Here is a 114,220-nt window from a genome sequence, read left to right as displayed (position 1 = left end):
ATGCGCGCGAAAGTGGCCTGTCTGCGCTACACCCAGGGTTCGACGGAGGCACTGGTGGACGCACGCGGCCACACCCAACTCGCTCTGCGTCATCTGCGTTCGGGCGCGGTGCGGCTTGCCCTGATCGGTGGACTTCCCGGAACCGGGAAGTCCACGCTCTCGCGTGCGGTGGCGGAGCGAGTGGGTGCCACTGTCCTGTCCAGCGACCTCGTACGCAAGGAGCTGGCGGGCGTCGGCCCGCACGTATCGTGTGCCGACGAGTACGGGCACGGCCTCTACAGCGGCTCGATGACCGAGGACACGTACACCGAATTACTCAGGCGCGCGGCCCGATTGCTCTCCCGCGGGTGTTCGGTGGTGCTCGATGCCTCGTGGACGGACCCGCGGCTGCGTCAGTGGGCCACCTCGACCGCCCGCAAGGAGCACAGCGACTTGGTCGAGATCGAATGCGTCGCGCCTCGCTCCGTCGCCGTGGAACGGATCCGCACCCGCCCGCACGGCAATTCCGATGCCACCGCAGAAATTTACGACGCAATGGCGCAGCGGATTACGCACCCTCCGTTGGCCACCCCGATCGACACGAACACCGATCTCGGTGACGCGGTGGACGCGGTCCGAGCCCTCTGGGATGCCACGGAGGGATGGCGCAACTACTGACTCACGTCACCTCTGACGGTGGCGGCACCTGACCGGAGAACCCATGCGCGAGATCGTAACCCTGACGATGAACCCCGCTCTCGACATCACCACGGCAACAGGGCGGGTGATCGCCACCGACAAAGTGCGGTGCGCCGCCCCCAGACGTGACCCCGGCGGTGGAGGCATCAACGTCGCGCGCATCCTGCATGTACTCGGCGCGCCGGCTACCGCCGTGTTTCCTTCCGGTGGGCACAGTGGCCGGGCGTTGGAAGACCTCCTGGCCACCGAGGGAGTGCGAAGTCGGAGCATCACGATTCGCGGATCCACCAGGGAGAGCTTCACCATCGACGAGGAGCAGACCGGTCTGCAGTATCGCTTCGTGCTGCCCGGTCCGTCACTGACACCGCGGGAAGTCGAGTCCTGTCTCGACGCCCTGGTGCAGAGTGCCAAGGACGCCGCCTTCGTCGTCGCGAGTGGCAGCCTTCCCCCGGGGGTGCCCGTGACGTTCTATCAGACCCTCGCCGATGCCCTCGCCGATTCGTCTGCTCGCCTCGTCGTCGACACGTCCGGCCCGCCGCTGCGCGCGCTCGAGCGCGGTGTGTATCTCCTCAAACCGAGTATTCGCGAGCTACGCGAGCACGTCGGGCGGGATTTGCGGACTCTCGACGAGCAGGTCAGCGCGGCACGAGAACTCATCACCGCCGGGATTTGCGCTGTGGTCGTTCTCTCCCTCGGCCCCGACGGGGCCGTGCACGTGACAGCGGCGGAGGAGGAGCACTGCCCGTCCCTGGCGGTGCCCGTGGTCAGTGCGGTCGGGGCCGGAGACAGCATGGTCGCGGGAATCATTGTCGGGCTGGAGCGACAGTGGGACCTGCGGGAGGCGGTGCGCTACGGTGTCGCCGCGGGGGTGGCGATGCTGCGGACACCGGGCACGGCACCGTGCCGTCGGAGCGACGTCGACCAGTGTTATGCCGCGCTCGTTCGCCGTGCCACTGTCGGGCAGCATTCCGACGCTGTCTACTAGCTTCCTAGCTTCTCGGGCTCGGCGAACAGTCGCGGGCCTGCTCGAGCAGGACCCGGCGTTCGGCGACGGAGATGTTTCGGCGCGTGCGGGTAGCGACGTCGGGTGCCACCGACACCGAGGTGATGCCCTTGCGCACCAGGTGTTCGGCCAGGGCCGGGTGGGTCGACACCGCCTGTCCGCACAGCGAGGTGGTCAACCCTGCCCGGGTCGCCCGCTCGATGATGGTGTCGACGGCGTCGAGGACGGCCGGGTCCATCGTGTCGAACAGGTCCCGGCAGATCTCGGAGTCACGATCGACGCCGAGGATCAGCTGGGTCAGGTCGTTCGTTCCGATGGACACACCGTCGATACCGAGGCGGGCGTATTCCGGGATCCAGTAGGCCACCGACGGCACCTCCGCCATGATCCAGCGATGCATGCGGTGATCGGCGCCCAGCGGGTGCGCCGCCAGGTGACCGAGACACTGCTCGAGTTCCCACCGGGTTCGTACGAACGGAATCATCAGGTGCACGTTCGGATAGCGTTTGCGTACGGTGTGCACCACGTCCAGGTCGAGTCCGAACAGTTCCGGTTCCCGCACATAGCGGAAGCACCCGCGGTACCCGATCATCGGGTTGTCTTCCACCGGTTCCACGTCGCCTCCGACCAGATTCGCGAACTCGTTGGTCCGCAGGTCGATTGCCCGGTACACGACCGGTCGTGGTGCGAATGCTGCAGCGATCTTCTCGACGGCAGCGGCCATCGTGTCGACGTACTCGGCGCGGTGCCCTTCGGCGAGCATGGTCATCGGGTGCCTGCCCTGCAAAGCGTCCATGATCATGAACTCGGCGCGCAGGAGTCCGACCCCGTCGACGTCCATCGCCGCGACCCGCTCAGCCGCATCCGGTGTCGCCAAGTTGACGTACACCGACGTCGCTGTCGGCTCCGCCCAGCTGAACGATCCGGCGTGCGGTGTTCCGCTCGGTGCGGCGGGGGCCGAGTCGGCAGCCGGCAGTTCAGCGGTCCCCGCTGCGCCCTCGCACACGGTTCCGGCGTCGCCGTCCACGGTGACGACGGCGCCATCGACGAGCGTTGTTGTCGCGGTGCGGGTTCCGACCACGACGGGGCGTCCGAGCTCGCGTCCGACGATCGCCGCATGACAGGTGATACCGCCCCCGTCGGTCACGATGGCCGCAGCCCGGCGCAGCACGGGCAGCCAGTCGGGACGTGTCATCGGGGCGACCAGAATGTCACCGTCGTGCAGTTGGTGGGCGTCGGTGACGGACCGGAGGATGCGTACCCGGCCCGTCACGGTTCCGGGGCTTGCGCCGAGCCCGTGCGCGAGCACCGCGCCGGCCGGTGCCGGTTCCGGTCGGCCGGCATCGACGGGGGGCGTGTGGTCGCCGAGAGTGGTGATCGGGCGGGTCTGGACGATCCAGAGTTTGTCCCCGGCGAACGCGAACTCGAGGTCCTGGGGTGCGTGGTAGTGCTCTTCGACCGAGAGTGCGAGCAGCGCGAGCCGCTCGAGTTGGGTGTTGGTGAGGACTCGGTCACCGCGCTGGTCGAGGGGAATCTCAGTGGTCCGCTCTCCACTCGCATCGGCGGTGATCGCGAAGGTTTGCGATCCGATGTGCTCGTCGAGTAGATGGAAGCCGTCCTTGGACAGCACGTAGGTGTCGGGTTCGACCTGTCCGCCGACCACGACCTCGCCGAGCCCCGCGGCGGCCTCGACGACCATACGGTCGCGGGCACCGGTCCGCGGATCGGCGGTGAAGGTGACGCCGGAGGTGTCGGAATCGACCATCAACTGGACGACGACGGCCACCGAGGGTTCTTCGGTGACACCTTGCACGCTGCGGTAGGTCAGTGCTCGTTCCGACCAGAGCGATGCCCAGCATTTCCGTATCGCCTCGACGAGGGCGTCGGGTCCGCAGATGTCGGTGAAGCTGTCGTGGATGCCTGCGTACGAGGTGTCGGCGGCATCTTCGGCAGGAGCTGAGGAACGTACTGCGACACGCACCGAGTCACCGAGTTCGTGATAGGCATCGACGATCTCGTCGCGGAGCGCGTCGGAGACCGGGACACCGAGCACAGTCGACCGTAGCTCGTGGGACGCTGCGGTGAGCGCGGCATCGTCGGCGCCGGCGGGGGGCAGTCCTCGCGCGCGCAGCATGTCACGCACTCCCGCGTCCTCCATTGCCTGGAGATAGCCGTCCTTCGTCACCACGAAGCCCGGCGGTACGGGAAAACGGGCGTGGGTCAGCTCACCGAGATTCGCCGCTTTTCCGCCCACGGAAGGCGCGTCGGGCAAACGCACCTGGTCGATCGGCCGCACCCAACGATGCTCGACCACTGCCTGTTGGACCTTCATTGTGAACTCCTCACCGTCTCGTTTCAGCCAACCCCGCGATACGTCCGCAGGACAGGGTCGAAGGTCACCGCCTTCCGGCAGCACGCCGTGGTGGGCAGCGCCCGAATACCCTGGCACCGTCCGGGAGGTCACTACCAGGATGAGGGTCATGACGACCCGACCCACTTCCCGCACCTCGCTGCTGACAACGAGTGCCGCAACGGCCGCGCAGGCGATCTTCGCTGCTGCCCTGATCGGCTTTCACGTGCTCATGACCAAGCCGCTGCGCCGCTGGCGCATCAGCTGGGGGGCGACAAACGCCGAGGTGCTGACACCCTTGCCCGGAGATGACCTGGTACCGAACCCGCGCTGGGGATACACCCACGCGATCACGATCGCCGTGCCGACCGAACAGGTGTGGCCCTGGATCGTCCAGCTCGGGCAGGGACGAGGCGGCTTCTACAGTTATGAGGGACTCGAGAACGCCATCGGGTGCCGCATACGCAACGCTGACCGGGTTCTTCCGGATTGTCAGCACCTCGCGGTAGGCGACAAGGTCCGGTTACACCCGAAAGCCCCCGCACTGACAGTGGCGGTGGCGGACCCGCCATCGGCGTTGGTTCTGCACGGTTGCAACGCCGAAACGGGCGACGCGTCGATCTGGGCCTTCCACCTGAAACGGATCGATGAGCGGCGCACCAGACTGATCGAGAGGGGCCGGGGAACCTACGGGCCGTCGCTGGCGAGCCGGCTCGCCTTCGGCCCGGCGCTGATCGAACCCGTCTCCTTCGTGATGAGCCGCAAAATGCTACTGACCATCCAGAACCTGGCCGAAGGCGTGTGAGCCGTTCGCGGGTGGCTCGGCGTACACGGCAGCGCCGGCCGTCACGCCCGCACCGGCGGCGATGATGAGCGTACGAGTGCCGGCACGGCGGCCACCTGCATCGAGTCCGGCCACCAGCGCGGCGGTATGGATGTGTTCGTCGTCGGCGACCACGACGCGGGAATCGGGCAGGCCGAGGTGGCGTGCCAGGGCCGACCGGAATTCCGGGCGGGGCGGAGCGAGCACCACGGCATCGATATCGGCGAGGGTGAGGCAAGCATCCGTGAGGGCTTCGGTGGCGGCGGCCGCGGCCGCGGCGGCATAGCGTTCATCCATCGAGGCCGACTCCCGGAACCGCAGAACATTCCGGGAATCGATCCCCCCGACGGTGGCGGAGAACGCGTCGGAGCCGTCGAAGTCGTTGACCCAGTGCACGCGTCCGAGACCGTAATCCTCGTCGGTCCAACTACACAACACCGCGCCTCCGGCCGCGGAGAACGTGAAGTTCTCGCTCATCCTGTGGCCGGGATCGGCATCACTGGCGACGACAAGGGCGCAGTCGATCGTCCCGGATCGTAAGAACCCGTCGACGATCTGCAACCCGGTCAGCACACCACACGTTCCGTTCGCGATATCGAACGAGAACGTGCCGTGCTCGCCGGTATGCGGATCCTCCGGATGTGCGCCGATGTCCTCCTGGATCATCGCTGCGAGGGCAGGTTCCCCGAGATTGCGGTCCCGATACAACCCGGCGTTGACCAGAAGGTCGACCTCGTCCGGGCTCCGTTCGGCGTTCTCGAGGCAGGTCTTCGCCGCGGACACGGCGAGGCGCAGTGCGCTGTGCCGGTTTCGCCACCCACCGGAGGTGACGTCTACCCGATCAATGATCGTGCCCATAACCAGCCACCAATTCCTCGTCCAGTTCCAATAGAACGACCCCGATCTCGAGGCCGGATGCCAAGGAGATCAACGCCACGGTCTCCCCCGGCTGAATATGTCCGGCCTCGAGTTCCTCGACCAACGCCACGGTGTGCGTCGTCGACGCCGTGTTCCCGTACCGGTCGACGGTGATCACCGCGTCGTGCCGGGGAACATCGCCGAACTCGGACTTCAACTCGGCCATGCCTTTCCGGATGGCCCGGGCGGAGGTTTGATGGGTGATCACGTGATCGATGTCGTGCATCGACATCCCGAGCGTGTCGAGGACCTCGTGCAACAGCAGCGGTGTGTCCGCAATGGCGGCTTTCTGGATGCCGCGGGAATTGGTGAACATGCGCGCGCCGGGTTCGTTGCCCTTCGGGTAGGCCAGGCATAGCCGGCTGTAATCGGCGACGGTGGTGAAGCCGGCGAACCGAATTCCAGCCGATCCGGCCGGAGCCCGCTCGAGGACCAGTGCGGCACCCGCATCGCCCAGCGTCAACGACGCCAATTCCTTGCTCATGATGTTGTGGATGTGCCGCGCCGCGTTCTGCCCGAGCTGCGAGATGTACTCACCACTGACGATCAACGCCCGTTCGATAACGCCCTGCCGGATCCAGTTGTCCGCCACCGTGACTCCGGTCAGCATTCCGGCGCACGCGTTGGACACGTCGAAGGTCATCGCCCGATCCGCGCCGAGCGCCCGGGCGACAGCACTGCTCATCGTCGGCTCGAGCCACTGGGTGAGTCCGCCCCGGAACTTGGTGATGCTGCAGCTGATGACGGCGTCGAGGGAACCCGCATCCCGACCCGAGTGCTCCAAGGCGTCCTGCGCCGCGGCCGCGGCGAGGGTATAGGAATCCTCGTCTCCCACCGAGACCCGCCGCTCGCGGATTCCCGTCAAGCGTTCGAGGTCGATGTGAGTGGTGTGACGGGTCGTTGCCATCAGGTCCTCGGTGGTGAGCCGTGTGACCGGGAGATGCCTGCCTGCACCGGCCACCCGGGTGCGGTAGGGGGTTCGGGCGTCCTCTCCCCCAGCTTCCATCAGGAGCCAATGCTTGATCATGGTTGCCACCTCCGTACCCACCACGATCGCCCCTCACGTGGCCGCGGACCAGGGCACTTCGGCCCTACCTCCCAGAAATTGTCACCGAAATCGGTAACGACAACCGAACGCTGTCCATCAAGGACGACAAAGGCCCAATGGCCCTTCCCCCACGGCCGCGGGCGGGCCAGGCTTGTGCAGAGGGAAGGAGCCGTCATGCAGGCGCGACACATCATGAGCAGCCCGGTCACCACCGTGGCGCCGTCGACACCGATCGACGAGTGCCTCCGCATCATCGGAGAGTTCGGATTCACCGTGCTCCCGGTGGTCGATGAGGCACACCGGCTGGTGGGTATAGCGTCCGAGGGTGATCTGCTCCGGGAGAAATTCCGAGCCTTTCCGCAGGCCGATGCGGCGGTGAAGGAGACGATGACCAGCCCGGTCATCGCCATGACCGCGGACACCGACCTCAGCGATCTCGCCTCCGCGATGCTGCGCTCGGGTCTGCGTGGGATTCCCATCGTTCACGGAAGCGACCTCATCGGGATCGTGACCCGGCGTGATCTTCTCGGCGCCTTGACGATGGACGACACCCACATCGCCAAGGAGGTTCAGCATCGCCTCGACGTGTACGCGGGTTCGCGGCGCTGGACCGTCGAGGTCGCGGACGGCAAGGTCGCGATCAGCGGTCTTTCCGCCGACGACCCGGAACGCGGCGTGGTCACCGCCCTCGCCGAGACGGTTCCCGGTGTCGCCGATGTGCGGTTCGCCAGCTCCTGGCATTCCTGATCGAGCGGCATTCTGCTCTACTCTGGTCGACTTCTGTCACGGCACCGAGACGGTTGCGGTGTCGGGTGCCGGCGAGCACAGGGCCAGAACGGCGCGGAAACCGTCTGCCAGGGAGTCGGTCAGCGTCTCGAGGTCGGGGACGGCGCCGAGGTCGGCGTTGATGCCCACGCAGCAGTGCGACGTGTAGGACATGAGGGTGACGTTCAACGCCGACCCGAGGGTGGGGCTGAAGGCGTAATACCGGACGATCTGCGAGCCGGCCATGAAGAGCGGTACGGGTGAGCCCACCACGTTCGACGCCACCAAGTCGACATGCTCGAGCATGTTACCCAGAAGCGAAGGGGGTAGCAGATTCAATGCGCCGGCAATGTGTGACGACAACGCAATCGCCGGTTCTCTGCGCCAACTCTCCACAACGGCGTGAACCTCCCGTATCAACTGGGCGGGGTCTTCGATGTTCGTCGGCAGGGCGAACCGCGCCAGAGTAATGCGGTTACCACCGAGCGGGTCGGTGTCGGTGCGCAAGCTGATCGGCAATGTGACTCTCAGTGCCGGAATTTCGGCGCCATGAACCCGGTGATACTTCGCCATACCCAGCAGGATGGCGGCGAGGAAGCCGTCGTTGAGCGATCCGCCCGCGGACTCGGCGGCCCGGCCGAGCGGTTCGAGCGGGGCCTCGAGGACGGCGAACCTGCGGCGCGTGGTGCGCGTCCTCATCACCGGGGATAGCGTGGTGCGAACAGGACGCGTCAAACGCATCGTCGAAGCCACGACATCAACCGACCGGCGAAACGAGTCGGCCGGACGTCGGATCAGCCCCTCGCCTCCCCGCACCATCCCGATCGACACCCCTCGTACGATGCGACCCGTCATATCCCGGTACCAGGCAAGACCATCGATCGGCCCGGGCCTTCGCCCGTCGTCCGGCACAACCACCTCGGCATCGTCTGCGCGCACGGTTCCTTCCCGGGTGAAGTCCACGATCTCCCGGGCGATCTGCATGCCGCCGACGCCGTCGGTGAGGCAATGATGAACCTTCATCACGAGGGCCGCCCGGTGATGGCCGAGCCCGTCGAGCACCGTGAACTCCCAGAGGGGACGCTCCTTGTCGAAGGCCGCCATACCGGTGGTGCGCGCAAAATTCAGCACTCCGTCCCAACCGCCCGGTTCCGTGAGCGTGCAACGTCTTACGTGCCAGGTGAGGTCGAAGTCGGGGTCCTCGACCCAGCGGGGCGGGGCAACGCCCACCGAAGCGGTGACCACCTTGCGCCGAAAGATCGGAACCCGCTTCGTCCCCCGCTCCATCATGTCGACGAACCGCGGCCAGTCGGGAACCCGGTCGAGGACGGCAACCGCAACAATGGTCGAGCGCAGGATCGGATCTGCCTCCATCCGCCACGACATGTAGTCCGTCTGCGTCATATATCTGTTCGTTGCGCTCACCGTGATCACCGCAATCCAGTACTGAAAAAGCTGTCCCTTCGTTCTCGCCGTTACATCGGCATCATGTGCATTGGCATGTGCGGCAGTATGCCCGCGCCATGCAGCCACATCATGAACTCGTGCGGCAGTAGGCCGGCGCCATGCAGCCACATCATGAGCTCGTGAGCCATCTGCAGTGCATCCATGTCGATCACCTCCTCGCCGACGTCGTCATCACTCGCTTAGGACGCTGTCTCGGCGCGCAACGTCGCCAGACGTGTCCGGTACTCCGCTTCGTCGATCTCACCTCGCGCGAACCGTTCCGCCAGAACCTTTTCCGCGGCATCGCGGGCAGACGGCACATTGTGGGGGGTCTGCATTCCGTGGCCCAGATAGCGGATCATCGCGACGATGCCCACGATCAGCAACCCCCAGAAGAGGGCCATCCCGACGAACATCAACGCGTATCCCCAACCGCTTGGATCGTTGTGGTACATCACGATCAGTCCTTCCAGGCTTCTCGGCGCCGGCGCACCAACCCGGGTCGGTACAGCACGGCTCGTACCTCGAGTGTCCCCCGCCAGGCGGTCATCACCACAGGGTCTTTCGCCTCTCGTGACCACCGGCCCCTGGGGGACCCGGAGGACCACGGGTACCGACGAAGTGCCCTTCGGCCCTACCTGTACCTCACGATGATCCCGGATTCTGGACAGAAGACCGGTCACATCGACAGGAGCCACCATGCGAGTAGACATTCCCATCGTCGTCGGAGTCGACGGCTCCGCCCATGCACTCGACGCCGTACGTTGGGCGGCACACGAGGCCGTGGTCCGCGGCGCCCCGTTGCTGCTGGCTTCGTCGCTTGTGGTGCGGCGCGGAACCTACGGTGACGCCATCAACCTCTCGGCGGGTGCCTTCACGGATCTCGAGTACGCCGGGAAGCAGCGCCTGGAGAGGGCGGCGGAACTTGCAACCAAGGCGGTCGGTGACGCACCGCTGACGGTGCGCACCACGCTTCGGGAGGGCAGCCCCGCGACTGTCCTTCTGGAGTTGGCGAAATCGGCCCGCATGCTCGTCGTGGGATCCCGGGGGCTCGGCGGTGTCGCCGGTGGCCTCCTCGGCTCGGTGAGCACGGCGGTCGCCGCCCACTCGCCGTGCCCGGTGGTTGTGGTTCGCGGCATACCTGACCCCGTGGACGCTGTTCTCGACGGCCCGGTGGTGGTCGGGGTCGACGGATCGGCGCGCAGTACACCGGCGATCGGCGCGGCGTTCGAGGAAGCCGCTCTCCGCGACTGCGATCTGGTTGCGGTGCACGCGTGGAGCGACTTCGATCTATCGACCGTCTTCACCACCGACGACGCGGACCATCACGATCTGAGCTGGCCCGCGATCGCCGTCGCGGAAGAGGCCGTACTCGCCGAAAGCCTGGCCGGCTGGCACCAGTCCTACCCGGGCGTCACTGTCCGGAAGGTGGTCGTCCGGGATCGACCAATCGACCACCTCGTCGAACTGTCCGAGCAGGCGCAGCTCGTCGTCACCGGCAGCCGCGGACGCGGCGGCTTCACCTCCCTACTCCTCGGGTCCACCAGCCGGGCCGTACTCCATGCCGCCCGGTGCCCGGTGATGATCGTCCGCAAGTGACCCGGAGTTCGCCTGGCGTCGCGACCGCAGGGACTGCGTACAGATCTAAGCGAGCGGTTTTCATCACGTGATTGCAATGAAGGGGACATCGCACAGCGGCGAATCCGGTTGCTCGGTGAAGACACTCTCGCGCACCTCCGCGACGTACAGACGACCACCCACGAGCACGTGTTGGCTCTGCACATGGACTGGCGGCCCGGACATCGATTCCGCAGCGACTGAGACGGCACCAAAACACAGGTCCGACGGCGGATGTTCGGGCGGGGACCTATTTCTGTGGTGGCCTCGATCTACCGCGCACCGCAATGTATGAGGTGACGATGGCTGTCATAGAAAAGATGAGCGCTATCAACACGAGCGCCAGTGGCCAGGTCATCGCTTCTCACTCCTCGGTGGACGGCAGATCGTGATGGGGCACAATGCATGGTGCAGAAGGTTCTGGCTGGTCGACCCCAGCAGCGATCCGGCGAATCGATTGTGGCCGTGACTTCCCACGACGACGAGTTGTGCGTCGCGCGCAAAGTGCAGCAACAGTTCGGCAGGGTTCCGCTCATCGATGACCGTGGTGACTTCCAGGTCCGGATACTTCTCTCGCCAACCGGCAAGATTTTCTGCTACCAGTGCCGTCTGCTCTTCTGCCATGGCGGCCCAGTCCACCTTGGTCGCAGCGGAGCGGCCTCGGGACATGTCACCTGTACCCCATGCGTGCACCGCGAGGAGCGGGACGTCGAAGAGCACTGCGAAGTCGACGGCGGACTCGATCGCCCTGATGCTCAGCGCACTTCCGTCGACGCCGACCACGACAGGCCGGTGATCGGGCACCGGTGACTCGGAGTCGGATCGGAAGACCGTGACAGGGCAGTGTGCGTGGTTGACCACCCGCACCACGGTGGACCCCGTGAACAGTGACTCGACCATCCCGGCGCCCGTGGATCCGACCACCACCATTTCCGCGTGCTTGCTCAGTCCGGTGAGCGACATCCCTGCCGGTCCCGGATGGATGCTCGAGGACACCCGGACGTCCGGACACTCCTGCCGCACTCGCCGCTCGGCGCGCCCGAGAATCTCCTCGGCCGATTGCCGGACTTCGTCGGCGAACTCGTTCTGAAACAGCAGGGCAGCTTCGCTGTAGTGGTATCCGGGACTCGGGAGAGCATGGGCAAGGCGCAGCGGCGCGGATCGTCGTCGCGCCACGGCGGCCGCCCATACGGCGGCCCGCATCGCGCGTTCGGAGCCGTCGACACCGACGACCACGGACTGGCGGTTCGCAAGAGTGCTCATCGTCCAACTCCAGTCATTGCAACACATTTCCGGACTTGCGCCGAACACCTTCAGGATCGGTCACCTGTGGCCGGCGCCGATAGGGCCCTAGGTCATCACACCTCGATGTCGAGTGACGTCTGCACGCTGGAAGGGACTTTCGGATGACCTTGTGCCCTCTGCCGAGACCTCGGGCGGTGAAAGACTCGAAGGTAAACCAGATGTGACGGGCTGAACCTCACCCGTGCGGTTCAGCTGGTACCGAACAAGCGAACCAGGAGGCGGCGACATGCGAACACTGATTGTCTACGAGTCGATGTACGGCAATACCCATGCGGTGGCAGAGGCGATTGCGCGAGGATTCGCGCCTGCGGGCGACGTCACGACGATCCCCGTGTCGCAGGCGCCCCAACAGGACGTGTCCTCATACGATCTCCTGATCGTGGGTGGTCCCACCCACGTGCACGGGATGAGCCGGGAATCGACCCGGCGCGGTGCGGTGGAGGCCGCCGAGAAGCCGGAGAGCAACCTGACACTGGAACCAGATGCGGCCAGTACGGGAATTCGTGAGTGGCTCGACGGGCTCACCGTGGACGAGGGGAATGCTGCCGCGTTCGATACTCGCATCGACAAGCCCGCACTCATTACCGGACGGGCGTCGAAAGGAATTTCGAAGAAGTTGCGGCATTTGGGTTTCGAGCTGGTTGCCGATCCGGAGAGCTTTCTCGTCGATACGAAGAACCAGCTCGTCGAGGGTGAGGAAGCACGGGCGCAGCAATGGGGTCAGATGCTGGCGAAGCAGTCCCCGGCGCACACCTGAGAGGTGCGTCTTCAGCCCGGGTGCTGTGTGTGCATGCCACACCACCCACCCGGGACAGGCGCTCACAGCACGGTGCGCCTGCCGCGCGTGAAGTAGGCGACCGGCCCGATGAAATTGACGGCGATGACCGCCGCCCATTTTCCCTTGCTGCCGTTGATCTCGCGGGGATCGCGGCGAGCGAGATCCACCCAAGCGGCGACGGCCAGCACCATCTGAACGATCGTGAGCACCGCCAGCCCGCCGCGCTGACGATCTGTCATGTCACTCCAGGTTTTCCGGCTTCTTCTCACTCGTTTTCCTTTCCTCATCTTTGTGGAACACCGTCATGTGGCTGAACGATGTCGTCCGGCCCGGGTAAGAACCGTCCGGTGATCACGCCCAGCACCGTCCCGGCTACCAGCCCGGTCACTGTTCCGAGTGCCCGTGACGAGCATCACCCGATATTCGTTGTGCCAGCTTCGCGGCGAGGGCGGCGGCCGTCATGCCGACAGCCTCCGCTGCGGCACACAGAGCAATCCACCGGGCCGACGACAGACCGGGGACGCCATCCCCGGAACGATCGAGGTCCGAAGCTGTGGGTGTGGACTCGGATGCTGTCATTCGCCGCGCACCTGGGCATCCCGGTGATGGATAGACTCCGCCCACTGATCGATGTCTGCCCAGTCGCGGGCATCGCCGTAATGCCCACCCATCAGCCGGAAGAGCACCCGACCGAAGCCCGGCCAGTCACCGGGGCCGATGGCTCCGGCGAAGAAGCGGTGGCCGCGAACATCCGCGGCCTCCCGCAAGTGCTGCACCACGCGCGGTTCAGGGGTGACCCGGCGAAGATAGGACGCCACCCGGTTCGACAGGATCGTGCTGGTCGCCCCCACCGAGGACACGGAGTACGCCCACAGCGCTCGGCCGGCGAGTTGCGGGCGGAGTCGCCCGATGGCGGCCGCCGCTTCGGGAAGCCACTGACCACTGTGGATGGCGCTCCCGACAACGAACGTCTCGTATTCGCGCACCGAGGTGATGTCGCTCAACGGCTGTACGTCCACTTGCTCACCTGCGCATTCGAGCTGCGCGGCAATGCGCTCGGCCACCCCTCGGGTCGATCCCCTCGCGGTCGCGTAACCCACCAAGACAGTCATCGGGTCGACTCCTGAGGGTGACCGGCAGCCGGCAGGTCATCCGGTGCCGGGCCTGGTGGCGGGGTGTGTTCGTGGGGTTCGCGTGGCCCCTGATCGAATCGGAAGGGTGGATACTCGTCACGCAGGAGCGCGACATAGGCGAGGACTCGGTAGACCCAGCGGTTGATACCCATGACGAAGTCGAAGAGCGGACGGGGATAGCGGCCGGTGAACAAGATGATGATCGCCGCGACCAGGATGAGGACACCGAGCAGCGAACCGAACAGCCAGGGCTGCCCGGGGACTCTGTCGTCGCCGCTGGTGACTCCGAACCGCCAGCCGCCGAACCAACCCCCGGCGAGCACGGCCAGAATCAGGTAGTGGGGTATCGCCAGCAGCCACCACTTCACCAGGACCAGACCGCGGGAGAGTCGCTCGGGATACTCGACATCGAAGTCAGCCGGGTAGTCGGTGCGCGCCAGCGTGAAGGGCGGATACCGGTCGGTGCCCAGCGCGGAGTAGGTGTAGAACTGCACACGCCAGAGCCAACGCAGAACTCCGACGTTGAAGTCGAACAACCCCCGCGGATACCGCCCCGTGAAGAGAATCGCGAATCCTGCCACCACCGTGGTCACGAACAAGCCCAGACCGAGGAAGACCAACACCACGTAGTGCGGAATCGCGAGCAACCACTTGACCAGCCACAACCACCGTGACAGCGGCTGGTCGAGATCACCTCGAAGGTGCGCGGGATAGGGCTTCGACGGCGCGGGTGTGTCTGCGGTCGACGGTGTGGTGGGGGCGGACGCCGCGCCGATTCCACTCGTTTGCACCGGCCAATGCGGTTGGGGTGGACCGTGCCGGCCGAGCCCGAGCGCTCCGACCACCACAAGTGGTATGCCCACGACGAGCATCACCACGGCGGCGAGGAGCACACCGAGCGCGAGCGGACCGAGGAAGTCGAGCCGTGCACCGGCCTGGATATCGACCGAGACGCCGGGACGGCCGTCGGCGTTCATCACCACAGCGGTCCAGGACCCGCGCTGAAGATCCCATTGCACCTCCTGAGTGCCGGCTCCGGTGGACGAGACGGACCAGAACGTTTGCGCCGAGGGGGTTTCCGGTTGCCGGTCACCGGCGATCTGACGGTAGCTCGGCTGGAAGGGGCCGAATTCGACCTCCGTCACCTCGGTCCGAGCGACACCGGAGAGATAGCCTTCCACCGCCTCACGCGGGCCGATTCCGACGAAGATCTCCCGGTTCGACGGGTCCGAGGTGACGCGCAGCAACACCCGGCCGAGATCCTCGGTGCTGAAGCCCTGGGGAAGGTCGGCTTCCTCGAAAAGGTCGATCCGCTCCGACACCAGGGCGTTCGCGGACGACTGATACCTCTGGGTGGGTGAGGTGAAATGACCGTCGTCGTTCTGTGTGAAGTATGCCCACCCGAGAAACACTGCAGCGCTCAGAAGGGCGAACCCGAGCAAAGCACACAGACATCCGATGACGAGCGCCACGATTCTTCCTGGTTTCACTGTCCGCCTCCGGGATCATGAGTCCTGTACCTCAGTGTGGTGGCGCGCCGGCCCCGACGTGAGGGCCATTGGTCACATGGTCACACCCGATAGTTCGACGTACTCTGGACCCCACTCGACAAGCACCCGGACAGCTCTGCACAACGCGAAAGCTGAACCCATGGCCGGACCTGTGATCGATCTGCGCCGGCACGGCGCCGTCCTCTTCGACCTCGGTGTGGTTGTCGACACCAGGTCCGGGAAGCCCGCGACCGTCGATTCCACCGTCATGCTGGTGCGCCGGCTGCGTGCGCTGGGCATCGACACGGCCGTGTTCTCCCCGAGCGGCGATGTGAAGCCGGCAATCGAGGACGCCGGAATCGCCGACTTGTTTCCTGTCCGGATCGGTGGTGTGGCGCCGGCCGAGGCCGCACACCGGCTCGGAACCCAGCCCGCCGCATCAGTCGTAATCACTCGTTCGGAAGCGGCTGCGACAGCAGCTGAGCGGAGCGGGTTCGCCTTGGTGGTAGGGATCGGCCCGGAAAAGGATTCCTGGGGTGCCGACCATGTGGTGACCGACCCGGCGGACATCACGATCCGCCAGGGGGATCGTCCCCTGTCGCAGATCCCCGACGCGATGACCTCCCGGCACGAACTCACCGCACATTTGCGTATCCGGCGGCCCGCGGTCTTCCTCGATTTCGACGGCACCCTCGCCGATATCGTCAGCGACCCGTCCGCGGCGGTCCTCGTCGACGGCGCCGCAGCGCAACTGGCCCGACTGGCCCGCGAGTGTCCCGTGGCCGTGATCAGCGGCCGCGATCTCGAGGACGTCCGGTCGCGCATCGGCATGGAGGGGATCTGGTACGCGGGCAGCCACGGTTTCGAACTGAGCGGGCCGGACGGGGAGCACTACGAGAATGCCGAGGCGCTCACCGCGGTGAGTCTGCTCGCGCAGACTGGACGACTCGTCGAGGAACAGCTCCACGGAATTCCCGGTGTCCTGGTGGAATACAAGCGGTTCGGGGTGACAGTCCACTACCGCAACGTCGCCGCGGCCCGCGTCGACGAGGTGATCGCGGCAGTGTACGAGGCCGCACACGGTGTTGATGGTCTGCGCGTCGCAGCGGGCCGCATGGTCATCGAACTACGTCCCGACATCCGCTGGGACAAAGGCCGGGCATTGGAGTGGATTCTCGGACACGTCCTCGATTCGACGCAACTGCTTCCCCTGTACGTCGGCGACGACCTCACCGACGAGGACGCTTTCGACGCCGTGGCGACCACCGGGGTGGGAATCGTGGTTCGCAGCGAGGAGGCGGGCGATCGACGGTCTGCAGCCGGGTTCGCGGTAGATGGACCCGCACAGGTGTGCGAGCTGCTGCAGCGATTGGCCGACCTACTCGCGCGGGATCCGAAAACGGTCTCGCGGGCGGACGCCTGGATCCTGTTCTTCGACGGATACGACCCGACTGCCGAGAAACTGCGTGAGGCGCTCTGCACCGTCGGAAACGGGTACTTCGCCACCCGCGGGTGCGCACCCGAGTCCGGTGCCGGCGCCGTGCACTATCCGGGCACCTACCTCGCCGGCGTCTACAACCGGCTCAGCGACGAACGGTCCGGAATGACCATCGTCAATGAAAGTCTGGTCAATGCGCCGAATTGGCTTGCGACCACCTTCCGTATCGACGGCGCGCCGTGGTTCGACATCGATGCGGCCGAACTCCTCGACTACCGCCAATATCTCAATGTGCGCCGTGCCGTCCTCACCCGGCGATGGCGTTATCGCGACGAGGCGGGCCGCACCACCTCGGTGGTCCAGCGGCGCTTCGTCGCGATGCACCTGCCCCACGTGTGTGCGCTGCAGACGACGATCGTGGCAGATGACTGGTCGGGGCAGCTCGAAATCCGGTCGGTGCTCGACGGTTCGGTGGGTAACACCCTCGTCGAGCGTTACCGCGAACTGGCCAGCGACCACCTCACTCCACTGCGCGCCACTGAGCTGACGGACGACTCCGTACTGTTGTCGATGCACACCGGACAGTCCGGAATACCTGTGGCGATGGCCGCCCGAAACCAATTGTGGCGCAATACCGAGAGAGCTGACTGCCGCTACCAGCTGTTCGCCGATGACAGGCACATTGGGCACGACATCGCCGTCGAGATGGCCCCGGGAGAATCAGTCACGCTCGAGAAGATGGTCACGGTCTTCACGGGCCGTGATCATGCGGTGTCACATCCCGCGGACGAAGCTGCACGCCCGCTCGCGGAACTCGGCCGCTTCGACGAGGTGCTCGACGGCCACGTCCTGGCATGGGAACACCTGTGGGACAGGGTGGGAATCGAACTGCAGGGCTACGAGGACGCCTCCCGTATCGTGCACGTCCATCTCCTGCACCTGCTGCAGACGGTCTCCCGGAACACCGCCGACCTCGATGTGGGGGTGCCGGCCCGGGGACTGCACGGTGAGGCCTACCGCGGGCACATCTTCTGGGACGAATTGTTCGTCTTCCCTGTATTGAACATGCGGGTTCCCTCCCTCACCCGGTCGCTGCTGCGCTACCGGTACCGCCGGCTCCCCGAGGCCCGGCGCGCCGCGAGAGCGGCCGGCTACCGGGGTGCAATGTTTCCCTGGCAATCGGGCAGCGACGGCCGGGAGGAGAGCCAGCAGCTCCATCTCAATCCGGCGTCGGGGCGGTGGCTGCCGGACCCGAGCTGGCGCCAGCACCACATCGGGGTAGCGATCGCCTACAACGTCTGGCAGTACTACCAGGTGACCGGCGACCTGGAGTTTCTCACCGAGTGCGGGGCCGAATTGCTGGTCGAGATCGCACGGTTCTTCGCCAGTCTCGCCACCTACGACCGGGTGCGGGGCCGGTATGTCATCAGCGGGGTCATGGGGCCCGACGAGTTCCACTCCGGCTACCCGGGATCACCATTCGGTGGAATCGACAACAACGCCTACACCAACGTGATGGCGGTGTGGGTCATCCTGCGCACTCTCGAGGCTCTCGACGCGCTTGCGTCGCCGGACCGGGTCGACCTGGTCGAGAACCTGGCGGTGGACGCGCAGGAAATGGCACGGTGGGAAGACGTGAGCCGCCGAATGTTCGTGCCGTTCCATGATCAGGTGATCAGCCAGTTCGAGGGGTACGACAACCTCGCCGAACTCGACTGGGATGCCTACCGCGAGCGCTACGGCAACATTCAACGGCTCGACCGGATCCTCGAGGCCGAAGACGACGACGTCAACCGCTACCGCGCCTCCAAACAGGCCGATGTGTTGATGCTCTTCTACTTACTGTCCGCCGATGAGTTGCGGGACCTGTTCGGCGGACTCGGCTATCACCTCGAACCCGAGGCCATTCCGCGGACGGTCGACTACTACCTTGCCCGCACCTCACACGGTTCGACTCTGAGTGCGGTGGTGCATTCCTGGGTTCTCGCGCGCGCCAACCGCGACAACGCCCTGGAGTACTTCGAACGGGTACTCGCCTCCGACATCGCCGACATCCAGGGCGGTACGACGGCCGAGGGCATACACCTCGCCGCGATGGCGGGGAGCGTCGACCTGCTCCAGCGGTGCTTCACCGGACTCGAAACCCGCGGGGATCGTTTGGTATTCGGCCCGCAATGGCCGGAGGAACTCGGCGCACTGGAGTTTCCCATCGTGTACCGAGGACTCCAACTCTGGCTGACCGTCACCGGCAGAAAGGTCCAGGTGAGCGCAGCGGCCGGCAACCAGCGACCGATCGAGATAGTCTGCCGCGATCAGGTTGCCACACTGGAGCCCGGGAGCATTGTCACTCTCGACTGAAGGTTATGCCACCCGACAAAACACTTCACACCTCCGGTAGCGGGGCCGCCCACGTCAATCGAGTCCCGCCCGTGTCCTGCAAGGCGATCGTGAAAGTCCCACCGGCCTGCTCGGCTCGAGCGGCGAGATTGTGCAAACCGCTGCGTGCCACTGCCGGCGGGAGGCCGATGCCGTCGTCGCTGACGTCGACGGTGAGGTCGTCACCGACCGAGACGGTGACAGTGACCGCACGGGCTCGGGCGTGATGCACGACGTTGCTGAGCGCCTCCCGCAATACCGCTTCGGCATGGTCGGCGAGCGGACCGGTGACCACGTTCAGCGGCCCGGCCATCCGGACCGTGGTGCGCAGGCCACTGTTTTCGGTCTGCTCGGCAACGACGGTGTTGAGGACCTGCCGCAGCTGCCGGGAATCTTCGTCCGTTTCGCGATGCAGATCGAAGATCGTCGTCCGGACGTCGGTGATGATCTGCTGCACGTCGTCGATCATGTCCTCGAGTCGTGCGCGAATCTCGGGCGCCCGGGTGCGTGCCTGGGTGCTCTGCAGATTCAAACCGTGCGCGAACAGACGCTGGATGACGTGGTCGTGGAGGTCCCTCGCGATCCGGTCACGGTCCGAGATCAGCGACATGTCGGCCAGCTGCCGTTGATCATCGGCGAGCTTGAGCGCCAAGGCAGCCTGATCGGCGAACTCGGCGGCCAACGATTGTTGCCGATCGTCGAACGATTCCGCCCCGAGTTCGCGGATGATGGCCAGCACCCCGGTGATCGTGTCCGCCGAAACCCGCAGCGGCAGCAGCAGCGCGGGCCCGTAGCGGTCGCGGTCCGCGAAGTGGGGGACCTGCGTCAGCTTCCCGGTGCGAAACGCTCGTCCCGTGTCGGAGCCGTCGACGGGGATGTGCCGGCGGTGAAAGGCGGCGGGGTCGTCGCCGGCGTAGGCGGTGACCGTCAGCGTGGTGACCTCGGCGGTCTCGACATCGGGGTCGTCGGGTTGGGCGATCAGTACGTGGTCGGCGACGGCGAGTGTTCGCGCTCGCTGGGCGATGAGGTCGAGGACTTCCCCGGTATCGGTGGCCGCGAGCAGTTCCCCGCGAATCTCGCTGGTCGCGTGCTGCCACCGCTGTCGCAGCCGGGCATCCTCGAATAGTCGAGCATTGTCGACGGCGATACCCGCAGCGGCGGCGAGTGCTTGGACGACGACCTCGTCGTCCTCGGTGAAGGACTGACCTCCCACCTTTTCGGTGAGGTACAGGTTCCCGAAGACCTCCCCGCGCACCCGCACCGGTACCCCCAGGAATGTGCGCATCGGCGGGTGATGGTCCGGGAAACCCGACGACGCCGTGTGTGCGGCGATGCTGTCGAGACGGATGGGCTTGGGCTGCTCGATCAACAACCCCAGCAACCCGTGGCCGGTCGGGAGCTCACCAATCAATTCCCGTGTGTGCTCGTCAATCCCCTCGTAGACGAATTCCTGGAGTCGGTCCCGAGAAGGATTGAGCACTCCCAGGGCACCGTATCGGCAGTCGACCAACTCGATTGCCGCGTGCACGATCCGTTTGAGGGTCGCATTCAATTCCAGCCCGGACGCGACGGTGAGCACCGCTTCGAGGAGAGCGTCGATCTGGTCGCGGGAGTCCATCACCTGGCCGATGCGGTCCTGAACCTCGACAAGCAGCTCTCGCAGCCGCAATTGCGACAACGCACCTGTCAGTAACGGTTCCTCGTCGGCGCCCATCGTTCGCTCCTACTTGCCGATTATCGACACTCACCCCCCATCACACCACGACCACGCAGGCAGGCACGGCGGTTCACCCGCCCCTATCACGTGGCTCGAGGAGGACGGTCAACGAGTACAGCCGGAACAGTCCCGGAAATCGCAGTCGGGGCGCTCGACGGCCACAGTGACGACTTTGTCCTCTGTTTGCGTCCTGGCACCAGCCCCGATGCTGGTGGGGTCGGTACTCGTCCCACGGAAGAAGCAGTCATGTATCAGGAAAAACCACCCGTGGTGGCCATGGATTCGGACGGTCCGCTCCCCGTTGCCGAATGCCGGAGGTTGCTGCGCTCGGTTCCGACCGGCCGGCTGGTCTACACCGAGGACGCGCTGCCCGCGGTGCGGCCGGTCACGTTCGCGGCCCTCGACGGCGATCTCGTCATCCCCACCGGCAACAACCCGTGGTTCGACAGGTTCGACCGGGGGGTGCTCGCGTTCGAGGCGGGGACCATCGACCCGGCCACCCGCAGCGGCTGGAGTGTTCTGGCAATGGGCAGGTCACGGGTACTGTCCGACACCGACGGGTTGATCGGCTTCGCCGATCCGGCCCGCGTACCGTGGCGCAGCTCTCGTGACGACCGCTACCTCGTTATCGGCATCGAACAGATCAGCGGGCACCGCACCACTCTGCTCCGCCCCGCCGGTGACCTCCGCTGACCACATCGCAGAAATGCTCGAGGCAGCTATAAGGGGCTGCCTCATCACGTACGCTGTCAGGCAGGGCGCTGACCACCGGAAATGGAGTTCTGAGCCGCATGATCACAGTCTTTCTCGTCGACGATCACGAGGTCGTGCGCCGCGGTATCGCGGATCTGCTGTCCACCGATCCGGAACTGACCGTCATCGGCGAGGCCGGGAACTGCGCCGAGGCTCTTGCACGAATTCCCGCACTGCAACCCGACGTCGCCGTCCTCGACGTGCGGCTACCCGACGGCAACGGCATCGAACTGTGCCGCGACCTGCTCTCTCAGCTGCCCGACCTGCGGTGCTTGATGTTGACCTCCTTCACCGACGAACAGGCCATGCTCGACGCCATCCTTGCCGGTGCCAGCGGGTACGCCCTCAAAGACATCCGCGGCACCGAACTGGCCCACGCAGTCCGCGAGGTCGGTGCCGGGAAGTCACTGCTCGACAATCGTGCGGCCGCCGCCCTGATGGAAAAACTGCGGGCAAAGCCCAGCGAGGAAGAAGGACTGGTCGCCGGACTGACCAACCAGGAACGCACACTCCTGACTCTTCTGGGCGAAGGATTGACCAACCGGCAGATCGCGGAGCGCATGTTCCTCGCGGAAAAAACCGTGAAGAATTATGTATCCCGGTTATTGAGCAAGCTCGGCGTCGAACGCCGCACTCAGGCCGCCGTCATCGCCACCAAACTCCCGAACAGCCGCACCACACGGCATTGACGTCGCATCATCCCAATCCCGGCGGCGGGAGCTAGCTAAGCTTCCTCGTCGATCGCCCGGAATTGTTCGTGCAGGGCCGCAGCGAGGTCGTCGATCTCCGGTACCACGTCGGGGTCGGCGATGATCGTGACCGTGAGGGTGCCGGCATACGACAGCGCCGCGAACGCGACACCGACATTTCCCGCAGTGACGGTAATCGGCACCATCGACGCGATCGGAACCCCGGCGATGGCTAGTGGGGACGGCGGACCTGGCAAGTTGGACAAGAACGAGTTGACGAGACGTTGACGGTCGACGAACCACCGAAAGAGTTTCACAGCTGCCAGAAGCCGGAAAAGGGGCCCGATCAGTGCCGCTGACGTACCACGGGTTCTGATCTTCTGAGCGCGGGTAATCCGCGAAATAGCGGTTAACCGCTCTGCCGGACCTCCGGCCAGCGGTACCCGGACCGGCATGACCCCCACCTGATTCCCGAGGTGCCCGCTCGTTGTCGACCTTCGGGCGGAGACCGGTACCGAGACCACAAGCTCGAGCGGGAACTCGCCCCGTCGGTGCAGGAGTACGGCCAGGGCTCCCGTGATCGCGGCAAGGAGGACATCGTTGACGGTTGCCCCGGAACTCCGCCCTGCTTCCCGAAGAGTGCGGAGGTCGGTCTCCACCGCCGTCATCCTGCGGCGCGGCCCGGTTGGCGCATTCAGGGAACAGCGGGGTGCGCGGCGACCGATACTGTGTCCGAGTTCGTTCCAGCCCCCGCGCACGTGTGCCACGGTCCGCGGAATCTGCCGCAGCGTGCGGAGGCGTTCGACGGCGCAGTCGGCGAGAAGCTCCATCGGCCGTGGCGACGGGGACGTAGCGGGGATCTCGTCCGCCGATCCCGCCGCGGCCATGCCGTCGACCAGATGCGCGAGGATCGCCAGGCCACCGATTCCGTCGGCGAGCACATGGTGCAGCACCATCACGAGGCCGACGGCACCGCAATTGTCTGCGAGGTCGGTGATGATGATCGCTCTCCACAGCGGCCGTGAGCGAGGCAGCGGCTGGGTGACTGCGTCCACCGCGATCGCCAGAGCGGTGTCGCGGTCACCCGGGGCCGGGCAGCGCACCCGGGCGAAATGGGCACCGACGTCATAGTGTTCGTCGTCGGCCCAGTACGGCCGGCCCAGGCCCGGCGGCGGGTCGCCCAGACATTGCCGCAACCGTCGTATCCCACTGATCCGCTTCGTGAGCGTGGCCTCGATGGTCGCCGAATCCACTGTCCCGTCACCGGCAAGGAAGAGCACGGCACCGACATTCATGGGCACCGGCCCGACGTCTGAGGCCAGTTCCGTCAGGTCGCTCGGGCCGAGGCGCTCAATTCTGCGCTGTTCCGCCATGATCCGAGGATGCCAGAATGTTCCCCTCTGCATGCGTGCTTGCACCACCCCAGCCAACGCGACGTGCGGCTGTGGCGTCAGCGGAAGTGGGCGTCGGTGATCTCGGCGCGAAAGAATTCTCCGGTCGACGCGCCGCCGGTGTCCCATCCCGCGCGCAGGCGCGCCGGGATGGTGATACCGGCAAACGTACGCTCGGACTCGACCGCCACGGTGAACCGGTAACGGCCGAACCCCCGCCCTTCGGGGTTGCCCCACCGCTGCATCCGCACACCGCGCAGGGCGCCGTCGTCGGCAATGTTCAGGTGCACGGTCTCCTCGCGACCAGCCACGGTCCACGTCGCCGAGACATCGTTCCCGTCGCCGGTCCAGCGTGCCAGGGGAAAGGCGGTCGGCACGAAGATGCTCTCCCCGGCCAGGCGTCCGGCCGCACTGGCGGTGACATCACGACCCCGGGCGGACATCACGGGGATCAGTCCGCCGAGTCGCCACCGCATCTCACCGCTACCGCTGGTGAAACGGTCGTAACCCATAATCGGCAGACCCCCTACCTTCGCCGTAGCGGCCCAGATAAACCCTTCCCCCCGGGGCGATGAGCTGGGTGGCGGTAAACGGCCGCCAGTCTCTGAGCCGGATCTGTCCACGCATCTCCAGCCGCACCGCTCGGGCAAGCGGCGTGTTCTCGACGACGGCACGGACGATCCAACGGCGGGCCACGAGCGGAAGATCCTCGGCGAGTGTGGCATGAAACCGTTGCCCGGTCCCATGCACATTCGCCAAGCTCTTCCACTGCCCCCTCACGTGGCGGGCGGCCCGAGGAACGGACAACGGCTCAGACATTCAATGCCCCTCCAAACCGGTGGTGATCGTCCTTGTGGGCGGCGTCATCTCCAACCGCACGCCGAGGAGGCGCACTTCGCGGTCGTGGTCGAATCGGTCGACCAAGGCCGCGGCGGCGTCGCAGATGATGTCGACGTCGAACGTCGGTTCCGGCAAAGCCTTGCTGGTGGTGCGGGTGATGAACGGCGCGTAGCGCACCTTCAGCGCGACGCGAACGGCCGGACGATTCTCTGCCACAATGTCTTCCCGCACCCGCACGGCGAGACGTCGGATCTCTTCGGTGACGGCGGACCAGTCGTCGAGATTCTGCTGAAACGTCGTCTCCCGACTGTGGGAGCGGGCAACCCACGGATCGGCGGTCACCGGCGAACGGTCGATGCCCCGGCCGATCCTGCCGTACCACGGTCCCATGGTCGGGCCGAACGTCGTGGCGAGGTCCTCGTCCGCGGCCGCCGCCAACTCGCTCACCGTGTTCAGCCCCAGGGCGGCAAGCTTTTTCGCAGTCTTGCTGCCGATGCCCCACAGCGAGCGGGTGTCCCGCTCCCCCATGACCTCGAACCAATTCGCCCCCGTCAGACGGAAGATGCCCTGCGGCTTCCCGAATCCGGTCGCGATCTTGGCACGCAACTTGTTGTCGCCGATTCCCACTGAGCAATGCAGCCCGGTCGCCTCGAGCACCGCCGCCTGAATGGCGCGGGCGAACGTCTCGGGATCCTCGGTTTCCACACCGAGAAACGCCTCGTCCCAGCCCATCACCTCCACCACGGCGTCCATCTTCCGCAACGTATCCATCACCACCGCGGACACCTCGGTGTAGGCCTCGGCGTCGACGGGCAGGAACACGGCGTCGGGGATCTTGCGGGCCGCGGTCCGCAGCGGCATCCCGGACCCCACCCCGAACTCGCGGGCCTCGTACGACGCCGTCGACACCACCCCGCGTTCGGTGGGGTCGCCGCGCCCACCGACCACCACGGGCTTGCCCCGCAGCTCGGGGCGGCGCAGCACCTCCACCGCAGCGATGAACTGGTCGAGATCGACATGCAGCACCCACCTGCGATGCGGCGGTGTGGTCATGGAATCAGTGTGCCGGAATAGGCGGAGCCAGCACCTCGAAACGCGACGCGGAAGCTACTGGACGGGGTAGCGATAGACTTTGCCTCGATCCCCCGCACCGGCGACGTGTGGCAGGGCACCCACGGGCGTCAGTCGAGCGAAGGGATGCCGTGCATGTTGAGTCGGCCGAGAAATAGCGGCATGAGAACCCTCGCAGCAAGCGTCCTGTGCGTGATCACTGCAGCGATGACAGTTGGCTGCTCCGATGACACGCCGACGCCACCTGGCGGAGGGCTCGCGCCCGAGTCATTTGTAGGGGCAGCGGCGAACGACGCATTCTCCGCAGAGGTGCTGACGCTGTCAGTAGGGGCCGAGAGTACGGATGCGCGTTGGGCAGGCGAAGGCCTCATCGCCCTATCTGAGGGTCGATTCCGGTTCGAGGTCGGTGAGACGCAACCGCCTGCAGAGATCGAGGTCGGGACGGTGATCGGGCTTGGTGGAGAAGGCGCCGAAAACACGGTGAGCGAGACTGTCGGTGGATCCATCGGTGCCGCCGGACAGCGCTGTTGGATGAACCCCCACGCGCCGGTTGGCTACTTCACCGACACCATAAGTGTCGAAGAAGCGTTGCGGGTCACCGGAGCAGTCGTCGAGAGCCTGCGCGGCGAAATCAAGCAGGCGCGGATGATCGATCCAGCACTCGATACCTTCGAGGTAGAACTCATGCCCTCAGCCACACAGCCGGAAGATGAGTTCGTGGACAGACCGGACCGGGTCTGGGGAGATCGTTGGATTCTTGGGCGATTGGGTGGCCCGATTGCCGTCGAGCTCACCGGCGAGGGTGCGCTACGTTCACTCGAGTTCGAGTTCGGGCCCTACGAACCCTATTCCTTGTTTGGGCAGCAGCATTCGGTCGACCACGTAAGCATCAGCGCCAGGTTTGCGCCGGCCGACACTGCACTCGAACTCGATCCGCCGGCCTGCCAAGCGATCGAGTGATCGATTTCGCGGCAGAAGTCAGCGATCAACGACGCCAGACTGCGTCACGAGGTGGGTTCCAGTTCCCCTCGTCGGAGTCCGAGCCGCCACCTCACACCGACAACACCATGCGCGCGAGGAGTCGACCCCACTCCGGGTCGCTGGTGTCGTGCACCCCGTAACCTTCGCCGATCGCACCGGTGAGCATGAGGAACTCGATGGTCGGCCGAGCGATCCAGTAGGCCTCCAGCCCCTCGACCACGGTTTTGTCGCTCGCCCGCCACCCGAGGGCGGCGAGTCCCTCGGCGACCACGCTCTGACGTTCCTTGGGTGACGCACCGGCGGCGAGGGCGAGGAGCACCAGGTATCCGGCCTCCCGCTCCACCCGATCGGCGCCGAGGGGCAATCGGGTGAGGAGGTGGCTCCACATTCCGCGCGCGTTGCCCGCAAACTCGGCCCCCAGCTTGGTCTGCACCAGCTTGCCCTTGTACTTGCGCGCCAACCCGAGTGTCTTCGTGTACACGTGCAGCAGGTGCACCGGCCGCTGGTCGTTCTCGCGGTTGTTGGTCGACGGCCAACCGTCGAATCCCGGTAGTTCCCGGGTCTCGGCCACCACGGCCGGCGGGAGGTGACCGGCCTTCGTCAGGGTGATGCCGTCGGGTCCGATGCGCTGCAGGAACCAGCGCAGGTGCAGTGTCACCGCCTCCTGCGCGCCGAGGTAGTCACCCGATCGTTGGGTCAGGTGGGCACGTTCGAGCATCGAATAGACCTGCGGCGCAGCGCGAGGCGGCATGTGGCGGAGCAACTCTGCAAATGCCGAGTCCGGCACCGGGCCGTGCGCCCGGACCGCCTCGTGTCCTCCCAGACTCGCATCGACGACAGCGGGGTCGAAAGACTCGGGCGAGAATCCCGAACCCACCCACGCGCTCGCGTCGTTGTGCTCGGGATGGCTCGGGTCGGCCAGCACCCCCAGCAGATCGGCGTAGCCACCGGGTCCGCCCGAATTCTCGGGAGGGCACGCCCGGGCACCGGCGAGGCACTGCGTTTTCGGCTCAGGATCACCGGCCCGGATTTGCTCCAGGACGATCGTATGGTTCCAGCCGTCCCCGAAGTCGTAGGTATACGACAACTGGTCGCCCGGCTGCACCAGCACCTGGTCCAGCCGGATGTCGTCCTCGCACAACTCGTCGTCATCGTCGGCGAAGCCCTCGTCGATGCTCTCCTGCATCTCGTACCGCTCGGATGCGGGCGGCTCCCCACCGACCCACGCGTGCAGGTGGCTGTCGTACCACCCCATCACCGTCTGAAGCACTGGATGCAGCTGGTTGAGCCGCAGATTCGACGGGACGACGAACTGCCGCCAGATGGTGGGCGACACGTCGTCGAGCTCGATGCGCAGCTGGTAGCTCACGACGTCGAGTCGTCCCGAGCGCTGCGAAGGCCGGTCGATGACCGGCTGGTCGGGAACGACGGAGAGGTGTCTGCGTGAGCCCGAAGCTGCCATGGAGTCATGGTAGGGCCAGCTCCGGACAGCCGCGACAACGCTGGCGAGTCCAATCCGGCATCTGGGGCACCGAGGCGTGTGACGATGGTGAGGTTCGTCGGCATCCCGGGACGGTGTGGAGAGCGAAATGGAAGTTCGGAAAGTCGTGGACCTTCGGCAGGACGATGCCGGGGCGCCGCGCGTCTTCGGTGAGCCCTACGAGACGGCGGACGGTTCCACGGTCATCACCGTCGCGCGGGTTCACCGCGGGTTTCGCTCCGGCAGCCTGAACGTACGAGATACCAGGCGGGGCGGTGATCTCGCTGCGTCACCGGTCGGCGTGTTCGTCATCCACGGCGGCAGGGTGTCGTGGCAGCCGGCCGTCGATTCCACGCGGATCGCGCTATTGGGCGAGTTCATCGGTTTGGCGTCGGCGGTGATCGCCACGTTGGCCGTTCTGCGCCGTCCGCCGTGGCCCGATCTGCGGCGGCGGTGACGCGCCGGGTGAGCTATCCGAGTCCGTCGGGATCCGGCCCGGTGTCCCCACGATCGGGTGCACCCACGGGAATCCGAGGAACACGGCCTGTGAAGAACAGCGCCGCGATGGCGAGGAGCGCGGTGACTGCGTACGCGACCCGCAGCGCCTCGAGACGCGCGTCGGAATTGAGCTCGAGCACATCCTGAGCGGTGGAGTCCGGCACCGAAGCGTCCGTCAAGGCCGCGCCCAGCTGCGTGTCGGACAGGAACGGGACACCGCCGGCCAGTTCGGTGGTGGCCTGCTGTTGCACCGACGCGGGCACGTCGGGATTGGCCTGAATACCGGCCACGATCGAAGTGCTCAGGGTCGCGATGAGCACCGATCCGATCAACGCCGTACCCAACGATGCGCCGAGGTTGGTTGCCGTGTTCTGCAGTCCCCCGACCTCGGCGCTCTGGGAGTCCGGGACGGCGGAGACGGTGACGGCTCCGAGCTGGGAAGCCAAGGCGCCCAGTCCGAGGCCCATCAGCAACATCGGCACGGCCACCACACCGGCGTTGGCGCCGGGGTCCATCCCCGCCACGAGAAACAAGATTCCGACGATCATCGACGTCAGACCGAAACGGACAACGCGGCGCGGGTTCGCCTGCGGCCAGAACTTGGGGATTCCGGCGGCGGCCAGCAGGAGTGCAATGGACAGTGGGATCAGGCGGAGTCCGGTCTGCAGTGCGTTGAGTTCGAGCACCACCGACAGAAACAGAGGGACGGTGAAGAACACCCCCGCCTGCACCGTGAACTGGGCGAAGAACATGCTGAGCCCACCGGTAAGTTGGCGATTGCGCAGCAGTCGGGGATCGATCAGCGGTTCACCACCGGTGTGGGCGAGATGGGTTTCCCACCGCAGGAAGGCGTAGAGCACCAGCAGTCCACCCAAGAGCAGCCACACCACCGGTGACAGTCCGAGAAGCTGTGCTCCCCCAGGTTTGGCCTCGATCCACCCCCACTCACTCGAGCGCAGCACACCGAACACGAGCATGCCCAGGCTCGCCACCGACAGTGCCGACCCCACGAGGTCGAGTCGCACCTTCACGGGCGGCACGTCGTTGATCCGGCGCAGCACGAGAAGGATGACGACAACGATCACCACTTCACCGACGAAGACGTACCGCCAGGAGGCGAAGGTGGTCACCGCACCACCGATCAAAGGTCCCGCGGCGACTGCCATCGCACCGGCCGCGGCCACCAGACCGTAAGCGGCAGCGCGCCGTTCAGCCGGAAAGTTTGCAGCGACGAGGGCGACGATCGCGGGCATGATCAGTGCCGCCCCGATGCCCTCGAGAAGGGACCAGCCGATCAGCAACACCGCCAGGTTGGGTGACAACGCCGTCACGAGGGAGCCGACACCGTAGATGATCAGGCCGAGCGCGAACGCCCGGCGACGCCCCATGATGGTGCCCACCTTGCCGCCGGTGATCATCAGCGTCGCCATGACGAGCGTGTAGAGGGTGATGGCCGTCTGAATACCAGTGATCGTGGTGTCGAGGTCCGCTGCCACCGTGGCCATCGACACGTTCATCACCGAACTGTCCAGTGTCATCAGGAACTGACTGGACGCGAGCACTGTCAGGACCAGACCGGAGCCCGCCGCCACCGCGGGACTGCTCTCCGTGCTCATGACGTCTGGCCCTTGTGCATGTCGAACCCTCTCTCAGCGAGCGGCTTTCACGTGTCGGTGGTGGCGGCGACGCGGCGACTATCGATCGCGTCGAGCAGTGCACTGTGGTCACGGACGTTCTGTTCGGCGTAAGTGTCGGCGAATTCGGCCATGACGTGGTCGAATTCGTCACCGTCTCCGAGATAGGCCGCTACCGCGATCCGGTCACCCCCACGGGCATGCGCATAGGCGAGAGCCCGCGCACACATCCGCCCGTACAACGTCATGACGGTGGGCGTCTGGGATTCGATCAGCGCCGACCCCTTGCCGTCGCGGAGCTGGCGTACGTAGAAGTCGTGCTCGACGCCCTCGAGATCCGCGCCGCGTTCCCATCCCAGGAAGATGTCGCTGGCTTGCTGCATCAGTCGTTGACCGTAGACGACTCGTTCGCCCTCGGTGGCGAAAGACGGACACTCGACATAATCCGACAGCACCGACCGTTTCGCCTCTTTGACCTGGAGGAACAGGGGATCAGCATCGTCTGCCCCGAGCATCAGGATGATCCAGGTGCGGGTACCCACGCTGCCGACCCCCACCACCTTGCGGGCGATCTGCACCATGTGGAACTGGTCGTAGAGAAGTCGCCGATCCTTCTGGAGCGTTTGAGCGTACGCGTCGAGTCGCCGCTGGGTGTCGCGGTACAACGACTCGAGGTCTTCGCCCGCATACAGTTCTTCGATCGGGACTACCAGTGGCGGGGTGCTGATGATGCGCCTCGTGCCATCAACGACGGTGGTCAGCTTCGACAGAGCCTGGACGCTGTCGCGGCGGCGGGCCTTCTTCAACACGCTGCGGGCGCGCTTCTTCTCCGCGGAGTCGAGTTCATCTCGGAGCTCGGTGATACCCGCCGCGGCCTCGATGTGGGAGTACCAGACCGCCAGATTCCCCAGTTGCGCCTGCCGCGTCATGGTTTCGCGGTACTCGGCGGCGCACGCTCGGGTGATCTTCCGACGTTTCTTTGCGCTGAATCCGTTCTCGTCCGCCGCGACCGCCAGGCTGGCGACCAAGCGTTTTACGTCCCAGTCGAACGGACCGGGATGTGTCTCGTCAAAGTCGTTGACATCGAACGCCAGCCGGCGCTCCGGGGTAGCGAATATCCCGAAGTTACTCAGGTGCGCGTCTCCACAGAGCTGGGTGCGCAGGCCCGTGGTGGGGGCGCGGGAGAGGTCGTCTGCCATGATTGCCGCTGCACCCCGGTAGAAGGTGAACGCCGTGGCCGCCATACGTCCGTACCGGAGCGGGACGAGGTCGGGTACCCGGCCCGCCGCCTGCTTCTCGAGAAGACTCACCGGATCGCCCCGATCGGCGACAACGTGCTCCGCCAATGCGGCCAGTGGTGTGGTTCGGCGGGCGTCCACTCCCCGTTGCGCACGTTCGGCACGGCTCGGATGCGCCACTGATCCCCTAGTTGCGGATGTCGACATCGCACCTTCCTTCCCCGACACACAGTCGACACTGCAGGGCCACCAGGGTGCCGTCGGCTCAGCCTTTCACCTGGCCGCGCACGGCAAATCATCCGAACAGGGTGAACATGCGGGTCCGATCCCACCTTCCGGAGACGGTCAATGACCGCCAGAATCCTGCTTGAATTGAGAAATGTGTAGATGGATGGCTTACTCGGGCGAGCCGGTGGTCGCCGAGGATTTGTTGTTCCGCCCGGTACATTCGCTCATCGATCAGAGCGTCTACGTAACTCTCATACTTACTGCCACTGATGTGGCAGAGGTTGGAGAAGTACGTACTTCACGGCTACCCGTAACAACATGCGATGCTGGTGCAGGTTTGACCGTGTCCCACACCGACGCTCGAGGTGCAGGAACGATTCTTATCTGATTCACCCCCCTGTGGTGTCGCGGTGGGAACACTGCGGCGGACCCGGCGATGCCGCGGGCGGCTCGGGGTGGGGCTGGTCTTGTCGCGGCACTGCCGGACCGGCGCATGCTCGGCGATCCGGATCTGTGGGTTCTGTCCGCGTTTGCGGATTGCTGTGCTGCGCCCCAGGAGTGCACGTTTGGCGAGGTTCACCCCTGCTACGTGATCACGATTGCCGCCGACCTTGCACCGTGCGCACCACGCCCGGTGGTAGCCGCCCGGGCGGGAGAGTTTGTCGTTGCAGCCCGGGCACAGCGCCGACGTGCCGCGTGCCGGGACGGACACCACCGTCACACCGACCCCTGCGGCTGTGTGCGCGAGAGCGTCGACGGCTTTGCGGCGGGCGGACTGCGCGGCCCGATTGTTGTTCACCCGACCATGCCCCCGTGTTTCGAGGGTGCTGAGGTCTTCCACCCCGATCACCTTCGCGCCCGCCGCGGCGGCGTAGTCGGTCACTTCCCGGCCGAAGTGGAATGCCAGTTCGCGGTTGATCTTGCCCCGTTTGACACCGATCGCGGTGCGGTGGGCGTCGAGGACCGCGATCTTCTGTTCCAGTTCGGTGCGCACCTCGGGTGGTGCGGTCGCGGCGAGCCGCGTCAGGCGTGCGGCTTTGCGGTGCAGGTGTTGGCCTTCCGCTTGCAGGCGGGCCAGCCTGATCCCCAGACCCCGGTCGTCGTAGGTGAAGCCCCGGTAGTCCGAGACCAATCCGTCCGGGCTTTCGGTGACGATCGCGGCCGCTCCGAGTGTGGCCGGTGACCAATCCACTCCCACGGCGGTTGTTGCCGCGTTCAGATCAGCGGTGGGCACGTGCTCGGTGGCAGCGCAGCGCAGCAGCAAACCTCGGCGGTCGAGGACCAGGGTCGGCAGATGCCAGTGTGTGATCGCCCGCCCCTGCAGGTGCGGTGGGATCGCGGCGATCAACCGGACCCTGCGCCAGTGCGCCCGACCTGTCGGGGCGGCTGTGGTGGGCAGTTTCACCGTCAACGTCATGACACCGTCTGCGACGGTGATCTGCGAGAGTTGTCGATCGGCGGCGGAAAGCCTGGCCATCACCGACGTTCGCGGCGGTGTCTGCACATCGGTGATCCGCACGCGTTCATGGCTCGCACTTCCGGCCCGGCGGGCGCGCGCTGCGAGTTGCCGTACCACGCCGCGCGCGAAACCGGACGGCACACACTCGCCGGCAGCAGTCGGCGGTGCCAGTCGGCCGGTAGCCGGGTCGAACCTGGCCGACAGCGACCCGATGGCGTGGTCCCGGTACGCCAAGGTACGAAGCGTGCCGACAACCTGGGAGGTGACCACCCGGGTCACCCGCGAGGGCACGTACACCCCGGGGGGATAGGTCGGGTTCCACCCCAGACGCGCCGCAGCGACATGCCCCTGCATCGGGAGCTTCCGGCCCGAACTGTCACGTCCGGCGGCGATGGCATCGAAGGTGGCCGGTTGCCACAACCGTGACACCAACTCAGACTCGGCACACGAAATCAGGTTCAGCATCCACCGGACACGAACATCGATCTCGTCGAGCCCGATCGAGGGCGCCGGTAGCGTCGTCGACCGCCGCGTACGGGCGGGTCGTGTACGAGAACTGACGCGGCACAGTGAATCCGGCCTCGGCAACGGTCATGCCGCCTCACCGAGTACGAGAGTCAGCGATCCGCGCGGTGCCTCATTCTTCGAACAGCAGGAACCCCCCGTTCCGTCGCACAATCCAGCGTGCACCCACCAAGTACGGTCATCGTGGGGGTTCACTCCGACCACCCGCAACTCCGACAGTTCCCCCGCACACAGATCCGCTGCAGCACCCTTGACGAGGTCTTTCGACCCGTCGAACACGACGTCGTCGACGGTAAGCATCTCGTCGTCCGGCAACCGCAGCTTCCCGACGTCGAGTAGCCGATACACCCGATCGCCGTGGATCAGTTCTTTTCGTTGCTGCTTCTGCGTGTGCACTGTGTTCATCGGTTACCCCTCCTGCAGCCGTGCTGCCGCATCGCCCGAGAAGACGGCGTTTGATTCTGCTTCGACCGCAACCGGTAGAACCGGCCCGAAAACGACGCCAGCAACCCCATGAAGTCATCCCTCAACTCCTCCACTAGCGACGTGTCGCCCGACTCCCGCATGACCTCGACCGTAACCCCGACCACCGACAAGTAACGCTCGATCCACGCCACGCCACGCCACGCCCACGCCACGCCACCCCGAACCGGGTCAACCGATCCCCATCACACCACCGGCACCACTGTGAAGTGACCCTCGGCGGCATCGTCGAGCATCCGGTCCAACCCGGCCCGCGTTGCCCGCACACCCGAACCGCGATCCTTCTACACCCGGTACACGACCCCGGTGGCGCTCTCGCGCAACATCTTCTCCTGATCGGCGAGCGAGGACTTCCGCCCAGTCGAACCGAACACCCGGCGGTACCACGCTTCCACCCGATCGACCGGAACCTTGTCAAGGCAGGTCGACCGAGATACGCATCGAGATCCGCGATCACATACTCGCTGACCAGAACCCGTACGCCGGAAGCGTTATCCGGCCTCCCCGCGCTGCTTTACGGACTCCCACCACTGGCATGTTCCGATACACAGCGGCCTCGCCGACTCGCACGGAGGGAGAGAATCAGAAAGGGTGAGCAAGTATCATAGATTGCACCAACTGTTGAGAGCCTGGAACGACCGGAACCTCCGGGAAATTGCCGGTCAGGTGCGAACACCGATGCTGCTCGCGCACGTGCGGGCGTCCACCGGGACGGCGGTGCAGCGCAGCAACTGCCACCCGTTCCGGCACGGGAAATGGCTGTGGATGCACAACGGCGCACTTCGTGGCTTTCACGAGATCCGACGCGACCTAGCTGATGGCCGTCGACCCGCTGCTGTTTTCGGACATCGAGGGTTCGACCGACTCGGAGGCCCTGTTCTTCCTGGCCCTCACGTTCGGACTCGTCGACGATCCCTTCGGTGCGGTAGCCCGTGCGGTCGGCTTTGTCGAGGATGTCGGTCGCACGTACGGCGTGCAGGATCCGGTACAGATGACCGTCGCGATCACCGACGGCGAATCCCTGTGGGCCTTCCGTTACTCCAGCGAGCGGCAGTCGAGGTCGCTGTTCTTCTCCACCGACATCTCGAAGTTGCGGGCGCTGCACCCCGAAGTCGAGGTCCTGCACGAACTGCGTGGCGAAACCCGCTTCGTGGTGTCCGAGCCGCTTCGCGATCTCGAGGGCGCGTGGAACGAGGTGCCCGAATCCTCAGCGGGAGTCGTCCGGCCGGGTGATGACGAAATCAGGCTATTCCAGCCGATATCACCGGCGTGAGTGGACGGATCTACTTGGCCGCAGCCTTGCGCGGTCGTCCCCGACGGGCGGGCTTGGCCGGGACCTCGGTCTCCGATTCGGCTGAAGCCTCCTCGACCTCCTGGTTTCCGGACGGGCCATCGCGCCAACTGATTTCGATCTCCAACTCGATCTGGTCACCTTCGACCTCGATCTCCAGCTCCCAGCGAACCTGGTCGGCCACGTCGATGGTGATCGAGTCGCCACCCGATCCCAGTTCCACCTCGGAGCCACTGGCGAGGGCCTCACCGAGCGCGATGAGTCTGTCGGACACCTCCTTCCGAGTGAGCTCGGACGTCCGCTTGATCTCCAACTTGGGCACGACGACTCCTGACCTCGGCACAGTGTGTTCTCACCGTAACTGTCAGGGCGAGTCGACGTTGCTCGAATGGCTGCGACCGGAGGCGAAGGGATCGAGCCGAGTGGTCGGCTCGCCGCGGCGAAGTCGGTGAGCCGGCTTCCTACGGTCCGCCTCGGTCAAGCCACCCCAAACGCCGTACGTTTCACCCGCCGCCAGAGCGTGATCGCGGCACGGCGCGAGCACAGGGCAGGGCCTGCAGATCTGCCGAGCTCTCGCTTCGCGCCGGACGCGAGCCGAACCGCGTTCGCCGTCGGGCGAATAGAACACCGCCGGATCGGCGCCACGGCACGCGGCACGCAGCTGCCAGTCACCCGGAACGAGGGTGGCGATCTCCTCACGCGTGGCGGCGCTCAGCGACGAATGGCCTCGTCCGGGAGCTGTCGAAGTCTCGGTCGGCACGAGAGTCCCTTCTGCTGTGTCCACGGTGCAGTCGGTGCCGGCGACATGCGGCGAGCCGATCCGCCCTTGCCCACCGACGTTGCCCGTCGTCACTTCAGACTCCCCGAACGGCGGAGCAGAGAACACAGGAGCTTTCCCTAGTCCTGCCTAGGCACCGACCCGGACCGAGGTAGACATACGACTAAGTCTCCTCGGCCTCTGCGACGAGGTCGCGGATGGCGCCAACTATCAGGCCAGTGATTGGTTGTGAATGTTGTGCTCGCTGTTGGTGTCCGACGTGTTCGACTCGGGGAAAGAGGCCGGCGAGCGCATTCTGCGACGCCAGTTGCGCCCGCCAGAACACTTCGGGATAGTCCGGTGGCGCATCGGCGGGCAGGCGGGCACGGATGGCGTTTGCGTCGAACTCGTCTGCGCTGAGGACGATTACCGGAATGTCCGGCACCGGCGGGGCAGCTCGAAGTTCGGCGAAGGCGGCCGCGAGGTCGAATCGTTCCACGTCTGACCATTGGGCCACTACCGCCTGCTCGTCCTTCGCGCTCATCTGGAGGAATGTCCCGAACTCGGTAGGAGTCAACTCGGCCTGGAGGTACTCCGACGTGCCGTCGACGAGGACCAGGCCCGACACGTCGGAAGAATGGGTACCCGCGTAGACACGGGCGATCGGCCCACCCATGGACCATCGCGCCAACACATACGGCCCTGGCACATCGGCCGCGGTCAGGAGTGCGTGCAGGTCGGCGACAGCGTTGCGCGGTGTGGTCGGCTGTGGTATCGGGGTGGATGGTGTGAACGTGTCATCTATCCGGGCGGAGCCGGGGCGGTCGTACGCACAGACCTGGGCGAAGGCGGCCACCTGCGGGTATACCGCAGGCCCGCTCGGCACTAGAGCGCCGGAAGGGTCGGACACCGCACTCCAGGTGTCTGCCGCCGCGATGGCACCGGAGACGAGCACGACGGTCGGTGACCCTGCGCCGCGGCCCTGCGCCCGGACCTGACCTGCATCACCATGTGACAGAGGAACTGCGCTCCGCCAACGGCTCCATTGGCCGCGCGGGGACCGCTGGCGCTAGCGTGAAAGCTATGTCAGCGCCCCAGACCCTCGCAGCCCGGTACGAGCTGCGCACAGTGCTGGGCCGAGGGGGGATGGCCGACGTCCACGACGGCTGGGACCTGCGGCTCGGACGGCCGGTCGCCGTCAAGGTGCTGCGTCCCGAGTATGCGTCCATTCCCGACATCCGGCGACGGTTCGAGGTGGAAGCTCGGATGGCGGCCACGTTGAACCATCCGAACGTGGTAGCCGTTCACGACTGCGGCGAGGACGCCGGCGTTGCGTACATCGTGATGGAACGGTTACCCGGACGCACCCTCGCCGACGACATCGCTCGAGGCCCACTTCCGGAGGCCCGAGCACGCGCAATTCTCGCCGACATACTCGCCGCCGTCGGCGCTGCCCACGACTGTGGGATCTTGCACCGCGACATCAAACCGGCCAACGTGCTGTTCAGTAGCACGGGTGTCGTGAAGGTCGCCGACTTCGGCATTGCCAAGAGCGCAGACAGTGGCCACACCACAACGGGTCAGGTGCTGGGAACCGTCGCGTATTTGAGCCCGGATCGCATCGCGGAGAAACCGGCAACGGTCGCCGACGACCTCTACGCGGTGGGTGTTGTCGGCTACGAAGCTCTCGCCGGACACCGCCCGTTCGTCGGCGAGAACATTCTGTCGTTGGCCCGCGCGATCCTGGCAGGCGGCGCTCCCCCGCTGTCCGAGGTGCGACCGGACCTCGACCCCGGGTTAATGCATACCGTCGAGAAGGCGATGGCGCACGATCCTGCGCACCGGTTCAGCGACGCCGCGGCCATGCGCAACGCAATTCTGGGCAATGCGGGGCGGGTAACGGCACCCACTCCGATGGGCGCGCCACCTCGAACCATGGCGTTCGCGCCTACCACTCTGTCTGCGGCCCCACTCCCCCCGGCCGATCCCCGTCGGCCACGGAAGACGGGGCTGATCCTGGCAGCTATCGCCGCTGTCGTGGTAGCAGTGATCGTGGGCGCCCTGGCGATCGCCTCGCAGAACAACGACGGTGGCGGAAGCCCCGCTGTGGCACCGGAAACGTCGAGTCAGGCTCCTACACCCCTGCCGACGCCCACCGGCACCGGAGAACTTCCGGTCGCACCGCCAGTGTCGGTCGGCGTTCCCGTTCCTGTCCCACCGGCGCAGAATCCCGAACTGCCGAACCCGAACGGCAACAGCGGCAATGGGAACGGAAACAACGGCGGGAACGGAAATAACAAGGACAAGGAGAAGGACAAGGAAAACGGGCGCGGGGGAAACTGAGATCAGTCGCCTTGCGCGTCCCGTGCCTCTTCGAGGCGGCGAATCAACGTGGCCGCGTCGAACGGTCCGGTGTGCCGGGTGAGATCGGTGCCCGTGGCTCCGAGATAGAACGTCGGTGTCTGCCGGAAGTCACTGGTCTGGGCGTCGAGTTCGTCGTCGTCGACGCGGTGCAGGTACTCGCCGGTGCGCAGTTCCTCCTCGAACCGGTTCATGTCCAAGCCGAGTTCCGCCGCGTACCCGTAGATTTCGTCCTCATCGAGGGCATCACTGTTGGCGAACAGGTGATCGTGCATCTCCCAGAACCGGCCCTGCCGGTCGGCCGCCTCCGCGGCGTGGGCAGCGAAACGCGCATGCGGGTGCACCTCGTCGAGAGGCAGATGCCGGAACACGTAGCGCAGTCCATCACCGAAATGCGTGCGCACGTCGCGGATGCTGCCGGTGGCCTTGGTGCAGAACGGGCACTCGAAGTCGCCGTACTCCACCAAGGTGAGCGGTGCGTCTACCGGTCCCCGTAGGTGATCGCGCCCTGGCTGTACCGCCCGCAGAAGGGTGGTTCCGATCGCCTCGGTCGGCGGAGTGCGCCAGTCCGAGAACCGGAACAGCGCCCAGCCGAGGACGGTGGCAATCACCGCTGCCGTCAGGACGCCGACGCGGGCGTCGTTCGCCAGGACAGGCGATTCGATGGCGAGATCGACGATGAACAATGAGATCGTGAAACCGATGCCCGCCAACGCGCTGCCGCCGCTGATCTGGGACAAGTTGAGTCCGGGTGGCAGGCTACCCGGACGCATTTTCGAGAACAGTGCGGTGGAGGCGGTGATGCCGACGAACTTGCCGACCACGAGGCCGAGCACGATGCCCCAGGCCAGCGGCGACCTCACAGCGTCGGCGAGGGTCTGCCCGGTGACGACCACGCCGGCATTGGCGAGCGCGAAAATCGGCACCACGAGGAAGGCGGTGTACGGCTGATAGAACCGCAGGAGCCGCTCGTTGACGGACACAGCCCGGAGGACACCGAGCTGGGCTGCCCGGGCGTACTCGGAGTTCGGTGATTGCCGGAACGCTCGAGTGAGTTCGCCCGCCCGCTCCACCTCGCGGCGCCTGGGCGGATACACGGGAAGGATCAGGGCGATCAACACGCCCACGAGCGTGGGATGGACACCGGATTCGTAGAAGGCCACCCACGTGCCGGCCGCGACGATGAAGTAGGCGACTCCACGCCACACCTCCAGTCGACGCAACTGCATGATCAGCAGTAGTCCCACCGCACCGAGCACGAGCGGACCGAGCCGCAGATTGTCGGTGTAGAAGAAGGCGATGATGGCGAGTGCGCCGATGTCGTCGGCGACCGCGAGGGTGAGGATGAACACGCGGAGTCGCGCAGGGCACTTCGGTCCGACGAGCGCCAGCGCACCCAGCACGAACGCGGTGTCCGTCGACACCACCACGCCCCATGCGGCGGCCTCGTCGCCACTCGGGTTGAGGGCGAGGAACAGCGCAGCCGGCAAGGCCAAACCGGCGACGGCGGCGACTAGAGGCACTGCGGCACGCGCTCTGTCGGTGAGCTCACCGATAGTGAGTTCCCGCTTCACCTCGAGGCCGACAACGAAGAAGAACAGCGTCATCAAAGCGTCGTTGACCCAGTGCTTCAGGTCGAGGCTGATTCCGTATTCGCCGACCTGAATGGTGATCGGCGTGTGCCAGAACGACTCGTACGTGGTCCCGATGTTCGCCCACACCAACGCCAGACCAGTGGCCACGAGCAGGAAGCCGGCCGACAACGTGTCGTCGTCGGTGCCGTCACGAATCCCGGCAAGTCGTGCCGACAACCGCCCCAGTCGTGTGGGATTGTCCTCGACCGCCATCTGTCCCCTCGCTCACGCTCGACTGGTCACACGTAGTTGTCGACGACGAACTTCGTCAGACCCTTGCGGATGGTCCGGATCGCCTGCTTCTGCCCCTGCCGCAGCACCGCCTGAGGCAACCGGATCTTGGGGTCGACCGACATCGTGACCCGCACAGAGGTGCCGCGCGACGTGGGCGTGAGGCGGTACTCGCCTTCCTGACTCCGCTGTTTGTCGCTCTCGACGAGGACCCAGGACATCTGCTCGTCGTCGATCCACTTGTGCTCGGCCAACTGAGTGTCCGAGACACCGAGCACCGAGAGCGTCATCCGCACGGTCCGCGGTCGCCCGTCCTCGAACCGCGACTCCACGATGACTTTTTTGTGCACCGCCGACCACTCGGGGATCCGCTCCACATCGACAAGGGCACGCATGACCTGTTCGGGGGTTGCTTCGATCTCGAACTCGCCTGATACCGACAACGACATCGTGTCTCGCACCTCCATGTGCTCGGACCTCGGGAACGGATTGCGCCGTTCTCGGCAGACTAACCGCGGTTCAGGGGTCGGCGCTCGGCGACGGTCACCGTGACGATCAGAGTCCCTCGACGTAGCCCTCGAGCGCCGCGGCCAGTTCCCGGGGTCGGGCCAAGGCGATCAGGTGTCCCGCATCGATCACGTCGGGTGCAATGCCCAGACGCTCCCGGACGATCCGTTTCATGAAATCGACAGGGAAGAGGCGGTCTCGACTGCCCGCGATCACACGGGTCTTCACGTGCGGCCACTCCTCCGCCCGCCATACCGTCTCGAACGGAGTGTCCGACATGGCGACCTCTTCGGCCTGGAACGCTTCCTCGATAAGCTCCTCCGGCACATCGTGGAAGAACAGTTCCCGCAGATCGTTGGTGGCGGCCGGGTCACGTCCCTCGCTGACCGCGAGCGCACGCTGCGCCGCGGACTGCCCGGTGTTCGCCCACCACTCGCCCGCCGACTCCCCCGGCGCCGGAAGCATCGGAGCCACCAAAACCAGCAGATCGACGTCGACGTCGGTTCGTTCACACACGATCGCCGCGGTGAACGCCGACATCGACTGCGCGACCAGCACGACGGGACCCTCGACGTCGTGCAACGCCTTGACGACGACGTCGGCGAACTCGTATTGGCCTGCGCTCTCGTCGCTGTAGGGCAGGTCGACGGTGATGGCGGAGTGCCCGTTGCCTGTCAGAATGGGCACGACTCGGTGCCAGTACCACGAGTCGGATCCGGCGCCGGGCAACAAGACGAAAGTCACGGCCATCTCATCGTCTCCCTTCCACGAGCAGAAGCACACCACGGTGCAGTCGCAGGAGCAACCCAATGGCGGCATGTGTCGCGCTACCCGTTATGCGGAACTGCGCACAATCGGGGGCTCGAAGGACGATGCTGACCAGGTAAGCGGTGCACATTTCGGGCTGCACACCACCGCAGTCCACAAGTGCGAAGGAGCTACCTCATGATGGATTCATTCTGGGACCTGCTGTGGTACACGCTGGTCGTGTTCGCGTTCGTCGCCTACCTGATGATCCTTTTCCAGATCCTCGGTGACCTGTTCCGCGATCGCGCTATGTCCGGGTTCACCAAAACACTCTGGATCATTTTTCTGATCGTGCTGCCGTACATCACTGCGTTCGTGTATCTCATCGCCCGCGGTCGTGGGATCGCGGAAAGGCAACTCGAGGCGCACAACTCGGCGAGGCAGGCAACTGACCGTTACATCAGGGAGGTGGCAGGCAAGTCGGCCGCCGACCAGATCGCCGACGCGAAAGCACTCCTCGACGCAGGCACCATCAACCAGGCCGAGTACGACACTCTCAAAGCTAAGGCGCTGGGCTGAGCAATATCGCCAAGTTCGATAGTGCTGTCGCGCATGGCATTTAGACGACCCCGACGCGGACTCGAAGGTGCCGGCGCGCTTCGTGCACGGGTGGCTCCGCCAGTTGACCGGACTCGTCGGCCCAGGACGGGTCGGGTCCGACACTGGTCGCAAGTCTCGGTCGTGCCGAGAGAACAGGTCGTGACACGACTATCACGCTCATTCATGGGTACTACTCCCGTACCGATCTGCGCCGGGGAGGGACCATGACAACCGAGAACCAGGGCGACCGCACCGACGTCGACAAGGCGTTGCTCGGGCACACCACTTATCGCAGCCTCGGCGAACAGCAGCTCTCACCCGCCGAGGAGCGATTCGAGAAGGGCCGCCGCACGATCGGGCTCTTTCTGGCGCCACTGATCACGATCGTCTTCCTCGCCCTGCCGATCGACATACCGCCCGACCAGCAGACGTTGGCAGGCGTGCTGCTCGGCGTCATCGTGTTGTGGGTGACCGAGGCGGTGCCGATCCCGATCGGCGGGCTGCTCGGGGTGGCGATCGTGGTGTTTCTGGGAGTGGCGCCGGCCGACGAGGTGCTCGCCGCGTTCGGGTCGTCGACGATCTTCACGTTCATCGGAGCGTTCATCCTTGCCCAGGCGATGCTCGAGCACGGCGTCGCACGGCGGTTCGCGTTTCGGATCCTGACCCTGCCGCGTGTCGGCCAGTCCACCACCGGTGTGATCGTCGCGTTCGGTGCGATCACGTGCGGACTCTCGGCGTTCGTATCCAACACCGCGACCGTGGCCATGCTGCTGCCCACCGCCCTGGGCATCCTCGGCGTCATCGCGAAGCTCATGCAGCGCCGCGGCGTCGTCGCCGAGAACTTCGACCCGCTGCGGGTTCGGGTGGGTGCCGCGATCATGCTGATGCTCGCATACAGCGCCAGCGTGGGCGGCCTGTTGACACCGGTCGGAAGCCCACCCAACCTGATCGGACGCGGGCTCATCGAGGAGGCCACCGGGGAGCGGATCAGCTTCGGGCAGTGGATGGTGATGGCCCTCCCGATCTGCCTGCTGATGTTCATCGCGCTCGCCATCATCCTGCTGCGCATCAACAAACCGGAGATTCGGCGCATCGAAGGCGTCGCCGACTACCTGGCTGAGCAGCGCGCAGAAATGGGTCCGTTGTCGCGTGCCGAGAAGAACACGCTCATCGCGTTCGGAGTCACAGTGACGCTGTGGATCCTGCCCGGTATCGTCGCGGTGATCGCCGGCAACGACTCGGACCTCTACGGCACGATCAGCGACCGACTCGACGAGGGCATGGTCGCGGTCTTCGGCGCGGCGTTGCTTTATCTGCTGCCGACAGATTGGGAGAATCGCGAATTCACGCTGACCTGGCGGGACGCAGCAGAAATCGACTGGGGCACGATCGTGCTGTTCGGTAGCGGCATCATCTTCGGCTCACTGCTCGCCGACACCGGACTCGCCGAGACGATCGGCACATCCGTCGCGGATTCGCTGGGCCTGACGAGCGTCGTCGCCATCACCGTGTTCGCGGTGCTGCTGGCCATCGCCGTATCGGAGACGACGAGCAACACGGCGTCGGCGGCGGTCGTGGTGCCGATTGTGATCCCGGTGGCGTTGGCCGCCGGGGTCAACCCCTTCGTGCCTGCGCTCGCGGCCACGTTCGCCGCATCGTTCGGATTCATGCTGCCGGTCTCGACGCCGCAGAACGCCGTGGTCTACGGCTCCGGAGCCGTCCGGATCACCACGATGATCCGAAGCGGAATCACCTTCGACATCGTCGGCGCGATCCTGATCATCGTCTTCCTGCCCCTGATGATCGCCGTGGTCGGTCTCGGCGGTGGGTGATCAGTCGGTGCGGCCATGTCATCGACCGGGATCTGGTGCCATGACGCCCTCGCCTCGGGGGTGGTGACGGAACCACTTGGCATAGCGATCGGCCAGCGGCGCGGCGGTGAGTCCGTGGGCGAGCACCGAAAGTCCGATGGTGATGACGGCGGTGGTCAGCAGTAATTCCTCGTGGGGCAGCTCGCCGGATTCTTCGAAGATGAGGATGACGAAGACGATGGTCGCGAGTCCGCGCGGCCCGAACCATCCGAGGAAGGCGACGGTGGGGGCGCGCGGACGTGTCCCGATCAGAGACAGGGTGACGGGAACCATCCGGACGGCAGTCAGGCTCACGACTGCGTAGCCGAGCACGGCCCACGACAGGTGGCCGAGAGCCGGTCCGAGCAGCACGGCGCCGAAGACGATGAAGGTGATCGCGTTGAACAGGTCACCGGCCTCGTCGAGAAGGTCGGCACCGTCACTGCTCTCGCCATCGCTGTGGTTGACCTCGCCTCGGTGGCGGATGGCGCCGAAGGTGAGTCCGCCGACGAACGCAGCGATGAAACCGGAACCACCCAACGGCACGGCGACGGTGTAGGCGAGTAGGGCCGCCGTCAAGGGAACGGTCTGCGCCCACAACGGATCGATCGTGCGGTGGCGGCCGGCTACTACCAGGATCGCCGCCGCTATCGCCCCGGCACCGATTCCCGAGACGATGCCGTAACCGATCTGCTCGGCGACCAACCGGGCCGCGGCGCCGCCGCCGATCGCCCCTGCCTCGGCCTGCGCGATCGCCAGCACGATCAAGAACAGCGGCACGCAGATTCCGTCGTTGAGCCCGCTCTCGACGTTCAAACCCTGCCGTATTCGGGACGGCAGGATCGGCAGGGTGACCACGGCCTGGCCGAGAGCAGCGTCGGTCGGCGCGAGGATCACCGCAAGCAGGAGCGCCTCGGGCCACGCCAGATCACCGAGTAGGAGCAGGGCGGCACCGAAACCGGCCGCGATTGTCAGTGGCAGGCCGATGCCCAGCAGACGGGCGGGAAGGGCGATTTCGGCACGGAGGGCTGACAGGTCGACCCGGGAGGCGTCGGAGAACAGCACCAGCGTGAGCGTCACCTCCGCGAGAAGTTTCACCGTCTCGGCGGCGGGATGCACGTCGATCAGCCCCACCGTGCTTGCACCGAGGAGCAAACCGCCGACGGTGAAGACGATCGGGGCCGTGATCGGCGTGCCCGCAGTCCGACCGGAGATCGCCGCGTAGGCGAGCAGAATCGCAGCGATCGCGGGTAGCGCCCACGTCATGTCGGACCGATTACTGGCGGGAGGTTGCGACCCGGACGACTTCGGCGGGGTCGACGAGGTGGGAGTGGTCGTCTTCGCCGACGTCGATCTTCACGACCTCGATACGCCCGTTGAACTTGGCGGCACCGGTGTAGTCGGTGCTCACCGGCATACCGAAGTCGTTGCCTATATCGGTGGTCTCGTCTGCCGAGAAGACCATCGGTTGCGTCTGGTCGACCCGTCCACTGCCGACGCTGCGGCCGTCGATGTAGAGGGTGACGGTGCCGCCCTTCGCCAGACCGCCTCCGTCGTAAGCGAACTCGGCGCGGACCTGGTGACTGCCGGTGTCGAGGTCTTCGGTTGCCCCGACGACGAATTCGCTCATGCCGAGCAGGTTGTAGACGAATCTCACTCGCCCCTCCCTGACATGGAAAGCCCAGCCGCCGAAGCGACCGCCCTGGGCGATGATGACACCGTTGGTGAGCCCGTCCTTCGGCGTCTCGATCGCCGCGGTTACCGAAAACGACCGGTTCTTGATGTCGATCACGCTGTGTTCACTGAGCCGCTTCATCCCCGGGAACAACACCTGCGAGGTTCCCGTCACGAGTTGCGGTCGGCCGGCGATGGTCGGGTTCAGCCGTTCGAAGCGGCGGTCGTCGATGGGAAGAACGTTGAATTTCACCGCCTCGATCAACCAGAGCCGTTGCAGTGCAGCGAGTTTATCGGGCATCTCGGCGACGAGGTCATGGGCCTGCGACCAGTCGGTCGACCCGTCGTAGAGTTCCCACACGTCGTCATCGAGGGCGGGCAGCACCTCGTTCGGCAGCCACGGGGTGCTGTGCCGGGTGACCGCGCTCCAGCCCTTGTAGTAGATGCCGCGGTTACCGGCCATCTCGAAGTACTGCAGGTCGTGTCGTTCCGGAGCCTCCGGCTGATCGAAGCTGTACAGCATGCTCGGGCCCTCGAGCGGGGCCTGCTGCACCCCGTTGACGAACGTGGGCTCGGGCAGTCCGGCCGCCTCGAGCACCGTCGCTGCCACGTCGACGACATGGGTGAATTGTGACCGAACTTCACCCTTGCTGCGGATCCCGGCGGGCCAGTGGACGATGGTGCCGTTGCGGGTGCCACCCCAGTGCGAGGCGACCTGCTTGGTCCATTGGAACGGCGCACACATCGCCCACGCCCAGCCCACCGAGTAATGGTTGTAGGCCTCCGGGGTGCCGAGTTTGTCCTTCACCTCGGCCATGAACTCCGGGGTCTCGATGGCGGCGAGACCGTTGAAGTTCGCCATCTCGTTGAATGCGCCGTTGATGGTTCCCTCGGCGGAGGCACCGTTGTCGCCGATGATGTAGTAGACGAGGGTGTTGTCCAGGGCGCCGATCGTTTCGATCGCGTCGATCACGCGGCCGACGTGAAAGTCGGTGTGCTCGAGGAATCCCGCGTACACCTCCATCTGGCGTTCCAGCACCGGTTTGAGTGCGTCGTCCATCTCCTCCCACCCGGGAATAGCCTCCGGGCGCGCCGTGAGTTCGGTGTCGGCGGGGACGACGCCGCGCCGCTTCTGCTGCTCGAGAGTCGACTCGCGTTGCGCGTCCCATCCGCCGGCGAACTGGCCGGCGTACTTGTCCGCCCACTCCGGGGGCACGTGATGCGGGGCGTGCGTGGCCCCGGGTGCGAAGTACACGAAGAACGGTTTGTTCGGGGCTAGGGACTTCTGGCTCCGAATCCAGTCGATGGCGTGGTCGGCGAGATCCTCGGTGAGGTGGTAGCCGTCCTCGGGTGTCTTGTCCACCTCGATCGGCGCCACGCCCTCGTACAGCGCCGGATAGTACTGGTTGTTCTCGCCGCCGATGAACCCGTAGAAGTGCTCGAAGCCACCGCCGCCGGTCGGCCACGCGTCGAAAGGCCCGATCGGGGAGGTCTGCCACGGCGGCACCTCGTGGCACTTTCCGAACTGAGCGGTCGAGTAACCGTTGAGTTTCAGGGTCATCGGCAGTGCGGCCTTGGTGTTCGGCCGCAGCCCGGACGAGCCCGGCGCCGAGGTCGCGGTTTCGGTGATCATGCCCATCCCCACCGAGTGGTGGTTGCGGCCGCTGAGCAGCGCGGCTCGGGTCGGTGCGCAGAGGGCGGTGGTGTGGAAGCGGTTGTAGGTGAGGCCGTCGCGTTGCAGTCGCTCCGCGGTCGGGGTGTGCACCGGACCGCCGAAGGCACTGGCCGCCCCGAAACCGACGTCGTCCAGCAGGATCACCAGAACGTTCGGGGCGTTCTGCGGGGGTAGCAGGGGTTCGATCGGGGGGAAGGCGGTATCTGGGTCCTTCGCGTCATAGGTGATCAGTCCGAGGTGCTGCCGGTCGGGTATGGGTAAAACCTCACGCCGCTCCACCATGACTACTCACTACCTCTTCCGTGTCGTCGGAAGGCTCCCGGGTCCTCTGCTGGGCCCGGAGTACACAGCACTGCCCGACCTCAGCGTGCCCGGACTCAGCCTGCCGGCGCCTCACCCACAGCGGGTGAGCTAGCCGCGCTCAGCGGCTTCGCTTGCTGCGCCCCAGCCGCTTGCCGACGCGATCGAACCACTCCAGGACGGCACGCTCGTACACGATCCCGAAGTCCAGTGTCGCCAAGGCATATTGGTTGGAGCCGTGCACTTCGGCCTCGCGCTCGTACTCGGCGAGCTGATGCTCGTGTGCGGTGCGGTGGGAGTCCAGCATCGCGGCCAACCGCTCGGGCGGAAGATGCGCGCCGAACGCGACGGTGAGCAGCAATGGATAGCGAATGTTCTCCGCTGCGGGGTCGCGTTCGATCCAGTCCGCAAACGCCCGCCGACCCTGATCGGTCAGGGTGTAGGGCTTGCGCTCGCGGGTGCCCCGCTCCCCCGCCTCGATCAACCCGGCGCGCTCCATCGCCGCAAGCTCCCGATACACCTGACTGGTCGTGATCGACCAGAACTTGCCGATGCGTTCCTGGGCAGTCACCACCAGGTCCCACCCCGTCTTCGAGCCTTCGTGCAGGAACCCGAGAAGCGACGCCGCGGTGGCATTGAGGGGGCGTTCGGCCATGGCATCGTCCTTTGTAAGTGAGGGGTTGACATTCCACTGTGTCATATCGATCATAGAAGACAGCGACATTCCACAGTGGAATGTCACCGCCGAGGAGGGTCCGATGGAGTACGCGGACAACATCCGGATATCCGATTCCGAACGCGAGCAGGTCGTCGACGAACTCGGCCGACATCTCACCGCTGGGCGACTCACCATCGACGAGTTCGACCAACGGGTGGCGCAGGTGTATCGGTCGGTCACTCAAGCACAGGTACGTAAGATGCTGCGCGACCTTCCGGCCGCCCCCGCACCTGCCCCGCGCGAGATCCGATCAACCCATCCTGCACGCCGGCGTCTTCCGAGCCACCAACGCATCGAGTGGCTTGCCTGGCTCACCGCCGGAAGCCTCAACATCGCGATCTGGGGCATCATCTCGCTCGCCACCGGCGTCATGATCTACTTCTGGCCGGTCTGGGTGATCGGCCCCTGGGGCTTGGTACTACTGAGCCGAACGCTGCTCCGTCGCGAAGGCACGCGCAGCGAGATCACGGGAACCGTGCGGTGCAATAACCGATTGAGCGCCGCGGCCCACAACTGAACACCACCTCGACGCCGCAGCGCCGAAGACCTCGTTCGCATGCAGGCCAGCTATTCGCACACACGTTCGAATAACTGGTAGACTCGGAGACGCGACGCGGAAAGACCCCCATCTGACGCGCCTGCCCTACCGAGAAACCACCATCGCATCGAGTACGAGGTGAAGTCCGATGGACGAAGTGATGAGCAAGGCCGACGAACTCGAGCGCCTCGTACGCCGGCTCGCCGACCTCGACGACCAACGAGTCTGTATCGGCACCGAACTCGTCGGTTTGGAGCACTTCTTCCGCAAGGCCGGATGCCCCGAACTGTCACAACTGGCGTTCAACACGTTCATGAGCCGATACGTCGGGCGCGTCCTGGAGCTTGCCGACGGAATGCGCGAGTGAGCCGGGTCTGAAGCAGACACTTGAAAAAATTCGGAGCTGGGTGAAACACCAGCGCACTCTGCGTCGATACATCTTGTAGAGCCGCTGCTGGAGCCTCCAGTGACCGCACCACCACCACGGGATCGAGTCGAGAAATGTTCACCAATCACCTGTTCGGAGAGATGACCGAGCAGGAAATCGACATTGAAATCGCCGAGGAACTAGCGGCCTCCAAGTAGCTCCCGCGAGACAAGGCGACGCGGATCGCGACTGTCGCATCAGTTGCTCCTGAGGCTGAGATTCCCAGTGGAGTCGAGCAGGCGTCAGTTGGCCAATCGGTGAGACTTGCGCATTTGGCCGTCGAAGATCCGGACGGGAGCGAATCGGCGCAACATGCTGACACGCGAGGCCAGCGGGCCGCTGGTATACCGCTGCTTCGGCTTCGAATCCGTTGCCGCCGCTACGACCGCGCGGGCCACGGTGGCGGGGGTGTCGCCGCCTTCGACCGCCGCCGCGAGCACCTGCTCGGCAATCCGGCGCTGCTTGTCGTAGACCCGCAGCGGCGAATCGGGCCGAGTACTGTTCGCCTCGAACCCGGTGTTCGTACCACCGGGTTCGACCAGGAGGACCCGCACGCCGTGTTCACGGACCTCATGGTCCACCGACTCGGAGTAGCCCTCGACCGCATGCTTCGACGCGACGTAGGCCGCCAAGTACGGCCCCGGGATCAGCCCGTAGACCGACGAGAGGTTGATGATTCGCCCACGCCCCAGCGCTCGCATGTGCGGCAGCACCGCTTTCGTCATACGCATCACGCCGAAGACATTGATATCGAAGACGCCCCGCACCTGCGCAACGGAGTTTTCCTCGGCCGCGCCCATCAAACCGATGCCGGCATTGTTGACCAGGACGTCGATCCGCCCGAACCGTCCGATCACCTGCTCGACCAAGGCGCTGACCGATGCTTCCTCGGTCACGTCCAGGTCGAAGAACGTCACACCGTCGAGCGGGGTGCTTCGCGAGGCGTCGCGGCTGGTACCGACAACTGTGAAACCGGCCTTGACCAGCGCGAGCGCCGTTTCTCGCCCGATACCGGATGACGCACCCGTTACGAGGGCCACCTGCTGAGTTGACGCCATCATTGGACTCCCTGACTCTAGAAACCGATCGGTTTACCTCCACACCCTAAACCGATCGGTTTTCAGTCGCAACCCGCGACGAGGTCGCTCGCACTCCTCGCGTCCGACCCCACGTCACACCGACACCACGTCCGCTGCCGCCACCCGCACCTGGAATTCGAGGCAGCCGACAGCTTCGCGAGCGGCGACGAGCGCCTGCTCGGCCGTGTCTCCGAGGGCCCGTGCGTAGGCCACCCGCGAGTCCGACGACTCCAGGACGTCGACCTTGCTCCCCGGTCGAACCAGCAACTGCACCTCGGTCACACCGTCGACGTTCCGGGCGTCGTCGAGGCCGCCGACCTCTGTGAGCACTCCTGCCACCGGGGCGGCCGCGAACCAGATCGCGGAACAGCGACCGGGCCGCTCCTCGGCGAGAACCGCCCGAATTCCCGAAAGAACCTTTTCCCCTACCGTTTGGCGCACGACACAGCCGGCGAGGTCGACGCCGGTGGCGTCGAAGGCGAGAGCAGGTATTTCGTCGCCTCCCATTCGCACGTGGGTCTCGATCACCTTCGGGCCCTGGGATCCGAGGACGATCTCGGTGTGCGTGGCCCCGAATTCGACTCCGAGTGCGTCGAGCAGCCGTTCCACATAGGTGTGCACCTGCTCTTCCTCGGCCGCCGAAAGTTCGGCCGGTGCTACGTGGCCGAGTTCGACGAAGGTGGCCGGGTCGGAGAATTTGCGCGTAATGGCGACGACCTGGTGTTCACTGCTTTCCGAAAACGCCTCGACACTGAATTGCGGTCCCTCGTGGAATTGCTCCACCAGCACGCCGCTGTTCGGGAGGCCGTCGAAGCTGCCTCCCGCGCGCTCGAATGCCGCCGCGAGCGCGGCGTCCTCCCGAACCACGGCCACCCCCGCGCTGCCCGCGCCGGAGACCGGTTTCACGACACAGGGCAGGCCATGTTGCCCCACGAACGTGTGCAGTGCGTCCACGTCGGCGACGATGGCGGAGGCCGTGGAGTCCATGCCCGACTCCCGAAGCTGCACGCGCATGGCGTTCTTGTCGTGGATCATCGCGACAGTGCGCCGCGAGTGGGTGGACAGGCCTAGCGCCTCGCCGATCGCGGCGCAGCGGTCCTGATCGCGTTCACCGAACGTCGCGATGCGGGTGAACGGATGCCGGGCGTGCGCCGCCCTGGCCAGTGCTATCCATTCCTCGTCCGGGGCGTCGTGCCGCACGGCGATCACCCGGGTGTGCTCGGTCAGCTGCCGGAGCTTGGCAACGAAGTCGAGACGACAGATCACGGAGGTCTGCGTGCCGGGCAGGGCCCTGCGGATCCGGCTCGGAAGGTCGCGGCCGCTGCCGACGACCAAGACGTGTTCGGTCATGTTTTCACCGTGTTTTCTGGAGTGGGGACACCGGTAGCTGCTCGTCCGAAAATGTTTGTGCGCGTGCGCGTTCGGCGTGGCAGCGACGCGCCGCCGTCTGCGAGAGAAGCGCTGCGGCACCGAACGTGCCGGCCAGGACGGGCCAAGCGATCAGCCCAGTCGGCAGCAGGGCGACGACGAGGAGGGTGGGGCCGACCACCTTCTGGCCGGTCATTCCGAGGCTGAACGCGCCGAGATAGCGGGCGACGGCAGCCTGCGGCGACAGTTCCGCCGACAACTCCCACGCCGCCACCGAGTGGACGTTCTCGGCAACGGATAGCACCACGACCGCGAGCAGAACGGCGACCACCGCGGTAGCGGTCGCGGCCAGGTGTCCCAGAGCGAGCAATCCACAGCAGATCGCCATCAGGGCTCCGGTCGCGCTCAAGAGTCGAGTGGCCGCGGCCGTACCGCGGGCGAATCGGGCCACATACACCTGCAGCACCACGGTCAGGACGGTATTGACGGCCATGAACACCGGCACCCACACAATCGGCACCGTGGTGTACTCGAGAATCCAGATCGGCAGCAGAACGATCAGCAGAGTGTCGTACAGCGCCAGCACGCCGTTCCCGACGGTGAACACCATGAACCACCGGTCGCGCAGCGGTGAGCGCACGGCAGCCGCGGCCGGATCCCCGTCGGTGCGAGAAGGCCTACGCTCCACTACCGTTCCCGTCCTGCGCAGGACGAGTCGCACGGCCACCGCGACGGCGAGAAAGGAAATCCCGTTTCCCACGAACAGCGCCGTGAAGGCCGCCTGCGCGCCCGTCGCGAAGACGATGCCTGCCAGAAGGAACCCGACGGTCAGTCCCACATTTCGGATAGCGCGGATGGTGGCCATCGTCCGGGTGCGGTCGTGACCGCCGATCACGGCTGTGATGACGGCTTGCTGGATCGGACTACTCGACCGGTCGGCGGCGGTGAGCACCACGGTGAGCAGTAGGTAGGCAGTGAAGTCGGAGACAAGCGCAAAGCAGCCGTAGCCGAGGCCGCGCACCACCAGCAGGGCGACGTAGAACCGCGCCGGACCCACCCGGTCGGCAAGCCGGCCCAAGGGCACCGGGGCGAGCAGGGCGAGCGCACCCGCCATGGTGGTCGCAAGGGCGATCTGATTGGCGCTGAGGCCGACGACGCCGATGAAGTACAGGGCGAAGGACGCGAAGAACATGCCGGTACCGAGCGAGTCGATTCCGGCACCGACGGCCAGCGTGCGACCCGCGGGACTGCCGGGAAGAAGTACACCACCGAGTCGCCGTAGGCCCGGGGTCACGGGAGGATTCCTCGGGTCGCGAACGCTCGGACGAGATCTGCCGAACGGTGCACGTGGGTGGCGGTGGCGGCCTCGGGCGCAGGGCCGCGCACATGATTCCAGGCATACCGGCGTGCCGCGTTGACGAGCAGATCGACCGTCGGAGCGGGCAATACGGTGGATTTGGCCTGCGCGATCAGAGCGGCGGCGATCAGTAGTCGGCTCATCCGGTCCACCAGCACCCATCCCGCGGCAGCCACGGTCGCGGGATCTGCCCCGACCCATTCGTGGCGTGTGGTAGCCACGACGGCGAGGCCGTCGTTCACCATCTGCCAGGCGGCGAGCAACCGTCCTGCGGGCGTCGGTCCGAGCAGCTCGCGGGTCCGGTCGGTGACGGCGTCGAAATGCGCCGCCACCGTGAGCAGTTCCAGTGCGTGGACGGTGAGCACCCAGCAGTCGCCCCTCGCACCGGTGGGCCCGCCGGCGGAAGCGACATCCGCGGCGAGCGAGTACGCGACGGCGCGCCGTGCCGCGCGGCGTGCTCGACCGTGGGACGCCTCCGGCAGCGCGTGCCATGCCCGCGCACCCAGCACCGTTACCACCCGGTCGGCGACCTCCTCCCGTCGAGCGACAGCGGTGGGCGTGTCGTCGGGTAGGCCTGTCCCGCTGGCGAACTCGGCGACCAAGCCTTCCAGGATCCCGAGGCCACTACCGGCCCAGGCGTCGGTGACCTGATCGGTGGTCGAGAGCAGGGAACGTGTGTTCATGCGAACTCCAGCCAGTGTCGGTAGGTGGGCACGCGCCCACGCACCACGTCGTGGAAGACGTCGCGCAGCTGCTTGGTGATCGGACCGCAACCACCTGCGGCGAGCGGGCGGTCGTCGACCGACGCCACCGGGACGATCTCGGCAGCAGTGCCGGTGAGGAACGCTTCGTCGGCGACGTAGAGTTCGCTGCGGGTCAGGCTCTGCTCCTTCACAGTGAGCCCCAGATCCCGGGCGAGGGTGATCACGGTGTCCCTGGTGAGGCCGGGCAGGATGTTGTCGCTGATCGGCGGCGTAATCAGTACCTCGTCGCGGACGGCGAAGATGTTCGCCGCGGACGCCTCGGCCACGTGACCGGTGGCGGTGAGCATCAGCGCGTCGTCGTAACCGGCGCGCAGCGCGCCCACCTTTGCCAGTGCCGAATTGACGTAGGCTCCAGTCGCTTTGGCAAGCGGCGGAACGGCGTGGATGCCGTTGCGCTGCCAACTGCTGACCATCAGGCGACAGCCGTCCTGTTCCGCGGACTCGCCGAGGTAGGAACCCCAGGGCCAGGCCGCGATCGCGACCCGGGTGCTGTCCAACGCTGGGGCGACGCCCATCGAGCCGTAGCCGAGGTAGACGATCGGGCGCAGATAGCCGGAGTCCAGGCCGGTGCGGCGAAGCAACTCGAGGGAGGCCTCGGTGAGCTCATCCACCGACCATCCCGGGTCCATCAAATACACCCGGGCCGAGTCGTGGAGCCGTCGTAGGTGATCGCGAAGCCGGAACACCGCGGGGCCGCTCTCCGTGTCATAGGCACGGATGCCCTCGTAGACGCCCCACCCGTAGTGCAGGCTCGGCGTCAGCACGTGGACCTGGGCCTCGTCCCACGCGACGAACTCGCCGTCCATCCATACAGTGCTGGTCGGGGTCAGTTTCATCGTTCCACTTTCGGTTCGGTAGGGGCAGAGAGGTGTCGGGACGCGACCGGCGCCGCGGGCGCACCGACCAGTTCGAGCCGGCGTTCGATGCTCTGTGATTGCAGCGCGAGGGTCTCGGAAAAGATGTCGGAGCCGGCTCCGCGGAAGGAGAACCAGCCCCAGCGGGGGCGTAGTCGGCACCCGCGAGCATGTTTGGCCTCGTAGGCCGCCATGCCGTAGTGGACGTGACGGATGCCGTGCTCCACGGCCCACCTTGCCGTCTCGTGGTACGTCAGCGTGAGATAGCAACCGCGAGCATCGGCGGCGAATCCCGCGGTCCGCGCGAACAGCGTGTCCCGGGTGCGTAGGTAGAGCACGAAACCCACCAGCCGATCCGCGCGTTCGGTGCGCAGCACCACACACGCGTCACCCAATTCCTCGCGGACGGAGTCGAAGTCGCGGCGAACCCGATCCTCGCCGCCGGGCAGTCCGTACTTGGCCCGGTGTGCGACCTGGAGGGCGATCACCTCGTCGTCGAGTGCCTCCGGCCCACACCGAACCGCTGTGTGCATGCCCGCCCGCTCGTAGTCCGCGACCTCCTTGCGGAGCCGCACGCGCCGGCGTTTGCTCAGCCCCGCCACGTACTCCGTCCAGCTGTCAGCGGCCAGGTCCTGCACGCCCTCAGCGCCCAGCAATGTTGCCGTGTATCCGGCACGGGAGGCGCAGTGGTCCACCGCCTCGGCGTCTGACTCGCCGACATACAGCAATGCCACACTGCGGCAGCCGAGTTCGTCGCCGGCCTGCTGAAGCAGCTCGGGCAGGACGGCCATGACGGCCTGGCGCTCGTCGTGCGTGCGGCCGGGAGCGTGCGCCACCCCGTGGTGGTTCCCGAACGTCGCGAGCGCGAGCGACGGATACTGGTCCTCGCGCGCGCCGGGCAGCGCTGCGTTGAGCTCGGCCCAGCGCTGCCGATCAGTCTCGTCGAGCAGCTCCGGTTCGGCCAGTGCACCCGGGGTTCCCACCAGCCGGGGCGGATCGTAGAAGAGCAGGCCACCGGGCTGTGCGGTGAACAGCAGCGGAGCCAGGGCAACGGTCTGTCCGTCCTCCCGCACCTCGAGATAACGAACGTCGTGCAGGTCGGTGCGTTCGACGAACCGGCACCACCGCGCGTCCTCCCAGATGATGTCCGGCTCGGCGATGCCCGCAAAGTCCAGAGCGCTCGGGCGGGCACCGGAGGGAAGGAGGTGGGCGGTGAGGCCACCGGTGAGGGTGCTGCTGCCGGTCATGCTGCGTTCTCCGTTTCGTCGCGGTCCCAGTCGAATTCGGCGGCAACACGGTCGGCGGTGGCGACGAGCCGGCGCCCGAGAGCGGTGAAGTCCGAGTCGGTGACCACCCAGAAAGCGAGGAAGTCCGCCGACTTGCGCCCGCTGTATCGGCTGGCGCTCCAGTGGTCCCCGACATGGGTGTTCACCGTGAAGTCGTGGACACCGGGCGGTGCGTCGGGGATTCGCCGCACCCGGCCCTGCCGGGGTGGCACGCCGTAGAAGGCGGCGTGCGGTGCCGTTGCCACGTGCCGGCGTACCGCGTCCACGTCTACGGGAAGGCCGCATTCGACGCGTGCCCACAGGTGCCGTGGGTCGATTCCCAGAATGTGCCGCAACATGATCGGAATCGGGCCGCCGCCGATTCGGGCAGCCACTTCGCACAGGACGATGTCGCCGCTGCCGGTGACGAAGAACTCGGCGTGCACACAGACCGTGGGAGGCGAGGCGAGTGCATCGACGAGTCGCCAGGTCTCCTCCACCAGGCGCGCATGGACAGGGTCGGCGGTATCGACCGACCGCGAGCCGAACGGGGCGTCGGTCCAGTGTTCGAGGCAACCTTGGCCGGTGTAGCGGGAGGCGACCGCCGCCACCGGTTGCCCGGCCACCCGGAATGCGTCTACATGGTGCACCGCGCCGTCGACGAACTCTTCGACCTCGTACGGCGTTGCCGCGAGGTCGTCGGCGAGGCCGTCTGCCTGTGTGGGGGAATCGAGGACGTACACGCCGGACGAACCGGATCCACTGCGCGGCTTGACCACCACACGTCCCGGGTGGTCCGCCATGAAACCGGTGACGTCGGCCGGGGTGCACACCGACGCGAAGGACGGCACGAGCAGTCCTGCATCGCGGGCTAGTTCTTTCATCAGAATTTTGTCGCGGTAGGCGGCCGCCGTGCCGGTGTCGAGCCCAGGCAGACCGAGGTCGCCGCGCAACACCGCGGCGCGCTCGACGTCGACCTCGGCCAAGGCGAGCACGGCGGTCGGGCGGTGCCAGCGCGCAAGAGCGCGGGCCGCCCGCAGCACCGCGACGTCGTCGCTGTAGTCGGCGACCGGAATGACCTCGGCGAATCCCTCGGCCGGTTCCGCTCCCGCGGCGCAGACCGCCACCATCCGTCCACGCTCCTCGGGAAGCCACCCGGCGAACGGCAGCCCCGCAGCCCGCGGGCTGATGAGTACGAGAATCATCGGACCATCTCCTTCTCCGGGTCGGCGGCGACGTTCCCGGACAGGCCGGCCAGTACTTCTGCGGTTCGTGCGTCCAGCGGTATGCCTCGCTCGGACCGTTCTCGTTGGTGGGCGCGCTGAGGGTCGCCGGGCGCCACCACGGGGGCGTCCGTGGCCGGCGTCGCCGCGCGGACGGTATCCAGAAGGTCGACCAGTCCGGCGGTGAAACTGTTCTGCCCGCTGAAGGCACCGGGATCCAGGGCCAGGACGAAGTGACCGACGCCGCGACTGCGGCCGGGTGTTCCGTCGCCGACCTGTGCGAGCCGCCAATCCGGCGGCGATCCGGTCAGCACGGCCCCGAGGAGGGTGACCGCCATCGCGAGGCCCTGCCCCTTGTATCCGCCGAGCGGCGACAGTGCGTACGCCTCTTCGGGCACCTCGGTCGGACGGCCGTAGAGGTCGGTCGCCCAGCCGCTGTTCAGCGGGCGCCCCTCGGCCCGGCGCTGCTTCACCTCACCGAAGCACACCTGGCTGGTGGCCATGTCGAGGGCGAACTCGTCGTCTCCGACGCCGGCGGCCACGCTGATCGGGTCGGTTCCGAACAGCGGCTCGACCCCGCCGAACGGCGCCACCCGCGAGGCGGCCGAGGTCACCGCGATGCCGACCAGCCCGTGCCGGGCCAGGTGCCGGGTGTATACCGACGCCGCACCGAAGTGGTTGGAATTGCGCACCCCCACGGCCGCGACGCCGAATTCCCGGGCTCGCTCGGCGGCCAGCCGGGCGGCGGCCAATCCGGCGAGTACGCCCAGCGCGCCGTCCGCATCCAGCAGCAGACCCGCCCCGCGGTCCGAGACCACGGTCGGCGTGGCCGTTGCCTTCGCGACACCGGTCGCGAGCTCGTCGAGATACTGCGGAAGCAGCCGCAGACCGTGAGTGTCGATGCCGCGCAGGGATGTATCGACCAGGGCGTCGGCGACCTGCTCGGCGTTGCCCGCCGGGACACCGGCCTCGCGGAACGCCCGCGCGGCGAGGGTGCGCGCCTGCTGCTCGGGCCATCGAGTGGGGTTGATCATGAAGCACTCCAATGCATGAAGACGTGGGGTCCGATGCCCGGGATGTCGTATTCGGGTCCGAGAACGCGGAAGCCTTGTGCGAGATAGAAGCCCGCGGCGGTGGTGCGCGCGTTGCACCACAGCGCGTCGGCGCCGGACAGCACCGCGTTGGTGCGCACGGTGCGGAGTAGCGCGCTGCCCGCGCCGGTGCCGCGGACCTCCTCGAGAGTGGCCATGCCGCGCAGGCGCCGGCCGCGGCCGGCGGCCAGTCCCGGCACGGTGTACTCGGGATCCTCGTCGTACAGCGAGGCCACCCCGACCACGCGCCCTGCGTCGAGGGCGGCGAAATGCCGGGCGCCGCTGGCAGAGTCCTCGGGATAGGCGCAGGTCGCCACAGGTTGCCCGGGCCGCAGCACTCGGTGGCGGACCGGTCGTACCGCTTCGGCGCTCACCGGCCGAACGCGCCAGCCGTGGGCGGTGGGGTCGGGCAGGTATCCGGACCCCGGCCGATCCGGGAGACTGACGCGGCCGGAACCGTCGAGCGAGACCCCGAAGCCGGTGTTCACGGCCAGCAGGTCGACGGCGTCGACGTCGAGGTAGTCGGCTAGTCCGCCCAGGTGGGCCGTGGCAGACACCCCGGCCACCGACTCGGGCATGCAACCGAGCATGGTGAGCAGACCGTGCTCGCGGGCCCGGCGCAGCAGCACGAGGGATGGGGTGATGCCGCCGGCTTTCATCGGTTTGACGTTGATGCCGTCGAACGCCTCGGCGCACGCGGCGAAATCCTGCATCGAGGTGATGCTCTCGTCGGCGATCACCGGGATCGAGCTGTGCTGCTTCAGTGTCCGCGTGTCCCACCACGCCGATCGCGGAAACGGCTGCTCGATCAACTGAACGCCGAGGTCCTGCAGGGCGGGCAGCACCGGGAGCAGTCGGGACAGGGTCCAGCCGCAGTTGCCGTCCACATAGAACGGCGCACTCGTGTGGCGGCGGAGTTCCTCGAGCACGGTGAGATCACCCGGATCGGCGAGCTTGACCTTGTACGCCGCCCATCCGGGCCGCTCGCACAGTTTGTGGACCATCATCTCGGTCTCGTCGAGCCCGATGCTGAAGCTCGAACGCAATTCCTGCGGAGAGTCCAGAGCGAGGGCCCGCCACAGCGGCACGCCGAGCAGTCGGGCCCGCAGGTCGTGCACCGCAGTATCGAGGGCGGCCAGGACGAACGGCGAATCGGGCAGCGCCGCGAACAGCCTGCGCCACACGGCGAACGGGTCGGCGGGACCGAGGTCTTCCAGTAGCGGGGCGATCCGGCGCAGATCCGCGTGGAGCTGGTCCACCCCGGAGTTGTAGTGGGCGGTCATGAAAGCGGAAGCCTCACCGAATCCGGTGACACCGTCCTGTTCGACCTCGACCACGAGGGCACGCTGCACCGGAATCGCTTCCCTGGCCGAACGCCACACGTGCCTCTGCGTCAGGCTGATCTCATGTGCAGTGACCCTCACGAGAGTCCCCCGAAGAATTCGCGGTCGCGGGGACCGTACGGGCGTAGTTCGTCCCACCACTGCGCCTGCTCGTCGTACACGGCGAAGAACGGCCTGCCGACCATCTGCGGGTTGCGGGCCTGCAGGTAGCGCAGCGCGAACGCGCGTCCGCCGTCGAGCTCGACGACGCCGTCGATCACGACCTTTCCGGGTGACGCCGACATCACCGGTCCGCGCGCGGTCCGACCGAGACCGGAGACTTGTTGCAGCGCTTCGCGATAGATGTCGTACGCCCTTGCCAGCGGCAGACCGTAGTACGGCCGGGCACCGGTGTCCCGTTCGACGAACATGTAGTAAGGCACCACGTTGTGACGCACCTGCGCCTGCCACAGGTCTGCCCACGCACGCGGGTCGTCGTTGACGTGACGCACCACCGGGGCCTGGGCGCGCAGCACCGCTCCCGTCGACGCCAATCGAGCGAGCGCCGCCTTGGCCACATCGGTCTGCAACTCCGCGACATGGGACAGGTGCAGCATCACCGCGACGTGCTTACCCGCTGCGGTCAGCCGCTCGAGTAACCGCAGCACGCTGTCCGCTTCGGGTCCGGCCAGCAGGCGGTAGGGCCAGAACGACACGGCCTTCGTCCCGATCCGGACCGTGTCGACGTGTTCGCGTTCGGGTTCGAGGAGGGGCTCGAGGTAGGAGGCCAGCAGATCGGTGCGCATCACCAGCGGGTCGCCGCCGGTCAACAGGACGTCGGTGATCATCGGATGCCGATCGAGGTACCGGGTCATCGCCTCCGGCCCGGACACGGCCATCCTGAGGTCGGCCTGGTCGACGAATTGGGCCCAGCGGAAGCAGTAGCCGCAGTAGCTGTGGCAGGTCTGTCCCTGGCGGGGAAACACCAGCAGTGTCTCGGCATATTTGTGTTGCATCCCCGAGCCGTCGATGTCGTCGTGCTGGGGAACGTTCATGCTCATCTGGTCGCCTGGGTGTGGGTTGAGGGAGCCTCGAACCGCGTCGGCCGCCTTGCGGATTCCGGCCCGGTCGCCCTGTACCACCGCCTGCTCGATCACCGCGAAGTGTTCGGGTTCGAGCATGTCGCGGTGCGGAAAGGTCAGGCGGTAGATCGGGTCGTCGGGTGCACGATCCCAGTCGATCAGTTCGTCCACCACGTAGCTGCTGACCTTGAACGGCAGTACCTGGGACACCACGTGCGCCTCATGTGCGAGGACCGGGTCGCCGGTGCGTTCGACGACGAGCTTGCGTAGCCGGTCACCGCTGACCGACCGCGGGTTCAGCGCCGTGTGGCTATCGAGGGCGAGTGTCATGTGTTCGTCACCGCCAGGCCCCAGTCGAAGTCGACTTCCCCTAGGACATCCATGTCCGACATCAGCGAGTGGAGGCCGCTGTAGTCGCGCACGAGCCGCGCCCCGGAACTCTCGGAGCGAACGTCGGCGACCATCCGTTCCCAACCGGGGACCCGCTCGATCCGCAAGATCGCCTCCCAGGTGGAGTAGTCGGTGGCCACGAACGCCTCCAGCCCTGCCACGAGCATGTCGAGGAAGAAGCGGCGCTTGTCGGCGTCCAGCACGTCATACACGAGCTTCGCCATCTCGTCGGAAATCGACGCATGGCAGTACTCGTCCCGGTTGTGCAGTTGCGCGGTAGTGGAATTGACCACCTGAATGTCCCGATCGCCGGCAAGAAGATCGAGGTACGCGTTGATCGAGATCTCGGAGACGGTGGCAAACGCCAAGGTGGTGAGGCTGCGCTGCCAGCGCTCCGCGGCCTCGTCCCGCAACCGACTGTGCATCCGCGAGGTATGCGACTCGGGAAGAGCGCTGTCGGGGAACAAGGACCCCCGTTTGCGCCTCGTCAGCGCGCTCGCATTGATATGCATCAGGGAGTGGTACTGCTCGTCGACCATGGCCTGGGCGAGCGCGATCTCCAGATCCGGACCACCGAGTCCGGGAAATTCACCGTCCATCACCAGCGCGAAGGCCGGATTGGCGACACGTTGCTCGGCCAGCACCGTATGCCGGTTATAGGCGATCCACGCCCAGCTCAGTAGCCGCGAACGCAGCGCGTCGGGCATCGCCTGCCACGTCGGGTGCGCGCGGAACGGCACAAGCTTCTCCGGATAGTCCGCCCGGCCGGCAACGAACAGCTCGTCGAGGTCGGGCTCGTCGCGCTTCACCGTCGACCGCCGGTGCCAGTTCCCCGCGAGGCGGCGGATGATGGCGTTCTCGGTTTCGTCGGCGGGGTCGAACGCCGGAAGTCCCGGAAAGTGCACCAGCCCATCGGCATCGGAGCGTTGCAGTTGAAGGTCGTCGATGGTCATGCGCGGCTCCGGTCGCCGGCCCAGAAACGAGTGAGGTGACGGGTGCGGTCGGCGTACTCCGACCGCGCGTGCAGCATGCGCTGGTTGTCCCAGATGAGCAGCGCATTCTCCGGGATCAGCACACGCGTGCGCAGCGTGTGGAACAGGTCGCTGACGCGGTGCGCCAACCGGCGGCCGGCCTGACCGAGCGGCAGCAGGGAGTCGTCGATGTCGGCGTCGCGGTGGGGATCGTAGTCGGCGGCGGTGAGCAGGTTGTAGCTGAACCGCAGAACAGTGCGCCCGGTAGTGTCCGAGCCCAGCATGGTGGTGTGCACTCCGCCGTCAGGGCCGGGAAAGACCAGTTCGGCGTCGGTCATCAGCGCGAGCTCGGCCGGTTCGAGGGCCTCGACCAAGTGCCGTATGTCGAGGAGGTCGGTATGCCCTCCCCCGCAGCGCGCCTGGCGATGACAATACAAAGCGAGATAGGCGGGGCTCGGATCCCATCCGGGAGCCTCGGTGTGCGCCAGAATCGTGTTCGCGCTCTGTGAGTACGCCCGGTGATCGTTTCCCGGCCGGTAGGTCACGTCATGCGTGAGATGACCGTTGTACTGCGGTACCAAATTCCCAAGGGAGCGAACCACTTCGGCAGCAGCGGCTCGATCGGCCACGTCGCGGACGAGGACGTAGCCGTCCTCCTCCAGCGCCCTTCCCTCGAGGCGGTCCACTCGTGCTCTCGAGCTTTCCGCCACGGAATCGACACGGCAATAGGGCGACATCTGTTCCTCCATTTCGAAACCCGACCGGGATGTGAAAACCGTGATGCCGACCGTCGGAGATCGGGATCGCTCGGAATCGGTTTCGTCAAGGATGCGGTCGCCTCGCCGCGCACACCACCCACCCTAGGGGAGCCGAAATGCCACCCGGTGACAGTTCACGACACCGTCACTCGACTGCCGAGGCCGGTCCGGAAGTCGGTCGCCCGGCGTAGCGTCACCTCCACGATCTCGGACGGAGGAGTGCTCATGTCAGGTGACGTGTCGTTTTTCGAGTTGGGTGTGGCCGACGCCGAACAGGGCCGAAAGTTCTATTCGGCCCTGTTCGGCTGGCAGTTCGAACCCGGTCCCGGCGGGTCCGGATACGCGATCAACACGCCCAATGTTCCGGGCGGCATCCACGGCGGCGACCCGGGCGCCGGCCCGTACGTGTTCTTCCGGGTAGCTGACCTCGACGCCGCGAAGCAGAAGGTCCTGGCGCTCGGAGGGACGGTCGATGCAGTCGACCTCGGAGAAGAGCCCGAGTCGGTGGCACGGTTCGGACGATTCACGCTCTGTCACGACGACCAGGGATCCGCGTTCGGCCTACACCAACCTCCCTCCGGCGCATGACGTCGCCGCCCCGGCCTTGAAGCTGCCGGGGCGCGTCGGGACCGAGCCGAGGTTACGGTTCGTTCGGCGAGTCGCCGCCGCCCTCGTCACCGCTGTAGGTGGCGGGCTGCGGGATGCCGTCGTCGGGGCCGTCGCACCAGTTGTCGTATTGGTTGTACGGGTCGGCGCCCCAGGCCGGAACGTTGTTCTCATAGGGTTCTGCCCAGTCGTCGCAACCGGCGGGGCCGTACTGCGGAACTCCGGGGGGCAACGGCTGCACTACATCCGGTGCTCGCACCGGGACCACAGCCGAGTCGAGAGCGTCGCCCCACGCAACGCCGGTGGTTCCCACACCGAGCGCAGCTGCACACACCGCGACCGCGGCCAATCTGATGCCGACCTTCATGATGCCTCCATAGGTAGGTGACTCTGCCCATGGGCGATACCCAAAGAATCGGCAAACAATCCTTTACGGCAAAAATATCTGGGAATTCCGGTCAGGGCCTGCTGCGCATGAACATCTCGGTGACCATCGTGAGCATCGGTTTGCCGTCCCCGTTGACGATCTCAGCGGCGGCAGTCACCAGGCCGCGCCCGCGGTCGTCCAGCACGACATTGTCGATCAGCATGGACCCGGTCAGCACCTCACCCGGTCGGACCGGGCGGAGGAAGTTGACGTTCCGGAAGCATTTGCCGGCGATGACGCTCCAGTCGTTGTAAAGACTGGTCACGGTCAGCCGCTGGCAGATGGCGATCGTGTGCACACCGCTGGCGATCAACCCGCCGAAATATCCGCCCTCTGCAGATTCGCGATCGATGTGAAAAGACTGTGGATCCCATTGGCCGGCGAATTCCACCAGCTCCTGCTCGGTCACCGTGTACGAGCCCAGCTCGAACCTGTCACCCACCGCGAGGTCGTCTGCGTAGACGACGCCGTTTCTGCTGCCCACTTCATACCGTCCGATCACTCCCGCGAACCCCCGTCGAGCACGGGGGCCGCAGTCGAGGATAGGACCGGGCCGAAGGCGGCGGCGACGGTGCCCTTCCACCGGCGGTCGGGGCCGGCCGTCAGCTCTCGTCGTACCGCGGCCACCCCGGATACGGAGCAAGCGTCGGGTAGGGGGTGTCGTGTGGGAGGTTCGCCTTCTGCGGTCGCACATCCCTCCCATCCGGCATTCGCGAGTCGCACTCGGCATAAGCGTTCTGATCGCGCGCGCCTTTCACATGCTCGGCAAGTGTCCAACCATCGAACACGTTGATGGTGGGCGCGCGTTCCGGTCCGTAGGACCTCGCAGACGTTGCGGACGTGTCATTCGGTGCGATCAGTTCCACGGTCTCCGCATTCACATACTTCGACCCGATGTTGTAGAACTTCTCGTCCTGACCCACTTCCATCACCGAGTAGTCGCCCGTGCAGATCGTGGCGAACCAACCACGTTCGGTCTTCGTCATCCACATCAGGTGTTGGAACTGGGTGCCGACGTACCGCCGCTCGATCGGGTCGACGGGGTGGTCGAAGTCGGCTCGCTTGCGCTGGGGAACCGCCTCGGCGAATCCGGGATACGCGGCCGAGAGAGAATTGCTGTTGATCGAGAGGTAATAGGACTCCACATACGCGCGAACAACCGTCGCCTGCCCGCTGTGCAGATCAATACCGGGATCAGCCGACCACCGATAATTGAAGCCCACATTGTCGGGAACCGAGTACCTCGAGACCGTCTCGACCGCTGGTGGCTCCGACCCACTCGATCCGCACCCTGCTGCCAGCACGGATGTCGTGACCGCTACGACGATCAAACGTCTCTTCACTGGCCGTACGTCGCATCCTGAACGTATTCACGCCCTGCGTTCAGTTGGTCTACGAACTCACCCAATCCCGTGTATCCCGCTTCGACGATGTAACTGGAAAGGTTCGCACCGAGAACCGGGAGATTCGAATCGGGGCGGTCGCCCGCGATCTCGTTGTATGACAGCAAGGGGCCGTTCTCCCCGTCGCGGAATCTGTCCAGACCCTCGTAGGGATCAAGCACTCCACCATTCGCCGACTGAATCCCCAGGGCAATTTGGTAGTACTGCTTCGCGAGGTGCGACTCATCGGAGAATTGAGTGTTCTGCTGCGCAGTATTATCGGGCACCGCGCCCATCACCGCGCTTTTGAATGCCGGATCCGCAAGATCGATCCCACTCGATATCAGGGGGCCGGCACCAGGAATGAACTCGACGCCTTTACTCACAACTGTTCTGATGGTGTCGTAGGCAACGCCTTTGTTCTCGAACCCGGACGAAGTACTTGACGCTTCGTCCCCAGATCGGTCGGCGAACTCGAGGTCGAATCCTTTATCTACAACGCCCTGAATGCTTCCTGCCCACCATCCGTATTGATCGTGCGAGATATGAGGAGCAGGCGAATCCAACGCCCACGCTTGCTCGAGCTGAGCCGACATTCCGAACGCCTGCGCGTTGAAGTAGCTTGCCGCATCGGCATTGGAGTCGATCACCGAAAAGAGGCGGGGCGCGTTCTCGAGCCCGAATTCTCCACCGGTCGAGCTAGTGAAACCCGAAGTGCCCGCGAAGTCGCCGGGCACCCCCACCATATTGCCGATGTAGGGTGCGAGCGTTGCGCCCAACGCCTGCGTGATGTCGGGGTTCACCTCACCGATTGCCTGCCCCTTCATCCCCGGGATATCGAGTAGCTCGGCGTCTTTCGCGGCGAGGATCTGTGCGAGTCCGAATGCCGATTCGCCGGCCTGTCGCGACCGGAAGATTTCGCCGGGATCGGACGGATCGGAGGGCCTGGCGTCGTCGGCGATCCAGTCGAACATCCCGGCCACCTTCTGTTCGCCGCCGTCAACCCAATCACGTTGCAGCAGAGGCATGATGACGTCGTCGCGGTTGTAGTCGGCCTGCATGCCTTCGCCGGACAGGATGTTGTGGACCGCGACATGATCGCGACCACCGACGCCGACCATGTCCTGCAGGAGGGTGTCGACGCTGTCTCGGCCCAGCGTGTTGTGGTCGAACGAGTCCCCGATCAAGAGACTCTTGTCGTTGGTGGCCGAGGCGATCTCGCCGGCACGGGAGAGGAGGCTCTCGCTCAGCTCACTGCCCTGCTGGACGCCCGGGTCCGCGAGACCGAAGGCTTTGGTGAAGCGTGCCAGGTCGTCGCCGTTGTTGACGACCAAAGAAGGTTGCGGGGCGTCGTGCGCACCCTTCGTGAGGTTGCCGGTCGACGTCACCGGGCCCTCGAATAGCCCTCGAAGGCTTTCCGGGATGTGGCTCCGACCGCCGACGTCTCCGCCGGCACTGCCGACGTTGTAGTTCGACACCGCGGCGAGACCGTTGGACAGCGCGCTGGCGGCCTCGGTGCGTCCGTTCTCGCTGTACTGCTCGGACAGGGCGAGGAAGCCGTCCTTGCCTGCCGCCGTATAAAACTGCTGCAGGAAGTCGATCGTTCCCTGTGGAAGATCGGTGACCTTGCCGCCGTCGGCCAGCGTCTTCACTTGTTCGGGAGTGAGCCCTGCGGCCGCGATTTCCCGGGCAACACGGTCACGGACGTCCTGCGGAATGTCGGAACCGGCTCGCGCGACCTGCTCGCCGAGCGCGGCGCCCTCGTGCCCCGACAGGCCCGCGGACGCCGGGGCGCTCGCCGCCACGGCGCCGAGCGCGTCCCGGATCGCCGTCGCCATGTCCCGATCGGCGGTGTCGAGTTCCGTCAGCGCTGCACCGAGTTGGCTGCGCCAGTACTCCAGCAGGTCGGCATGTTCGGCGGCCTCGGCCTCGCTCATCGTCGTCGGCGGGCTGACGATCTGCCAGTCGTCGGAGACGGTGAATCCGTCGGTTGCCGCCTTGTCGATCACGATGGCGACATAGTCCCGCGCATGGCCGAGGCGATCGGCCCCACCGACGAGTGCGTTCGACAGATCCTCCAGATCGTCGGCGAGCCTTCGGATTTCCGTGCGCTCACTGTTCGCTCGCAACTCGGCAGCCGCCTGCGCCGGACCGCGCCAGTCGTCGTTCCGGCCCAGATCCGCGACAGCACGCAGGACGTCGTCCGCTCGGGTTCGCGTGTCTTCGGCGGTCCGTCCGATTTCCTCGCCCGCCAGTGTGAGATCCCGCGGATTCCAGACATGCAGTTGCGACCTACGCGGAATCACATCTCTCCCATCGCCGACAACTGCGACGCGAACGACGTGTCGGTGACCTCGTAGTTCTCGGCCCCGTCACCCGCGATGAACGCCATCTCGTCGATGCGACTGGCCGCGACTCCCAGCGCGGACGCGAGGATGTCGCCGGCGTCCCGGCACGCTGCCGCTGTGTCGGACCCCTCGACGGCCCGAACCGCATGCTCGAAGCTACGGCGGCCACCCAACGCCTCGACCTCACGCGCAATGCCACCGAGCGCGGTGGACATCGCACGCAGCATGTCGGGGTCGACCTTGACAACCGCAACGTCTCGTCCGCCGAGTATCGGCGGCAACCCGGGGACGGCGTCCAGCGGACGCTGCGTCGCACCGGTCCCGTCCAGCGACGCAATGACACTGTCCGGCCACGTCATATCGCCCTCTGACAACGAATTCTCCCCCTGATATCCGCATCGAGGTCCACCCCCGGACCCGGGTCACCGACATGCTCGGCGACCGTGGAAAGAATAGCGGACGTCCTCACACGAACGTGTGACCGCGGTTCCGCATCCGGAGTTCCGCAACTGACTAGGACGTCCACGCGTACCGGAAGCGTTGCGCGACCTCGTCGACCGGTTTCGCCCGGTATTCGGCGTGCTCGTAACCCCTGACCGCCACGAGCGCTTCCATGATCAGCGGCCCGAACAAGTCGCGCGCGAGCGCCGACGATTCGAATGCTCCGAGCATGTCGGACGACAGGGTCGGGAGAAGATCGACGGCGTGGGTGCCGGACAAGTCCGCGGGGTCGACCGACACCTCGTCCGGGAGCGTAAGCCCGCCGGTGATGCCGTCGTGGGCGGCACCGAGAATGGCGGCGCTACTCAGATACGGGTTCGCGGACGGGTCGATAGGTTTGATTTCCAGGTTCGCGCCGTGCGGATTCCCGGCAGTGTCCGCGCAGAGGCGGACGGCTGCCTCGCGGTTTTCCAGGCCCCAGCAGCGGAACACCCCCGACCACATGCCTGGGCGCAAACGCAGGTGCGACAGCACCGACCCGGCGAGAACGGCCGTGAACTCGGGTAGCGCTCGCAGAATCCCGGCGACCGCGGCACCACCGGCGAGAGTGAGCCCGTGCGGGCCCGGCCCTCCCGACAGGATCGGCAGGCCGCGTTCGGTGAACGACACGTGCTGATGGGCACCGTTTCCCGCCCCACCTGCGACGGGCATAGGTGAGAACGACGCCCGGAGTCCCTGAACGCGCGCGACCCGGCTGATCAGGGCGCGGGCCAGCACCGCATTGTCGGCCGCCTCGACGGGATCCGCGGGGGCGAGCGCCACCTCGAATTGATTCAGCCCAGCCTCGGCGTGGACCTGTTCGATCGGCAGCTCGGCGCTCGACGCCGCCGCCAGCAGCCGTTCGATGAATTCTTCCTGCGCGAGAACGGCATTGAGGCCGTATGCGGACCATTCTTCGGTGCTCGCCGCGTCGAAGAGCGTGAACTCGATCTCGTGGCCGGTTCGTGCGCTCAGACCGGACTCCGCCAACCGCGTCGTCACCCGCCGCAGCGCGCCTCGGGTGCACGCCTGCGACGGTGTTCCGTCCTGCTCGCAGAGATTCGCCGGAGCCCAGTACGTGCCGTTGCCGAGGTCCCGGACCTCGTCGGGGTCGATGCGGAGCCGAAGATCGCCGGTCACGGAGAAGGAGGGCGTGAACGCGAGATGGTCGTCGACGCAAAACACACTCCAGCTCGATGACGCCCCCGCCCCCGCTTCGGCGAAGGCCGACAACCGTGAGCGCGGAAACACTTTGGCCCGCGAGACACCTGCCATGTCGACGATCGATCCGACGACGCGGTCCGAGGATGCGGTATTCCCGCCTCCGGTGCCCATCAGGCACTCGTCGTGGCGGCCGTGCGGGACAGGAAACCGAGGACGCACTGTATCGCTTCGCGTTGGGCACGCGCCTGCCCGATGCCGCCCCCACCGAGGGCGATGCCACCGGTCCATTGGGCACCCGACGGAAACATTCCCCACCGAACCAGGTGGCCGGCGCCGGGAAAGCACCGGTGCTCGTCGTGTCGTTCCGCGCGCCGCGCCAGAAGGGCGGTGGCCATGTCGGCCGATGGCCAGAGCTCGTCGTCCTCACCGGTCAGGCACAGGAGCGGCGCTGCGACACGCTCGGAGTGCAGTATCGAATTCGCCGGTGCGGCGGCGAGACCGGCACGGTAGGCGGTGCCGAGCCGAAGCAGGCTGGGCCGCCCTGCGGCGATGTCGCGGTGGGCGTGCCACGCGTTCCGGATGAGCTGCGGCATCAGGGTCCCGCCGGGGAGGGGCGCCCAGGGGACTGCCCGGCCGCGACGCGTCCACGACGGCGTATCGGGGATTTCTCCCTCGGGTCCGATGGCCTGCCACGACACCGAACTCGGGCTCGTCAGTACGAGACCATTCACGTCGAGCAATCCGTCGCAGGCGGCGGCGAGCAGTCCTTCCGCACCGCGGGACGTACCGACGGCGGTTACGCGATCGCCGTCCACCTGTGCGAGTGTCCGCAGGAACGTGACCGCAGTCGCGAACCGTTCGAGCGGGATGTCGACCAGTGTCGGCTCCGTGCCCGGTTCGTCGACCCACGAATACGCCAGCGCGGACCAGCCGTGTGATGCGAGCATCTCCAGGTTGGAGCGCTGCGAGTCGACGCCACCCTCGGAGCCGCCGAAACACACGACTCCCGGCCACCCCGCGGTGGGCGCGTCGCCGGCGGGTAGGGCGAGGAGCGCGGGGCGGCCGTCGACCTCCCGTTCGGTGACCGTGACGCCCGGGGCGGCAGCGCGACGGATCACGGTCCGCCGCACCCTTCCCTGCGCAGACGTGACGTCGACCGTGACGTTCCATGGACCGGCGGGGGGCACGAACAGTTCGGGTACGCGATCGTCCGACACGAACCGCATCGCCCACAGCGGGGCGTCGCTGTCTGCCACATCCCAGTCGCCGCGCACCGGTGCCCGCGAGGTGACGTCGACGGTTCCGTCGGCAGGGACCACGAACACTGCCTCCGAACGCCACTGCGAGCCGAAGAGATCCGTTCCTGTGGTCCGGACAGTAAGCGCGGCACCCGGCTCCGCGCCGCGCACGGCGACCGCGAAGGGTTGATCGTGGCGGGAATCCTCGACGACGTCGAGGACCAGGCTCCCCTCCACCCGGTCCTCGGGCGGCGACGGTCGCGATACCACCGTCGGCTCCATCGAGGACTGCTCCGCGAGAAGATGCGACGTCTTGTCGAACCACCCGGGAAACATCGCCGAGACCAACCCGGCCACACCCATCAGCGTGTAGGGCAGAACCCAGTAGCAGACGATCGACAGGGGGTCCCCGTCATCGCGCATGGTTGCGTCACCATCGACGATCGGCGGTATCAGCGACACCAGCGTCATTGCACCGAATGCAGCCACCCACATCCAGGTCATCGCCGTAGTGACGTACCGGAAGCCGCCGCCTGCAGCTGTCGCGGCGTCGACGCTTCCCACCGCATATTCGCGGACGAACGGCCGGCCCACCAGTACGCCGACCGCGGCGATCGCGAAGAGTCCGAAGTTACTCAGCGGCTGCAACCATCGCGCCAGAACGGCGTCGTCGACGAGGAGGGCTGCAATCAGCAGCAGTGCGAAAACGGCAACGGTGCCCACTTCGAGAGTGCGCGACGGTTGACGGCGCGCCCGTTGCAGCACCTGCCCGGCCAGCGCGATACCGAACGCGACGGCGACTGCAGTGACGAACCCCGTGTTGCCCACGAGAATCCAGTAGACGATCCACGGCGCAAATCCGATGACGAATCCCATTGCACTGCCCCACTGCCCGGCATCCCCGGGCTACGACGGCCGACTGGCACTTATTGTCGGGCCTGCGACGTGTTCGGGGACTCGTTTCAGGAAGCGAGCAGTTGATGCGCCCGCAGGCCGACATAAAGTTCGGCGGCGTCGATGGGATCCGAGAAGTTCCGCCCGGTGAGGCTGTGGATCCTGCGCAACCGGTACAGCACGGTGTTGCGGTGGTAGTGCAGCTGCGCTGCGGCCGCAGTGGTGGAGCCGTGGCAGGCGAACCACGCGTCGAGTGTGGAGAGCAGACTGTCCTGCTCCTCCGGCGGCAGCGCCAACACCGGTCCGAGAATCTGGCCCGCCGCGAGCTTGCTCGCTTCCGGCGCACTGACCAGCAGCAGCGAGACGGGCACGGACTCGTATCGCGTGACCGTGCTACCACCAAGTCCCGCGCACCGGCGGGCGACACGTGCCTGCTCGACGGCGGCGCTCGTCCCCGCCGGCCGGGTGAATGTGGAGCTGACCCCGACCCGTGCGTCGGCGCGGCCGAGAAATGTCAGCGCTGCCTCGACGAAGTCGGCGGTGGACGCCCACAGCAACCCGATTCGGCCGTCGACCTCCGTGTCCCACACGGACTCGACTCCCACGCCGCGCAGTTCGGCCTCCAGCAGATCCGCCGAACACGGTGACGCCGCCGATTCGACCGACACGACCACGAAGGTGCTGTGCTCGGGGATGCGGAACGTCCGCAGCGCATCGGCAGCTCCCGCCGGATTCGCCGAGTGCTCCCCGAAAAGCGTCCTCACGAGCCGGCCGCGCGACTCGGCGTCCTCCCGGGCACGGAGGTCAGCGGTCTCGCGGTAGGACTCCGCGGCACTGTCGGAATACACATCCACCAACGCCCACACCTGCGCAGCCATCTCGAGCAGCGCGTTGGTGGCCCGGCCCTCCGAGCGGTCCATCAGCTCATCCCAGATCAGTCGGCCACCGAGTCGGAACGCGTGGAGCAGGGCGGCGAGCGGCACACCCTGTTCGGCCTTCAGCTGGCCGGCTGCCCGCGCAGCCTCCAGCCGGATCGGCGCGATCCCGGCGAGGTTGCCGAGCATCGCCGTCAGGTTGTCGAGGCACGCCCCGTACAACTGCTCGGGGGTGAGCAAAGTCGCCTCGATGTAGCCGTGTTCGGCAGACAGAATTCTCTCGGTGAGGGTCTGGGACAGCTCGTTCACCGATTCGAGCATGTCGCCCAGTAGATCGGTGGGCGACGGCGCGATGTCCGGACTGGCAACCATTCGGCAAGACTATCGACCGGCCGTCCGTACCGCCACACCCTTGTTGTGCGACGGCATAGGGACAAAGTGGACATTTGACAGCCGCCGCCTATGGCGCAGCAGCCGGGGATGCGACGAGAATCACAGGCCTACGCCCACAGCCGTTCAGCGTCTGTGGCGACGTTCTCCATGTAATCGACCCGAGCGGAGATGTCCACAGTGAGCACTTCAAACCCCGAGGCCACTCCCCCACCCTCCGGCGCGGCCGAGCACGCGGCCGTCGACGCAGCCCTCGCCGACCTGGCCGAAGGCGAGAAGAACTGGGCTGACCTGTCCCTGTCCGAACGCGGGAAGCTTCTCGACAAAGTCCACGACCTCACCGTGCAGCACGCCGCGGACTGGGTGGACGCTGCTGTCGGGATCAAGGGCCTCGACCCGAAGTCGCCGCTGGTCGGTGAGGAATGGATGTCCGGCCCGTATTCCGTCGCGACCGCCACCGCCGCGCTCTCCGCAAGCCTGGCAAAACTTGAGGCGGGCGGCAGTCCCCTCGACGGCGCCACCTTCGGCACGGCGCCCGGCAACCGCACCACCGTCAAGGTTCTTCCTCTCAACATTTTCGACAAGCTGCTCCTCAGTGGTTTCAGCGCCGAGGTGTGGCTGCAGCCGGGGATCGATCGTGCAACGGCACAGCGGGACGCCGGCTTGGCTCAGCGAGACCCCTCCCACACCCGGGGCATCGGTGTGGTGCTCGGCGCCGGCAACATCACCTCGATCGCCCCGTTGGACACGCTCTACGAATTGATCGCCCACAACCGCGTCGTCGCGCTCAAGCTCAACCCGATCACCGACCCGTTGCTGCCGGTCCTCACACGGGTGCTCGAGCCACTCATCTCCGTGGGCGCCGTCCGCCTCCTCACCGGTGGCGCCGACGTCGGAACCTATCTGGTGCACCACCAGCAGGTCGATCACGTCCACATGACGGGTAGCGCACTCACCCACGATGCGATCGTCTTCGGCACAGGCGAGGAAGGCGCGAGACGCAAGGCCGCGAACGAGCCGATCCTCGGAAAAGAGATCTCGAGCGAACTCGGTGGCGTGTCCCCCACCATCGTGCTGCCCGGCGAGTGGAGCCACGCCGACATCAAGTTCCAGGCCGAGCACATTGCCACCCAGCGGCTACACAACGGTGGCTACAACTGTGTCGCGGCACAAGCGGTCGTGGTGTCCTCGGAGTGGAGGCAGCGTAACGAGTTCCTCGCCGCTCTGCGCGACGCCCTCGATCGAGCACCAAACCGCTCCGCCTACTACCCGGGCAGCGACACCCGTGTGGCCGGAGCGGTTGCGTCGTTCCCCAAGGCCGAGCGTCTGGGCAAGAACGGTAGGCGCGTGCTGGTGACGAACCTCGATCCCGGCGAATACGAGCCACTGCTGCAGACGGAGTACTTCGCTCCAGTCCTCGGCGTGATCGACCTTCCGTACCAGGGAAACGAGTTCGCGAGGCGAGCAGCACAATTCGTGAACGATGACTTCGTCGGCACGCTCGGGGTGAACATCGTCGCGACACCGCAGACCATTCGCTCGATGGGTTCGGCGTTCGACTCCTTCGTGGAGAGCCTGCAATACGGGACCATCGCCATCAACGCCTGGACCGGCGTGGGATACCTCACCGCCACCGCAACCTGGGGCGCCTTCCCCGGCCACACGGTGAACGACGTCCAGAGCGGAATCGGTGTGGTCCACAACGCGCTGTTGATCGACCGCCCCGAACGCACCGTGGTGCGAGGCCCGTTCCGCCCGTCACCGCGATCGGTGATGAAGCGGGAGCTGTCCATTTCACCCAAACCGCCGTGGTTCGTGAACAATCGCACCGCCGCCACCACGGGGCGCCTGCTGACCGCCTTCGCCGGAGCACCGTCATGGAAGCGGCTCCCGGCCATCTTCGCGTCCGCGCTGCGTGGCTGACGCACCGCTGTCTCGACTGGAGAGGAACGAATGAAACACATACCGTCGGTGGCGGACTACGTCGTGGTGGGGTCGGGCTCGGCGGGTGCCGCACTGGCCGAACGCCTCAGCGCCGACTCCCGGAATGCAGTGGTGGTCCTCGAGGCCGGCCCCGAGGACAAGAACAAATTCGCGCACATCCCCGCCGCCTTCTCGAAGTTGTTCCGCAGCGAGGTGGACTGGGATTACCTCACCGAGCCGCAAGACGCCCTCGGTGGCCGCGAAATCTACTGGCCGCGGGGCAAGATGCTCGGCGGATCCTCGTCGATGAACGCGATGATGTGGGTGCGTGGGTTCGCCGCCGACTACGACGAGTGGGCGGAACTCGCCGACGAGTCATGGTCGTTCCGGGAGGTGCTCAAACATTTTCGGCGCATCGAGAAAGTGGAAGGCGCCACCGAGGCCGACTGCGGCATCGAAGGTCCGATCAACGTGTGCCATCAGCGGAGCCCACGCGCACTGACAGGAGCGTTCCTCGACGCGGTTCGGGAAACCGGATATCCCGTGGAGCGTGCGAATACCGCACAGCCCGAGGGTTTCTCCCAGACGATGGTCACCCAGAAGCGTGGTGCGCGGTGGAGCACCGCCGACGCCTACCTCCGGCCCGCGATGAAACGCAAGAATCTCACCGTGGTGACCGAGGCGCTGGCCACCCGCGTGTTGTTCGACGGAACCGCCGCGGTCGGGGTCGAATACGAGAAGGGCGGTGCACGCCACACCGTCCGGGCGGCGAAAGAGGTGATACTCGCCGGTGGGGCGATCAACACGCCGCAGCTGCTGATGCTGTCCGGTGTCGGTGACGAGCAGCAGCTACGCGAGCACGGCATCCCCGTGCAGCACCACCTTCCCGAGGTCGGGAAGAACCTGGCAGATCACCTCGTCTCGTTCCTCGGTTACAGCGTGGACTCCGACTCGTTGTACGCGGCGGAGAAGATCCCCGAGTTGATCAACTACCTCACGCGCCGACGCGGCATGCTCACCTCCAATGTCGCGGAGGCATACGGGTTCGTGAGGAGCCGGGACGACTTGCCACTACCCGACCTCGAGATGATCTACGGCCCCGCACCGTTCTTCGACGAGGGGCTGATCCCCGCCACCGGCCACGCCGCCGTCATCGGCACCATTCTGGTGAAACCGGAGAGTCGCGGCACCATCACTCTGCGGTCTGCGGATCCTGCGGCGAAACCGATCATTGATCCCCGCTACCTCAGCGACCCCGAGGGCGCGGACCGGCGAGCCATGCTCGAAGGACTTCGCCTGTGCGATGCCCTCGCCTCGGCCCCGACGCTGAAGTCGAAGCTGGGCACACTGATTCGGCCCTCGGTCGAGCCGGATACTCCGCTCGAGGAAATACTGGAACGTGCCCTCGCCGAGAATGCGCACACGCTGTACCACCCGGTGGGTACCTGCCGGATGGGCAAGGACCCCGCCAGCGTCGTCACCCCGGACCTACGTGTGCGGGGAGTCGAGCGCCTGCGCATCGCCGATGCGTCGATCATGCCCACGATCATCCGGGGCCACACACACGCACCCGCCGTGCTCATCGGGGAACGTGCCGCCGACCTCATAGGGCGCTAGCGCCCCGTGAGTGGTTAGCGAGTCTCTGCACTCGCTAACCACTCACGGGCGGCGGAGCCGCCTAGTACCGGCGGGCCGAGTGGAACGGCATCGAATCGAGCGGTGCCTGCTTCACCGGCTGGCCGGCGCTGGGGGCGTGGACCACCATGCCGTTTCCGGCGAACATCCCGACATGCGACGCCCCGTAGAACATGACCAGATCGCCGGGCTGAAGATTTCCCTTGGCGACAGGCGCCCCGCCGTTCACCTGGTCGTAGGTGGTACGGGGGATCGAGACACCCGCCTGCTTGTATGCCCACTGCATCAGACCGGAGCAATCGAAAGCGTTCGGTCCGGTGGCGCCCCACACGTACGGTGAGCCGATCTTCGACTGGGCGGCTGTCAGCGCCTGCGCACCGCGGGTGGAGGGCAGGGCCGGAGCCGGCGGCAAGGCTGGTAACAGGTTCGATGGTGGAGCGGGGTTCGGTGCCGGCGCCTGCGGCGCGGGCGGCAGCGGCGGTACACCTGGTATGTCGAACGTCCCAATACCTGGGATGGTGATCGGCTCCGCTGCAGCAGGGGCAGCAGGGAGCATGAATGCTCCCAGCCCCACCGCGGTGGCAACCAGAACGCCACCGGTCGAAATCTGCAGACGATTGCCCCGACGCAATCTATGCTTGGCCATTGAGCTGAGTCCTTCATTTTTTCGATGTCCGGCGACTTTCGTGCCGATCGGACGAGACGTTTTATAACATCGCGGTCACGGGCTCAGCGGGCAACGGCCGAATGGCCCATACACATACCTGTTTTCGGAAAACCACGTAGATCACAGGACTATAACGAACAGACCGGTCGCGACGAAAACGTAAAACAGGTATGTCCGCGGGTAATTCGGCCGTTACCGCCGGAACACCCGTCGGACACGCTGTGGAGCGTGTCACTGACCCAGAACTCAGAACCCGAGATCCTCGAGCCGCTCGCAGGTCCGAAGGCCCCGACCCTGACCGTGGTGGCGCAGGGTCCGCCCATCGTCTTCCTCCACGGCTGGGGACTGACCCCGCGGGTGTATGGCCGCAGCCTCTCGACTCTCGTCCGACAGGGACATCGCGTCGTTACACCGACACTTCCCGGTTTCGGAGGGACTCCCGACCATCCGCCGCACGCGCGTAGCTTCGCGGGCTACGCCGCCTGGCTCGGACGGTTTCTCGACTCGGCGGGAATCGACGAGCCGGTGACCCTGGTCGGCCACTCCTTCGGCGGTGGTGTCGCGATTCAGACCGCCCACGACCTTCCCGAGCGGGTAGCACGAGTAGTTCTCGTCAACTCCGTCGGCGGCGGGGCATGGTCTGCCGGCGGTCAGGCAATACGGCACATCGGTGAAAGACCATTGTGGGATTGGGGTGCATCGGCGCTGGGCGAGGCCCTGTCGATCCGGTCGATCGCCCACACGGCAGCATCGCTCGTCAACGGTTTCATCCCCAACACAGTGCGCGATCCAGGTGCGGTGTGGCGGACGGCACATCTGGCCCGGCGCGCGGACTTGCGGACCGAACTCAGAACTATCGCGAACCGGGGACTGCCGGTGACGCTCTTGTGGGGCCTCGGTGACCGTACGATCCCGGTGGCCAGCTTGGAGTCGTTGAAGACAGCGCTCCGCAATCCACCGGTTCTCACCGTGGCGGGCGGTCACGGTTGGCTGATCCACGATCCCACCGCGTTCGCCGACGCGATAGGCAGGGCGCTCGACGCCATCTGAGTGGTCATCGCGCCCGCAACCGCGGTTGTCACACCACAGTGCGGCCCCCACCGGTCATCGATAGGGGCCGCACTGGGCAGTGAATATTCAGGTCACCGTCACGACGGCGGGGGCGCGGGAGTCGGAGGCTTAGGCGTCGGAAAATTCCCAGGGCCGGGACTGGGAGGTGGGCACAACTGGCAACCTCCGTCGCCCAGATCCTTGGGAGGCGGCTTGGGATTGGTGTCGTGACAGCTGACTCCCTTGCATGGGACAGCGGACGCCACGGCCACAGGGGCGACGGCCGAGATCGACAACGCGGCCGCAGCCCCCGCAATCAGCACAGCGATACGTCCGCGAGTTGTTCCACTCTTCGACATGGGCGGGTTCCTTTCCGAGGTCTCGAGGGCCGCCGGGTCACCGTGTTCGGCGGTGATTCCATCGTCTGCGCCAGCGAACCCCGCGACCAGATGCCCTTGGGTGACGAGATGGCCACCCTCACGGTTCGGGTTCGAGGGAGCAGTTCGAGGTCGCCCGACGTCGGCGCATCATGGCTCCGCGCTCGCACGCGGCACGTTGAGAAGCGCCCGCATGATTGTTGCGTGGGACCATGGATTCGGTAGCGTTCGGTATCGACCCGCGACCGCGTGTCATTCGATCGGCTCTGCACATTTGAACTGTGGGAGGTTCCCGTGGCTGGTGGTCTCGTCGCCTTGTTGGACGACGTCGCAGCACTCGCGAAAGTGGCTGCGGCATCCGTCGACGACATCGGAGCCGCGGCAGGCAAGGCCAGCGTCAAGGCAGCGGGTGTGGTCGTCGACGACACCGCCGTCACCCCCCGCTATGTCCATGGATTCTCCCCTAATCGCGAATTGCCGATAATCCGCAAGATCGCGATCGGATCGATCCGCAACAAACTTTTGATCATCCTGCCGGTGGCGATGATCTTGAGCCAGTTCCTGCCGCAGGCGCTGCCCTATCTGCTGATCGCCGGTGGCCTGTTCCTGTGCTTCGAGGGAGCGGAGAAGGTCTACGAGGCAATCACCGGCGGGCACCACGGCGACGAAGATACGCCGGTGGTGCTGCAGGGCCCCGAACTCGAAAAAAGCATGGTCAGCGGCGCAATTCGCACCGACCTGATCCTGTCCGCCGAGATCATGGTGATCTCCCTGTCCTCGGTCGAGAGCGAACCGTTCGTCACTCGACTGCTGGTGCTCATCGTCGTGGCGTTCCTCATCACCATCCTGGTCTATGGTGTGGTCGCCCTGATCGTGAAGATGGACGACGTGGGCTTGGCGCTCGCCCAACGCGAGTCGACGTTCAGTCAGCGAATCGGCCGAGGCCTCGTCGCCGCGATGCCGAAGGTGATGGCGGTGCTCACCGTGGTCGGGATCGCCGCGATGCTGTGGGTCGGCGGCCACATCCTGCTCGTCAATGTCGGCGAGGCAGGATTCCACTGGCCTGCCGATCGCCTCCACGATGTCGAACATTGGTTCAGCGACCTTGCGCACGGCAGTTTCGGTGGGGTTCTGTCCTGGACTTCGGGGACCGTGGTGTCTGCCCTCGTGGGGCTCGTCGTCGGCGCGATCGTCGTCCTGATCATGCACCTGATTCCGAAGCGGAAGAAGAGCGTCTCGGCGCACTGACGCGTCCGGGCGATGGGATGAGGGACTGTTGGCCCGTCCGATGCCCATATTCTGAGTCGGCCCGAGAGCGGAATGACTGCCCGTTCAAGGGCACCCGACAGACACGGCGTTCTTGCCGATACAGCAAGAACCTTCGCCAGAATGGTCGCAGCTATTGCACTGTGTCGGTATGGAAGATTCCGGCGAGGTCATCGAGGTCACGTCAGCATTGAGTGAGGCAGCCGAATGGGATGCACGCTACAACGAGCGGGATCAAGTGTGGAGCGGCGAACCCAACGGCGCACTTGTCGACGAGATGACCGGCGCACCGCCCGGGCGCGCCCTCGACGTCGGCTGCGGTGAAGGCGCTGATGCCCTCTGGCTCACCCGCCAAGGATGGGCAGTGACCGCGCTGGACGTTTCACGAGTCGCGCTCGATCGGGCCGCGGCCCATGCCGCCGACCAGAACACGGACATCACCTGGGTGTGCAGCGGCCTACTGGATGCCGATCTGCCCGCCGATGGTTTCGACCTGGTCTCAGCCCAGTACCCCGCCTTACGCAGCACAGCCGACCATGCCGCGGAACGAGCGTTGGTCTCCGCGGTCGCACCCGGCGGCATCCTGCTGGTTGTTCATCACGACATGCGCGACGGGGATGCGGCGCGCGAGCACGGCTTCGATCCCGATGACTGGGTCGCACCCGGTGATGTGGCGGCTCTATTGGATACCAGCTGGCACATCGATGTGAACGAGGTGCGGGAGCGCTCGATCAGCGGCGGCGCGGGAGCGCACCACACCCACGACGTGGTCCTGCGCGCGCACAGACTGCCCCAACGCAGCCCTCTCGTCGGACGAGGGCCAGCGAGCGGTTCGCTCGGCGCTCACACGGGAGCACAGGTGGGGACCGTGACGGCCACAGCTGCACCCGCGCCACCGCTCGCCAGGCGCGCACACCCCCACGATGGGGGCTGCTACTGGGATCATCGAGAGGCGCGGTGGGTCAACTCGCGCAGCGGCAGGGGCACGAGCCCTACTTCGGACCCTGCCGGATAGCAATCTGTCAATCAGTGGTGAGCGCGGAATCTGCGAATCCGACCTTGCCTTCAAACGCGAACCGTGCCCGCTGCGTCAGCTCGCGTGCGCGTGCGGATGTGAGGGGAGCTGGGCGAGCAGCTGCTCCCACTCGTCGAACCGGACGGCGTCAGCTGTGCGGCGATGAGGCGCGGATCCGGCGGCGAGGTCGACCAAGCTTCGGGCGGCACCGAGAACGGTCAAGTGATGGCGGCGGGAAACGTCGAGGAGTTCATCGAACGCCTGGGCATCGCTGCAGCGGCGCGCTGCGATCAGGATGCCCTTCGCGGTGGCGAGAAGCTCGCGACCGTCGGGACGCCGTCGGGGAATCAGGCGAGTGGGGCCGGCAACGGGAGTGAGGGAGAAGTCCGCGGTGTCCTCGATCATGTGGCGTAGTCCTTTGCTCTCGTGCATCGGCCGGGATGCACCGGTGTGCCGGCAACCAATCCCAAGCGGTCATAAAGTGTGAGTCATGTCACTACCGATGCCCGAATAGTTCTAGCACACGTCACGGCGGCTGCCACCTAGACAATCGTCCAATACTTTGCTCTACGTCGAGCCGGGCACCCTCGGCGTCAAATCGGTCAGCCTTCGTCCACCGCCCTCCCGGTTTGACCAACACGCAAAATGGATGTGGTGTGGATCACATTGCTGAGGTGCGACCAGCTGCTGGATCTACCATTTACCTCTCACGAAACGCACTGGATGCGGGGCCCCGATGCAGTCGATACCGAGATTTTCTGACGCGATTGCGCACTTGCCATGCCGTCAACGCCCGAGGAGACATCGGCGAGGCCAACCGCCACGCGAGTCATCGTGACGGGCGTAATCGAGTTCGCGCGGCGGTGTCCCATAGCACGTTCCGGCGAGGCCCGGCCGGAGCGGAATACACTCCGACCGGGCCGACCCGGCTCAGGCACCGTCCCCACCCTCCCGAATTCGTATCGGACGCTCACAATTCCTCGAGGCGGCGGCCTTCGCATCCGCGCCGGCCACGACACCGAACGAGACAGGGATTTATGGCTGCAACGTCGGGCGACGGTTGCGGGTTGCCCAGCCCGGCCCCGCCATCAGTTCCGCGGTTGCCGATCGCACTCTTCGTTCTCGTGACCGCACGCTGGAGACATTCTCAGGCCTGCAGCCATCGGAAGGTACTGCGGTGGAACACGATCGGCTCCACGTCCGATTGCACCCGCACCTCGTTAATTTTCAACAGCACGACCGCATGATCGCCGGCGGGCACCTGCTCCGACACTGTCGTGTCGAGCCACACGGAGGCACCACCGACGAATACCGCGCCGCCGTCACTGGTTTCCGTGGTGAGTCCTTCGAACCGGTCGCCGGTCTTCGCGGCCAGTACCCGCGCCGCGGTGTCGTGCACCTCCCCCAGCACGCTGATTCCGATGCGCGCCAATCCCGCCAGCTTGGGCCACGTCGAAGAGGTGTTCTGCACGCAGAACGCGACGAGAGGGGGATCCAACGACACCGGCACGAAGGTGCTCGCCGCCATCCCGACCCGCTCGCCGTCGATCTCTGCGCACACCGCCACCACACCACTGGGCACGTGCGAGAACGCCTCCCGCAACGAACCTGGGTCCAGCGTTACCGTCCCGCTCATCACAACTCCGTCCGTGCCGTAGCCGCCGCGGTGAGCACCGGACCCCAACGCTCGGCGTACGCGGCGATCCGCGAATCGGTGGTGTAGGTGGTGTCGGCGAGGTACAGCGCCGGCGCCGGCGTTGTTGCGCCGAGCTCCACCAATACCGGCTTCAACAGCAGCTCGGGTGCGAGCGCGTGTGCCGGGCCCGCACCGAGCATGACCGGAACCGCGACTACGCCCCGCAGTCCTTCCGCTGTCGCGAACTGGTCGAGGAAGAGCTTGAGCACTCCCGTATAGGTGGCCTTGAAGGTCGGGCTCGCGACCACCACCAGGTCCGACTCTGCCACCGTCTCGACCGCTTGCGCGACCTTGTCGTCACCCCAGCCGAGCAGACCGGGACCCAACACGATGACGTCGACGACCGAGTCCACGGGGGAACCCGTCACCGCCGTCGCCACCAACGTCGCCGCGTCCAGTGTGCGCGAACCCGCCTTGGGATTGCCCGCGACTACCGTTACCTTCATCGTTCCCTCGCCTCTCATGTGCTGTCGGTGCCACGATAGAACAGCTGAGTGTTCATCGTCGAATATGATTGACTGCGAGCCCCTTTCGCCCACAGATCATTCGGATCACGTCGAATCAAACCCTTCCGTTCACTGATGGTCGGGCTTACACTGCCGACCTGTGAGTACTTATTAACAACGGGTAGTTAAGAAGTACTCACAGGAGGTGGAGCCTCAGTTCGCGGCGCCGTTCCCGGGTCACCGCGCCGCCGCTCAACGTGGGAGCCGATCCGACGAGAAGCGCCGTGTACGGGTGCTGGGGATCGGAGATCACCTGATGGGTGGGTCCGTCCTCGACGATGTTGCCGCGGTACAGCACGACGATCCGGTCGACCAGCGCCGCGACCGCCCTCAGATCGTGCGAGATGAACAGCTGAGCGAGCTGCCGCGAGTGCCCGAGTTCGGTGAGCAGTTTCAGGATTTGAATACGGTTGACCGAGTCGAGGGCGCTGACCGGTTCGTCGAGCAGCAGCAGCGCCGGATCGAGGACGAGGGCCCTCGCGATCGCGATCCGCTGGCGCTGCCCACCCGACAGGTCTGCGGGAATCCGCGCCGCGATGTCGGCGTCGAGTCCGACACTGCCCAGTACCGCTGCCACCCGCGACCGCACCACGCTGCGGTCGAGTCCGCCGCGCACGAGCAGTGCCTCGGCGATCGACTCGCCCACCGGAATGTCCGGATCGAGGCTCAGCAGCGGATCCTGGAACACGTACTGCATGGTCCCCGTGCGGCGGTGCGCCCTGCGGTGCGCCGCGGACAGGTCGTCGACGCGCTGCCCGCGGATCTCGACCGATCCGGACGTCGGGGTGATCAGATCGAGAATTGTGCGGGCCAGTGTCGTTTTCCCGGAACCGCTTTCACCGATGAGTCCCACCTTCTCGCCGCCATCGACGGTCAGGTCGACGCCGTGCAGAATCTGCTTGCGTGCCGCGCGGGTCCGAGCTCCACCCGGACGCCGGTCATGCGCAGCAACGACTCAGACACGAGCCGCCTCCTTTCCGATAACCGACTCGAGCCCGTAATCCCGATGGTTCTCGACGAGTTGGCGGGTGTACTCGTGTCGGGGCGCGGTGAGCAGGTCCCCTGCTCGCCCGGACCCGACGACGGCGCCGTCCCGCATCACGATCACGCTGTCGCAGACCTGAGCCACCACGGCGAGGTCATGCGAGACGAGGACGAGCGCGAGACCCAGTTCGTCGCGCAGGTCCTCGAGGAGGTCGAGCACCTCGGCCTGAACGGTGACGTCCAGAACGGTGGTCGCCTCGTCGGCGATCAAAAGTTCCGGTTCCGCGGACACCGCGATCGCGATGAGCACCCGCTGGAGCATTCCCCCGGACAGTTCGTGCGGGTACTGGCGGTACACGGTGTCGGCGTCGTTCAGTCCCATTTTCCGGAATAGTTCGACGCCGCGCCGCCGGGCGTTCGCGCGGGACAGGCCGAGGGTCGACCGGAGTGCCTCGGCCAGATGTTCACCGACCCGGATGGACGGATTCAGATAGGACGCCGGGTCCTGGAAGACTGCGGAGATGCCGGTACCCCGCAGTGGCCGCCAGTGTTTGCGACCGAGGTCCGTGAGTTCGATGCCGTCGAAGTCGATCGAGCCTGCGGTGACACCGATTCCGCCGGACAGAATTCCGAGGTTGGCCCGGCAGGTCAACGACTTACCACTTCCCGACCTGCCGGCGGTCACCGCGAAGGAATCGGCGACGATCACCGACATCGCCGGAACAACCGATGCCGGTGCGGCACGGTTCGCGCTCAACGTCGCCGCCGCGTGGTGGGAGGAGGAAGCCCGGCAGTACGGTGGCGCCTTCACCCGGCACGACGACCGATAACGGCAGGCCGGCGAATTCGTCGACGTTCTCCGTGGGCTCTGGGAGCACACCCCGTTCACCTACCAGGGCGAGCACTTCAGCGTGCGCGACTCGATCCCTGTCGCCGAAGCCCGGAATCCATCCCCCGGTTTTCGCCGGCGGTGAGAGCGAGAGCGGTCGCGAATCGATCGCCACCTTCGCCGACTCGTACGTACTGCACGGCGGCGCCGTCGACGAGGTGCGCACGAAGATCGCGGACATGAACGCGCGGTCGCAGCGAATCCACCAGCGGGACATGGCCGAATTCGGCATGTCCACATACATCATCGTGCGACACCGAAGCCGAGGCCCGCGCCGAACTCGAACGCATCACCACCGTCGACCCTCACTCGCCCGGGTACGCGTCGTTCGAGGAGTTCGTGAAGAACTCCGAACTCGACGTCGAGCTGTCCAAGCGCGAATACTCCGTCGGCACGCGCGGACTGCGACCCGACCTCGTTGGCACCCCCGAACAAGTCGCCGAAAAGATCCGCGCCTACCAGGACGCCGGTCTGACACTCCTGCTCATCCAGTGCCCCCCGGGAACGAAGAGCTCGAACGCATCGCCGAGCAGGTGTTTCCGCTGGTCCCCACCCGTGAGTACTTGTTAACAACGGGCGGTTAATAAGTACTCACAGGGGGACGCCCTTGACCGCACTACTCGCCGCGAGTAAGGATGAATATGTTCTGTGCGCGGCGATTTCATTCCCGGAGAGAGGAATTCACACCCCCAGGACCAATGGCGGCGCACCCGTTACATACGGCCGCACGAGGGCCGCGCGCGCAGCGCGAGGGGATGTGTCATGGCAGACATCGAGGTCGACTATTGCGTCGTAGGTGCCGGATTCGCCGGACTGACGGCGGCACTGCGTCTGAAGCAGGCCGGACAATCGGTCGCGCTCGTGGAGGCGCGTGACCGGATCGGCGGCCGAACGTCCACCGAGGTCCGCGAGGACGGTTCGTGGATCGATCGGGGCGGTGCGTGGATCGGCCCGGGACAGGACCGGATCTACGCCCTGATGGACGAATTCGGCGTCAAGAGTTACAAGCAGTACACCGACGGCGAGGCGATGATGGTCGTCGACGGCAAGCAGTACCGGTACAAGGGCACGATTCCCCTGACGATGAGTCCCTGGGCGGCCGCGAATCTCGGGGCCGTGTTCGTCGAACTCGGCGAGATGTGCAAGACGATCCCGCTCGACGCGCCGTGGGAGGCGAAGAAGGCAGCGAAGTGGGACTCGATCAGCCTCGCCAAATGGCTCGGCGACAACACGCTGTCCACACCCGCCCACGACCTACTCGAGACCGCCATCGCCGGCTGCTACACGTCCGCGGCGTCCGAAGTGTCGATGCTGTTCGTCCTGTACCAGATGGCATCCGGCGGCGGTCCAAGTTTCGTCCTCGGTGTGAAGGACGCCGCCGAGGACGCGCGGCCGGTCGGCGGAATGGGTGCCGTCTATCGTCCAATGGCAGCCGAGATCGGCGACGCGCTCCACCTGTCACAACCCGTCCGGGACATCGCGCAGGACGGGGACGGCGTGACCGTCCGCTCCGCGGATCTGGCCGTGCGCGCCCGGAGGGCGATCGTCGCGGTGCCCCTCGCGATCGCGAGCCAGATCGTCTACGAACCGCTGCTGCCGATGGATCGGTCCTTCCTACACCAGCGAATGCCGAGCGGTGCGGTCATGAAGATCGCCGTCCTCTACGACGAACCCTTCTGGCGCGCCGCCGGACTGTCGGGGCAGTCGGCGGCACCCGACTCCCCCGCGACGATCACCATCGACGCCAGTACCGACACGGGACGTCCCGGTGTTCTGTGCGTCATCGTCGAGGGACCGATCGCCCGCAAGCTGGGGACGCTGCAGGAAGGGGAACGGAGGAAGGCCGTGCTCGCGGAGTTGACCGCGAGGTTCGGAAATAAGGCAGCCTCCCCCGTCGACTACATCGAGCAGAACTGGAGCATCGAGCGGTACTCCGGCGGCGGCATGCTCAGTCATGCGCCGACGGGCGTGCTCACCCAGTTCGGCCGCGCCCTCCGCAAGCCCTGCGGTCGCGTTCACTGGGCAGGCACGGAGAGTTCGGCCGTGATGTGCGGATGGGTCGACGGGGCCATCCGGTCCGGGGAGCGCGCCGCCCGGGAAGTCACCGAACGGGACGGCGTGCTGTCACCCGCCCGCGCTCAGTAGTAGACGGCGCCCGGAGCACCACCGCCGACGGCCACCGCGTCGCCGGTGATCCCGACACTGCGCGGTGACGCCAGGAATGTGACGACGTCCGCGACCTCGCTCGCGTCGATCAGCCGGTGGATCGAGTTGGTGGCCAGCCGCGACTCCAACTCGGCGACCGGCACACCTTCCGCCTCGGACTGCGCCGCCAGCCGGTCGACGAGCCGTTCCGTCCGCGTCAGTCCCGGATGCACCACCGTCACGTTGATTCCGTGCGGTCCGAGCTCGTCGGCGAGGTTCTTCGTCAGCGCCGACACACCGACGTTCCGCACGGTCTGCGCGATGGAGTTGGCCTGGCGTGCACCGAGTCCGCTGATGTTGATGATTCGCCCCCATCCCTGTTCCACGAGGTGCGGTGCCACGGCCCGGGCGGTCCGCAGGTATCCGAGCACCTTGATCTCGAGTTCGCCGCGCACCACGTCGTCGGTGGTAGACGCGAAGTCGCTCGGCTTGCCCGCACTCCACGGGGTTGCAGCGGCGTTCACGAGGATGTCGACACCACCGAGTTCGTCCACCGTTCGCTGTACGAGGGCGCGCACCGAGTTGTCGTCGCCGGTGTCGGTGGGAACCCCGAGCACCCGCCGTCCGGTCCCCTGCGACAGCGTCTTCGCCGCCAACTCCAGCGCCTCGACACCCCTGGCCGCGAGCACCACGTCGACTCCCTCCGACGCGAGGCCGCGCGCGATCGCGAGACCGATTCCGCGGCTGCCGCCGGTGACGATCGCCCGCTTGCCGCCTAGACCGAGATCCATGTCGTTCTCCTCATCGCCGCTGTCCACCCCTCGATTCGAGGTTAGAACCTCGGTGGTCGGGAATCACGGATTCGGTTCAGCGTGAGGCCAATTGCGCTCCGCACCCGTGAGTGGTTAACGAGTCCAGAGACTCGTTAACCACTCACGGGCGGCGGAGCCGCCTACCGCTGGATCGACTTGACCTCGAGGAACTCTTCGAAGCCGAGAACACCGGCTTCACGCCCGATACCCGACTGCTTGTACCCACCGAACGGGGCGTTGGTGTTGAAGGCGCCGCCGTTCACCTCGACCTGGCCGGCCCGTAGCCGCCGGGCGACGCGATCGGCACGGTCCTTGTCCCCGGACCAGACGCCGCCGGCGAGCCCGTACTCGGTGGCGTTGGCGATCCGGACCGCGTCCTCCTCGTCCTGGTACCCGATGATCGAGAGCACAGGTCCGAAGATTTCTTCGCGGGCGATCGTCATGTCTTCGGTGACCCCGGAGAAGATGGTGGGGCCGACGAAATAGCCCTTCTGCTGACCGGTTTCGCGTCCGTCGAGAACAGGCTCGGCACCCTCGGCGATTCCCTGCTCGATGTAGCTTCGGACCCGTTTGAGCTGATTCGAATTGACCAGCGGCCCGAGGACCGACGTGGCCGCGGTCGGGTCACCGACGGCATAATTCTGGGCGACCTGCGCAGCGATCGCGGCCGCCTCGTCCACCTTGTCGGCCGGGACGAGCATGCGGGTGAGTGCCGAACACGTCTGACCCGAGTTCAAATAGCACTTGCCCACCCCGTCGGTGACGGCCTTGGTGAGGTCCGCGTCGTCGAGGATGACGTTGGCCGACTTGCCGCCCAGCTCGAGCGCCACCTTCTTCACCGTCTCGGCTGCGACGACGGCGACGCGCTTTCCGGCGCGGGTGGAGCCGGTGAAGGAGACCATGTCTACCTCGGGGTGTCCGGCGATGGCCTCCCCGACCACGGGACCGTACCCGCTGACGAGGTTGAACACGCCGGCCGGCAGACCGACCTCGTGAAAGATGTCGGTGAGGGCGTAGGTGATGAGGGGCGCCACCTCGGTCGGCTTGAGCACCACGGTGCAACCCGCGGCGAGGGCGCCACCGACCTTCAGGACCACCTGATGGAGGGGGAAGTTCCACGGGGTGATGGCACCGACCACGCCGATCGGCTCCCGCACGATCAGCGAATTCCCGACCTCCTGGGCGTCGAAGTTGTAGTTGGCCGCCAATTCGGCGAAGGCAGAGAGGTTCGCCAATGGCATCCCGATCTGCACGGGCTTCGCTAACCGCACAGGCATCCCCATGTCGCTCGACACCAGGGCGGCGAGTTCGTCGACTCGCTCCTTCACGAGACCGGCCGCTTTGCGCAGGTACTGGCCGCGCTCTTCGCCGCTGAGGGCCGACCACGCGGGGAATGCGGCGCGGGCGGCCTCGGCGGCACGGTCGACGTCCTCTGCGGTGCCGTCCGCGACCACAGCGATGACCTCTTCGGTGGCGGGGTTGACGACGTCGATACGCCCCGTCCCCTGCGAATCGACCCACGCTCCGTCGATGTAGATCTTGCTGCGGTCCTGAACTTCGGTCATCGGTCAGCCTCCATCGATATCGGGTTGTGCCACTGCCTCGACCCTACGGCGGCCCCGCCGAACGACGCCGGAAAAGGTATGCCCGAAACCCGTCTGAAAGCCCACCGATGGGGTAAAACGGAATCAGACGCCCCGGTGCGTCCTGCTCCGGGGCAGGATGCAGAGAATGGAGGGCGGAGGGATGTTCGAAATCATTCGCGAAGTCCATTCCGAGGTGCAGCACCAGCGGGGACCGCGCCATCACCATCACCACCTGAGTCGGGCCGAGCTCACGGCAAAGGTCCTTCGGCATTGGTGCCGCTGACACCCGCGACCCGGATGAGCACGCCCCCGGCGTGGAGGTTCCGCTGCGCCGGGTGACGCCAACTTCTCGTGTCAGCCACTGTTCGATCATGGGATCGACGTCACGGTCGGTGGCGCGCCACTTCGTAGGGGCGCGCCACCGTCTACGTCACAGTTCGAATTCCGCCGGAGCAATCCCGACGGCGAAACAGGCGTCGCGCACCACAGTTCGCTCGTGCTGGTCGAAGTTGCCGTCCGCGCCGCCGATGACGATGCCGATCTGAATCACGGCCCGCGCCTGATCCTGCTTGGACTTCAGCTTCGCGATGGTGGCGGTGGCTTCGATCTTGCCGAACTCGAAGTCCGACTGCAGCTTGCTGCAGTACCACTCGAACTTCTGACGCAGCTCGTCCGAGGGAAAGACACTGAGCGCTTCGTTGCTGGTGATCAGCGTCGCGGTCTTCTGTCGTTCCGACGGGTCGATCGTGCCGTCAGCCGCGGCGATGAGTGCGCACATGGCCATGCTGGCGTTGGCGAACTCCTTGTTCTGGAACTGTGCCGTTTTCGTCTTGAGCTGGCCGTTCATTTCGAACGCCTTTGCCTTCAGCTGATCCCAGAAAGCCATGAGTCTCCTTTGTCCTCGCCACGCACTGTGCGTGTACTGTCCACTTTGCCTGGTTTCGGTTCACGGCGTCGGCCGCAGCGACTGCAGGCTGCCCACGGGCACGTGGATCCAGCCCTCGCGGCGGGCGATCCTGCGGTCCGCGTCGTCGGGCATCTCGGTGAGTCCCACGGCCGCCGCACGCGCGATCACAGCGGACAGGACGGCGTCGAGGGCGTCGTCCGAGGTGCGGCAGAGTGGTTCGTGCGCCCCGAGGTCCATCCACGGCGCCGAGGTGAGAAGGGTGTCGACCAACTCGCCCAGGGTCACCCGATTCGCGGACCGCTTGTAGCCGCGCGAGAGCAGTCCCCACCGCCGCAGGGCAGCGGCGGGATACACCTCCACGGCCCGGCCTTCGACGCGGTCGACGTCGGCGCCGAGGTCGCCGAGTTCGGCGAGAATCCCGGCGCAGCGCAGTGCCACGTGCGCGATGAGGTCAGCGGAGACACTGAGCGGTGCGATGCCGGTGGCAGCCTGGACGACGAGGTCGGTCCGACGTTTCGTCAGGGGTTGCCGGCCGGCGCGGTGTGACAGCTCTTGGGTGGCCGCCATCCTGCCGGCATGATGTGCGGACACCATCTGCACGAAGGCGTCGGGCCAGCCGAAAGGTGCATCGATTCCCGCCCGGTCGCTGTCGAGGATTGCGGCGGTGATGGCGTCGTTGCGTACGCCCAGGATCACCGATTCGACGCGGGCCTCGCCTTCCGACCACTCGACGACGGCCATCGCCGTCCTGTTCGGTTCGGCGGCGAGATCGACGCCCACGGTGCGCATCGCCCCAGGCTAGCCGTCCCAGACGACGTGGGCTCGAGTGGTTTCTGGGTGTGCCGGGTGCCGGAAGTCGATACTGTCGTATGGATCCGCGCATGAACTTTCGTCGGAGAAGGGATGCCACACATGTCCAGTTTCCCGGGCTTGGCCCACATCGCGATCACGGTCTCCGACCTGCCGACCAGCACCGCTTGGTACAGCGCGTTGTTCGATTCGGCACCGGTCCTCGACGAGGACGAGGAGTCGGGCACCTTCCATCACACCGTGTTCGCTCTGGACGGCGGGATGCTGTTCGGGTTACACGCGCACACCGGCGGCAGTTCCGGGAGCAGGTTCGACGAACGGCAGGTGGGGCTCGACCACGTGGCGTTCCAGTGTTCCGATCTGGTGGTGTGGCGGGATCGGCTCGACGCCCTCGGCATCGAGCACGGAGGCATCAAGACCGCCCACTACGGATCGGGTATCTCGTTCCGCGATCCCGACAACATCGCGCTGGAGTTCTTCGCACCGGCGTAGACGCGCGAAAATGCTCTGCAACGGCCGTTCGGACGAGGACGATCATGACGCCACTGCAACGCTATATAGCCGAGGAGATCGCGGTCGACCATGCCGACGGCCTCCTCACCCGACGGGAAGCCCTGCGAAGACTGGGCCTGATAGGCCTCGGTGTCGCTGCCGCCACCTCGCTCCTCGCCGCCTGCACCAACGACCCAGGCACGACCACGGCGAGCACCGCGTCCAGTGAGGCATCCCCACCACCCGGTGCGGCAGGCGCCGTCGCCACTGAATCGGTGACGCTACCCGGACCCGACGGACGAACCCTCCAAGGAGCCTGGGCGCCGGCGGACTCGCCCCGCGGAGCAGTACTCGTCATCCACGAGAACAAAGGGCTCACCGACCATATTCGTTCGGTCGCAGGTCGATTCGCACGGGAAGGGTACTCCGCTCTCGCCGTCGACTTGTTGTCGGAAGAGGGCGGCACCGCGTCCTTCACGGATCCCGCTCAGGCCACGGCGACACTGGCGAAGGTGCCGCCGGAACGCTTCGTGGCCGACATGAAGGCCGGCGTCGACGAACTCGAACGACGGGTGCCGAACAAGAAAACGGCCGCGGTCGGGTTCTGCTTCGGCGGCGGAATGGTGTGGCTACTTCTGGCCTCCGGTGAACCTCGACTCGCCGCCGCCGTCCCGTTCTACGGACCCCTGCCGGAGAACGCAGATTTTTCTGGTTCCCGGGCCGCAGTGCTGGCCATCTATGCAGAGCACGATGCCCGGGTGAACGCGAGCCGGGACGCCGCAGCCGCCGCATTGGCTCGTGCCGCACTGCCACACGAGATCGTCACGGTTCCGGGTGCCGACCACGCCTTCTTCAACGACACCGGGCAACGCTACGACCCCGCGGCAGCGAGCGATGCCTACGACCGGGTACTCGACTGGTTCGACGAATACGTGCGGTGAGGCGGGCGCATCAACAGCGCGGCCACCAAGAAGCAGAGCGCGCCCACGAACGTTCCGAGATCTGCAGCCACCGGATCGGCCGGCATGTCCGTTCCCGGCAATATGAAGGAGCCGACGGCCGACACGCCGAACGCCACCGACCCGATCATGTTCAGCCAGGTGCTCCGCCAGTTGCGAGCATGGGGATCCCACAATTTGTCGGTTTCAGTGGTGGCCACTACCGCCAGGCCACTGGCAACGAGGAAGGCGGTCGACCCGAACAGGTCCGGCCGCCACTGCCACGCGTCGTCCTGTTCGACCGTCAGGCCGTGGACGAGTGCCACCCCAGTGCTGAGGTTGAACAGAAGAGTGCCGGCGAACTGGATCAGCGCCGCCCACCAGTCGTAGCGCTCGACGCGTAAGGATTCGGCACCGGGCACCGGTCGCCCACTGAGTCGGAGCTGGATGTACGCGGCGGCAGTGAAGAACAGCGATCCGACGAAATACGTCGCATTGTCGATCTCCCGGCCGACAGCGTCCCCGTACACCTGCAGTGCCCCGAGCGCGAACAACACCGACCCGATCGCGAAACCCCACGATTCCCGGCGCATGACCGGTTCCCGACGTCGGAAGGTTCCGGCCTCACCCTGCGGCACGGTTGCCGCACTTGCTCCGCATGCACCGGACCTTAGTCGAATGCCGAGTGCCTGGGATATGGTCACCATCGTGACGACCGACCGAGCGCGGGTCGACCTGCGAACGAGGGTCGAGGCGGACGACGTCGCTGCGCGCGGCAACGCACTGCGGGCATCCGTGCCGTCCAGCGCGCACGACCACGTCGCCGTCGGGACAGACCGGCCCGGAGTGCTCGAGTTCGTCGAGGCCACCAACGAGGGCAGGCTGACTTCTCTGCTGCCGCTACGGATCGGCAGGATGATCGCCTCCCCTTTCTCGTTCTTCCGAGGCGCTGCCGGTCTCATGGCAGCCGACCTCGCCGGTTCACCTGTCACCGGGTTGACGGCGCAACTGTGCGGCGACGCGCACGCCGCCAATTTCGGCCTGTACGGGACACCGGACGGGCAGATCGTGATGGATATCAACGACTTCGACGAGACGCTCCCGGGTCCGTGGGAGTGGGACCTCAAACGTCTCGCCGCGAGCCTGGTCCTCGCCGGACGCGAGGGCAGTGTTTCCGAGCGCGGCTGCATCGAGGCCGCCGAGGATGCCGTCACCTCGTATCGGCGCACCATCCGCGAGCTCGCCGAACAGCCATTCCTGCAGTCGTGGAACGCTCTCCCCGACAAGTCGGCGCTCGAACGGGCGAAAGCAGACGACTTGCTCGACGACTTCGACAAGGCCGCGCAGAAGGCCCGCCGCAACACCAGCGAGAAGGTGGCGGCCAAATGGACCGAGCACCTCGAAGACCACGAGACCGGGACACGGCGACGGCGATTCGTGGAGAACCCGCCGGTTCTCACACGTGTCGAACAGGCCACTGCCGATGCCGTGATCGAAGGACTCGAACTTTATGTCGAATCACTGCGCGAGTCGCGCCGCAACTTGATCACCCGGTTCGCCGTATCCGATGTCGCCTTCCGGATCGTCGGAACCGGGAGTGTGGGACTGCGCAGCTACATCGCCCTGCTGCAGGGCAACCGGGACGAGGCACTCGTCCTGCAGCTCAAGCAGGCGCGGCCGTCGGCACTGTCGCCGTATCTGCCTGTCAGCACGCCGAAACACGAAGGCAAACGGATCGTGCACGGTGCCCGGCTGGTGCAGGCGGAGTCGGATATTCTCCTGGGCTGGACCACAATCGACGGCCTTCCCTACATCGTGCGGCAGTTCCGGAACCTCAAAGGCGACATCGATCCCACCGGTCTCGCGCAGGACCATCTCGACGACTACGGCCGCCTGGCCGGCGCCCTCCTCGCACGTGCACACACCCGCTCGCTCGATCCGCGGCTACTCGCCGGCTACTTCGCCGGCGACGAAGAACTGGACGAAGCGATCGGGCGGTACGCCGTCCGCTACGCCGATCGAACAGAAGCCGACCACGCGGTCCTGGTCGACGCGGTGCACTCGGGACGGATCGCCGCCGACCCGGCCTGAGCTGGTGTGCCGTCGTCGCTCACAGTCGGCTGAAATTCGCGTGCAGGGCAGAGTGTGGTGTGCCAGTGTCGGGGAATGACGACCACCACCGGCGGGATCACGATCAGGACGGCGACGGAGCAGGATTGGCCGAAGATCGTGCTGCTCAACGAAATCTGTTTCGCGACGCCGCAGACGCCGGAGCTCACAGCCTTCTGGAAAGGACTGGTGGGCGCCGACCGTCCTGTCATCGCACTGGACGGTGCTGCCGTGGTGGGCGCCACCATGGACATTCCGATGACGGTCACGGTGCCCGGTGGTGCCGGCGTCGCGGCGGCCGGAATCACCGCGGTGACCGTTGCCCCCACACATCGCCGGCGGGGCATCCTTCGCGCGCTCTACACAGAACAACACGCGCGTATCCGGCGGTCGGGCGTGCCGCTGTCGATTCTGACCGCCAGCGAGGGCGGGATCTACGGCCGGTTCGGGTACGGTCCGACCACTGTCGAATCTACGGTCGGAATCGATCGCCGGTTCGCAGCACTACACCCGGATGTACCCGATCCCGGTGGTGTGCGCGTGGTCCGCCCCGTGGAGGCGCGTCCGTCGATCACCGAAATTTACGACCGGTGGCAGCGACGTACACCCGGCGCCCAGGTACGACCGGACAACGTGTGGGACCGAATTTTCGCCGACCCGGAGAGCGAGCGCGGCGGCGGTACGAGTCTGTTCGGACTGCTCCACGACGACGGGTACGTGCTTTACCGCTGCGTCTCCGGAGAGCACGGGACGACCGCGCGCGTCCAGGAGTTCCGCTCGGTCACCGACGACAGCCATATCGCCCTGTGGCGGGCCCTGCTCGGACTGGACCTCATCCGGCGGATCGAGGCCTCCGTTGTTCCCGACGATCCGCTGCCGTACCTGTTGACCGACAGCAGGCTGGTCCGTACGACCTCCCGTCACGACGAATTGTGGGTACGGATCATGGATGTTCCCGCCGCGCTCGAGGCTCGGGTATACCGGTGCGATCTCGACGTCGTGATGCAGGTCGACGATGGCTTCCTCGATGCCGGCGGCCGATTCGCGTTGCGCGTGCGGGACGGCCGCGCGGTGTGCACCCGCACCGAAACGGACCCACAGGTCGTGCTCGCCCTGGACGTGCTGGGCAGCCTGTACCTCGGTGCGCACCGCGCACGCGCGTTCGCCGCAGCGAACAGGTTGTGGGCCGTCGACTCGTCAACCCTCGACGCCCTGGACCTCGCCTTCGGTTCCGAATACTCCGCGCAGATGGGCTGGGGGTTCTAGACCCGTTCGCCTGCGCCTGTTCCGGTGAGCGGACGCAACGCGGTCAGTTCTTCCGCTGAGCGGTCACACCCATGGTGGGTGCGTCTGTGGCCAAGTGTGATGTCGAACACGCACTTCTCGCCCAATGGAGGGTGGGTGCGGTCACCGACACACTGCACGGCGCAATCCCGAACAGGGACCGTGTGGGCACCCGAGAGGACCCCGATGATAGATCCTGCTACCACGTCCATCGACTTGCCCGGACAGACACCGAACTGGTCGCCGCGGCTACTTTTCTCCCTGGCCTCGATCATGCTGCTCCTGGAAATTCTCGCGGTCAGCTACATCATGATTTCGATGGCGGTTCCGGCGATTTCCCAGCACTACCACACTACGCAGGGCGCGTGGTTGCTCACCTCGTTCCTGCTGGTCGGAGCCGTCACCGGGCCCCTCCTCGGCAAATCGGCCGACGTGTACGGAAAGCGCAAGATTCTGCTGGCGTGCACGTTCATTGCCGCACTCGGATCGTTCGTCTCCGCGGTCGCACCCAGCTACGCGGTCTTGATCGTGGGCCGGTCGCTGTCCGGCGTGCTGATTCCCTGCATCTTCCTGAGCTACTCCCTGATCAGGGACATCTTCCCGCCGAAAACCGTCGCCCTGTCGGTCAGTGTCGCCACCAGCGGCATGGGCCTCATCGCCATCCCCGCACCGTTTCTCACCGGCTGGTTCCTCGACAATCACGGCTTCCGCAGCATCTTCTGGTTCTTCGTCGTCGGACTCGGCGTCGTCGGTGTGCTCATCCTGCTCAGCACGGACGAATCACCGGTACGTCTGCAGTCGAGAATGGACGTCCTCGGTGCGGTCCTCCTCGGCGGCGGCATCGCGGGCATTCTGATCGCGGTCAGCTTCGGACCGATCTGGGGTTGGGCGAACGCGTCGACACTCGCCTTCCTTGCCGGCGGCGTCGCGCTGTTAGCGGCCTGGCTCGTCTCCGCCCGGATCGTGCGGGAACCCCTCGTCGACCTCGACGTCCTTCGCAGGCGGCCGATCCTGCTGACGTCGATGGGCTCCGGGCTCGCGTACGGCTGCAGCGCGCTGTTCACTATCCTGCTCCCGATGATGGCCATGACTCCCGCGATCCTGGGGTTGGGTTACGGGTTCGGGGTCAGCGCCGAAGGATTCGCGATCTTTCAGGTTCCGTTGGGGGGCATGGTGGTGGTCGGCGGCATCGTCGTCGGCATCTTGGTCGGCAAGAACGTCCGACCTCGCCTGTTGATGATTGTGGGCCTGTTGTTCATATCGGCCGGATTCCTGCTCACCGCCCAGCTGCACGACTCCAAAGCGCTGCTTCTGATCTTCGCCGGCCTGACCGGCACGGGCATGGGGCTGGCCTACGCAGCGGTGCCGAACCTGCTGATCGAGGCCGTTCCGCCGCAACTGCAGGCCACCACGGCGAGCATCGTGAGCGTGACACAGAGCGTCGTCGCCGCGGTACTGCCGGTGGCCGCGTTCACGGTGATGAACAACTCGTACATCGCCCCGATCCCGCCGGAGGTGACGCAGGGCGCAATCCTGTACACCGACAGAGGATTCCAGGTCGCGTTCCTGATCGGCGCCGTCGCGGCCGCCGTGGGAGCGATCCTCGCCGCGCTGATTCCCCGCAGGATCGATCAGGTCGACGCTCCCCCGGCAGTGATCGTCCACGAGGGCGAGCCAGTGCTGAATCGCTGATCACGGCCCTTCCTTCGCCGGGCGAATGTACCTTCGGACGCACTGGTCGCGTCGAACGGTACATTCGCCCGGAGTTCGCCACGGGGATACCGTGGAGACGTGCTTCCCGTCATCGACCTCGCCGACCTGGACACCCCCGCCGGGCGTGAGCGGCTGCGGGAGGTCACCCATCACGTCGGGTTCTTCTACCTCGACGGTCACGGCGTCGACCGCCGCCTCCTCGACGGGGTGTTCTCGGTTGCCCGGCAGTTCTTCGCGCTGCCCGAAGAGTCGAAGATGTCGATCGCCATGATCGACAGCCCGCATTTTCGCGGTTACAACCGGCTGGGCGGGGAACTGACCAACGGCGAGATCGACTGGCGTGAACAAATCGACATCGGACCGGAACGGGACCCTGTTCCGGATGCGACCGACTACCTGCGGTTGCAGGGACCGAACCAGTGGCCCGCAGCACTACCCGCACTGAAATCCACAATCGAGCAGTTCGACGCGGCACTGGCCGAGGTCGGGATGCGTCTGCTCCGACACTGGGCGGCCTCCCTCGACGCCGATCCGGGCATCTTCGACGACGCCTTCGCCCACGCCCCGGCCACACTCATCAAAGTGGTGCGGTACCCGGCACGGCCGAGCGACGATCACACCGGTGAGCAGGGCGTGGGCGCCCACAAGGACTCGGGAGTCCTCACCCTCCTGCTCCTCGAGCCCGGCTCGACGGGACTGCAGGTGGAGAGTGAGGACGGCAGCTGGATCGACGCTCCGGCGCGCACGGGCTCGTTCCTGGTCAACATCGGCGAACTACTCGAGGTGGCGACGGGTGGATATCTGCGGGCCACCCGACACCGGGTGCTCACACCGGCGGGGGCACCGGAGCGGCTGTCGGTGCCGTACTTCCTCAATCCTGCACTCGACGCGACAGTTCCGACGATTACCCTGCCCCCGCACCTGGCGTCGCGAGCCCGGGGAGTCGAACGGGACCCCGCCAACCCGTTGTACCGCACATACGGCGAGAACGCGTGGAAGAGCCGGACACGCGCGCACCCCGACGTTTTCCGCCGCTGGTATCCGAAAGAGGCGGGGTGCAAACTGGACTGATGGCGGCGGAGCAGACAGAACGCGAAGACAAATACGACGTGAGCCTCGACTTCGTCGTACCGGCTCTCGGAGACCTGGTTCCCGACCAGGGCCGGGAAGACATCGACACCATCCGGCTCGACAGTGTCTACTTCGACACCGCCGACCGTGACCTTCTCCGTCATCATCTGACGCTTCGCCGCCGCTCGGGGGACGACGACCTCGGATGGCAGCTCAAGGTGCCTGCCGGCGACGCCCGCACCGAGGTCCGGCTTCCGCCCACAAGTGACGAGTCCGTCCCGGACGAGCTGGCGAACGCGGTGTCGGGTGTGGCGCTCGGCAAACCTCTCCTGCGAGTGGCCTCCCTCTCGACCGTCCGGCGGCGCCACCGTGTGGTCGACTCCGATGGCAACTCGCTGGCCGAACTGGCGGACGATTCGGTGCGCGCCACCGCAACCGCCCACAACGGTGGAGCCATTGCCAGTCAGTGGCGCGAAGTCGAGGTCGAACTCGGGGATCACGGGCAAGAACGACTGCTGCGCGACATCGGTGGCCGCCTCGTTCGGAGCGGGGCGCACACGTCGTCGTACGCGTCGAAACTGGCCCGCGCGCTGGCACTCGAGCCGCACCGCGCGGACGACGATTCCGAGAACCCGGCACGGCGAGCACTCACCGACTATCTCGGCACCCAGATCGACGAAATCGTTGCGGGTGATGTGTGGCTGCGCCGCGGACTCGATCCGATACACGCCACCCGCGTGGCCATTCGCCGGTTCCGCAGTACTCTCCGCGTGTTCAAGGATCTGGTCGACCCGGATGCTCGGTCGAGGATCGAAGACGAACTCGTTTGGTACGCAGGACTACTCGGCGAGGTGCGCGATCGTCAGGTGCAACGGCACCGGCTCGGGGAATTGGTCACCGGCCTGCCCGCCGAGCTGGTCATGGGTCCCGTCGCCGCACGAATCGAACAGGACCTGCTGGGGGAACAGCAGCGTTGCCTGACCGTCGTCATGTCCGCTCTCGACGACGCGCGCTACCGCAATCTTCTCGTGACGCTCGCGCAATGGCGTACGGCCCCACCCTTGACCATCGAACGCGGCGCCGGCCCGAAAGTGATCGCGAAGGCTGTCAAGCGGGCCGGGCGCAAGGCGCGGAAACGACTCACTGCCGCTGTGGCCGATTCCGACGCGACGGAGTTGCACCGCGCCCGGAAAGCGGCCAAACGCGCCAGGTACGCGGCCGAGCTGGCCACACCACTGCTCGGCGGAAAAGCAGAGAAGAAGGTGTCCGAGTTCAAGCATGTCCAGAAGGTGCTCGGTGAGCACCAGGACAGCGTGCTCGCCGCCGACAACCTTCGCGCTCTCGGAGCGCGCGCCGGAGTTACGGAGGGCGAGAACGGGTTTACCTTCGGCCTGCTGTACGCACTCGAACTCGAGAATGCCCGGCAAGCCCGCGCGGACGCCGCCCATCTCATGAAGTGATCGAGTCGGCGAGTACAGTCACTTCGGTGTTGTTCCTGACTTCTCGACGCTACGTCGACCTCCGACTGCAGGCGAGCGCCATCTGTCCGCGCCCGCTCTGACGGACCCTTCTCACACCTCTCAGGAACCTTCCCGCCGCATCCCGCCTTACCAGGCATCGGCTGACGGCTTCATGCGAAAGGCACACCCATGCCCAGTTCCGCGCTGTCCACGCGCGCCGAGAACACCTCTCGGCACCTACCGAAATGGGCCGGCTCGTTCGGCCCGCAGATCGTCGCCGGCCTCGTCGTCGGTGTCATCCTCGGGCTCGTCGCCCGAAGCCTCCCCGCGGCCGCCGACGGCAATGAGAACTGGCTCGTCGGCACCGTCCACACCATCGGCATGAGCTACGTCAAACTCCTCACCGTTGCGGTCATCCCGCTGGTGTTCACGGCCATCGTCAGTTCCATCGCCAACTTACGGGAAGTGGCCAACGCCGCCCGGCTGGCGGTGCAGACCCTTCTGTGGTTCGCGATCACCGCATTCATCGCGGTGGTCATCGGAATTGTCGTCGGGCTTCTCACGCAGCCGGGTGCCCATACGACGGTGTCCGGCGAAGGCAAGGAGCCGGCGACCACCGGATCGTGGTGGGCGTTCGTCACCGGCTTGGTGCCCAGCAACTTCCTGGGCCTGGGCGCGAAAACGACTGTCACCGAAGGCGTCGCGAGCACGTCACTGAGCTTCAACGTCCTGCAACTGCTGGTCGTGGCCGCCGCCATCGGTATCGCCGCGCTGAAGGTCGGGGCCAAGGCGGAACCGTTCCTGCAGTTCAATGCGTCACTGCTGGCGATCGTGCAGAAGGTGCTGTGGTGGATCATCCGCCTTGCTCCGATCGGTACCGCCGCACTGATCGCCAATGCGGTGGCCACCTACGGCTGGGATGCCATCGGCTCGCTCGGCTGGTTCACCGCAGCCGTCTACATCGGGCTGGCGCTGGTGTTCTTCGTCGTCTACCCGGTGCTGATCCGTGCGCACGGGCTGTCGGTGCGCGCCTTCTACTCCGGTGTGTGGCCCGCCACCCAGCTCGGGTTCGTCTCCCGGTCGTCGATCGGCACACTCCCCCTCACCGAGCGCGTCACCGAACGCAACCTCGGCGTTCCCCGCGAGTACGCGTCGTTCGCGGTCCCCCTGGGAGCAACTACCAAGATGGACGGCTGCGCCGCCGTGTACCCCGCCATCGCCGCGATCTTCGTTGCCGAGTTCTATGGGGTGCCGCTGTCCGTCACCGACTATCTGCTGATCGTGGTGGTGTCGGTAATCGGGTCGGCGGCCACCGCAGGCACCACCGGTGCCACGGTCATGCTGACGCTGACCCTGTCGACGCTGGGACTGCCCCTCGCCGGAGTGGGCCTCCTGCTCGCCGTCGAACCGATCGTCGACATGGGCCGCACCGCGGTGAACGTCACCGGTCAAGCACTCGTCCCGACGATCGTCGCCAAGCGCGAGGGCATCCTCGACGAGGCCCGGTACAACGCCGAACGGACCGGCGACCCGTTCCAGGACGACGACGCGGTCGCAGCGTCGTAGCCAAACGCTCGACGAGAGCCTTCCCCACGTGGAAGGCTCTCGTCATGGCCGACCTCGACGCGATCAAACGACGGATCGTCATGCAATTCCAGCGGCACGTCGCCAACCCGCTCTCCACGCGACTGTCGAGCCAGACGCTCCTCGAGACCACCGGCCGCGTCAGCGGACAGCCCCGCGTCACGCCCATCGGTGGCCGACAACAGGGCACCGAATTCTGGCTGGTGTCCGAGTTCGGTGAGCGTTCTCATTACATCCGCAACATCCGCGCGAACAACGCCGTGCGGCTGCGACTGCACGGCACCTGGCACACCGGCACCGCGACGCTGCTACCCGACGACGACGCCGTCGCCCGGCTGGCGCAGCTCCCGCGGCTCAACAGCGCGGCGGTCCGGGCGGTCGGCACCGACCTCCTGACCGTGCGGATCGATCTCACCGACTGAGATGCGATCACATCCGCCCACGGAATAGTCATCCGCACCCGCACAAGCGTCCGTGTATTCACGAGTCGGCCCAGCGTCCTGGCCAGGTGTGACATTCGCAACTAGGCGTTCTGCCCGCACGCCTGAAGCGGATTTGCCAGTGCTCCGCGGCTGGGAAACGAGCCGCTTGCAGTAGGGACTTAGCCTCCGCTAATCTGCGGTTTCGCGTGGACTCGTCAGGGTCCGCACCACAGACAACGACGTCTGCCTCACCGGCGTATCGGTTCGGGGCCGGTTCTCCGCCGTGATCCTCTCGCCGACGCCACCCGTGTGCTGCACGGACCCCATTTCGGCGAGTATCGCGAGGAGACAGTCGGTTGAAGACGAGTGCCAGTGAGTTCGGCCTGTACGACAGGACGCTCGACAAGAGTAGCTGCGGCGTGGGCTTCATCACCCGCAAGGATGGCGTGCAGACCCCGGAAATTCTCACCCTGGGCAACGAGGCCCTGTGTGCTGTTCCTCACCGTGGTGGCATGTCGGCCGAGGGCGTCGGCGACGGGGCCGGAATCTGTATCGACCTCTCGGTGCCCTTCTTCCGCGCCCTCACCGGGCGGGGAGAGCTGGAAGCCGGCCGCTTCGGTGTCGGCAACTTCTTCCTCCCCACCGACGTCGCGTTCCACACCGACGCGGAAGCCGTCATCGAGCAGGCACTCGCCGCGCAGGGCTTGGAGGTGCTGCTCGAACGTGACGTCCCCGTCGACGCCACCGTCCTGCGTCCGGCCGCGATCAAGTACCAGCTGCCCATTCGGCAGTGGGTGTTCACCGCTCCCGAGGCGTGCACGGACGGGGTCGAGTTCGACCGCCGCATCCACGACGCCCTGCTCGCCATCGAGGCCGTCGCCTACACCCAGCCCGACCTCGCCGGGATGTACCCGCTCTCGCTCAGCGCCCGCACCCAGGTGCTCAAGGGTCGCCTCAATTCGCACGAGGTGATCCCGTACTTCTGCGACCTGGTCGATCCGGCGCACGCCGTTCACACCCTCTTCTTCCACACCCGGTTCTCCACGAACACCGACCCGCACCCGACGATGGCGCAGCCGTTCCGGCTCATGGCGCACAACGGCGAACTCAACACCGACAAGAAGAACCGCCTCTCCGAGACGGCCGTGGCCCGTGCCCGGAACCGGGAGATCGTGCGTCCCCACGGCCAGTCGGACAGCTGCCGTCTAGATCAGACGCTGCAGAGCCGGGTCGTCGAGGACGGTCTCGACCTCGTCACCGCAGTGGTGTCGATGATGCCCCCCGCATGGGAGAACGACACGAACCTCTCCCCCGAGGTGCGGGCGATGCTCGAGTACTTCTCTCTCTACGAGGAGAAGAACGACGGCCCGGCCGCGGTCATCTTCGGGAACGGCACCGTGGTCGGAGCGCGTCTCGACCGGTTGGGGTTGCGTCCGCTGCGCAGCGTGGAGACCGACGACTACCTGTGCGTCACTTCGGAGGCCGGCCAGATCGACTTCGACCCCGAGACGGTGCGTCACCGCGGCCGCATCGAGGCGGGCGGCATGCTGTACTTCGACCACCGCGAGGGCCGCGCATACTCCTCCGACGAGGCGCTCGAGCTGCTGGCAGCACGGCACGATTACCGCGCCCTCGTCGCCGAGGCGCGCCGCACGATCGACGCCCTGCCCGAGGTGGAGGCCGAGCCCGGCCCACTGCGTTACAACGGCGACCTGGAACGCCATCAGCGGTACGTCGCGTACTCGCACAACCAGGAAAGCTTCAAGTTCATGATGGACCCGATGCTGGCTTCGGGTCAGGAGAAAATCTCCGCGATGGGCTACGGCAACGCCATCAACGCACTGTCCGATCAGGAAGGCGGTGTGGCCAAGTACTTTTCGCAGCGTTTCGCGCAGGTCACCAACCCGTCACTGGACAGCATCCGGGAGTCGGACGGCATGACTCTGCGAGTCGCGCTGGGCGCCAAGCTGCACAGTGGTGCGGAGTCTGCCCCGCAGATCGTGGTGCCGTCGCCGATCCTCACTCATCTGGACATGCTGCGGATCCGCAAGCAGACCGACACACCCGTGCAGCGTTTCCCGATGCTGTACAGCCCTGTTCCCGGCGACGCCGCTGCCAACGCGGCCGCGCTCGAGGCGGCGGTGGACGGGTTGTGCGACGAGGTGGAGGCATTCGCCCGGGAGCGCGGCGGCATCGCCATCCTCACGGACCGGCACGTCGCCACGGACCGCGCGGCCCTGCCGATGATCATCGCGATTTCGGCCGTCAATCAGCGGCTGATCGAGGCGGGCCTGCGCCTGCGGGTGTCGGTGGTGGCCGAGAGCGGGCAGATTTCGTCCTCGCACCATGTCGCCGCTGCCCTGGGGTTCGGCGCCGCCGCGATCTATCCCCTCGCCGTCCGGTTGCGGGCCGAGGAGAAGTTCGCGGACAGCGCGGACGAGGCGTTCACGCGCTTCGCCAAGGCGGCCGAGAAGTCGTTGATGAAGACGATGGGCCGGGTGGGTCTGTGCACCGCCGAAAGCTATATCGGCGGCGAGTTCTTCGAACCCAACTACCTCGACACCGACGACCCGGTTCTGCGCCGCTTCTTCGCGAACGTCAAGACGCCCGTGGGCGGCGTGGGATTCGCCGTGATCGCCCAGGCCGTCGCCGACTGGCACGCAAAAGCGTCGACCGTCACCGGGGAGAGGGACGTCCCCCTGCTCGGCCTCTTCAAGGAACGCGCCGAAGGTGCCGGGCACTCGTACGGCACGGCTGCCGTGCGCGGTTTCGTCGACCTCACCGAGGAGCCGATCGCCTTCGACACCGCCGGCACCCAGGACCACACCGAGTCCCTGCGCCTGCTTCCCCTGAACCGGCTCGAGGACGCGTTCGGTCTCGACGACGACGCCTACCGCAACGCCGGCTTCCAGAAGCTCACCCCCGAGGCGATCGACGGGTTCGAAATCACCCCCGGCTACCGGGCATTCGTCCGGACCATGGCCGAGGAGCGCACCCGTCGCCCCGCCGCGCTGCGGGACGTCCTCGACCTGCCCGCCGACGTCACATTCCTCACCACCGCGCAGGAGTTCCGCCGCCAGATGGGCCGGTTCTCCCGTAAGGGCAACAACAGCTTCGCGGTCCGTGGGCTCGCCTCCGAGCAGGTCGGGGACGACGAGTTCCGCCTGCGGCTCACCGGCCCGCACGCCGGTGACCCCACTGTGCTTGCCGCACTCGGCGAGTCACTGGTCCTGCGGTTCGGCGACCAACTGTGCGAGCACCGGATCGATGGTGACGCCCTGCTGGTACGGGCGTCCGGTGAGGCACTGCGATGCCTGGCCCTGCTGCGCCACGCACCGCCCAGCATCCCGCTCGCCACGGTCCAGCGGGCCAGTGAGATCACGCCGTTCCTCACCTCCGGGGCCATGAGCCACGGCGCTTTGAACTCCAATGCGCACGAGGCTGTCGCGCACGGCACCAACATGGTCGGCGGAATGTCGAACAGCGGTGAGGGCGGCGAGCACATCTCCCGCTACGGCACCATCCGCGGTTCGCGGATCAAGCAGTTCGCTTCGGGCCGGTTCGGTGTGTGGGCCGGCTACCTGGCCGATCCCATGCTCGAAGAGCTGGAGATCAAGATCGCGCAGGGCGCCAAGCCCGGTGAGGGCGGGCAGCTTCCCGCCCCCAAGGTGACCGTCGAGATCGCGGCCGCGCGCGGCGGCACCCCCGGCGTCGAGCTGGTCTCCCCGCCCCCGCACCACGACACCTACTCGATCGAGGATCTGGCTCAGCTGATCCACGACTGCAAGGCCGCACGCGTCCGGGTGATCGTCAAGCTGGTGTCGTCGGAGGGCATCGGCACCATTGCGGTCGGTGTCGCGAAGGCGGGCGCAGATGTCATCAACGTCGCCGGCAACACCGGCGGCACCGGCGCTGCTGCGGTCACCAGCCTCAAGTACGCGGGGCGTTCCGCCGAGATCGGCGTGGCCGAGGTTCACCAGGCGCTGTGCGCCAACGGCTTACGGCAGAAGGTAATGCTCCGGTGTTCCGGCGCACACCAGACGGCGAGCGACGTGGTGAAGTCTGCGCTTCTCGGGGCCGACAGCTTCGAGTTCGGGACCACCGCGCTGATGATGCTCAAGTGCGTCATGGCCAAGAACTGCAACGTCAAATGCCCCGCCGGCCTCACCACCAACCCGGAACTGTTCGACGGTGACCCGCGGGCGATGGCGCAGTACCTGCTCAACATCGCCCACGAGACGCGGGAGGTGCTCGCCGAACTGGGCATGACCTCGCTGCGAGAGGCTCGCGGCCGGTCCGACCTGCTGCACCTGCTCGATCACCCGTCGAGCGTCGGCCAGCTCGACCTGCGGGCGATGCTCGCTGTAGTCGACGAGGTCACGATCGGCGATCCGGTGTACCTCGAGAAGGACTACACGCTCGACGACGGCTGGCTCGTCCAGTTGCGGGCGGCCCTGGTCGAGCAGAGCGAGCGCACCGTCGAACTCGGTGACGGTGTGCGCCTGAGCAACCGTAACAAGAGCGTCGGCGCACAGTTGGCCGTCGACATCGAGCGCATGCTCAATCACGAACTGACCGAACAGGATCTGCCGGCGGTACTGCGTGACGAGCGCGGTCGCGGCTACCTGCGCGAGGGCAGTGTCCGGATCGCCACCTCCGGGTCCGCCGGTCTGTCGTACGGTGCGTTCTGCAACGACGGCATGTCTCTGGTCCACACCGGCACCGCCAACGACGGTGTCGGCAAGGGGGCGTGTGGCGGCAGCATCGTCGTCCGCTCCCCCGGCGGCGGGTCGACCGCAGCCGGCGGCAACGTCCTGATCGGCAACTTCGCGTTGTTCGGGGCCACCGGCGGACGCCTGTTCGTCGAGGGTCAGGCCGGTGACCGCTTCGCCGTCCGCAACTCGGGCGCCACCGCAGTGGTGGAGGGCGTCGGCGACTTCGCGTGCGAGTACATGACCAACGGCGCGGTGCTCAACCTCGGCGGGTTCGGCAAGGGTGTCGGCAACGGCATGAGCGGTGGGTTCGTCTACCAGTACGACCCCGAGGGCAAGCTCGCCGGCAAGGCCAGTGCCGATTCCATCCTGCTCGGTTCGATCACCGGTGACGACGAGCACGCGGCACTGCACCACCAGGCTGTGCACCTGCTGCTCGGCTGGCACCTCGAGGCCACCGGGTCCGCGAAGGCAGCGTGGCTTCTCGAGAACTGGGAGACCGAACAGCACCACTTCGTGTACGGCATGCCGCGTGCGCTGCTGCAGTACCAGGACAGCGACGAGATTCTGAAAGCCAAGTCGCGCAAGGACTTGGCCGACGAACTCGCGGCCGCGCTGGTGGCCCACCAAGTGCGCAAGTTCAAGCTGGACTACCGCGACGGACGCGCAGTTCTGGGCGGCGCCGTTCCCGGCTACGGCGAGGCCGACACCGAGGCCATGTTCGCGCTGCTCAACAACTACACGGTGCTCAATGCCGCGCAGGAAATGGCGCTGTCGAAGCTGCCGGGCGCCACCGACCCGTCCGATCCGGCAGTCGACAAGGCCGTGCGCAATCTGCTGCTCACCGAGGACTTCTTCCTGATGCAGCGACTGCAGCGGTACGCCCGCGAAGCCCTGAAGGATTACAGCGACGAGGACCTGGCGGTGATGGTGGCGGCCAAGCGCCTCGCCGACTACAAGGACGCCCTGCGCAAACGCAACGTCCGGTCCATCGACGCGCCCGGCACGTACGGCTGGATCCTGCACCAGGATGCGAAGAACGTCGACAAGATCGGCCGGCTGCCCGGCTTCGAGGAACTGTTCGCTCAGCACGCTCTGCCCGACCTGATCCCCACGAAGGACGCTGTTCCCTCATGAAAATGCCGTACATCCCCCAGGACGCGCCGTTCAGCGACGATCAGCGCGTGTGGCTCACCGGCTTCCTGGCCGGAATGAGCTCGCGTCTCGCGGTCGGCAGCAGCTCCGCCGCACCCGCCGCCTCCGGTGGGCAACTCCCCGCTGTCCACGTGCTGTACGGCAGCCAGACCGGCAATGCCGAGGGCGTCGCGGAAGATGCTGCCGCCGCGGCACGTTCGCACGGCTTCGCCCCGGTGGTCAGTGCACTCGACGACGTCGAGGTCGACGCCCTGGCGTCGATGCAGCGTGTTCTCGTCGTCACCTCCACCTACGGTGAGGGCGAGATGCCCGACAACGCGGAACTGTTCTGGCAGGCACTGTCGGCCGAGACCGCGCCCCGTCTCGAGGCCACGGACTTCGCGGTGCTCGCACTCGGCGACACCGGCTACGACGGGTACTGCCAGGCCGGCAAGATGATCGACACCCGGCTCGAGCAGCTCGGCGCCCGCCGCGTCACTCCGCGCGTCGACTGCGACGTCGACTACGAGGACGCCGCTGCCGCATGGGTGGCAGAAACGTTGCCGTTGTTGGCGGCAGTCGAGGGCATTCGCGGGGAGTCGCCGGTCGCCGATGTCGCGGCGCCGGACGCGAAGCCCGCGCGTAAGCGTTCGCAGTGGAATCGCAAGAACCCCTATGTGTCCACGCTGGCCGTCAATCGGAGACTGTCGGGTGACGGGTCCGCGAAGGAGATCCGGCACTACGAGTTCGCGCTCGCCGACAGCGGTCTCGAGTACGAGGCCGGCGACGCCCTGGGTGTGATGCCGGTCAACGATCCGCAGCTCGTGGACGCTCTGGTGTCGCGGCTCGGCATTCCCGCCGACGCCGCCGTCACCGGCAAGGAACGCCCGTTCAGCGATCTGCTGATGCACAGCTACGAAATCTCCACGCCGTCCCACGAGTTCCTCGACGAGATCGAGAAGCGGGCCGGAAACGACGAACTGACTCACGTTCTCCGGCACGGCGACAAGGAGGCGCTCGACGCGTGGCTGTGGGGTAAGGACGTCCTCGATCTGCTCCTCCTCGCTCCTGCGTTGTCGATGACCGCCGACGAGTTCGTGGGCGTGCTCAAGCCGTTGCAGCACCGCGCGTACTCCATCTCGTCGAGTCCCCTCGCCGACCCGGGCAGCGTGCACCTCACCGTGGCCAGCGTCCGGCACACCTCCGCGGGGCGCGACCGCGGCGGTGTGTGCTCGACCTACCTGGCCGACCGCGTCGCCGAGGGCGGTACCGGTGGAATCTTCGTGTCGAAGAACAAGTCGTTCCGCGTGCCCGCCGACGATCACGCGCCGATGATCATGGTGGGCCCCGGAACCGGGATCGCACCGTTCCGCGCGTTTCTGCAGGAACGCCGGGCGCGGGGCGCGGTAGGGCGCAACTGGCTGTTCTTCGGCGACCAGCACCGCGCGTCCGACTACATCTACGAGGACGAGATCGGCGCCATGAGCGACAGCGGTCTGCTCACCCGCCTGGACCTGGCCTTCTCCCGCGACCAGGCCGAGAAAGTGTATGTCCAGAACCGGATGCTCGAAAACGGCAAGGAGCTCTTTGCCTGGCTCGAGGACGGCGGCCACTTCTACGTGTGTGGCGACGCCACCCGCATGGCGAAGGACGTCGACCGCGCGCTGCACCATGTGATCGCCACCCACGGCGGTCTCTCGACCGAGGACGCGTCGGAGTACGTCAACAAGCTCAAGAAAGACAAGCGCTACCTACGCGACGTGTACTGAGCACGGCCGCACCGACTTACGAGGAGAAGCAAGAACCATGGCAGTGGTGATTCTGTACGGTAGCGAGGGCGGTACCGCCGAACTGGTTGCCGATCATCTCGCCGACGTGCTCGGCGCCTACGACGACACGTCCCTGTACGACATGATGGAGTACGACGCCGGTGATCTCGACCCGGAGAACTTCCACGTCATCGTGTGCTCCACCTACGGTGAGGGTGAATTGCCCACCGGCGCTGAACCTTTCTTCGAGGGACTCGACGAGGACGAACCGGACCTGAACGGATTGCGCTTCGCGCTCTTCGGCCTCGGCGACAAGGTCTACGAAGACACCTACAACCGGGGCGGCGAAATACTCGCCGAAAAGCTCGTCTCCCTCGGCGCCGTCCAGGTGGGCGAACACGGCCGGCACGACGGCTCGAGCAGCATCCGCCCCAAGGACCAGGCCGAGGAATGGGCCAAGATCATCGGTGAGGAATTTCTGGCATAGCCCCCTCACGCCGGGAGTCGGGACTGGATGCTGCGCACCCACTCTCGGCTTCCGGTGAGGTAGCGGTCCCGCGCCGACGCGAACAGGCGAACACTGTCGGAGCCGGGCCAGTCGTCAGGCAACATTTCGGCAGGCAGTCCCGGGTCGATGTACGGGATGATCCGCCATTCGTCGAGCAGCGGAACGAACCGAACGAAGGCCTCGCGCGGTGAAACCTGCTCTGTCGTCGACAGAGCGGCGCGGTGATGGGTCAGGAAGTCCCGGTGGCGAGCAGCAATGCCGTCGAGATCCCACCACCTCGCTGCCGCATCCGCTTTCGAGTCGGGCACAAACATCGACGTCGAAACAAAGGTGGTCACATACGCGGACAGGCCCAGCGCGTCGACGATGTCCCCCACCTCCTCCGCGAGATATTCGGGGGCAATCCACAGACCCGGTGACACCGTTCCGCACCCGATCCACCCGAGCCGCCTGCGCAACTGGTGTCGCGCTGCCCGTTGCGTTTCGGGAATGGTGAACGAGATCAGACGCCAGGGGTCGCCTTCCGCCATCTGACGGAAGCCGAAGATCCGCGGATCGCCGCGGCTGAACATCGCCTCCGCCTGCTCGGTCACCTCGTACCCGTTCCGCCCGTCGCAGACGCGGGCCCGCAGCACCCCCTTCTTCTTCAAGCGAGTCACTGCGATGCGCGTCGATTCGGACGGGAGGCCCACGGCCTGCATCAATCCGACGAAGTCGGCGATCGCCACCCACCCGCCGAGGTCGCGCACGTACGCGCCGAGGACGGTTCGGATCAGCGACGTTGCGCTGCCGGGTCGCGAATCGAAGTCGTCGAGGATCGCGCTTGCCGGTTCAGGCGGTGAGTTCATCACGGATCGCCAGTACTCCGGCGCACACCTCGGAGAAGCTCGTGCTCAGAGGGCTGAGGCCCAGACGCAACCCGTGGGGGGCACGAAAGTCGGGGAAGACCCCCTTACGCCACAGCGTCTCGATGACGGCCTCGAATCGCGGGTGATCGATGATCACGTGACCACCCCGCTCAGCAGAATCCTGCGGTGATCCGATCTCCACGCCCAGCGGAAACAGCAACGTTCGCACGAGCTCGAGCGCGTACTCCGTCAGTGCCACCGACTTGGCCCGGATGGCCGCCATACCGACCTCGTCGATCAGTGCGAGAGTGTCCTGCATCGCGAGCATGCCGAGGACCGACGGCGTTCCGCTGATCACCCGACGGATGCCGGGAGCCGGTTCGTAGCCCTGGGCCATCGCGAACGGGTTGTTGCGACCCATCCAACCCCAGATCGGCTGCACGAATTTCCCCTGGTGCTCGGCTCGGACGTACGCGAACGCGGGTGACCCGGGCCCGCCGTTGAGGTACTTGTAGGTGCACCCGACCGCCAGATCCACACCCCAGCTGTCGAGCTCGAGTGGGACCGACCCCACCGAGTGACACAGGTCGAGCAGCAGTAGTGCGCCCGCCTCACGAGTCACGCGTGCGGCCCCGGCGGCGTCCACCAGGTAACCCGAGCGGTATGCGACATGACTGAGAACGACGAGCGCCGTGCGTTCCGATACGACGGATTTCAGGTCGTCGAGGCTGACGCCACCGCGCCGATCCGACTCGATCCACCGCAACGTGAGGCCGAGTTCTCCGGCAATGGACTCCAGCACGTACCGGTCCGTCGGGAAGTTGTCGCGGTCCACGACGATCTCGGTGCGCCCCGGCCGCAACGCGAGGGCGCCGCGGGCAAGCTTGTACAACAGGACGGTCGTCGAATCACCGATGGTCGTCTGCCCACGGGCCGCTCCGAGCGCAACCCGCGCGAGGGTGTCGCCGATGGTGATAGGGAGTTCGAACCACTCCTCGTCCCAGCCGCGAATCAGCCGGCCACCCCACGCCCCGGTGACGAAGGAGTTGATCCGCTCGGCACTCGCCCGAGTGGGCCGTCCGAGCGAGTTGCCGTCGAGGTACGCCACCACCGCAGGATCATCGGCGCCGATGAACAGGTCACGGTAGGAACGCAGCGGGTCCGCAGCGTCGAGGTGCTCGGCGCGGACGGTCAGCACACCGGTAGACGTGGTCATCATCGTCCGATCTCGGTGCGCACGGCCAGCAGTTCCGGGAAGAATGTCAACTCCAGTGCCTTCTGCAGAAATCCCACCCCGCTCGATCCTCCGGTCCCGGATTTCATGCCGATGGTGCGCAGCACCGTGCGCATGTGCCGAAAGCGCCACAGTTGGAAGTTCTCTTCGAGATCGACGAACTCCTCGAACGCCTCATAGACGGCCCAGTGGTCGTCGTGGTTCTCGTAGACGAACTTGATCAGGGGCATCAAATCCTCGTTGAGTGTGTAGGCGGCGGTCACATCACGGTTCAGCGCGGATGCCGGCACGTCGTACCCCAGCCGCGACAGGCACTGCCAGAACGCGTCGTAGAGACTGGGCTCGGCGAGGAGCCGCCCCAGCAGATCGTGGGCGGCAGGATCCGCTTCGAACACCTTCAGCATTCCCGCGTTCTTGTTGCCGAGCACGAACTCGACGGCGCGGTACTGGTACGACTGGAACCCGGACGAATTGCCGAGGAACTGGCGGAACTCGGAGTACTCCGTGGGCGTCAGCGTGGCGAGGACCGACCACTGTTCGGTCAGCGTCTTCTGGATGTGCTTCACGCGCGCCACACACTTGAGCGCCTTACCGATGTCGTCGTCGTCGAAAGAGGCGCGCGCCGCGAGGGTTTCGTGGAGGACGAGCTTCAGCCAGAGTTCGGTGGTCTGGTGCTGGATGATGAACAGCAGTTCGTCGTGGTGCTCCGGGCGGCTCACCGGCTTCTGCGCGCTCAACAGGGTGTCGAGGTCCAGATACGAGCCATAGCTCATGCGCTCACTGAAGTCGGTGATGATGTCTTTCTCGATGGCTCTGGTGTTGGCCTGCACGCCCATGACTGTCCTCACTGCTGGTGTTCGAGTACCGGGCCCTCGCCCTTCATATTACATATTCGTGGCGGCCGCTAGGCAGCTGTCATTATCGGAAAGTACGGTGGATCCGTGAATGCACCCAGCCGCCGAGTCGATGTCGTGTTCGCCCCCGGGGTCGTGGCACACCGCGGAACCGTGGAAGAGCTCCTACACCGGGCACTGAGCGCCCGCGGGCTGACCGGCGAATTGACGTTCACCACGGACAGCGCCGAGCTGGAGCGGGCCACGCTTTCGGCGGCGGGGCGAGACGAGTTCATCGTCGTGCCCGGTATCGGGAAATCCTTCACACCCGCGAAAGGCGGCGTGATCCGCGTCGACTTCGGTGACTGCGACGCCGATCGCTCGGCGGGCGTCCGCGCCCACATTCGCGGCAGGGGACTCGACGGCCTGCGGTACGCCGTCGACAGCTGGTACCACCACCACTTCCATCCCGGGACGATGGTCCGGTACGGAAGCCACCCGGATCAACGCGCCGAACTCCGAATCCCGGACGGAAACGGCCCCTTCCCCGCCGTCGCACTCATCCACGGCGGGTTCTGGCGCACACGGTGGGAGTTCGACCTGATGGATGCCCTCGCGGTCGATCTGACCGCCCGCGGGTATGTCACGTGGAACGTCGAGTATCGACGGAACGCCGAACATCGCTGGGCGGACATGTCGTCCGATGTCGCCGCCGCCGTTGCGGCCGTATCGACTCTTCCGGGTGTGGGCCCGGGCCGCCTCGTCGTACTCGGCCACTCGGCCGGTGCTCAGCTCGCGCTTCGTGCCGCCGCCGATGCGCCAGCAGTTCCCCTCGCGCTCGCCGTCAGCCTCGCCGGTGTGCTCAACCTGCGACTTGCCGACGATCGCCACCTCAGCGAAGGCGCCGTGGCGATGGCCGTCGGCAATCACTGGTCCGAGGACCGCGAGACGTACGAGGCGTCGTCGCCGATCGACCGACTCCCCCTCGGCATCCCGCAGGTGGTCGCCTGCGCCCTCCAGGACGAACCGGACATACTGGAAATGAGCA

General features: G+C 66.2%; 101 protein-coding genes and 3 pseudogenes (2 of these 104 only partly in view). 39 read left to right on the top strand and 65 right to left on the bottom strand.

All coding sequences use genetic code 11. The annotated features are described in order from the left end of the window. Both CBI38_RS09580 and CBI38_RS09575 read left to right on the top strand, forming a co-directional pair. On the top strand, positions 1–657 hold the 3' end of the coding sequence (locus tag CBI38_RS09580) for a bifunctional aminoglycoside phosphotransferase/ATP-binding protein (RefSeq protein WP_109328389.1). It extends 801 nt beyond the left edge of the window; the window shows 657 of its 1,458 coding nt (coding positions 802–1,458); its start codon lies beyond the left edge, outside the window; the stop codon is at positions 655–657. Between the two features lie 43 nt (positions 658–700). Continuing rightward, complete coding sequence (locus CBI38_RS09575; protein ID WP_109328387.1) at positions 701–1,663, top strand: 1-phosphofructokinase family hexose kinase; 963 nt, start codon at positions 701–703, stop codon at positions 1,661–1,663. A gap of 4 nt (positions 1,664–1,667) precedes the next feature. Here CBI38_RS09575 and ppsA read toward each other — a convergent pair whose 3' ends face one another. Then, positions 1,668–4,013: a phosphoenolpyruvate synthase gene (gene ppsA / locus CBI38_RS09570; RefSeq protein ID WP_109328385.1), complete on the bottom strand. Its 2,346-nt coding sequence runs from the start codon at positions 4,011–4,013 to the stop codon at positions 1,668–1,670. A 148-nt stretch (positions 4,014–4,161) separates the two neighbouring features. On the opposite strand from ppsA, the gene CBI38_RS09565 reads away from it, so the two are divergent. Next, positions 4,162–4,836 (top strand): hypothetical protein, encoded by a 675-nt coding sequence (locus CBI38_RS09565; RefSeq protein WP_109328383.1) that lies wholly within the window; start codon positions 4,162–4,164, stop codon positions 4,834–4,836. Here CBI38_RS09565 and CBI38_RS09560 read toward each other — a convergent pair. Further along, positions 4,801–5,712 carry a 3-oxoacyl-[acyl-carrier-protein] synthase III C-terminal domain-containing protein gene (locus tag CBI38_RS09560; RefSeq protein ID WP_109328381.1) on the bottom strand — a complete coding sequence of 304 codons (912 nt, stop codon included), beginning with the start codon at positions 5,710–5,712 and terminating at the stop codon, positions 4,801–4,803. The genes CBI38_RS09565 and CBI38_RS09560 overlap by 36 nt on opposite strands. After that, on the bottom strand, positions 5,696–6,799 hold the full coding sequence (locus CBI38_RS09555) for a 3-oxoacyl-ACP synthase III family protein (protein WP_109328379.1): 1,104 nt from the start codon (positions 6,797–6,799) through the stop codon (positions 5,696–5,698). Before CBI38_RS09555 ends, CBI38_RS09560 begins: the two co-directional genes overlap by 17 nt. 195 nt (positions 6,800–6,994) lie before the next feature. On the opposite strand from CBI38_RS09555, the gene CBI38_RS09550 reads away from it, so the two are divergent. Further along, positions 6,995–7,567, top strand: a complete 573-nt coding sequence (locus tag CBI38_RS09550; RefSeq protein ID WP_109328377.1) for a CBS domain-containing protein — start codon at positions 6,995–6,997, stop codon at positions 7,565–7,567. 36 nt (positions 7,568–7,603) lie between these two features. Here CBI38_RS09550 and CBI38_RS09545 read toward each other — a convergent pair whose 3' ends face one another. From CBI38_RS09545 to CBI38_RS09540, 3 genes are all read right to left on the bottom strand, one after another. Next, positions 7,604–8,989 carry a wax ester/triacylglycerol synthase domain-containing protein gene (locus tag CBI38_RS09545; protein WP_109328375.1) on the bottom strand — a complete coding sequence of 462 codons (1,386 nt, stop codon included), beginning with the start codon at positions 8,987–8,989 and terminating at the stop codon, positions 7,604–7,606. 71 nt (positions 8,990–9,060) lie between these two features. Continuing rightward, positions 9,061–9,195: a hypothetical protein gene (locus CBI38_RS40085; protein ID WP_257792470.1), complete on the bottom strand. Its 135-nt coding sequence runs from the start codon at positions 9,193–9,195 to the stop codon at positions 9,061–9,063. A gap of 36 nt (positions 9,196–9,231) precedes the next feature. Further along, a complete protein-coding gene (locus CBI38_RS09540; RefSeq protein WP_109328373.1) occupies positions 9,232–9,486 on the bottom strand; it encodes an SHOCT domain-containing protein in 255 nt (84 codons plus the stop codon). Positions 9,487–9,730: 244 nt separating this feature from the next. On the opposite strand from CBI38_RS09540, the gene CBI38_RS09535 reads away from it, so the two are divergent. Then, a complete protein-coding gene (locus CBI38_RS09535; protein WP_109328371.1) occupies positions 9,731–10,630 on the top strand; it encodes a universal stress protein in 900 nt (299 codons plus the stop codon). A 372-nt stretch (positions 10,631–11,002) separates the two neighbouring features. Here the strand turns inward: CBI38_RS09535 and CBI38_RS09530 are convergent, their stop codons facing one another. Beyond that, positions 11,003–11,911, bottom strand: coding sequence for a universal stress protein (locus tag CBI38_RS09530; RefSeq protein WP_109328369.1), 909 nt, complete (start codon positions 11,909–11,911; stop codon positions 11,003–11,005). Positions 11,912–12,179: 268 nt separating this feature from the next. Between CBI38_RS09530 and CBI38_RS09525 the strand changes: the two genes are divergently transcribed. After that, entirely contained in the window at positions 12,180–12,710 is a 531-nt protein-coding gene (locus tag CBI38_RS09525; protein WP_109328367.1) for a flavodoxin family protein, read from the top strand. Between the two features lie 62 nt (positions 12,711–12,772). On the opposite strand, the gene CBI38_RS09520 is transcribed toward CBI38_RS09525, so the two are convergent. The 4 genes from CBI38_RS09520 to CBI38_RS09505 form a co-directional block, all read right to left on the bottom strand. Then, positions 12,773–12,970, bottom strand: coding sequence for a PLDc N-terminal domain-containing protein (locus CBI38_RS09520; RefSeq protein WP_230990128.1), 198 nt, complete (start codon positions 12,968–12,970; stop codon positions 12,773–12,775). A 145-nt stretch (positions 12,971–13,115) separates the two neighbouring features. Further along, entirely contained in the window at positions 13,116–13,310 is a 195-nt protein-coding gene (locus tag CBI38_RS09515; RefSeq protein WP_109328363.1) for a hypothetical protein, read from the bottom strand. Then, on the bottom strand, positions 13,307–13,843 hold the full coding sequence (locus CBI38_RS09510; protein ID WP_109328361.1) for a flavodoxin domain-containing protein: 537 nt from the start codon (positions 13,841–13,843) through the stop codon (positions 13,307–13,309). The genes CBI38_RS09515 and CBI38_RS09510 overlap by 4 nt, the downstream gene beginning before the upstream one ends. Continuing rightward, positions 13,840–15,354: a DUF4389 domain-containing protein gene (locus CBI38_RS09505; protein WP_109328359.1), complete on the bottom strand. Its 1,515-nt coding sequence runs from the start codon at positions 15,352–15,354 to the stop codon at positions 13,840–13,842. Before CBI38_RS09505 ends, CBI38_RS09510 begins: the two co-directional genes overlap by 4 nt. 160 nt (positions 15,355–15,514) lie before the next feature. On the opposite strand from CBI38_RS09505, the gene otsB reads away from it, so the two are divergent. Next, positions 15,515–19,150, top strand: coding sequence for a trehalose-phosphatase (gene otsB / locus CBI38_RS09500; protein ID WP_109328357.1), 3,636 nt, complete (start codon positions 15,515–15,517; stop codon positions 19,148–19,150). A 25-nt stretch (positions 19,151–19,175) separates the two neighbouring features. Here otsB and CBI38_RS09495 read toward each other — a convergent pair whose 3' ends face one another. Beyond that, a complete protein-coding gene (locus CBI38_RS09495) occupies positions 19,176–20,882 on the bottom strand; it encodes a sensor histidine kinase (RefSeq protein ID WP_109328355.1) in 1,707 nt (568 codons plus the stop codon). Positions 20,883–21,131: 249 nt separating this feature from the next. Here CBI38_RS09495 and CBI38_RS09490 point away from each other — a divergent pair, with 249 nt between their 5' ends. Beyond that, the gene (locus CBI38_RS09490; RefSeq protein ID WP_230990127.1) at positions 21,132–21,578 is read left to right on the top strand and encodes a pyridoxamine 5'-phosphate oxidase family protein; all 447 of its coding nucleotides are present in this window, start codon (positions 21,132–21,134) and stop codon (positions 21,576–21,578) included. Between the two features lie 98 nt (positions 21,579–21,676). Then, entirely contained in the window at positions 21,677–22,327 is a 651-nt protein-coding gene (locus CBI38_RS09485; RefSeq protein WP_109328353.1) for a response regulator transcription factor, read from the top strand. A gap of 35 nt (positions 22,328–22,362) precedes the next feature. Here the strand turns inward: CBI38_RS09485 and CBI38_RS09480 are convergent, their stop codons facing one another. From CBI38_RS09480 to CBI38_RS09470, 4 genes are read right to left on the bottom strand one after another with little or no spacing between them, the layout of a single operon-like run. After that, complete coding sequence (locus CBI38_RS09480) at positions 22,363–23,733, bottom strand: wax ester/triacylglycerol synthase domain-containing protein (protein WP_230990126.1); 1,371 nt, start codon at positions 23,731–23,733, stop codon at positions 22,363–22,365. A 44-nt stretch (positions 23,734–23,777) separates the two neighbouring features. Further along, positions 23,778–24,230 (bottom strand): DUF6920 family protein, encoded by a 453-nt coding sequence (locus CBI38_RS09475; protein ID WP_230990125.1) that lies wholly within the window; start codon positions 24,228–24,230, stop codon positions 23,778–23,780. After that, positions 24,202–24,537, bottom strand: a complete 336-nt coding sequence (locus CBI38_RS38935) for a DUF6544 family protein (RefSeq protein WP_230990124.1) — start codon at positions 24,535–24,537, stop codon at positions 24,202–24,204. The genes CBI38_RS09475 and CBI38_RS38935 overlap by 29 nt, the downstream gene beginning before the upstream one ends. After that, a complete protein-coding gene (locus CBI38_RS09470; RefSeq protein ID WP_109328349.1) occupies positions 24,538–25,611 on the bottom strand; it encodes a DNA polymerase IV in 1,074 nt (357 codons plus the stop codon). A 210-nt stretch (positions 25,612–25,821) separates the two neighbouring features. Here CBI38_RS09470 and CBI38_RS09465 point away from each other — a divergent pair, with 210 nt between their 5' ends. After that, entirely contained in the window at positions 25,822–26,589 is a 768-nt protein-coding gene (locus CBI38_RS09465; protein ID WP_162603199.1) for a hypothetical protein, read from the top strand. Between the two features lie 91 nt (positions 26,590–26,680). Here CBI38_RS09465 and CBI38_RS09460 read toward each other — a convergent pair whose 3' ends face one another. Beyond that, entirely contained in the window at positions 26,681–28,072 is a 1,392-nt protein-coding gene (locus CBI38_RS09460) for a plasmid pRiA4b ORF-3 family protein (RefSeq protein WP_109328345.1), read from the bottom strand. 127 nt (positions 28,073–28,199) lie between these two features. Here CBI38_RS09460 and CBI38_RS09455 point away from each other — a divergent pair, with 127 nt between their 5' ends. Continuing rightward, on the top strand, positions 28,200–28,547 hold the full coding sequence (locus tag CBI38_RS09455) for a hypothetical protein (RefSeq protein WP_109328344.1): 348 nt from the start codon (positions 28,200–28,202) through the stop codon (positions 28,545–28,547). A gap of 13 nt (positions 28,548–28,560) precedes the next feature. Here CBI38_RS09455 and CBI38_RS09450 read toward each other — a convergent pair whose 3' ends face one another. Then, positions 28,561–30,204 carry an MFS transporter gene (locus CBI38_RS09450; protein WP_109328342.1) on the bottom strand — a complete coding sequence of 548 codons (1,644 nt, stop codon included), beginning with the start codon at positions 30,202–30,204 and terminating at the stop codon, positions 28,561–28,563. Between the two features lie 47 nt (positions 30,205–30,251). Next, complete coding sequence (locus CBI38_RS09445) at positions 30,252–31,667, bottom strand: DUF2252 domain-containing protein (RefSeq protein WP_109328340.1); 1,416 nt, start codon at positions 31,665–31,667, stop codon at positions 30,252–30,254. Positions 31,668–31,839: 172 nt separating this feature from the next. On the opposite strand from CBI38_RS09445, the pseudogene CBI38_RS38930 reads away from it, so the two are divergent. Further along, positions 31,840–31,959: pseudogene (locus tag CBI38_RS38930) on the top strand (class II glutamine amidotransferase); the annotation flags it as partial. Between the two features lie 33 nt (positions 31,960–31,992). Here the strand turns inward: CBI38_RS38930 and CBI38_RS09435 are convergent. After that, positions 31,993–33,576: a zinc ribbon domain-containing protein gene (locus tag CBI38_RS09435; RefSeq protein ID WP_230990123.1), complete on the bottom strand. Its 1,584-nt coding sequence runs from the start codon at positions 33,574–33,576 to the stop codon at positions 31,993–31,995. A gap of 162 nt (positions 33,577–33,738) precedes the next feature. After that, positions 33,739–34,077, bottom strand: coding sequence for a hypothetical protein (locus CBI38_RS09430; protein WP_109328338.1), 339 nt, complete (start codon positions 34,075–34,077; stop codon positions 33,739–33,741). 705 nt (positions 34,078–34,782) lie between these two features. Here CBI38_RS09430 and CBI38_RS09415 point away from each other — a divergent pair. Next, positions 34,783–35,428: pseudogene (locus CBI38_RS09415) on the top strand (class II glutamine amidotransferase); the annotation flags it as partial. Positions 35,429–35,438: 10 nt separating this feature from the next. Here the strand turns inward: CBI38_RS09415 and CBI38_RS09410 are convergent. From CBI38_RS09410 to CBI38_RS09400, 3 genes and pseudogenes are all read right to left on the bottom strand, one after another. After that, positions 35,439–35,768, bottom strand: coding sequence for an amphi-Trp domain-containing protein (locus CBI38_RS09410; RefSeq protein ID WP_109328336.1), 330 nt, complete (start codon positions 35,766–35,768; stop codon positions 35,439–35,441). Positions 35,769–35,879: 111 nt separating this feature from the next. Next, positions 35,880–36,161: pseudogene (locus tag CBI38_RS09405) on the bottom strand (WhiB family transcriptional regulator); the annotation flags it as partial. A gap of 226 nt (positions 36,162–36,387) precedes the next feature. Continuing rightward, complete coding sequence (locus CBI38_RS09400; RefSeq protein WP_109328335.1) at positions 36,388–37,158, bottom strand: alpha/beta fold hydrolase; 771 nt, start codon at positions 37,156–37,158, stop codon at positions 36,388–36,390. Between the two features lie 128 nt (positions 37,159–37,286). Here CBI38_RS09400 and CBI38_RS09395 point away from each other — a divergent pair, with 128 nt between their 5' ends. Further along, positions 37,287–38,546 carry a protein kinase domain-containing protein gene (locus CBI38_RS09395; RefSeq protein WP_109328333.1) on the top strand — a complete coding sequence of 420 codons (1,260 nt, stop codon included), beginning with the start codon at positions 37,287–37,289 and terminating at the stop codon, positions 38,544–38,546. A gap of 2 nt (positions 38,547–38,548) precedes the next feature. On the opposite strand, the gene nhaA is transcribed toward CBI38_RS09395, so the two are convergent. The 3 genes from nhaA to CBI38_RS09380 form a co-directional block, all read right to left on the bottom strand. After that, a complete protein-coding gene (nhaA, locus tag CBI38_RS09390) occupies positions 38,549–40,411 on the bottom strand; it encodes a Na+/H+ antiporter NhaA (RefSeq protein WP_109328331.1) in 1,863 nt (620 codons plus the stop codon). A gap of 26 nt (positions 40,412–40,437) precedes the next feature. Then, a complete protein-coding gene (locus CBI38_RS09385) occupies positions 40,438–40,878 on the bottom strand; it encodes an SRPBCC family protein (RefSeq protein ID WP_109334961.1) in 441 nt (146 codons plus the stop codon). A 106-nt stretch (positions 40,879–40,984) separates the two neighbouring features. Then, positions 40,985–41,686: an alpha/beta fold hydrolase gene (locus CBI38_RS09380; protein WP_109328329.1), complete on the bottom strand. Its 702-nt coding sequence runs from the start codon at positions 41,684–41,686 to the stop codon at positions 40,985–40,987. A gap of 195 nt (positions 41,687–41,881) precedes the next feature. Here CBI38_RS09380 and CBI38_RS09375 point away from each other — a divergent pair, with 195 nt between their 5' ends. Together CBI38_RS09375 and CBI38_RS09370 are read left to right on the top strand one after the other, a co-directional pair. Continuing rightward, positions 41,882–42,262 (top strand): SHOCT domain-containing protein, encoded by a 381-nt coding sequence (locus tag CBI38_RS09375; protein ID WP_109328327.1) that lies wholly within the window; start codon positions 41,882–41,884, stop codon positions 42,260–42,262. Positions 42,263–42,507: 245 nt separating this feature from the next. After that, on the top strand, positions 42,508–44,115 hold the full coding sequence (locus tag CBI38_RS09370) for an SLC13 family permease (RefSeq protein ID WP_109328325.1): 1,608 nt from the start codon (positions 42,508–42,510) through the stop codon (positions 44,113–44,115). An 18-nt stretch (positions 44,116–44,133) separates the two neighbouring features. Here CBI38_RS09370 and CBI38_RS09365 read toward each other — a convergent pair whose 3' ends face one another. From CBI38_RS09365 to CBI38_RS09355, 3 genes are all read right to left on the bottom strand, one after another. Further along, positions 44,134–45,399 carry a cation:proton antiporter gene (locus CBI38_RS09365; RefSeq protein ID WP_109328323.1) on the bottom strand — a complete coding sequence of 422 codons (1,266 nt, stop codon included), beginning with the start codon at positions 45,397–45,399 and terminating at the stop codon, positions 44,134–44,136. A gap of 10 nt (positions 45,400–45,409) precedes the next feature. After that, positions 45,410–47,764, bottom strand: coding sequence for an arylsulfatase (locus CBI38_RS09360; RefSeq protein WP_109328321.1), 2,355 nt, complete (start codon positions 47,762–47,764; stop codon positions 45,410–45,412). 139 nt (positions 47,765–47,903) lie between these two features. Then, positions 47,904–48,437 carry a PadR family transcriptional regulator gene (locus CBI38_RS09355; RefSeq protein ID WP_109328319.1) on the bottom strand — a complete coding sequence of 178 codons (534 nt, stop codon included), beginning with the start codon at positions 48,435–48,437 and terminating at the stop codon, positions 47,904–47,906. Between the two features lie 103 nt (positions 48,438–48,540). Here CBI38_RS09355 and CBI38_RS09350 point away from each other — a divergent pair, with 103 nt between their 5' ends. Together CBI38_RS09350 and CBI38_RS09345 are read left to right on the top strand one after the other, a co-directional pair. Continuing rightward, a complete protein-coding gene (locus CBI38_RS09350; protein ID WP_109328317.1) occupies positions 48,541–49,017 on the top strand; it encodes a DUF1707 SHOCT-like domain-containing protein in 477 nt (158 codons plus the stop codon). A 169-nt stretch (positions 49,018–49,186) separates the two neighbouring features. Then, positions 49,187–49,405: a hypothetical protein gene (locus CBI38_RS09345; protein WP_109328315.1), complete on the top strand. Its 219-nt coding sequence runs from the start codon at positions 49,187–49,189 to the stop codon at positions 49,403–49,405. Positions 49,406–49,707: 302 nt separating this feature from the next. On the opposite strand, the gene CBI38_RS09340 is transcribed toward CBI38_RS09345, so the two are convergent. The 12 genes from CBI38_RS09340 to CBI38_RS09285 form a co-directional block, all read right to left on the bottom strand. Beyond that, positions 49,708–50,523 (bottom strand): oxidoreductase, encoded by an 816-nt coding sequence (locus tag CBI38_RS09340; protein ID WP_204164954.1) that lies wholly within the window; start codon positions 50,521–50,523, stop codon positions 49,708–49,710. Positions 50,524–50,637: 114 nt separating this feature from the next. Continuing rightward, positions 50,638–51,894, bottom strand: coding sequence for an ATP-grasp domain-containing protein (locus CBI38_RS09335; protein ID WP_109328311.1), 1,257 nt, complete (start codon positions 51,892–51,894; stop codon positions 50,638–50,640). Between the two features lie 4 nt (positions 51,895–51,898). Next, the gene (locus CBI38_RS09330) at positions 51,899–53,206 is read right to left on the bottom strand and encodes an MFS transporter (protein ID WP_109328309.1); all 1,308 of its coding nucleotides are present in this window, start codon (positions 53,204–53,206) and stop codon (positions 51,899–51,901) included. Beyond that, entirely contained in the window at positions 53,203–53,952 is a 750-nt protein-coding gene (locus tag CBI38_RS09325; RefSeq protein WP_109328307.1) for a hypothetical protein, read from the bottom strand. Before CBI38_RS09325 ends, CBI38_RS09330 begins: the two co-directional genes overlap by 4 nt. Beyond that, entirely contained in the window at positions 53,949–54,869 is a 921-nt protein-coding gene (locus CBI38_RS09320; protein ID WP_109328305.1) for a branched-chain amino acid transaminase, read from the bottom strand. The genes CBI38_RS09325 and CBI38_RS09320 overlap by 4 nt, the downstream gene beginning before the upstream one ends. Continuing rightward, a complete protein-coding gene (locus tag CBI38_RS09315; RefSeq protein WP_109328303.1) occupies positions 54,866–56,134 on the bottom strand; it encodes a GNAT family N-acetyltransferase in 1,269 nt (422 codons plus the stop codon). Before CBI38_RS09315 ends, CBI38_RS09320 begins: the two co-directional genes overlap by 4 nt. Further along, positions 56,131–57,357 carry an ATP-grasp domain-containing protein gene (locus tag CBI38_RS09310; RefSeq protein WP_109328301.1) on the bottom strand — a complete coding sequence of 409 codons (1,227 nt, stop codon included), beginning with the start codon at positions 57,355–57,357 and terminating at the stop codon, positions 56,131–56,133. The genes CBI38_RS09315 and CBI38_RS09310 overlap by 4 nt, the downstream gene beginning before the upstream one ends. Beyond that, positions 57,354–58,409: an Ldh family oxidoreductase gene (locus tag CBI38_RS09305; RefSeq protein WP_109328299.1), complete on the bottom strand. Its 1,056-nt coding sequence runs from the start codon at positions 58,407–58,409 to the stop codon at positions 57,354–57,356. The genes CBI38_RS09310 and CBI38_RS09305 overlap by 4 nt, the downstream gene beginning before the upstream one ends. Further along, positions 58,406–59,890, bottom strand: coding sequence for a GNAT family N-acetyltransferase (locus tag CBI38_RS09300; RefSeq protein ID WP_109328297.1), 1,485 nt, complete (start codon positions 59,888–59,890; stop codon positions 58,406–58,408). The genes CBI38_RS09305 and CBI38_RS09300 overlap by 4 nt, the downstream gene beginning before the upstream one ends. Next, entirely contained in the window at positions 59,887–61,200 is a 1,314-nt protein-coding gene (locus tag CBI38_RS09295; RefSeq protein WP_109328295.1) for a KamA family radical SAM protein, read from the bottom strand. The genes CBI38_RS09300 and CBI38_RS09295 overlap by 4 nt, the downstream gene beginning before the upstream one ends. Next, positions 61,197–62,213, bottom strand: a complete 1,017-nt coding sequence (locus tag CBI38_RS09290; protein ID WP_109328293.1) for an AurF N-oxygenase family protein — start codon at positions 62,211–62,213, stop codon at positions 61,197–61,199. The genes CBI38_RS09295 and CBI38_RS09290 overlap by 4 nt, the downstream gene beginning before the upstream one ends. Beyond that, on the bottom strand, positions 62,210–62,968 hold the full coding sequence (locus tag CBI38_RS09285; RefSeq protein WP_109334960.1) for a TauD/TfdA family dioxygenase: 759 nt from the start codon (positions 62,966–62,968) through the stop codon (positions 62,210–62,212). Before CBI38_RS09285 ends, CBI38_RS09290 begins: the two co-directional genes overlap by 4 nt. Before the next feature lie 246 nt (positions 62,969–63,214). Between CBI38_RS09285 and CBI38_RS09280 the strand changes: the two genes are divergently transcribed. Then, entirely contained in the window at positions 63,215–63,577 is a 363-nt protein-coding gene (locus tag CBI38_RS09280; protein WP_109334959.1) for a VOC family protein, read from the top strand. A 52-nt stretch (positions 63,578–63,629) separates the two neighbouring features. Here the strand turns inward: CBI38_RS09280 and CBI38_RS09275 are convergent, their stop codons facing one another. From CBI38_RS09275 to CBI38_RS09240, 8 genes are all read right to left on the bottom strand, one after another. Further along, positions 63,630–63,962, bottom strand: coding sequence for a hypothetical protein (locus CBI38_RS09275; RefSeq protein WP_109328291.1), 333 nt, complete (start codon positions 63,960–63,962; stop codon positions 63,630–63,632). Positions 63,963–64,053: 91 nt separating this feature from the next. Next, on the bottom strand, positions 64,054–64,524 hold the full coding sequence (locus CBI38_RS09270) for a MaoC/PaaZ C-terminal domain-containing protein (protein WP_109328289.1): 471 nt from the start codon (positions 64,522–64,524) through the stop codon (positions 64,054–64,056). Positions 64,525–64,624: 100 nt separating this feature from the next. Next, positions 64,625–65,365: a hypothetical protein gene (locus CBI38_RS09265; RefSeq protein ID WP_230990122.1), complete on the bottom strand. Its 741-nt coding sequence runs from the start codon at positions 65,363–65,365 to the stop codon at positions 64,625–64,627. Further along, a complete protein-coding gene (locus CBI38_RS09260; RefSeq protein WP_109328287.1) occupies positions 65,362–67,710 on the bottom strand; it encodes a TPR repeat domain-containing protein in 2,349 nt (782 codons plus the stop codon). Before CBI38_RS09260 ends, CBI38_RS09265 begins: the two co-directional genes overlap by 4 nt. Next, positions 67,707–68,111: a hypothetical protein gene (locus tag CBI38_RS09255; RefSeq protein ID WP_109328286.1), complete on the bottom strand. Its 405-nt coding sequence runs from the start codon at positions 68,109–68,111 to the stop codon at positions 67,707–67,709. Before CBI38_RS09255 ends, CBI38_RS09260 begins: the two co-directional genes overlap by 4 nt. 154 nt (positions 68,112–68,265) lie before the next feature. After that, the gene (locus CBI38_RS09250) at positions 68,266–69,567 is read right to left on the bottom strand and encodes a type I glutamate--ammonia ligase (RefSeq protein ID WP_109328284.1); all 1,302 of its coding nucleotides are present in this window, start codon (positions 69,565–69,567) and stop codon (positions 68,266–68,268) included. Beyond that, a complete protein-coding gene (locus CBI38_RS09245; RefSeq protein ID WP_109328282.1) occupies positions 69,567–71,510 on the bottom strand; it encodes an acyl-CoA thioesterase/bile acid-CoA:amino acid N-acyltransferase family protein in 1,944 nt (647 codons plus the stop codon). Before CBI38_RS09245 ends, CBI38_RS09250 begins: the two co-directional genes overlap by 1 nt. Before the next feature lie 86 nt (positions 71,511–71,596). Further along, positions 71,597–72,775, bottom strand: coding sequence for a PucR family transcriptional regulator (locus CBI38_RS09240; RefSeq protein ID WP_109328280.1), 1,179 nt, complete (start codon positions 72,773–72,775; stop codon positions 71,597–71,599). A gap of 198 nt (positions 72,776–72,973) precedes the next feature. Between CBI38_RS09240 and CBI38_RS09235 the strand changes: the two genes are divergently transcribed. Then, positions 72,974–74,716, top strand: a complete 1,743-nt coding sequence (locus tag CBI38_RS09235; protein WP_109334957.1) for an aldehyde dehydrogenase family protein — start codon at positions 72,974–72,976, stop codon at positions 74,714–74,716. A gap of 30 nt (positions 74,717–74,746) precedes the next feature. Next, positions 74,747–76,333: a GMC family oxidoreductase gene (locus CBI38_RS09230; protein WP_109328278.1), complete on the top strand. Its 1,587-nt coding sequence runs from the start codon at positions 74,747–74,749 to the stop codon at positions 76,331–76,333. 61 nt (positions 76,334–76,394) lie between these two features. Here the strand turns inward: CBI38_RS09230 and CBI38_RS09225 are convergent, their stop codons facing one another. Further along, positions 76,395–76,997: a C40 family peptidase gene (locus CBI38_RS09225; RefSeq protein ID WP_109328276.1), complete on the bottom strand. Its 603-nt coding sequence runs from the start codon at positions 76,995–76,997 to the stop codon at positions 76,395–76,397. 249 nt (positions 76,998–77,246) lie between these two features. On the opposite strand from CBI38_RS09225, the gene CBI38_RS09220 reads away from it, so the two are divergent. The 3 genes from CBI38_RS09220 (at position 77,247) to CBI38_RS09210 (ending at position 80,726) form a co-directional block, all read left to right on the top strand. Next, the gene (locus CBI38_RS09220) at positions 77,247–78,068 is read left to right on the top strand and encodes an alpha/beta fold hydrolase (protein WP_109328274.1); all 822 of its coding nucleotides are present in this window, start codon (positions 77,247–77,249) and stop codon (positions 78,066–78,068) included. Between the two features lie 671 nt (positions 78,069–78,739). Further along, positions 78,740–79,693, top strand: a complete 954-nt coding sequence (locus CBI38_RS09215) for a DUF808 domain-containing protein (protein WP_204164898.1) — start codon at positions 78,740–78,742, stop codon at positions 79,691–79,693. Positions 79,694–79,862: 169 nt separating this feature from the next. Further along, positions 79,863–80,726 carry a class I SAM-dependent methyltransferase gene (locus CBI38_RS09210; RefSeq protein ID WP_204164897.1) on the top strand — a complete coding sequence of 288 codons (864 nt, stop codon included), beginning with the start codon at positions 79,863–79,865 and terminating at the stop codon, positions 80,724–80,726. Between the two features lie 75 nt (positions 80,727–80,801). On the opposite strand, the gene CBI38_RS09205 is transcribed toward CBI38_RS09210, so the two are convergent. From CBI38_RS09205 to CBI38_RS38925, 6 genes are all read right to left on the bottom strand, one after another. Continuing rightward, positions 80,802–81,131, bottom strand: a complete 330-nt coding sequence (locus CBI38_RS09205) for an ANTAR domain-containing protein (protein WP_109328269.1) — start codon at positions 81,129–81,131, stop codon at positions 80,802–80,804. 742 nt (positions 81,132–81,873) lie between these two features. Continuing rightward, complete coding sequence (locus CBI38_RS09200) at positions 81,874–82,362, bottom strand: flavin reductase family protein (RefSeq protein WP_109328267.1); 489 nt, start codon at positions 82,360–82,362, stop codon at positions 81,874–81,876. Continuing rightward, a complete protein-coding gene (locus CBI38_RS09195) occupies positions 82,362–82,868 on the bottom strand; it encodes an NADPH-dependent FMN reductase (protein WP_109334956.1) in 507 nt (168 codons plus the stop codon). Before CBI38_RS09195 ends, CBI38_RS09200 begins: the two co-directional genes overlap by 1 nt. Positions 82,869–83,064: 196 nt before the next feature. Further along, positions 83,065–83,781 carry an ABC transporter ATP-binding protein gene (locus CBI38_RS09190; RefSeq protein ID WP_230990120.1) on the bottom strand — a complete coding sequence of 239 codons (717 nt, stop codon included), beginning with the start codon at positions 83,779–83,781 and terminating at the stop codon, positions 83,065–83,067. Positions 83,782–83,883: 102 nt separating this feature from the next. Further along, positions 83,884–84,627, bottom strand: a complete 744-nt coding sequence (locus CBI38_RS09185; protein ID WP_230990119.1) for an ABC transporter ATP-binding protein — start codon at positions 84,625–84,627, stop codon at positions 83,884–83,886. Further along, positions 84,569–85,033: a hypothetical protein gene (locus CBI38_RS38925; protein WP_230990118.1), complete on the bottom strand. Its 465-nt coding sequence runs from the start codon at positions 85,031–85,033 to the stop codon at positions 84,569–84,571. The genes CBI38_RS09185 and CBI38_RS38925 overlap by 59 nt, the downstream gene beginning before the upstream one ends. 107 nt (positions 85,034–85,140) lie before the next feature. On the opposite strand from CBI38_RS38925, the gene CBI38_RS38920 reads away from it, so the two are divergent. Beyond that, entirely contained in the window at positions 85,141–85,371 is a 231-nt protein-coding gene (locus CBI38_RS38920; protein ID WP_230990117.1) for an LLM class flavin-dependent oxidoreductase, read from the top strand. Between the two features lie 192 nt (positions 85,372–85,563). Continuing rightward, positions 85,564–86,946 (top strand): flavin monoamine oxidase family protein, encoded by a 1,383-nt coding sequence (locus CBI38_RS09175; RefSeq protein WP_109328265.1) that lies wholly within the window; start codon positions 85,564–85,566, stop codon positions 86,944–86,946. On the opposite strand, the gene CBI38_RS09170 is transcribed toward CBI38_RS09175, so the two are convergent. The 4 genes from CBI38_RS09170 to CBI38_RS09150 all read right to left on the bottom strand — a co-directional run bounded on the left by CBI38_RS09170 (position 86,940) and on the right by CBI38_RS09150 (position 91,040). Next, positions 86,940–87,737 carry an SDR family NAD(P)-dependent oxidoreductase gene (locus tag CBI38_RS09170; protein ID WP_109334955.1) on the bottom strand — a complete coding sequence of 266 codons (798 nt, stop codon included), beginning with the start codon at positions 87,735–87,737 and terminating at the stop codon, positions 86,940–86,942. The genes CBI38_RS09175 and CBI38_RS09170 overlap by 7 nt on opposite strands. A gap of 161 nt (positions 87,738–87,898) precedes the next feature. Beyond that, on the bottom strand, positions 87,899–89,323 hold the full coding sequence (locus CBI38_RS09165; protein ID WP_109328263.1) for an aldehyde dehydrogenase family protein: 1,425 nt from the start codon (positions 89,321–89,323) through the stop codon (positions 87,899–87,901). 451 nt (positions 89,324–89,774) lie between these two features. After that, positions 89,775–90,230, bottom strand: coding sequence for a tellurite resistance TerB family protein (locus CBI38_RS09155; protein ID WP_109328259.1), 456 nt, complete (start codon positions 90,228–90,230; stop codon positions 89,775–89,777). A gap of 60 nt (positions 90,231–90,290) precedes the next feature. Next, positions 90,291–91,040 (bottom strand): DUF429 domain-containing protein, encoded by a 750-nt coding sequence (locus tag CBI38_RS09150; protein ID WP_109328258.1) that lies wholly within the window; start codon positions 91,038–91,040, stop codon positions 90,291–90,293. A 123-nt stretch (positions 91,041–91,163) separates the two neighbouring features. Here CBI38_RS09150 and CBI38_RS09145 point away from each other — a divergent pair, with 123 nt between their 5' ends. Then, positions 91,164–91,553 (top strand): VOC family protein, encoded by a 390-nt coding sequence (locus CBI38_RS09145; protein WP_109334954.1) that lies wholly within the window; start codon positions 91,164–91,166, stop codon positions 91,551–91,553. A gap of 44 nt (positions 91,554–91,597) precedes the next feature. Then, complete coding sequence (locus tag CBI38_RS09140) at positions 91,598–92,494, top strand: dienelactone hydrolase family protein (protein ID WP_109328256.1); 897 nt, start codon at positions 91,598–91,600, stop codon at positions 92,492–92,494. On the opposite strand, the gene CBI38_RS09135 is transcribed toward CBI38_RS09140, so the two are convergent. After that, positions 92,452–93,084 (bottom strand): hypothetical protein, encoded by a 633-nt coding sequence (locus CBI38_RS09135; protein ID WP_109334953.1) that lies wholly within the window; start codon positions 93,082–93,084, stop codon positions 92,452–92,454. The two genes, CBI38_RS09140 and CBI38_RS09135, sit on opposite strands and share 43 nt — an antisense overlap. A 115-nt stretch (positions 93,085–93,199) precedes the next feature. Here CBI38_RS09135 and CBI38_RS09130 point away from each other — a divergent pair, with 115 nt between their 5' ends. The 10 genes from CBI38_RS09130 to CBI38_RS09085 all read left to right on the top strand — a co-directional run bounded on the left by CBI38_RS09130 (position 93,200) and on the right by CBI38_RS09085 (position 110,236). Next, positions 93,200–94,582 carry a DUF2252 domain-containing protein gene (locus CBI38_RS09130; protein WP_109334952.1) on the top strand — a complete coding sequence of 461 codons (1,383 nt, stop codon included), beginning with the start codon at positions 93,200–93,202 and terminating at the stop codon, positions 94,580–94,582. Positions 94,583–94,657: 75 nt separating this feature from the next. Then, positions 94,658–95,866 (top strand): enhanced intracellular survival protein Eis, encoded by a 1,209-nt coding sequence (locus CBI38_RS09125; RefSeq protein WP_109328254.1) that lies wholly within the window; start codon positions 94,658–94,660, stop codon positions 95,864–95,866. 204 nt (positions 95,867–96,070) lie between these two features. After that, complete coding sequence (locus CBI38_RS09120) at positions 96,071–97,576, top strand: MFS transporter (RefSeq protein WP_109328252.1); 1,506 nt, start codon at positions 96,071–96,073, stop codon at positions 97,574–97,576. A 99-nt stretch (positions 97,577–97,675) separates the two neighbouring features. Further along, the gene (locus CBI38_RS09115; protein ID WP_109328250.1) at positions 97,676–98,668 is read left to right on the top strand and encodes an isopenicillin N synthase family dioxygenase; all 993 of its coding nucleotides are present in this window, start codon (positions 97,676–97,678) and stop codon (positions 98,666–98,668) included. Next, a complete protein-coding gene (locus CBI38_RS09110; RefSeq protein WP_109328248.1) occupies positions 98,668–100,128 on the top strand; it encodes a CYTH and CHAD domain-containing protein in 1,461 nt (486 codons plus the stop codon). The genes CBI38_RS09115 and CBI38_RS09110 overlap by 1 nt, the downstream gene beginning before the upstream one ends. 189 nt (positions 100,129–100,317) lie before the next feature. Then, a complete protein-coding gene (locus CBI38_RS09105; protein ID WP_109328247.1) occupies positions 100,318–101,694 on the top strand; it encodes a dicarboxylate/amino acid:cation symporter in 1,377 nt (458 codons plus the stop codon). Between the two features lie 44 nt (positions 101,695–101,738). Continuing rightward, a complete protein-coding gene (locus tag CBI38_RS09100; protein WP_109328245.1) occupies positions 101,739–102,134 on the top strand; it encodes a nitroreductase/quinone reductase family protein in 396 nt (131 codons plus the stop codon). Between the two features lie 356 nt (positions 102,135–102,490). Continuing rightward, entirely contained in the window at positions 102,491–107,983 is a 5,493-nt protein-coding gene (locus CBI38_RS09095) for a glutamate synthase-related protein (RefSeq protein ID WP_109328243.1), read from the top strand. Beyond that, entirely contained in the window at positions 107,980–109,749 is a 1,770-nt protein-coding gene (locus CBI38_RS09090) for a sulfite reductase subunit alpha (RefSeq protein ID WP_109328241.1), read from the top strand. The genes CBI38_RS09095 and CBI38_RS09090 overlap by 4 nt, the downstream gene beginning before the upstream one ends. Positions 109,750–109,786: 37 nt before the next feature. Continuing rightward, a complete protein-coding gene (locus CBI38_RS09085) occupies positions 109,787–110,236 on the top strand; it encodes a flavodoxin domain-containing protein (RefSeq protein ID WP_109328239.1) in 450 nt (149 codons plus the stop codon). A 5-nt stretch (positions 110,237–110,241) separates the two neighbouring features. Here CBI38_RS09085 and CBI38_RS09080 read toward each other — a convergent pair whose 3' ends face one another. Genes CBI38_RS09080 through CBI38_RS09070 form a run of 3 tightly spaced genes read right to left on the bottom strand, consistent with a single transcriptional unit; the run spans position 110,242 to position 113,175 of the window. Beyond that, complete coding sequence (locus CBI38_RS09080; protein ID WP_109328237.1) at positions 110,242–111,105, bottom strand: PaaX family transcriptional regulator; 864 nt, start codon at positions 111,103–111,105, stop codon at positions 110,242–110,244. Beyond that, positions 111,089–112,324 (bottom strand): kynureninase, encoded by a 1,236-nt coding sequence (locus CBI38_RS09075; protein WP_109328235.1) that lies wholly within the window; start codon positions 112,322–112,324, stop codon positions 111,089–111,091. The genes CBI38_RS09080 and CBI38_RS09075 overlap by 17 nt, the downstream gene beginning before the upstream one ends. Further along, entirely contained in the window at positions 112,321–113,175 is an 855-nt protein-coding gene (locus CBI38_RS09070) for a tryptophan 2,3-dioxygenase (protein ID WP_109328233.1), read from the bottom strand. The genes CBI38_RS09075 and CBI38_RS09070 overlap by 4 nt, the downstream gene beginning before the upstream one ends. A 105-nt stretch (positions 113,176–113,280) precedes the next feature. Between CBI38_RS09070 and CBI38_RS09065 the strand changes: the two genes are divergently transcribed. Next, a protein-coding gene (locus CBI38_RS09065; protein ID WP_109328231.1) for an alpha/beta hydrolase family protein crosses the window boundary here: on the top strand, positions 113,281–114,220 show its 5' portion. 149 nt of this gene lie beyond the right edge of the window; only the first 940 of its 1,089 coding nucleotides appear in the window; the start codon lies at positions 113,281–113,283; its stop codon lies beyond the right edge, outside the window.

The organism is Rhodococcus oxybenzonivorans (genome assembly GCF_003130705.1).
GTDB classification, from domain to species: domain Bacteria; phylum Actinomycetota; class Actinomycetes; order Mycobacteriales; family Mycobacteriaceae; genus Rhodococcus_F; species Rhodococcus_F oxybenzonivorans.
This window is presented reverse-complemented; position numbering and strand designations above follow the sequence as displayed.

Excerpts from the sequence above, each read along its gene's own strand:
- CBI38_RS09575 (WP_109328387.1), top strand. The coding sequence starts at position 701 with ATGCGCGAGATCGTAACCCTGACGATGAACCCCGCTCTCGACATCACC.
- ppsA (WP_109328385.1), bottom strand. The coding sequence starts at position 4,013 with ATGAAGGTCCAACAGGCAGTGGTCGAGCATCGTTGGGTGCGGCCGATC.
- CBI38_RS09565 (WP_109328383.1), top strand. The coding sequence starts at position 4,162 with ATGACGACCCGACCCACTTCCCGCACCTCGCTGCTGACAACGAGTGCC.
- CBI38_RS09560 (WP_109328381.1), bottom strand. The coding sequence starts at position 5,712 with ATGGGCACGATCATTGATCGGGTAGACGTCACCTCCGGTGGGTGGCGA.
- CBI38_RS09555 (WP_109328379.1), bottom strand. The coding sequence starts at position 6,799 with ATGATCAAGCATTGGCTCCTGATGGAAGCTGGGGGAGAGGACGCCCGA.
- CBI38_RS09550 (WP_109328377.1), top strand. The coding sequence starts at position 6,995 with ATGCAGGCGCGACACATCATGAGCAGCCCGGTCACCACCGTGGCGCCG.
- CBI38_RS09545 (WP_109328375.1), bottom strand. The coding sequence starts at position 8,989 with ATGACGCAGACGGACTACATGTCGTGGCGGATGGAGGCAGATCCGATC.
- CBI38_RS40085 (WP_257792470.1), bottom strand. The coding sequence starts at position 9,195 with ATGGATGCACTGCAGATGGCTCACGAGCTCATGATGTGGCTGCATGGC.
- CBI38_RS09540 (WP_109328373.1), bottom strand. The coding sequence starts at position 9,486 with ATGTACCACAACGATCCAAGCGGTTGGGGATACGCGTTGATGTTCGTC.
- CBI38_RS09535 (WP_109328371.1), top strand. The coding sequence starts at position 9,731 with ATGCGAGTAGACATTCCCATCGTCGTCGGAGTCGACGGCTCCGCCCAT.
- CBI38_RS09530 (WP_109328369.1), bottom strand. The coding sequence starts at position 11,911 with ATGAGCACTCTTGCGAACCGCCAGTCCGTGGTCGTCGGTGTCGACGGC.
- CBI38_RS09525 (WP_109328367.1), top strand. The coding sequence starts at position 12,180 with ATGCGAACACTGATTGTCTACGAGTCGATGTACGGCAATACCCATGCG.
- CBI38_RS09520 (WP_230990128.1), bottom strand. The coding sequence starts at position 12,970 with ATGACAGATCGTCAGCGCGGCGGGCTGGCGGTGCTCACGATCGTTCAG.
- CBI38_RS09515 (WP_109328363.1), bottom strand. The coding sequence starts at position 13,310 with ATGACAGCATCCGAGTCCACACCCACAGCTTCGGACCTCGATCGTTCC.
- CBI38_RS09510 (WP_109328361.1), bottom strand. The coding sequence starts at position 13,843 with ATGACTGTCTTGGTGGGTTACGCGACCGCGAGGGGATCGACCCGAGGG.
- otsB (WP_109328357.1), top strand. The coding sequence starts at position 15,515 with ATGGCCGGACCTGTGATCGATCTGCGCCGGCACGGCGCCGTCCTCTTC.
- CBI38_RS09495 (WP_109328355.1), bottom strand. The coding sequence starts at position 20,882 with ATGGGCGCCGACGAGGAACCGTTACTGACAGGTGCGTTGTCGCAATTG.
- CBI38_RS09490 (WP_230990127.1), top strand. The coding sequence starts at position 21,132 with ATGTATCAGGAAAAACCACCCGTGGTGGCCATGGATTCGGACGGTCCG.
- CBI38_RS09485 (WP_109328353.1), top strand. The coding sequence starts at position 21,677 with ATGATCACAGTCTTTCTCGTCGACGATCACGAGGTCGTGCGCCGCGGT.
- CBI38_RS09480 (WP_230990126.1), bottom strand. The coding sequence starts at position 23,733 with ATGCAGAGGGGAACATTCTGGCATCCTCGGATCATGGCGGAACAGCGC.
- CBI38_RS09475 (WP_230990125.1), bottom strand. The coding sequence starts at position 24,230 with ATGGGTTACGACCGTTTCACCAGCGGTAGCGGTGAGATGCGGTGGCGA.
- CBI38_RS38935 (WP_230990124.1), bottom strand. The coding sequence starts at position 24,537 with ATGTCTGAGCCGTTGTCCGTTCCTCGGGCCGCCCGCCACGTGAGGGGG.
- CBI38_RS09470 (WP_109328349.1), bottom strand. The coding sequence starts at position 25,611 with ATGACCACACCGCCGCATCGCAGGTGGGTGCTGCATGTCGATCTCGAC.
- CBI38_RS09460 (WP_109328345.1), bottom strand. The coding sequence starts at position 28,072 with ATGGCAGCTTCGGGCTCACGCAGACACCTCTCCGTCGTTCCCGACCAG.
- CBI38_RS09455 (WP_109328344.1), top strand. The coding sequence starts at position 28,200 with ATGGAAGTTCGGAAAGTCGTGGACCTTCGGCAGGACGATGCCGGGGCG.
- CBI38_RS09450 (WP_109328342.1), bottom strand. The coding sequence starts at position 30,204 with ATGAGCACGGAGAGCAGTCCCGCGGTGGCGGCGGGCTCCGGTCTGGTC.
- CBI38_RS09445 (WP_109328340.1), bottom strand. The coding sequence starts at position 31,667 with ATGTCGACATCCGCAACTAGGGGATCAGTGGCGCATCCGAGCCGTGCC.
- CBI38_RS09430 (WP_109328338.1), bottom strand. The coding sequence starts at position 34,077 with ATGAACACAGTGCACACGCAGAAGCAGCAACGAAAAGAACTGATCCAC.
- CBI38_RS09395 (WP_109328333.1), top strand. The coding sequence starts at position 37,287 with ATGTCAGCGCCCCAGACCCTCGCAGCCCGGTACGAGCTGCGCACAGTG.
- nhaA (WP_109328331.1), bottom strand. The coding sequence starts at position 40,411 with ATGGCGGTCGAGGACAATCCCACACGACTGGGGCGGTTGTCGGCACGA.
- CBI38_RS09385 (WP_109334961.1), bottom strand. The coding sequence starts at position 40,878 with ATGTCGTTGTCGGTATCAGGCGAGTTCGAGATCGAAGCAACCCCCGAA.
- CBI38_RS09380 (WP_109328329.1), bottom strand. The coding sequence starts at position 41,686 with ATGGCCGTGACTTTCGTCTTGTTGCCCGGCGCCGGATCCGACTCGTGG.
- CBI38_RS09375 (WP_109328327.1), top strand. The coding sequence starts at position 41,882 with ATGATGGATTCATTCTGGGACCTGCTGTGGTACACGCTGGTCGTGTTC.
- CBI38_RS09370 (WP_109328325.1), top strand. The coding sequence starts at position 42,508 with ATGACAACCGAGAACCAGGGCGACCGCACCGACGTCGACAAGGCGTTG.
- CBI38_RS09365 (WP_109328323.1), bottom strand. The coding sequence starts at position 45,399 with ATGACGTGGGCGCTACCCGCGATCGCTGCGATTCTGCTCGCCTACGCG.
- CBI38_RS09360 (WP_109328321.1), bottom strand. The coding sequence starts at position 47,764 with ATGGTGGAGCGGCGTGAGGTTTTACCCATACCCGACCGGCAGCACCTC.
- CBI38_RS09355 (WP_109328319.1), bottom strand. The coding sequence starts at position 48,437 with ATGGCCGAACGCCCCCTCAATGCCACCGCGGCGTCGCTTCTCGGGTTC.
- CBI38_RS09350 (WP_109328317.1), top strand. The coding sequence starts at position 48,541 with ATGGAGTACGCGGACAACATCCGGATATCCGATTCCGAACGCGAGCAG.
- CBI38_RS09345 (WP_109328315.1), top strand. The coding sequence starts at position 49,187 with ATGGACGAAGTGATGAGCAAGGCCGACGAACTCGAGCGCCTCGTACGC.
- CBI38_RS09340 (WP_204164954.1), bottom strand. The coding sequence starts at position 50,523 with ATGGCGTCAACTCAGCAGGTGGCCCTCGTAACGGGTGCGTCATCCGGT.
- CBI38_RS09335 (WP_109328311.1), bottom strand. The coding sequence starts at position 51,894 with ATGACCGAACACGTCTTGGTCGTCGGCAGCGGCCGCGACCTTCCGAGC.
- CBI38_RS09325 (WP_109328307.1), bottom strand. The coding sequence starts at position 53,952 with ATGAACACACGTTCCCTGCTCTCGACCACCGATCAGGTCACCGACGCC.
- CBI38_RS09320 (WP_109328305.1), bottom strand. The coding sequence starts at position 54,869 with ATGAAACTGACCCCGACCAGCACTGTATGGATGGACGGCGAGTTCGTC.
- CBI38_RS09315 (WP_109328303.1), bottom strand. The coding sequence starts at position 56,134 with ATGACCGGCAGCAGCACCCTCACCGGTGGCCTCACCGCCCACCTCCTT.
- CBI38_RS09310 (WP_109328301.1), bottom strand. The coding sequence starts at position 57,357 with ATGATTCTCGTACTCATCAGCCCGCGGGCTGCGGGGCTGCCGTTCGCC.
- CBI38_RS09305 (WP_109328299.1), bottom strand. The coding sequence starts at position 58,409 with ATGATCAACCCCACTCGATGGCCCGAGCAGCAGGCGCGCACCCTCGCC.
- CBI38_RS09295 (WP_109328295.1), bottom strand. The coding sequence starts at position 61,200 with ATGACACTCGCCCTCGATAGCCACACGGCGCTGAACCCGCGGTCGGTC.
- CBI38_RS09290 (WP_109328293.1), bottom strand. The coding sequence starts at position 62,213 with ATGACCATCGACGACCTTCAACTGCAACGCTCCGATGCCGATGGGCTG.
- CBI38_RS09285 (WP_109334960.1), bottom strand. The coding sequence starts at position 62,968 with ATGTCGCCCTATTGCCGTGTCGATTCCGTGGCGGAAAGCTCGAGAGCA.
- CBI38_RS09280 (WP_109334959.1), top strand. The coding sequence starts at position 63,215 with ATGTCAGGTGACGTGTCGTTTTTCGAGTTGGGTGTGGCCGACGCCGAA.
- CBI38_RS09275 (WP_109328291.1), bottom strand. The coding sequence starts at position 63,962 with ATGAAGGTCGGCATCAGATTGGCCGCGGTCGCGGTGTGTGCAGCTGCG.
- CBI38_RS09255 (WP_109328286.1), bottom strand. The coding sequence starts at position 68,111 with ATGACGTGGCCGGACAGTGTCATTGCGTCGCTGGACGGGACCGGTGCG.
- CBI38_RS09250 (WP_109328284.1), bottom strand. The coding sequence starts at position 69,567 with ATGGGCACCGGAGGCGGGAATACCGCATCCTCGGACCGCGTCGTCGGA.
- CBI38_RS09245 (WP_109328282.1), bottom strand. The coding sequence starts at position 71,510 with ATGGGATTCGTCATCGGATTTGCGCCGTGGATCGTCTACTGGATTCTC.
- CBI38_RS09240 (WP_109328280.1), bottom strand. The coding sequence starts at position 72,775 with ATGGTTGCCAGTCCGGACATCGCGCCGTCGCCCACCGATCTACTGGGC.
- CBI38_RS09230 (WP_109328278.1), top strand. The coding sequence starts at position 74,747 with ATGAAACACATACCGTCGGTGGCGGACTACGTCGTGGTGGGGTCGGGC.
- CBI38_RS09225 (WP_109328276.1), bottom strand. The coding sequence starts at position 76,997 with ATGGCCAAGCATAGATTGCGTCGGGGCAATCGTCTGCAGATTTCGACC.
- CBI38_RS09210 (WP_204164897.1), top strand. The coding sequence starts at position 79,863 with ATGGAAGATTCCGGCGAGGTCATCGAGGTCACGTCAGCATTGAGTGAG.
- CBI38_RS09205 (WP_109328269.1), bottom strand. The coding sequence starts at position 81,131 with ATGATCGAGGACACCGCGGACTTCTCCCTCACTCCCGTTGCCGGCCCC.
- CBI38_RS09200 (WP_109328267.1), bottom strand. The coding sequence starts at position 82,362 with ATGAGCGGGACGGTAACGCTGGACCCAGGTTCGTTGCGGGAGGCGTTC.
- CBI38_RS09195 (WP_109334956.1), bottom strand. The coding sequence starts at position 82,868 with ATGAAGGTAACGGTAGTCGCGGGCAATCCCAAGGCGGGTTCGCGCACA.
- CBI38_RS09185 (WP_230990119.1), bottom strand. The coding sequence starts at position 84,627 with ATGTCGGTGATCGTCGCCGATTCCTTCGCGGTGACCGCCGGCAGGTCG.
- CBI38_RS38925 (WP_230990118.1), bottom strand. The coding sequence starts at position 85,033 with ATGCCGAATTCGGCCATGTCCCGCTGGTGGATTCGCTGCGACCGCGCG.
- CBI38_RS09175 (WP_109328265.1), top strand. The coding sequence starts at position 85,564 with ATGGCAGACATCGAGGTCGACTATTGCGTCGTAGGTGCCGGATTCGCC.
- CBI38_RS09170 (WP_109334955.1), bottom strand. The coding sequence starts at position 87,737 with ATGGATCTCGGTCTAGGCGGCAAGCGGGCGATCGTCACCGGCGGCAGC.
- CBI38_RS09165 (WP_109328263.1), bottom strand. The coding sequence starts at position 89,323 with ATGACCGAAGTTCAGGACCGCAGCAAGATCTACATCGACGGAGCGTGG.
- CBI38_RS09155 (WP_109328259.1), bottom strand. The coding sequence starts at position 90,230 with ATGGCTTTCTGGGATCAGCTGAAGGCAAAGGCGTTCGAAATGAACGGC.
- CBI38_RS09150 (WP_109328258.1), bottom strand. The coding sequence starts at position 91,040 with ATGCGCACCGTGGGCGTCGATCTCGCCGCCGAACCGAACAGGACGGCG.
- CBI38_RS09145 (WP_109334954.1), top strand. The coding sequence starts at position 91,164 with ATGTCCAGTTTCCCGGGCTTGGCCCACATCGCGATCACGGTCTCCGAC.
- CBI38_RS09140 (WP_109328256.1), top strand. The coding sequence starts at position 91,598 with ATGACGCCACTGCAACGCTATATAGCCGAGGAGATCGCGGTCGACCAT.
- CBI38_RS09135 (WP_109334953.1), bottom strand. The coding sequence starts at position 93,084 with ATGCGCCGGGAATCGTGGGGTTTCGCGATCGGGTCGGTGTTGTTCGCG.
- CBI38_RS09125 (WP_109328254.1), top strand. The coding sequence starts at position 94,658 with ATGACGACCACCACCGGCGGGATCACGATCAGGACGGCGACGGAGCAG.
- CBI38_RS09120 (WP_109328252.1), top strand. The coding sequence starts at position 96,071 with ATGATAGATCCTGCTACCACGTCCATCGACTTGCCCGGACAGACACCG.
- CBI38_RS09110 (WP_109328248.1), top strand. The coding sequence starts at position 98,668 with ATGGCGGCGGAGCAGACAGAACGCGAAGACAAATACGACGTGAGCCTC.
- CBI38_RS09105 (WP_109328247.1), top strand. The coding sequence starts at position 100,318 with ATGCCCAGTTCCGCGCTGTCCACGCGCGCCGAGAACACCTCTCGGCAC.
- CBI38_RS09100 (WP_109328245.1), top strand. The coding sequence starts at position 101,739 with ATGGCCGACCTCGACGCGATCAAACGACGGATCGTCATGCAATTCCAG.
- CBI38_RS09090 (WP_109328241.1), top strand. The coding sequence starts at position 107,980 with ATGAAAATGCCGTACATCCCCCAGGACGCGCCGTTCAGCGACGATCAG.
- CBI38_RS09085 (WP_109328239.1), top strand. The coding sequence starts at position 109,787 with ATGGCAGTGGTGATTCTGTACGGTAGCGAGGGCGGTACCGCCGAACTG.
- CBI38_RS09080 (WP_109328237.1), bottom strand. The coding sequence starts at position 111,105 with ATGAACTCACCGCCTGAACCGGCAAGCGCGATCCTCGACGACTTCGAT.
- CBI38_RS09075 (WP_109328235.1), bottom strand. The coding sequence starts at position 112,324 with ATGATGACCACGTCTACCGGTGTGCTGACCGTCCGCGCCGAGCACCTC.
- CBI38_RS09070 (WP_109328233.1), bottom strand. The coding sequence starts at position 113,175 with ATGGGCGTGCAGGCCAACACCAGAGCCATCGAGAAAGACATCATCACC.